118 protein-coding genes (1 of these 118 cut by a window edge) are annotated in these 115,343 nt (G+C 40.3%); 68 read left to right on the forward strand and 50 right to left on the reverse strand.

The window, feature by feature from the left end; translation table 11 throughout:
- Positions 1-34 precede the first annotated feature (34 nt).
- The 4 genes from pdhA (at position 35) to M472_RS37930 (ending at position 4,430) form a co-directional block, all read left to right on the forward strand.
- Positions 35-1,030 (forward strand): pyruvate dehydrogenase (acetyl-transferring) E1 component subunit alpha, encoded by a 996-nt coding sequence (gene pdhA / locus M472_RS37915; RefSeq protein ID WP_021071205.1) that lies wholly within the window; start codon positions 35-37, stop codon positions 1,028-1,030.
- 50 nt (positions 1,031-1,080) lie between these two features.
- Positions 1,081-2,703, forward strand: a complete 1,623-nt coding sequence (locus M472_RS37920) for a pyruvate dehydrogenase complex dihydrolipoamide acetyltransferase (RefSeq protein WP_021071206.1) — start codon at positions 1,081-1,083, stop codon at positions 2,701-2,703.
- Between the two features lie 161 nt (positions 2,704-2,864).
- Positions 2,865-4,052 (forward strand): serine hydrolase domain-containing protein, encoded by a 1,188-nt coding sequence (locus M472_RS37925; protein ID WP_031301883.1) that lies wholly within the window; start codon positions 2,865-2,867, stop codon positions 4,050-4,052.
- 18 nt (positions 4,053-4,070) lie between these two features.
- The gene (locus M472_RS37930; protein WP_021071208.1) at positions 4,071-4,430 is read left to right on the forward strand and encodes a CoA-binding protein; all 360 of its coding nucleotides are present in this window, start codon (positions 4,071-4,073) and stop codon (positions 4,428-4,430) included.
- A gap of 116 nt (positions 4,431-4,546) precedes the next feature.
- Here M472_RS37930 and M472_RS37935 read toward each other — a convergent pair whose 3' ends face one another.
- On the reverse strand, positions 4,547-5,434 hold the full coding sequence (locus M472_RS37935; RefSeq protein ID WP_021071209.1) for a DUF3078 domain-containing protein: 888 nt from the start codon (positions 5,432-5,434) through the stop codon (positions 4,547-4,549).
- A gap of 245 nt (positions 5,435-5,679) precedes the next feature.
- Here M472_RS37935 and rplC point away from each other — a divergent pair, with 245 nt between their 5' ends.
- The 34 genes from rplC (at position 5,680) to M472_RS38105 (ending at position 25,853) form a co-directional block, all read left to right on the forward strand.
- Entirely contained in the window at positions 5,680-6,297 is a 618-nt protein-coding gene (gene rplC / locus M472_RS37940; protein WP_021071210.1) for a 50S ribosomal protein L3, read from the forward strand.
- A gap of 5 nt (positions 6,298-6,302) precedes the next feature.
- A complete protein-coding gene (rplD, locus tag M472_RS37945; protein WP_021071211.1) occupies positions 6,303-6,932 on the forward strand; it encodes a 50S ribosomal protein L4 in 630 nt (209 codons plus the stop codon).
- Between the two features lies 1 nt (position 6,933).
- Positions 6,934-7,224: a 50S ribosomal protein L23 gene (gene rplW, locus M472_RS37950; RefSeq protein WP_021071212.1), complete on the forward strand. Its 291-nt coding sequence runs from the start codon at positions 6,934-6,936 to the stop codon at positions 7,222-7,224.
- Positions 7,225-7,230: 6 nt separating this feature from the next.
- Positions 7,231-8,058: a 50S ribosomal protein L2 gene (gene rplB, locus M472_RS37955; protein WP_021071213.1), complete on the forward strand. Its 828-nt coding sequence runs from the start codon at positions 7,231-7,233 to the stop codon at positions 8,056-8,058.
- Positions 8,058-8,324 (forward strand): 30S ribosomal protein S19, encoded by a 267-nt coding sequence (gene rpsS / locus M472_RS37960; protein ID WP_021071214.1) that lies wholly within the window; start codon positions 8,058-8,060, stop codon positions 8,322-8,324. Before rplB ends, rpsS begins: the two co-directional genes overlap by 1 nt.
- A 6-nt stretch (positions 8,325-8,330) precedes the next feature.
- Positions 8,331-8,762: a 50S ribosomal protein L22 gene (rplV, locus tag M472_RS37965; RefSeq protein WP_021071215.1), complete on the forward strand. Its 432-nt coding sequence runs from the start codon at positions 8,331-8,333 to the stop codon at positions 8,760-8,762.
- Between the two features lie 13 nt (positions 8,763-8,775).
- Positions 8,776-9,582 (forward strand): 30S ribosomal protein S3, encoded by an 807-nt coding sequence (gene rpsC, locus M472_RS37970; RefSeq protein WP_021071216.1) that lies wholly within the window; start codon positions 8,776-8,778, stop codon positions 9,580-9,582.
- Positions 9,583-9,640: 58 nt separating this feature from the next.
- The gene (gene rplP, locus M472_RS37975; protein WP_021071217.1) at positions 9,641-10,063 is read left to right on the forward strand and encodes a 50S ribosomal protein L16; all 423 of its coding nucleotides are present in this window, start codon (positions 9,641-9,643) and stop codon (positions 10,061-10,063) included.
- Between the two features lie 96 nt (positions 10,064-10,159).
- Complete coding sequence (gene rpmC / locus M472_RS37980; RefSeq protein ID WP_021071218.1) at positions 10,160-10,378, forward strand: 50S ribosomal protein L29; 219 nt, start codon at positions 10,160-10,162, stop codon at positions 10,376-10,378.
- A 13-nt stretch (positions 10,379-10,391) separates the two neighbouring features.
- Complete coding sequence (gene rpsQ, locus M472_RS37985; protein ID WP_021071219.1) at positions 10,392-10,646, forward strand: 30S ribosomal protein S17; 255 nt, start codon at positions 10,392-10,394, stop codon at positions 10,644-10,646.
- A 1-nt stretch (position 10,647) separates the two neighbouring features.
- Entirely contained in the window at positions 10,648-11,016 is a 369-nt protein-coding gene (gene rplN, locus M472_RS37990; RefSeq protein WP_002997484.1) for a 50S ribosomal protein L14, read from the forward strand.
- Between the two features lie 2 nt (positions 11,017-11,018).
- Positions 11,019-11,363 (forward strand): 50S ribosomal protein L24, encoded by a 345-nt coding sequence (rplX, locus tag M472_RS37995; RefSeq protein WP_021071220.1) that lies wholly within the window; start codon positions 11,019-11,021, stop codon positions 11,361-11,363.
- Complete coding sequence (gene rplE / locus M472_RS38000; RefSeq protein ID WP_021071221.1) at positions 11,363-11,932, forward strand: 50S ribosomal protein L5; 570 nt, start codon at positions 11,363-11,365, stop codon at positions 11,930-11,932. The genes rplX and rplE overlap by 1 nt, the downstream gene beginning before the upstream one ends.
- A complete protein-coding gene (gene rpsN / locus M472_RS38005) occupies positions 11,925-12,194 on the forward strand; it encodes a 30S ribosomal protein S14 (protein WP_021071222.1) in 270 nt (89 codons plus the stop codon). The genes rplE and rpsN overlap by 8 nt, the downstream gene beginning before the upstream one ends.
- Positions 12,195-12,423: 229 nt before the next feature.
- Complete coding sequence (gene rpsH, locus M472_RS38010; protein WP_021071223.1) at positions 12,424-12,822, forward strand: 30S ribosomal protein S8; 399 nt, start codon at positions 12,424-12,426, stop codon at positions 12,820-12,822.
- Positions 12,823-12,845: 23 nt separating this feature from the next.
- The gene (rplF, locus tag M472_RS38015; protein ID WP_021071224.1) at positions 12,846-13,400 is read left to right on the forward strand and encodes a 50S ribosomal protein L6; all 555 of its coding nucleotides are present in this window, start codon (positions 12,846-12,848) and stop codon (positions 13,398-13,400) included.
- Positions 13,401-13,405: 5 nt separating this feature from the next.
- Positions 13,406-13,759 (forward strand): 50S ribosomal protein L18, encoded by a 354-nt coding sequence (rplR, locus tag M472_RS38020; RefSeq protein ID WP_021071225.1) that lies wholly within the window; start codon positions 13,406-13,408, stop codon positions 13,757-13,759.
- A gap of 12 nt (positions 13,760-13,771) precedes the next feature.
- Complete coding sequence (rpsE, locus tag M472_RS38025) at positions 13,772-14,290, forward strand: 30S ribosomal protein S5 (protein ID WP_021071226.1); 519 nt, start codon at positions 13,772-13,774, stop codon at positions 14,288-14,290.
- Positions 14,291-14,295: 5 nt separating this feature from the next.
- Positions 14,296-14,475 carry a 50S ribosomal protein L30 gene (gene rpmD / locus M472_RS38030; protein WP_021071227.1) on the forward strand — a complete coding sequence of 60 codons (180 nt, stop codon included), beginning with the start codon at positions 14,296-14,298 and terminating at the stop codon, positions 14,473-14,475.
- A 113-nt stretch (positions 14,476-14,588) separates the two neighbouring features.
- On the forward strand, positions 14,589-15,035 hold the full coding sequence (rplO, locus tag M472_RS38035) for a 50S ribosomal protein L15 (protein ID WP_021071228.1): 447 nt from the start codon (positions 14,589-14,591) through the stop codon (positions 15,033-15,035).
- 3 nt (positions 15,036-15,038) lie between these two features.
- Complete coding sequence (secY, locus tag M472_RS38040) at positions 15,039-16,376, forward strand: preprotein translocase subunit SecY (protein ID WP_021071229.1); 1,338 nt, start codon at positions 15,039-15,041, stop codon at positions 16,374-16,376.
- 9 nt (positions 16,377-16,385) lie between these two features.
- Positions 16,386-17,168, forward strand: coding sequence for a type I methionyl aminopeptidase (gene map, locus M472_RS38045; RefSeq protein ID WP_021071230.1), 783 nt, complete (start codon positions 16,386-16,388; stop codon positions 17,166-17,168).
- Positions 17,169-17,243: 75 nt separating this feature from the next.
- Positions 17,244-17,462, forward strand: coding sequence for a translation initiation factor IF-1 (infA, locus tag M472_RS38050; RefSeq protein WP_021071231.1), 219 nt, complete (start codon positions 17,244-17,246; stop codon positions 17,460-17,462).
- 35 nt (positions 17,463-17,497) lie between these two features.
- Positions 17,498-17,614 (forward strand): type B 50S ribosomal protein L36, encoded by a 117-nt coding sequence (ykgO, locus tag M472_RS38055; protein ID WP_021071232.1) that lies wholly within the window; start codon positions 17,498-17,500, stop codon positions 17,612-17,614.
- 29 nt (positions 17,615-17,643) lie between these two features.
- A complete protein-coding gene (rpsM, locus tag M472_RS38060) occupies positions 17,644-18,021 on the forward strand; it encodes a 30S ribosomal protein S13 (protein WP_021071233.1) in 378 nt (125 codons plus the stop codon).
- 10 nt (positions 18,022-18,031) lie between these two features.
- Positions 18,032-18,421: a 30S ribosomal protein S11 gene (rpsK, locus tag M472_RS38065; protein WP_021071234.1), complete on the forward strand. Its 390-nt coding sequence runs from the start codon at positions 18,032-18,034 to the stop codon at positions 18,419-18,421.
- A gap of 67 nt (positions 18,422-18,488) precedes the next feature.
- Positions 18,489-19,097 (forward strand): 30S ribosomal protein S4, encoded by a 609-nt coding sequence (gene rpsD, locus M472_RS38070; RefSeq protein ID WP_021071235.1) that lies wholly within the window; start codon positions 18,489-18,491, stop codon positions 19,095-19,097.
- A gap of 93 nt (positions 19,098-19,190) precedes the next feature.
- On the forward strand, positions 19,191-20,183 hold the full coding sequence (locus M472_RS38075; RefSeq protein ID WP_021071236.1) for a DNA-directed RNA polymerase subunit alpha: 993 nt from the start codon (positions 19,191-19,193) through the stop codon (positions 20,181-20,183).
- Between the two features lie 111 nt (positions 20,184-20,294).
- On the forward strand, positions 20,295-20,825 hold the full coding sequence (rplQ, locus tag M472_RS38080) for a 50S ribosomal protein L17 (RefSeq protein ID WP_022829405.1): 531 nt from the start codon (positions 20,295-20,297) through the stop codon (positions 20,823-20,825).
- A 158-nt stretch (positions 20,826-20,983) separates the two neighbouring features.
- Entirely contained in the window at positions 20,984-22,120 is a 1,137-nt protein-coding gene (locus M472_RS38085) for an aspartate aminotransferase family protein (protein WP_021071238.1), read from the forward strand.
- A gap of 36 nt (positions 22,121-22,156) precedes the next feature.
- A complete protein-coding gene (locus M472_RS38090; protein WP_021071239.1) occupies positions 22,157-23,122 on the forward strand; it encodes a Rossmann-fold NAD(P)-binding domain-containing protein in 966 nt (321 codons plus the stop codon).
- A gap of 46 nt (positions 23,123-23,168) precedes the next feature.
- Positions 23,169-23,966: an acetylglutamate kinase gene (argB, locus tag M472_RS38095; RefSeq protein ID WP_021071240.1), complete on the forward strand. Its 798-nt coding sequence runs from the start codon at positions 23,169-23,171 to the stop codon at positions 23,964-23,966.
- 20 nt (positions 23,967-23,986) lie between these two features.
- The gene (proC, locus tag M472_RS38100) at positions 23,987-24,787 is read left to right on the forward strand and encodes a pyrroline-5-carboxylate reductase (RefSeq protein WP_021071241.1); all 801 of its coding nucleotides are present in this window, start codon (positions 23,987-23,989) and stop codon (positions 24,785-24,787) included.
- Positions 24,780-25,853, forward strand: a complete 1,074-nt coding sequence (locus tag M472_RS38105) for a M20 family metallo-hydrolase (RefSeq protein ID WP_021071242.1) — start codon at positions 24,780-24,782, stop codon at positions 25,851-25,853. The genes proC and M472_RS38105 overlap by 8 nt, the downstream gene beginning before the upstream one ends.
- A gap of 84 nt (positions 25,854-25,937) precedes the next feature.
- Here the strand turns inward: M472_RS38105 and rpsU are convergent, their stop codons facing one another.
- Positions 25,938-26,129 carry a 30S ribosomal protein S21 gene (gene rpsU / locus M472_RS38110; protein ID WP_021071243.1) on the reverse strand — a complete coding sequence of 64 codons (192 nt, stop codon included), beginning with the start codon at positions 26,127-26,129 and terminating at the stop codon, positions 25,938-25,940.
- A gap of 78 nt (positions 26,130-26,207) precedes the next feature.
- On the opposite strand from rpsU, the gene M472_RS46055 reads away from it, so the two are divergent.
- Positions 26,208-26,312: a hypothetical protein gene (locus M472_RS46055; RefSeq protein WP_449448516.1), complete on the forward strand. Its 105-nt coding sequence runs from the start codon at positions 26,208-26,210 to the stop codon at positions 26,310-26,312.
- Positions 26,313-26,403: 91 nt separating this feature from the next.
- On the opposite strand, the gene M472_RS38115 is transcribed toward M472_RS46055, so the two are convergent.
- The 4 genes from M472_RS38115 to M472_RS38130 form a co-directional block, all read right to left on the reverse strand.
- Positions 26,404-27,873: a glycine--tRNA ligase gene (locus M472_RS38115; RefSeq protein WP_021071244.1), complete on the reverse strand. Its 1,470-nt coding sequence runs from the start codon at positions 27,871-27,873 to the stop codon at positions 26,404-26,406.
- A 63-nt stretch (positions 27,874-27,936) separates the two neighbouring features.
- Positions 27,937-28,401: a thioredoxin-dependent thiol peroxidase gene (gene bcp / locus M472_RS38120; protein WP_021071245.1), complete on the reverse strand. Its 465-nt coding sequence runs from the start codon at positions 28,399-28,401 to the stop codon at positions 27,937-27,939.
- Positions 28,402-28,443: 42 nt separating this feature from the next.
- Positions 28,444-30,168 (reverse strand): M23 family metallopeptidase, encoded by a 1,725-nt coding sequence (locus M472_RS38125; RefSeq protein WP_021071246.1) that lies wholly within the window; start codon positions 30,166-30,168, stop codon positions 28,444-28,446.
- 4 nt (positions 30,169-30,172) lie between these two features.
- Positions 30,173-30,784: a fumarylacetoacetate hydrolase family protein gene (locus tag M472_RS38130; protein WP_021071247.1), complete on the reverse strand. Its 612-nt coding sequence runs from the start codon at positions 30,782-30,784 to the stop codon at positions 30,173-30,175.
- A gap of 300 nt (positions 30,785-31,084) precedes the next feature.
- Between M472_RS38130 and M472_RS38135 the strand changes: the two genes are divergently transcribed.
- The gene (locus M472_RS38135) at positions 31,085-31,561 is read left to right on the forward strand and encodes a gluconate 2-dehydrogenase subunit 3 family protein (protein WP_021071248.1); all 477 of its coding nucleotides are present in this window, start codon (positions 31,085-31,087) and stop codon (positions 31,559-31,561) included.
- A gap of 6 nt (positions 31,562-31,567) precedes the next feature.
- Positions 31,568-33,283 carry a GMC oxidoreductase gene (locus M472_RS38140; RefSeq protein WP_021071249.1) on the forward strand — a complete coding sequence of 572 codons (1,716 nt, stop codon included), beginning with the start codon at positions 31,568-31,570 and terminating at the stop codon, positions 33,281-33,283.
- 65 nt (positions 33,284-33,348) lie between these two features.
- Here the strand turns inward: M472_RS38140 and nrdF are convergent, their stop codons facing one another.
- From nrdF to M472_RS38160, 4 genes are all read right to left on the reverse strand, one after another.
- Complete coding sequence (gene nrdF, locus M472_RS38145) at positions 33,349-34,335, reverse strand: class 1b ribonucleoside-diphosphate reductase subunit beta (protein WP_021071250.1); 987 nt, start codon at positions 34,333-34,335, stop codon at positions 33,349-33,351.
- Between the two features lie 133 nt (positions 34,336-34,468).
- A complete protein-coding gene (nrdE, locus tag M472_RS38150) occupies positions 34,469-36,574 on the reverse strand; it encodes a class 1b ribonucleoside-diphosphate reductase subunit alpha (protein WP_021071251.1) in 2,106 nt (701 codons plus the stop codon).
- Positions 36,534-36,941 carry a class Ib ribonucleoside-diphosphate reductase assembly flavoprotein NrdI gene (gene nrdI / locus M472_RS38155; RefSeq protein WP_021071252.1) on the reverse strand — a complete coding sequence of 136 codons (408 nt, stop codon included), beginning with the start codon at positions 36,939-36,941 and terminating at the stop codon, positions 36,534-36,536. The genes nrdE and nrdI overlap by 41 nt, the downstream gene beginning before the upstream one ends.
- Positions 36,942-36,972: 31 nt before the next feature.
- Entirely contained in the window at positions 36,973-37,209 is a 237-nt protein-coding gene (locus M472_RS38160; protein ID WP_021071253.1) for a glutaredoxin family protein, read from the reverse strand.
- Positions 37,210-37,620: 411 nt separating this feature from the next.
- Between M472_RS38160 and M472_RS38165 the strand changes: the two genes are divergently transcribed.
- Positions 37,621-40,080, forward strand: coding sequence for a S9 family peptidase (locus M472_RS38165; RefSeq protein ID WP_235049516.1), 2,460 nt, complete (start codon positions 37,621-37,623; stop codon positions 40,078-40,080).
- A 40-nt stretch (positions 40,081-40,120) separates the two neighbouring features.
- Here M472_RS38165 and ilvA read toward each other — a convergent pair whose 3' ends face one another.
- From ilvA to M472_RS38255, 18 genes are all read right to left on the reverse strand, one after another.
- Positions 40,121-41,374, reverse strand: a complete 1,254-nt coding sequence (gene ilvA, locus M472_RS38170) for a threonine ammonia-lyase IlvA (protein WP_021071255.1) — start codon at positions 41,372-41,374, stop codon at positions 40,121-40,123.
- A 122-nt stretch (positions 41,375-41,496) separates the two neighbouring features.
- Positions 41,497-42,651: a 2-isopropylmalate synthase gene (locus tag M472_RS38175; protein WP_021071256.1), complete on the reverse strand. Its 1,155-nt coding sequence runs from the start codon at positions 42,649-42,651 to the stop codon at positions 41,497-41,499.
- 95 nt (positions 42,652-42,746) lie between these two features.
- Positions 42,747-43,820 (reverse strand): 3-isopropylmalate dehydrogenase, encoded by a 1,074-nt coding sequence (leuB, locus tag M472_RS38180; RefSeq protein WP_021071257.1) that lies wholly within the window; start codon positions 43,818-43,820, stop codon positions 42,747-42,749.
- A 4-nt stretch (positions 43,821-43,824) separates the two neighbouring features.
- Positions 43,825-45,291 (reverse strand): ATP-binding cassette domain-containing protein, encoded by a 1,467-nt coding sequence (locus tag M472_RS38185; RefSeq protein WP_021071258.1) that lies wholly within the window; start codon positions 45,289-45,291, stop codon positions 43,825-43,827.
- A 6-nt stretch (positions 45,292-45,297) separates the two neighbouring features.
- Entirely contained in the window at positions 45,298-45,900 is a 603-nt protein-coding gene (leuD, locus tag M472_RS38190; protein ID WP_021071259.1) for a 3-isopropylmalate dehydratase small subunit, read from the reverse strand.
- Between the two features lies 1 nt (position 45,901).
- Positions 45,902-47,299, reverse strand: a complete 1,398-nt coding sequence (gene leuC, locus M472_RS38195; protein ID WP_021071260.1) for a 3-isopropylmalate dehydratase large subunit — start codon at positions 47,297-47,299, stop codon at positions 45,902-45,904.
- 100 nt (positions 47,300-47,399) lie between these two features.
- Positions 47,400-48,881, reverse strand: coding sequence for a ketol-acid reductoisomerase (ilvC, locus tag M472_RS38200; RefSeq protein ID WP_021071261.1), 1,482 nt, complete (start codon positions 48,879-48,881; stop codon positions 47,400-47,402).
- 37 nt (positions 48,882-48,918) lie between these two features.
- The gene (locus M472_RS38205; protein ID WP_021071262.1) at positions 48,919-49,392 is read right to left on the reverse strand and encodes a DinB family protein; all 474 of its coding nucleotides are present in this window, start codon (positions 49,390-49,392) and stop codon (positions 48,919-48,921) included.
- Positions 49,393-49,501: 109 nt separating this feature from the next.
- Positions 49,502-50,092, reverse strand: a complete 591-nt coding sequence (ilvN, locus tag M472_RS38210; protein WP_021071263.1) for an acetolactate synthase small subunit — start codon at positions 50,090-50,092, stop codon at positions 49,502-49,504.
- A gap of 1 nt (position 50,093) precedes the next feature.
- The gene (gene ilvB, locus M472_RS38215) at positions 50,094-51,836 is read right to left on the reverse strand and encodes a biosynthetic-type acetolactate synthase large subunit (RefSeq protein ID WP_021071264.1); all 1,743 of its coding nucleotides are present in this window, start codon (positions 51,834-51,836) and stop codon (positions 50,094-50,096) included.
- Between the two features lie 103 nt (positions 51,837-51,939).
- Entirely contained in the window at positions 51,940-53,640 is a 1,701-nt protein-coding gene (ilvD, locus tag M472_RS38220; protein ID WP_021071265.1) for a dihydroxy-acid dehydratase, read from the reverse strand.
- A complete protein-coding gene (locus tag M472_RS38225) occupies positions 53,624-54,514 on the reverse strand; it encodes a branched-chain amino acid transaminase (RefSeq protein ID WP_021071266.1) in 891 nt (296 codons plus the stop codon). The genes ilvD and M472_RS38225 overlap by 17 nt, the downstream gene beginning before the upstream one ends.
- Before the next feature lie 384 nt (positions 54,515-54,898).
- A complete protein-coding gene (gene atpC / locus M472_RS38230) occupies positions 54,899-55,150 on the reverse strand; it encodes an ATP synthase F1 subunit epsilon (protein ID WP_021071268.1) in 252 nt (83 codons plus the stop codon).
- 85 nt (positions 55,151-55,235) lie between these two features.
- Complete coding sequence (gene atpD, locus M472_RS38235) at positions 55,236-56,738, reverse strand: F0F1 ATP synthase subunit beta (RefSeq protein ID WP_021071269.1); 1,503 nt, start codon at positions 56,736-56,738, stop codon at positions 55,236-55,238.
- A gap of 136 nt (positions 56,739-56,874) precedes the next feature.
- The gene (locus M472_RS38240; RefSeq protein ID WP_021071270.1) at positions 56,875-57,468 is read right to left on the reverse strand and encodes a hypothetical protein; all 594 of its coding nucleotides are present in this window, start codon (positions 57,466-57,468) and stop codon (positions 56,875-56,877) included.
- 153 nt (positions 57,469-57,621) lie between these two features.
- Positions 57,622-58,206, reverse strand: a complete 585-nt coding sequence (locus M472_RS38245; RefSeq protein ID WP_021071271.1) for a DUF4136 domain-containing protein — start codon at positions 58,204-58,206, stop codon at positions 57,622-57,624.
- A 55-nt stretch (positions 58,207-58,261) separates the two neighbouring features.
- Positions 58,262-59,902 carry an NAD+ synthase gene (locus tag M472_RS38250; protein ID WP_021071272.1) on the reverse strand — a complete coding sequence of 547 codons (1,641 nt, stop codon included), beginning with the start codon at positions 59,900-59,902 and terminating at the stop codon, positions 58,262-58,264.
- A gap of 12 nt (positions 59,903-59,914) precedes the next feature.
- The gene (locus tag M472_RS38255; protein WP_021071273.1) at positions 59,915-60,577 is read right to left on the reverse strand and encodes an outer membrane beta-barrel protein; all 663 of its coding nucleotides are present in this window, start codon (positions 60,575-60,577) and stop codon (positions 59,915-59,917) included.
- A gap of 50 nt (positions 60,578-60,627) precedes the next feature.
- Here M472_RS38255 and gldB point away from each other — a divergent pair, with 50 nt between their 5' ends.
- Positions 60,628-61,680, forward strand: a complete 1,053-nt coding sequence (gene gldB / locus M472_RS38260) for a gliding motility lipoprotein GldB (RefSeq protein WP_021071274.1) — start codon at positions 60,628-60,630, stop codon at positions 61,678-61,680.
- Positions 61,681-61,691: 11 nt separating this feature from the next.
- Here the strand turns inward: gldB and M472_RS44620 are convergent, their stop codons facing one another.
- From M472_RS44620 to panC, 8 genes are all read right to left on the reverse strand, one after another.
- On the reverse strand, positions 61,692-62,342 hold the full coding sequence (locus tag M472_RS44620) for a DUF6266 family protein (RefSeq protein WP_021071275.1): 651 nt from the start codon (positions 62,340-62,342) through the stop codon (positions 61,692-61,694).
- Positions 62,343-62,684: 342 nt separating this feature from the next.
- A complete protein-coding gene (locus M472_RS38265) occupies positions 62,685-63,281 on the reverse strand; it encodes an FKBP-type peptidyl-prolyl cis-trans isomerase (RefSeq protein ID WP_021071276.1) in 597 nt (198 codons plus the stop codon).
- Between the two features lie 65 nt (positions 63,282-63,346).
- Positions 63,347-64,060: an FKBP-type peptidyl-prolyl cis-trans isomerase gene (locus M472_RS38270; protein ID WP_158499925.1), complete on the reverse strand. Its 714-nt coding sequence runs from the start codon at positions 64,058-64,060 to the stop codon at positions 63,347-63,349.
- A gap of 216 nt (positions 64,061-64,276) precedes the next feature.
- Complete coding sequence (locus tag M472_RS38275) at positions 64,277-64,762, reverse strand: TlpA family protein disulfide reductase (protein WP_021071278.1); 486 nt, start codon at positions 64,760-64,762, stop codon at positions 64,277-64,279.
- 21 nt (positions 64,763-64,783) lie between these two features.
- Positions 64,784-67,021, reverse strand: a complete 2,238-nt coding sequence (locus M472_RS38280) for a TonB-dependent receptor (RefSeq protein ID WP_021071279.1) — start codon at positions 67,019-67,021, stop codon at positions 64,784-64,786.
- Between the two features lie 231 nt (positions 67,022-67,252).
- Positions 67,253-67,621, reverse strand: coding sequence for a hypothetical protein (locus M472_RS0122940; protein WP_144062750.1), 369 nt, complete (start codon positions 67,619-67,621; stop codon positions 67,253-67,255).
- 8 nt (positions 67,622-67,629) lie between these two features.
- Entirely contained in the window at positions 67,630-67,980 is a 351-nt protein-coding gene (gene panD, locus M472_RS38285) for an aspartate 1-decarboxylase (RefSeq protein WP_021071281.1), read from the reverse strand.
- Positions 67,981-68,036: 56 nt separating this feature from the next.
- Positions 68,037-68,885: a pantoate--beta-alanine ligase gene (panC, locus tag M472_RS38290; protein ID WP_031301888.1), complete on the reverse strand. Its 849-nt coding sequence runs from the start codon at positions 68,883-68,885 to the stop codon at positions 68,037-68,039.
- Between the two features lie 146 nt (positions 68,886-69,031).
- Here panC and M472_RS38295 point away from each other — a divergent pair, with 146 nt between their 5' ends.
- Positions 69,032-69,862, forward strand: coding sequence for a glycogen/starch synthase (locus M472_RS38295; protein WP_021071283.1), 831 nt, complete (start codon positions 69,032-69,034; stop codon positions 69,860-69,862).
- 36 nt (positions 69,863-69,898) lie between these two features.
- Here M472_RS38295 and M472_RS38300 read toward each other — a convergent pair whose 3' ends face one another.
- Together M472_RS38300 and M472_RS38305 are read right to left on the reverse strand one after the other, a co-directional pair.
- Complete coding sequence (locus tag M472_RS38300) at positions 69,899-70,219, reverse strand: DUF493 domain-containing protein (RefSeq protein ID WP_021071284.1); 321 nt, start codon at positions 70,217-70,219, stop codon at positions 69,899-69,901.
- A gap of 110 nt (positions 70,220-70,329) precedes the next feature.
- Complete coding sequence (locus tag M472_RS38305; protein WP_021071285.1) at positions 70,330-72,591, reverse strand: GH92 family glycosyl hydrolase; 2,262 nt, start codon at positions 72,589-72,591, stop codon at positions 70,330-70,332.
- A gap of 106 nt (positions 72,592-72,697) precedes the next feature.
- Between M472_RS38305 and M472_RS38310 the strand changes: the two genes are divergently transcribed.
- From M472_RS38310 to M472_RS38390, 17 genes are all read left to right on the forward strand, one after another.
- Positions 72,698-73,684, forward strand: coding sequence for a LacI family DNA-binding transcriptional regulator (locus M472_RS38310; RefSeq protein WP_021071286.1), 987 nt, complete (start codon positions 72,698-72,700; stop codon positions 73,682-73,684).
- Between the two features lie 434 nt (positions 73,685-74,118).
- On the forward strand, positions 74,119-75,402 hold the full coding sequence (locus tag M472_RS38315; protein ID WP_021071287.1) for a cytochrome c3 family protein: 1,284 nt from the start codon (positions 74,119-74,121) through the stop codon (positions 75,400-75,402).
- A 38-nt stretch (positions 75,403-75,440) separates the two neighbouring features.
- The gene (locus tag M472_RS38320; RefSeq protein WP_021071288.1) at positions 75,441-78,446 is read left to right on the forward strand and encodes a TAT-variant-translocated molybdopterin oxidoreductase; all 3,006 of its coding nucleotides are present in this window, start codon (positions 75,441-75,443) and stop codon (positions 78,444-78,446) included.
- 29 nt (positions 78,447-78,475) lie between these two features.
- Positions 78,476-79,957 (forward strand): NrfD/PsrC family molybdoenzyme membrane anchor subunit, encoded by a 1,482-nt coding sequence (nrfD, locus tag M472_RS38325; RefSeq protein ID WP_021071289.1) that lies wholly within the window; start codon positions 78,476-78,478, stop codon positions 79,955-79,957.
- A 5-nt stretch (positions 79,958-79,962) separates the two neighbouring features.
- Positions 79,963-80,499 carry a DUF3341 domain-containing protein gene (locus M472_RS38330; RefSeq protein WP_021071290.1) on the forward strand — a complete coding sequence of 179 codons (537 nt, stop codon included), beginning with the start codon at positions 79,963-79,965 and terminating at the stop codon, positions 80,497-80,499.
- Positions 80,471-81,127 (forward strand): c-type cytochrome, encoded by a 657-nt coding sequence (locus M472_RS38335; protein ID WP_021071291.1) that lies wholly within the window; start codon positions 80,471-80,473, stop codon positions 81,125-81,127. The genes M472_RS38330 and M472_RS38335 overlap by 29 nt, the downstream gene beginning before the upstream one ends.
- A 19-nt stretch (positions 81,128-81,146) precedes the next feature.
- Positions 81,147-82,382 carry a hypothetical protein gene (locus tag M472_RS38340; protein WP_021071292.1) on the forward strand — a complete coding sequence of 412 codons (1,236 nt, stop codon included), beginning with the start codon at positions 81,147-81,149 and terminating at the stop codon, positions 82,380-82,382.
- Between the two features lie 76 nt (positions 82,383-82,458).
- A complete protein-coding gene (locus M472_RS38345) occupies positions 82,459-83,742 on the forward strand; it encodes a cytochrome c oxidase subunit II (protein ID WP_021071293.1) in 1,284 nt (427 codons plus the stop codon).
- A gap of 25 nt (positions 83,743-83,767) precedes the next feature.
- Positions 83,768-85,642 (forward strand): cytochrome c oxidase subunit I, encoded by a 1,875-nt coding sequence (locus tag M472_RS38350; protein WP_021071294.1) that lies wholly within the window; start codon positions 83,768-83,770, stop codon positions 85,640-85,642.
- A 44-nt stretch (positions 85,643-85,686) separates the two neighbouring features.
- A complete protein-coding gene (locus M472_RS38355) occupies positions 85,687-86,730 on the forward strand; it encodes a COX15/CtaA family protein (RefSeq protein WP_021071295.1) in 1,044 nt (347 codons plus the stop codon).
- A 50-nt stretch (positions 86,731-86,780) separates the two neighbouring features.
- A complete protein-coding gene (gene cyoE / locus M472_RS38360; RefSeq protein WP_021071296.1) occupies positions 86,781-87,686 on the forward strand; it encodes a heme o synthase in 906 nt (301 codons plus the stop codon).
- 6 nt (positions 87,687-87,692) lie between these two features.
- Positions 87,693-88,277 (forward strand): cytochrome c oxidase subunit 3, encoded by a 585-nt coding sequence (locus tag M472_RS38365; protein WP_031301890.1) that lies wholly within the window; start codon positions 87,693-87,695, stop codon positions 88,275-88,277.
- Positions 88,278-88,286: 9 nt separating this feature from the next.
- The gene (locus M472_RS38370; RefSeq protein ID WP_021071298.1) at positions 88,287-89,024 is read left to right on the forward strand and encodes a cytochrome c oxidase subunit 3; all 738 of its coding nucleotides are present in this window, start codon (positions 88,287-88,289) and stop codon (positions 89,022-89,024) included.
- A gap of 29 nt (positions 89,025-89,053) precedes the next feature.
- Positions 89,054-89,431: a cytochrome C oxidase subunit IV family protein gene (locus tag M472_RS38375; RefSeq protein WP_021071299.1), complete on the forward strand. Its 378-nt coding sequence runs from the start codon at positions 89,054-89,056 to the stop codon at positions 89,429-89,431.
- Between the two features lie 2 nt (positions 89,432-89,433).
- A complete protein-coding gene (locus tag M472_RS38380) occupies positions 89,434-90,153 on the forward strand; it encodes a thioredoxin domain-containing protein (RefSeq protein WP_021071300.1) in 720 nt (239 codons plus the stop codon).
- A 4-nt stretch (positions 90,154-90,157) separates the two neighbouring features.
- Complete coding sequence (locus M472_RS38385; RefSeq protein WP_031301891.1) at positions 90,158-90,700, forward strand: DUF420 domain-containing protein; 543 nt, start codon at positions 90,158-90,160, stop codon at positions 90,698-90,700.
- Positions 90,701-90,754: 54 nt separating this feature from the next.
- A complete protein-coding gene (locus tag M472_RS38390; protein ID WP_021071302.1) occupies positions 90,755-91,210 on the forward strand; it encodes a hypothetical protein in 456 nt (151 codons plus the stop codon).
- 74 nt (positions 91,211-91,284) lie between these two features.
- Here M472_RS38390 and pckA read toward each other — a convergent pair whose 3' ends face one another.
- From pckA to M472_RS38405, 3 genes are all read right to left on the reverse strand, one after another.
- Positions 91,285-92,907, reverse strand: a complete 1,623-nt coding sequence (pckA, locus tag M472_RS38395; protein WP_021071303.1) for a phosphoenolpyruvate carboxykinase (ATP) — start codon at positions 92,905-92,907, stop codon at positions 91,285-91,287.
- 231 nt (positions 92,908-93,138) lie between these two features.
- The gene (locus tag M472_RS38400) at positions 93,139-93,540 is read right to left on the reverse strand and encodes a DoxX family protein (RefSeq protein WP_021071304.1); all 402 of its coding nucleotides are present in this window, start codon (positions 93,538-93,540) and stop codon (positions 93,139-93,141) included.
- A 3-nt stretch (positions 93,541-93,543) separates the two neighbouring features.
- Positions 93,544-94,449 (reverse strand): S66 peptidase family protein, encoded by a 906-nt coding sequence (locus M472_RS38405; RefSeq protein ID WP_021071305.1) that lies wholly within the window; start codon positions 94,447-94,449, stop codon positions 93,544-93,546.
- 156 nt (positions 94,450-94,605) lie between these two features.
- Here M472_RS38405 and metG point away from each other — a divergent pair, with 156 nt between their 5' ends.
- Complete coding sequence (gene metG, locus M472_RS38410; RefSeq protein ID WP_021071306.1) at positions 94,606-96,675, forward strand: methionine--tRNA ligase; 2,070 nt, start codon at positions 94,606-94,608, stop codon at positions 96,673-96,675.
- Between the two features lie 34 nt (positions 96,676-96,709).
- Here the strand turns inward: metG and brnQ are convergent, their stop codons facing one another.
- The 5 genes from brnQ to M472_RS38430 all read right to left on the reverse strand — a co-directional run bounded on the left by brnQ (position 96,710) and on the right by M472_RS38430 (position 100,755).
- Positions 96,710-98,014 (reverse strand): branched-chain amino acid transport system II carrier protein, encoded by a 1,305-nt coding sequence (brnQ, locus tag M472_RS38415; RefSeq protein WP_021071307.1) that lies wholly within the window; start codon positions 98,012-98,014, stop codon positions 96,710-96,712.
- A gap of 2 nt (positions 98,015-98,016) precedes the next feature.
- Positions 98,017-98,862, reverse strand: a complete 846-nt coding sequence (gene folP, locus M472_RS38420) for a dihydropteroate synthase (RefSeq protein ID WP_021071308.1) — start codon at positions 98,860-98,862, stop codon at positions 98,017-98,019.
- 67 nt (positions 98,863-98,929) lie between these two features.
- Positions 98,930-99,334 carry a DUF4920 domain-containing protein gene (locus M472_RS0122945; RefSeq protein ID WP_081643195.1) on the reverse strand — a complete coding sequence of 135 codons (405 nt, stop codon included), beginning with the start codon at positions 99,332-99,334 and terminating at the stop codon, positions 98,930-98,932.
- A 4-nt stretch (positions 99,335-99,338) separates the two neighbouring features.
- Complete coding sequence (locus M472_RS38425; protein WP_021071310.1) at positions 99,339-99,920, reverse strand: L-threonylcarbamoyladenylate synthase; 582 nt, start codon at positions 99,918-99,920, stop codon at positions 99,339-99,341.
- Between the two features lie 19 nt (positions 99,921-99,939).
- Positions 99,940-100,755 carry a 2,3,4,5-tetrahydropyridine-2,6-dicarboxylate N-succinyltransferase gene (locus M472_RS38430; RefSeq protein WP_021071311.1) on the reverse strand — a complete coding sequence of 272 codons (816 nt, stop codon included), beginning with the start codon at positions 100,753-100,755 and terminating at the stop codon, positions 99,940-99,942.
- A gap of 166 nt (positions 100,756-100,921) precedes the next feature.
- Between M472_RS38430 and M472_RS38435 the strand changes: the two genes are divergently transcribed.
- Complete coding sequence (locus tag M472_RS38435) at positions 100,922-101,329, forward strand: RNA-binding S4 domain-containing protein (protein ID WP_021071312.1); 408 nt, start codon at positions 100,922-100,924, stop codon at positions 101,327-101,329.
- A 32-nt stretch (positions 101,330-101,361) separates the two neighbouring features.
- On the opposite strand, the gene M472_RS38440 is transcribed toward M472_RS38435, so the two are convergent.
- The gene (locus tag M472_RS38440; RefSeq protein ID WP_031301895.1) at positions 101,362-102,648 is read right to left on the reverse strand and encodes a citrate synthase; all 1,287 of its coding nucleotides are present in this window, start codon (positions 102,646-102,648) and stop codon (positions 101,362-101,364) included.
- A 264-nt stretch (positions 102,649-102,912) separates the two neighbouring features.
- Here M472_RS38440 and M472_RS38445 point away from each other — a divergent pair, with 264 nt between their 5' ends.
- Together M472_RS38445 and M472_RS44625 are read left to right on the forward strand one after the other, a co-directional pair.
- Positions 102,913-103,281, forward strand: a complete 369-nt coding sequence (locus M472_RS38445; protein WP_021071314.1) for a BlaI/MecI/CopY family transcriptional regulator — start codon at positions 102,913-102,915, stop codon at positions 103,279-103,281.
- Between the two features lie 42 nt (positions 103,282-103,323).
- Positions 103,324-105,189: a M56 family metallopeptidase gene (locus M472_RS44625; RefSeq protein WP_021071315.1), complete on the forward strand. Its 1,866-nt coding sequence runs from the start codon at positions 103,324-103,326 to the stop codon at positions 105,187-105,189.
- A gap of 46 nt (positions 105,190-105,235) precedes the next feature.
- Here the strand turns inward: M472_RS44625 and pth are convergent, their stop codons facing one another.
- Both pth and M472_RS38460 read right to left on the reverse strand, forming a co-directional pair.
- On the reverse strand, positions 105,236-105,799 hold the full coding sequence (pth, locus tag M472_RS38455) for an aminoacyl-tRNA hydrolase (RefSeq protein ID WP_021071316.1): 564 nt from the start codon (positions 105,797-105,799) through the stop codon (positions 105,236-105,238).
- A 168-nt stretch (positions 105,800-105,967) separates the two neighbouring features.
- Positions 105,968-106,567, reverse strand: a complete 600-nt coding sequence (locus tag M472_RS38460) for a 50S ribosomal protein L25/general stress protein Ctc (RefSeq protein ID WP_021071317.1) — start codon at positions 106,565-106,567, stop codon at positions 105,968-105,970.
- Positions 106,568-106,761: 194 nt separating this feature from the next.
- Between M472_RS38460 and M472_RS38470 the strand changes: the two genes are divergently transcribed.
- Both M472_RS38470 and M472_RS38475 read left to right on the forward strand, forming a co-directional pair.
- The gene (locus tag M472_RS38470) at positions 106,762-108,027 is read left to right on the forward strand and encodes a Gfo/Idh/MocA family oxidoreductase (RefSeq protein ID WP_021071319.1); all 1,266 of its coding nucleotides are present in this window, start codon (positions 106,762-106,764) and stop codon (positions 108,025-108,027) included.
- Positions 108,028-108,039: 12 nt separating this feature from the next.
- On the forward strand, positions 108,040-111,435 hold the full coding sequence (locus M472_RS38475; RefSeq protein ID WP_021071320.1) for a DUF1080 domain-containing protein: 3,396 nt from the start codon (positions 108,040-108,042) through the stop codon (positions 111,433-111,435).
- Positions 111,436-111,654: 219 nt separating this feature from the next.
- Here M472_RS38475 and M472_RS38480 read toward each other — a convergent pair whose 3' ends face one another.
- A complete protein-coding gene (locus M472_RS38480) occupies positions 111,655-112,611 on the reverse strand; it encodes a ribose-phosphate pyrophosphokinase (protein WP_021071322.1) in 957 nt (318 codons plus the stop codon).
- A 583-nt stretch (positions 112,612-113,194) separates the two neighbouring features.
- Between M472_RS38480 and M472_RS38490 the strand changes: the two genes are divergently transcribed.
- A protein-coding gene (locus tag M472_RS38490) for a glycosyltransferase family 117 protein (protein WP_235049517.1) crosses the window boundary here: on the forward strand, positions 113,195-115,343 show its 5' portion. Its footprint extends 887 nt past the window's final position; the window shows 2,149 of its 3,036 coding nt (coding positions 1-2,149); its start codon is at positions 113,195-113,197; the stop codon falls past the right edge of the window.

Here is a 115,343-nt window from a genome sequence, read left to right on the forward strand (position 1 = left end):
TGTAATCGGTTAAGTAAGAAACAGACTTTATAAAATGAGTTCAACACCTATAACAAAAGAAACATATCTCGAGTGGTATAAATCTATGCTACTCATGCGTAAATTTGAAGAGAAAGCTGGACAATTGTACGGACAACAAAAAATCCGTGGTTTTTGTCATTTATACATTGGACAGGAAGCGGTAGTGGCTGGTACAATTTCGGCGACAAGACAAGAGGATACAGTTATCACTTCTTACCGTGATCATGCTCATGCTTTAGCAAAGGGCGTTTCTGCGGATGCATGTATGGCTGAATTGTATGGTAAGAGTACAGGTTGCTCCAAAGGAAAAGGAGGGTCAATGCACTTTTTCTCCAAAGAGCATGGTATGATGGGCGGACATGGTATCGTGGGGGGACAGATCCCTCTAGGTGCTGGTATAGCTTTTGCTGAGCAGTATCTTGGAAAAGACAATGTTAATGTTTGTTTTATGGGAGATGGTGCAGTACGTCAGGGAGCCTTGAATGAGACTTTCAATATGGCTATGTTGTGGAAGCTGCCTGTGATCTTTGTTTGTGAGAACAATGGTTATGCAATGGGTACTTCTGTAAAACGTACAACCAATATGGAAGATATCTATAAGATTGGTTTGGGATTTGATATGCCGAGTATGCCAGTCGATGGTATGGATCCGGTTGCTGTTCATAATGCTATGGACGAAGCTGTGCAACGTGCTCGTGCTGGTGAAGGACCTACATTTCTTGAAATCCGTACGTATCGTTATAAAGGACACTCTATGTCCGATCCTGCAAAATATCGTACCAAAGAAGAATTGGAAGAATATAAAGGAAAGGATCCTTTGTTCAGCACTAAACATGCTATACTGGAGAATGGTTATGCCGATGATGCATGGTTCGCTGCAGTAGAGGCTGAAGTTAAGAAGACTGTCGAAGATTCTGTTAAGTTTGCAGAAGAGTCTCCATATCCTACCGTAGATGAGTTGTATAAAGATATCTACGTGCAAGAGGATTATCCATTTGTGATGGATTAATAAATCACTGTTTTGTTTGAATTGTTATAAGATATAATTTACTATAATACATGGCTGAAGTAGTAAAAATGCCGAAAATGAGCGACACCATGACAGAAGGGGTGATTGCTAAGTGGCACAAAAAAGTTGGTGACAAAGTAAATGCGGGAGATCTTGTTGCTGAGATCGAAACAGATAAAGCAACAATGGACTTTGAGTCCTATCAAGAAGGAACTTTACTCTATATAGGGCCAAAAGAAGGTGAAGCCGTAGCTGTCGATGCTGTAATCGCTGTGCTGGGTGAGGAAGGTGAAGACTATAAAGCTCTATTGGACGGCGCAGCTTCAGCTCCTGAAAAGAAAGAAGAAGAGAAGGCAAGTGATAAAACAGAGGAAGTAGCAACAGAGGAATCTACAGGTAGCAATGTTACTGCAGAAGATTTAGATTGTACAGTTATCACTATGCCTCTGTTGAGTGATACAATGACGGAAGGAGTAATTGCGCAGTGGAACTTTAAAGTAGGTGATACGATTAAGTCTGATGATGCAATTGCAGATGTTGAGACTGATAAGGCAACAATGGAGGTTACTGCGTATGCAGAAGGTACATTGTTGTATGTCGGCGTTGAAGCTGGACAGGCCGCTAAAGTGAACGATATTATAGCTATTGTTGGCCCTGCGGGAACAGACGTTACCCCTCTTTTGAATCAAAAACCTGCGGCAGCGAAAGCGGAAGCAAAAGCAGAAGTAGCTCCTGTAGCTGCTGCGGATAGCGCACCAGTTGCGGCAGCTAATACGGCTTCTAGCAACAATGATGATTCAAGAGTGAAAGCTTCTCCTTTGGCTCGTAAGATTGCTAAAGAAAAAGGAATCAATCTGAATGATGTTAAGGGATCTGCTGATGGCGGTCGTATCGTAAAGAAAGACGTAGAGAACTTCGTTCCTGCGGCTAAATCTACAGCTGCACCAGCGACTGAATCAAAAGGTATCAGCTTACCTACAGTTGTGGGAGAGGAAAGATATACAGAAGTAAATGTGTCGCAAATGCGTAAAACGATCGCTCGTCGTTTAGGAGAGTCTTTGTTTACAGCACCACATTTCTATCTGACTGTAAGTATCGATATGGATAATGCTATCGCAGCTCGTGCACAGATCAATGAAGTAGCTCCTGTAAAAGTATCTTTCAATGATATGGTTATCAAAGCTGTCGCAGCTTCATTGAAAAAGCACCCAGCGGTGAATTCTTCGTGGCAAGGTGATAAAATCAGATTCAATGAGCATACGAATATTGGTGTAGCTATGGCTGTTGAAGACGGTTTACTAGTTCCTGTTGTTCGTTTTGCCGATGGTAAGACGTTGTCTCACATCTCTGCAGAGGTGAAAGATTTCGCAGGAAAAGCTAAATCTAAAAAATTAACTCCAGCGGATTGGGAAGGTTCTACTTTCACTGTATCTAACTTAGGTATGTTTGGTATTGATGAATTTACATCAATCATCAACTCACCTGACGGAGCGATCTTGTCGGTAGGTGCTATTCAACAGATTCCGGTTGTTAAAAACGGAGCGGTTGTCCCTGGAAACGTTATGAAGTTGACATTAGGTTGCGACCATCGTGTTGTGGACGGTGCAAGTGGAGCCCAGTTTTTACAAACATTGAAAGGACTGTTAGAAGCTCCAATTCGTTTGTTGGCCTAACGGAAATATATTTCACGACCTTTATGGGTCAGGAGAAGGAAAGTATCTTTTTAGATACTTTCCTTTTTTTTTGACCGGTTTTTATACCTTTTTTGGATAGGATATTGGCTTTTTCTGCTTATTTGCCTATATTTAATTTTGTGTTAATAAATGAATTGCCCGTGAGATTTTTTCTGTCTAAGCTACTAAACCTTGTATTCTTAATTATTCTTTTTTCTTGTTCAAGTGCTGAACAAAAGCAACAAGAAGTCCAAAAAAAGCAGTCCGAATTAGACAGTATAGCACTCTCCTATAATCCGAGTGAAGGGAATGCGGAAATTGATGCTTTTATGAAGAAACTGCATCTTACTTCTGGTTTTAATGGAAATGTTCTTGTAGCTAAAAAAGGTAAAATACTGTATCAGAATTCATTCGGTTGGGCTGATTATCTACATAAGGATAGCTTGAAGATAAGGTCGAAGTTTGAATTGGCTTCTGTTTCAAAGCCTATGACAGGCCTCGCTGTATTACAGCTGGTTGAAGCTGGTAAACTGAAGTTGGATCAACTTGTCAGTGATTTCTTTCCGGGATTTCCTTATGAGGGAGTGACGGTAGAGCAACTGTTAACGCACCGTTCGGGGTTACCCAACTATGTATATTTTGTAGATAAAATATGGCCCGATAGAAAAAAAGGCATGTCTAACATGGAAGCGATTAATTTGATGATAGAGCATAAGCCGGCGAGGTATGGTAAGCCTGATGGTCGCTTTCATTATAACAATTCAAATTACATGATTCTTGGGGCTATCGTGGAAAAGGTTTCCGGACAAGATTTTGCTACGTATATGGAAGAGCATGTTTTTAAACCTGCCGGTATGAAAAATACTGCGGCACTGTCTCGAGTAAAATACGATAAGATCCCTACGGATGTTATAGGACATGATAAAGTCTGGAGAAGGTCTGTGGTCCAGGATTATTTAGACGGTCCTCTGGGCGACAAGGGAATTTATAGTACGGTCCAGGATATGTATCTGTTGGATCTTGCTCTTAAAGAGGGAAGACTGTTAGGGAAAGAGTTGCTTGATTCCGCTTATGTGCCACGTTCGGATGCCAAAAGAGGCGTGTTTAGCTACGGATATGGATGGCGTACATTTTCTACGAATGGAAATCAGATTGTGTACCATACAGGTTGGTGGCATGGATTTAAAAATCTGTATGTGCGGGATTTAACCAATGATGTGACTATAGTATTGTTGTCAAATATGGTTAATGGGAGTTTAAATAATCTTGATGGCTTGTATAAAATTTTGGAAATGCCTATTTTGAGACAGAATGCTTATGATGCAAACGGTGGTTTTGTAGAACATTAAATATATAGACAACATATTATGAAAAAAACCTTGATTTTGGGGGCAAGCACCAATTCTGCTAGATATTCTTATCTTGTAGCAAATAAGCTTGTAAGAAAAGGATATCCAATAGTGAACGTTGGGCGTAAGAAGGGGGATGTTGCCGGAGTGGCAATTGAGCCAGCAGAAGTCGTTCATACGGATATTGATACAGTAACAATGTATGTTGGTCCGAAAAATCAAGCGCCATATTATGAATATATCTTAGCTACGAACCCCCATCGCGTAATTTTTAATCCTGGTTCAGAAAATCCTGAGTTGGCCACCCAACTGAAGGAGCGAGGGATAGAGGTGATTGAAGCTTGTACCTTGGTGATGTTAAATACAGGGCAGTATTAAGCTTTTGCAACAATAAATAATCTAAAGGAGCATAGCGGGTTCATCAGGTTGTGCTTTATATAGGAATGGCCTAGTACAAACTAGGCCATTCTTTTTATTGACGGTGTTTTCGTGGCTTAGAATTTATAAGTCACGCCAGCTCCTAGAATCTGCTTTACTTGTAGTCTAGCTCCTGTTCCTGTCTGCACATTGTTCTCGAAGATTGGAACTTTGGTGTTGTCGTCATAAACCAATTGTACCCCTGCATTGACGTTTATGAACTTATTGACCTTCATGAAAAGATTGGCCGTGTAATCCACGTCCACATTCTGTGGATCTTCCTTGTAATTGGAATACAGTTTTAAGATGTTTTCAAATGCGATATTCTCCATGATATCTACTTTATAGTATGCATCTAGAGATGCTCCGAATTCGAAGCGGGATTTTTTTCCAGCATCAAGGCCATAGAGTGTTTCGTCTATATCTTTGTTGGTCACGAATACAAAACGTGCTGCTGCAGGCGATACGTTTATTCTGAAATTGTCCGATTCTTTGTAGGCAATACCTGGTCCGAAACTGAGGTAAGCTGGAGCAAAGCCTGCAGACAATAATTTGTCAGTACCGTCGGCATTGTACTTATAGCCTTTTGCAAATTGGGTGTTGAAATTTGTGAAGAAAGTATAAAGCATCTTTTCACTCATTTTGTGGCCAACCAGTGAGTTGTAAACAAAGCGGTCATCATTTTTTCTCCAATCGGTTTCTTTTTGAAATGTTTGACCGTAGGCAGCTAAAACTTTGTTATCCCAGCTCCATTTGTCTTTTTTGTAGTTGAAGTCATAGTTTAACACTAGGTTTCCTGCAAAGGAGTTTATTCCTCCCGCCGCCCAATTTGAGAATGTGCTTTGGTTTATTAAAAATGTGTTTTCTCCTTTAATAGTCCATTTTTTGTCGTTGTCTGTTTGAGCAACAACAGAACCTAGCCCAAATAGGAATAACGCTGTTGATAGTAAAAAATTTTTTTTCATAAGTTTGATTTTTTTATTAATAACAAATATAACACGATTTTACTTGAATTATAATATTTCCACGGTTATTTGAAAAATGATCAATTGCCAGGAGGGGAAGTGTTTTGTTAAAAATAAAAAAAATAATACATTAACTATTTGATAGTTATAAAAAACTTTTTACCTTTGCAGTCCCTTATTGGGGAAATTGTGTCTTGAGCGAAGCCCTACTGCTTCGATGGACTTTAATTAATTTAATTTATAACATGTCAGGAATTATTGGTAAAAAAGTAGGAATGACCAGCCTGTTCAACGCTGATGGGAAGAATATCCCATGTACAGTAATCGAGGCTGGGCCGTGCGTGGTAACGCAGATACGTACGGTAGAGAAGGACGGTTATGCTGCTATTCAGCTTGGCTATGATGATGCCAAGGAGAAGAACACGACAGCTCCTTTAAAAGGACACTTTGCAAAAGCAGGAGTGACTCCTAAGCGTAAACTAGTTGAGTTCAAAACTTTTGAAGTTGAGAAGGAACTAGGTGACATCGTGGATGTAACTTTATTCGAGGAAGGCGAGTACGTTGATGTAGTCGGTACTTCTAAAGGAAAAGGATTTCAGGGTGTAATGAAGCGTCACGGATTTGGTGGTGTAGGTGGTGCGACTCACGGTCAGCACAACAGGCTACGTGCTCCAGGTTCTATTGGTGCGGCTTCATGGCCTTCACGTGTATTCAAAGGAATGCGCATGGCGGGTCGTACAGGTGGAGACAGAGTGAAAGTTCAGAACTTACAGGTTTTGAAAGTTTACGCTGAACAAAACCTAATCGTTGTTAGTGGTTCCATCCCTGGAGCTAAAGGTTCTTATGTAATCGTAGACAAATAGTAGAGATGGAAGTTAACGTATTAAATTTATCAGGTAAAGAAACAGGTGCCAAGGTGCAACTTCCTGAATCAGTATTTGGTGTAACGCCAAACGACCATGCGATCTACTTAGATGTTAAGCAGTACTTAGCAAATCAACGTCAAGGAACGCACAAGTCAAAACAACGTAATGAGATTGCGGGTTCTACTCGTAAATTACACAAACAAAAAGGTACTGGTGGTGCTCGTGCGGGCTCTATCAAATCTCCATTGTTTAATGGTGGTGGTCGTGTATTCGGTCCTCAACCTCGTGACTACAGCTTTAAATTGAACAAAAAATTGAAGCAACTAGCACGTAAATCGGCATTGTCGTACAAAGCACAAGAGAACAATGTAGTTGTTTTAGATACAGTTAGTTTCGATACTATCAAAACTAAAAACTATGTGTCTTTAGTAAACGCATTAAACATAGCTGACGAAAAAACATTATTGGTTTTGCCAGCATATGATAACAATGTTTATTTATCAAGCAGAAACTTGAAGAAAGCAAAAGTTGTAGTAGCTTCTGATTTGAATACATATGATGTATTGAATGCTACTAAATTATTGTTGACTGCAGATTCTGTTAAAACTTTGGAGGAAGCATTAGCTAAGTAATATGGAAATTATTAAAAAACCTATCTTAACTGAGAAAGCTTCATTATTAACGGAGAAATTAAACCGTTATGCTTTCAAAGTAGATCATAGAGCAAACAAAATTCAGATTAAAACAGCTATTCAAGAGATGTTCGGTGTGACTGTAGTTGCAGTAAATACTTCTGTTGTTGCTGGAAAAGCTAAAAGCCGTTATACTAAAGCTGGCTTTGTATCTGGAAGAGCTCCTAAATATAAAAAGGCCGTCATCACGATTCAAGACGGTGAAACTATTGACTTTTACAGCGTTATATAATTAGAGATGGCAGTTAAAAGATTCAAACCGGTAACCCCTGGTACTCGTTTCAGAGTAGGTGCAAACTATTCTGACGTTACTACAAATGTTCCTGAAAAGTCATTGGTAGTAGGAAGTAACAAAAGATCGGGCGGTCGTAATAAATCCGGTAAAATGACTATGCGTTATATCGGTGGTGGACATAAGAAAGTTTACCGTATTATAGATTTCAAACGCGATAAAAAAGAAATTCCTGCAACAGTAGCTACTATTGAGTACGATCCAAACCGTACAGCGCGTATCGCATTATTGCACTACGCTGATGGTGAGAAACGTTACATCATCGCTCCTACGGGATTACAAGTTGGTATGACTGTTATTGCTGGTGAGAAAGTTGCTCCTGAAGTAGGTAACACTTTACCATTAGCAAATATGCCTTTGGGTTCTATCATTCACAATATCGAATTGAACCCAGGACAAGGTGGATCAATCGCTCGTTCGGCTGGTACGTACGCGCAGTTGTCTGCTCGTGATGGTAAATACGCTATTATCAAATTGCCTTCTGGCGAGACTCGTATGATCTTATTGACTTGTGTGGCTACTATCGGTTCGGTATCGAATGCAGAGAGACAGCACGAAGTATTAGGTAAAGCTGGTCGTAAACGTTGGTTAGGTCGTCGTCCTCGCGTTCGTGGTGTTGCAATGAACCCTGTCGATCACCCAATGGGTGGTGGTGAAGGCCGTACTTCTGGAGGTCAACCTCGTTCACGTACAGGTGTGTTGGCTAAAGGTTACAAAACACGCTACAAGAAGAAAACATCGAATCGTTACATCATTGAAAGAAGGAAAAAATAATGGCTCGTTCAATTAAAAAAGGTCCTTATATCGATCACAACTTAGAAAGAAAAGTTCTTTCTCAGAATGAATCAAACAAAAAATCAGTAATTAAGACTTGGTCTCGTAGATCAATGATTTCTCCTGATTTCGTTGGCCATACCTTCGCAGTGCACAACGGGAATAAATTTATCCCTGTATATGTAACAGAAAATATGGTCGGTCACAAGCTTGGTGAATTTGCGCCTACGCGTACATTCAAAGGCCACGCAGAAAAGAAAAAATAATAGGTAATGGAAGCAACAAAAAAACTCAAAAAATCTGTCTTAATTAGACAGCGCAAAGAGCAGGAAAAGGCTCAAGTAGGAGGAGCTTCTACTGCCAAGTTATTGAATTGCCCTACTTCACCTCGTAAGATGCGTTTAGTAGTGGATCTTATCCGTGGTGAGAAAGTAGAAAACGCTCTTTATATTCTTAAGCATACAGGTAAAGAAGCTGCTGCTCGTGTTGAGAAATTGTTATTATCAGCAATTAAAAACTGGGAAGCTGCAAACGAAGGTTCTTCAGTTGCAGACAGCGCTTTGTTCGTAAAGGAAGTATCTGTAGGCGGTGGACGTCAATTGAAAAGATTACGCCCAGCTCCACAAGGACGTGGATATAGAATCCGTAAGCGTTCTAACCACGTAACTTTGGTAGTAGATAGTTTAAATAACGTAAACAACTAATTTATTAATAAGAATGGGACAAAAAGCAAATCCAATTGGTAGCAGATTAGGTATCATCAAAGGATGGGACTCTAACTGGTTCGGCGGAAAAAACTATTCCGATAAATTAGTTGAGGACGAAAAAATCAGAAAGTATCTTTCTGTACGTATCGCTAAAGGTGGCGTAGCAAAAGTAGTTATTGAAAGAACTCTGAAACGTGTTACGGTTACTATCCACACAGCGCGACCAGGAATCGTTATCGGTAAAGGTGGTCAAGAGGTAGACAAGATCAAAGAAGAATTGAAAAAACTGACTAAAAAGGATGTTCAAATCAATATTTTCGAGATCAAACGTCCGGAGCTTGATGCTAAATTGGTAGCTGAAGGTGTAGCTAAGCAACTAGAGGCAAGAATTTCATTCCGTCGTGCAATGAAAACTTCTATCGCTTCTACAATGCGTATGGGAGCCGAAGGTATCAAGATTATGTGTTCAGGTCGTCTAGGCGGTGCAGAGATGGCGCGCACAGAGCAGTATAAAGAAGGAAGAACTCCTCTTCATACGTTACGTGCTGACATCGACTACGCATTGGCTGAAGCATTGACTACTTACGGTAAGATCGGTATCAAAGTATGGATCTGTAAAGGTGAGGTTTACGGTAAACGTGATTTATCTCCTAACATCGGTCAAACTTCGAACGTGAAAACTCGTGGCGGTAATGAGGGCGGTGCTGATCGTCGCGATAACCGTGGCGGAAACAACCGTGGTCCTCGCCGTGATAACAACAACAATCGTGGCGGAGCTCGTGGTGGCAACAACCGTGGCGGAGCAAAAAGAGATTAATTAATAAGAAGATTTAAAAGTGTCCCGACAAAGGTCGGGATTTAAATAAAATACGAACATGTTACAGCCAAAAAGAACGAAGTTCAGAAAGATGCAGAAAGGCCGTATGAAAGGTAACGCTTCACGTGGAGCGGAGTTATCTTTCGGTTCTTTCGGTATCAAATCAATGGAAGAAGCATGGATCACCAGCCGTCAGATTGAGGCAGCTCGTATCGCCGTTACACGTTTTATGAAACGTGAAGGTCAAGTATGGATCCGTATCTTCCCTGATAAACCGGTTACTAAAAAGCCTGCAGAGGTACGTATGGGTAAAGGTAAAGGTGCTCCCGAGTATTGGGTAGCCGTAGTACGCCCAGGACGTATGTTATTCGAAGCTGAAGGTGTGCCTTTAGAGGTTGCAAAAGAAGCTTTACGTCTAGCAGCACAAAAATTGCCGGTACAGACTAAGTTTGTTATACGTAGAGATTACGTTGAAGCATAAAAATCGTTGGTAATGTCAACCGTTTAAGCCTTGTGGCCGTTACCCACAAGGCTCAATATAAACATCGTTGAAAACCCAACACAACACTGAAAGAAAATGAAAAATTCAGAAATCGTAGAATTAACAACAGAAGCTTTAACAGCTAAACTCGTAGAAGAGAAAGCTGCTTTAAACAAGTTAAAATTTGCACACGCTGTTTCTGCTATTGAGAACCCTAACGTTCTTACTGCAGCTCGCAAAAATATCGCTCGTATCTCCACTGAGATTTCGAAACGTAAAAATGCAGCAAAATCTGAAACAGCCTCTGAGGCGTAAAAATTAAGTCGAAATGGAAAGAAATTTAAGAAAAACAAGAATCGGCTTAGTAGTTAGCGATAAAATGGATAAATCCATTGTAGTGGCTGTAGAGCGTAAAGTAAAGCACCCTATCTATGGTAAGTTCGTTAAGAAAACTACTAAATTCAAAGCTCATGACGAAACAAATACCTGCGGTATCGGCGACACGGTATTAATTATGGAGACTCGTCCGCTGAGTAAAACAAAGAACTGGAGATTAGTTGAAATTTTAGAAAGAGCTAAATAACATGGTACAACAGGAATCAAGACTAAATGTAGCTGACAATAGCGGTGCTAAAGAAGTTTTAGTAATCCGTGTATTGGGCGGAACGCGCAAGCGTTATGCATCTATCGGTGATAAGATCGTTGTTACCGTTAAGAGCGCTTTACCTTCAGGAAACGTAAAAAAAGGATCAGTATCGAAAGCTGTGGTCGTACGTACTAAGAAAGAAATTCGTCGTAAAGATGGTTCTTACATTCGTTTCGATGATAATGCTGCAGTATTGTTAAATAACAACGATGAACCTCGTGGAACTCGTATTTTCGGCCCAGTTGCTCGTGAATTACGTGAGAAGCAGTTCATGAAAATTGTATCACTAGCACCGGAGGTTTTATAATTATGGCTATTAAAAAAACAAAAACAACTCACAAAATCAAGATCAAAAAAGGTGATTTAGTGAAAGTTATCGCTGGTAACTCTAAAGGTGTTCAAGGAAAAGTATTGTCTATTTTAGTGGATGCTAATAGAGCAGTCGTTGAAGGCGCTAACATCGTTAAAAAACACACTAAACCAAGTGCAGCTAATCCTCAAGGTGGTATTATTGAGAAAGAAGCTGCTATCAACATCTCAAACTTAGCGTTGATCGATCCTAAAACAGGAAAGCCTACTCGCGTAGGACGTAAAGTCAATGAAGATGGTAAAATAGTTCGTTACGCTAAAAAATCAGGGGAGGAAATTAAATAATGACTTACGTACCAAGATTAAAAGCGAAATATGCGGAAGAGATCCGTACTGCGCTTAAAGAAAAATTCCAGTATAAAAGCATTATGCAAGTTCCGAAACTTGAGAAGATAGTTGTATCACAAGGTATCGGAGCTGCTACAGCAGATAAAAAATTAATCGATAGTGCTATTGCTGAATTGACAATGATTACTGGTCAGCAAGCTGTTCCTACGAAATCGAAGAAAGATATCTCTAACTTCAAACTTCGTAAAGGAATGCCTGTTGGTGCTCGCGTGACATTGCGTGATAATAATATGTATGAGTTCTTGGATCGTTTGATCGCTGTTTCTCTACCACGTATTCGCGACTTCCGTGGAATCAATGATAAAGGATTTGACGGTAGAGGTAACTATAACTTAGGAGTTACAGAACAAATTATTTTCCCTGAGATCAATATTGATAAAATCAATAAAATCACAGGTATGGATATTACGTTCGTAACTTCAGCTCAAAATGATATCGAAGCATTAGAGTTATTAAAGCAATTCGGTTTACCATTCAAAAATCAAAACTCGAACAACAATGGCTAAAGAAGGATTAAAAGCACGCGAATTAAAGCGTCAAAAATTGGTAGCTAAGTATGCAGCAAAACGTGCCGCTTTGAAAGAGGCCGGTGATTATGCTGGACTAGATAAATTGCCAAAGAATGCTTCACCAGTTAGATTGCACAACCGTTGTAAACTAACAGGACGTCCTAAAGGATATATGCGTCAGTTTGGTATCTCTCGTGTGACTTTCCGCGAGATGGCATTGGACGGAAAAATCCCAGGAGTAACTAAAGCTTCTTGGTAAGTTTTAAAAAAATACTTACTTTTGCCCGGATAAATCCTTTTTAAATAAGGGATTTATCGGGTTTTTTCGTTGATATTAGGTTATTTAACGAAAAATACGTGTACTTGAGATAGCTGTGACTGAGAGGTTGTGGTTCAAGTAGGGCTATAAAAAGCAAATTTATTTACCGATAATAGGTCTTCTCCCGATGGTCGGGAATTGAAACCATTATCACAATTTATATTATATAATGAATACAGATCCAATAGCGGATTACCTTACACGAGTAAGGAATGCCATTAAGGCCAACCACAGGGTTGTTGAAATTCCTGCATCGAACCTAAAGAAAGAAATTACTAAAGTTCTTTTTGACAAAGGTTACATTGCTAATTACAAATTCGTAGAAGAAGGACCTCAGGGTTCTATCAAAATTGCGTTGAAATACAACCCAATTAGCAAAGTGCCGGCTATTCGCACATTGACACGTGTGAGTAAACCTGGTTTAAGAAAGTATGCAAGTGTTGAAAACATGCCTCGCGTTTTGAACGGTTTGGGTATCGCAGTTTTGTCAACTTCTAAAGGAGTTATGACAGACAAAGAAGCCCGTTTACAAAACGTTGGTGGTGAAGTTTTATGTTACGTTTATTAATCTAGGAAAAAACACACAAAAAAATGTCAAGAATTGGAAAAGCACCTATCGCTATTCCTTCGGGAGTATCGATTTCTGTATCAGACAAGAATCTGGTAACAGTAAAAGGTCCTAAAGGTGAATTAACTCAGAAAGTAGATAGCGACATTTCTGTTAAAGAAGAAGACGGTAATATCGTTGTCTCTCGTCCTACTGAGCAGAAAAAACACAAAGCATTACACGGGTTATACCGCGCACTAATCCAGAATATGGTTGTGGGTGTAACAGACGGTTATAAAACTACTCAAGAGTTAGTCGGTGTTGGTTACCGTGCATCAAACAACGGTAATATTTTAGAGTTGACTTTAGGTTTCTCTCACCCGATTGTTTTCGTATTGCCACAGGAAGTTAAGGTTTCAACAACTGCTGAGAAAGGTAAAAATCCTACTATCACTTTGGAATCGACAGACAAACAATTAATCGGACAGATAGCAGCAAAAATCCGCAGCTTCCGTAAACCAGAACCATACAAAGGTAAAGGTGTCAAGTTTGTAGGTGAAGTATTAAGAAGAAAAGCAGGTAAATCAGCTAAAAAATAATAACCATGGCAGGAATTAAAACATCTCGCAGAGAGCGAATTAAAAAGGGAATAAGAAAACACCTGACTGGATCTATTGAGCGTCCTCGTTTGTCTGTTTTCAGATCAAATAAAGGTATCTATGCGCAAGTTATTGATGATACTACAGGTAAAACATTGGCGTCTGCTTCTAGTTCGTCAAAAGATTTTGTAGCATCAGGAAATAAAGTAGAGCAATCTAAAGCTGTTGGTAAGTTAGTTGCCGAAAAAGCAGTAGCAGCAGGTATTAGTAAAGTAGTTTTTGACCGTAATGGGTACTTGTATCACGGCCGTGTTAAATCATTGGCAGAGGGTGCTCGCGAAGGCGGTTTAGACTTTTAATTGATAGAAAAAATGGCATTAAGCAATATTAAAAGAGTAAAGTCAAGCGAGATTGAATTGAAAGATCGCTTAGTAAGCATCCAACGTGTGGCAAAAGTAACTAAAGGTGGTCGTACTTTCAGTTTCTCTGCTATCGTAGTCGTTGGTGACGAAAACGGTATCGTTGGTTTCGGTTTAGGAAAAGCTAAAGAGGTTACTGAAGCAATTACTAAAGGTATCGATGATGCAAAGAAGAACTTGGTGAAGGTTCCTATTATTAAAGGAACAGTACCTCACGAGCAATACGGTAAATTCTCAGGCGGTTCAGTATTGATCAAACCAGCTGTTGATGGTACAGGTGTACTAGCAGGTGGTGCGATGCGTGCTGTGTTGGAGTCTGCTGGTATCAAAGATGTATTAGCGAAGTCATTAGGATCATCAAACCCGCACAACGTGGTAAAAGCAACAATTGATGCTTTAGCTAATATGCGTGATGCATATACAGTGGCTCAACACCGCGGTGTCGATTTAAACAAAGTATTTAACGGTTAATTATCATGGCAAAAATCAAAATCACCCAGATAAAGAGCGTTATCGACAGAAGCGAGCGCCAAAAGAAAACTATTGAGGCATTGGGATTGAAAAAGATCAATCACTCAGTAGAAGTTGAGGCTACACCGGCTATTATCGGTATGGTTCGTAAAGTGAACCATTTAGTAGCTATCGAGACTATCTAAAAACATAACTATGGAAAGAATTTCGGTTCTTTCCATTAGTTGTTTATAATTTTATTGTTAATCGTTGTGTCCTGTTTAGTGAAAGCGAAGGCGCAACATAATCTTAGTTTAAAATGAACTTAAGTAATTTAAAACCAGCAGCTGGTTCAACAAAAAGCAGAAAACGTATAGGTCGTGGTCAAGGTTCTGGTCGTGGTGGTACATCTACTCGCGGTCACAAAGGTGCCGGATCTCGTTCAGGTCACTCGACTAAAATAGGTTTCGAAGGTGGTCAGATGCCTTTGCAACGTCGTGTACCTAAGTTTGGTTTCAAAAATGCTAACCGTGTTGAATACAATGGTGTAAACTTAGACGTTTTACAAAGTTTAGTAGAAAAATATAACCTTACAGTTGTTGATTTCGATACATTGAAAGAACATGGTTTAGTTTCTAAAAATGACTTAGTAAAAGTTTTAGGTCGTGGAGAGTTTACTGCTAAAGTTGAAGTTAAAGCACATGCATTTTCAGCTTCAGCTCAAAAAGCTATTGAAGCTGCAGGTGGTTCCATCGTAAAACTTTAATACATGAAGAAACTAATCACAACCTTAACCAATATATGGAAAATTGAAGATTTACGTAAACGTATTATTAATACGTTACTGTTTCTTCTTATTTATCGTATTGGATGTCACGTGGTATTGCCAGGTGTTAATCCAGATGCATTAGCTACAGGGCAAAAAGAAGGTCTTCTTGGACTTTTGGATATGTTCGCTGGGGGGTCATTCTCTCGCTCGGCTATCTTTGCTTTAGGTGTAATGCCTTATATTTCTGCATCGATCGTTGTACAATTATTGGGGATTGCTGTTCCTGCATTTCAAAAAATGCAAAAAGAAGGTGAGTCTGGCCGTAAGAAAATGACGCAGATAACTCGTTATCTGACATTAGCTATTACATTAGTACAAGCTGTTGCTTACGTCAAAACACAAATAGAGCCAGCTGCAAAGACTATTGCAGATCCTATGTTCACTATTCTTGCTGCAATTGTTTTGACTGCGGGTACGTTGTTTGTGATGTGGTTGGGTGAGAAAATCACCGATAAAGGTATCGGAAATGGTATCTCTTTAATCATTATGGCAGGTATTATTGCACAGTTGCCGGGCGGTGCGGTTGCTGAATGGGCATCACGTATGAGTCCTAGCGGCGGCGGTATCATTCCTATTTTGATTGAGGCTATTGCGCTATTCTTCATTGTGATCTTTACTATTCTGATCGTTCAAGGAGTTCGCAAAATACCGGTACAGTATGCGAAAAAGATTGTTGGAAACAAGCAGGTTGGTGGCGTACGTCAGTATATACCCTTAAAGGTTAATGCGGCGGGTGTAATGCCGATTATCTTCGCACAAGCGATCATGTTTTTACCAATGTCATTGGCGCAGTTTTTTCCAAATCTTCAGTCGGACTTTTTGACTTCATTGACTAATTTTACTTCCGTAGCATATAATGTAACTTTCGCTGTATTGATTATAGCGTTTACATTTTTCTATACTGCTATTATGGTAAATCCTCAACAGATGTCTGAAGACATGAAGAAAAATGGGGGCTTTGTACCTGGAATCAAGCCGGGATATGACACCAATCTATTTATAGATAATGTAATCTCTCGTATTACCTTCCCAGGTGCAGTTTTTTTAGCGATCATTGCGATAATGCCTGCTATAGCTAGTGCTGCCGGTGTTAATAACCAGTTTGCACATTTCTATGGCGGTACTTCCCTATTGATTCTCGTAGGTGTAGTATTGGATACCCTTCAGCAAATCGAGTCACATTTGTTAATGCGTCATTACGATGGCTTAATGAAGACTGGAAGAGTTAAAGGTCGTTCGGCGGCGGGCGTAGAAGGATATGATCAATCTGCTATTTAATATCTTTAGATGTCTAAAGTAATTTATAAAACAGAAGAACAAATTGAGCAAGTGCGAGAGTCTGCAAAGGTCCTCTCGCATTTACTTGCTGAAATAGCTAAAGTAATCAAACCTGGAATAACGACACTTTCGTTAGACAAGTTGGCTTATGATTTTATTCATGACAATGGCGGTACTCCTGCTTTTTTGAATTATCATGGCTTTCCTTACTCGTTATGTATTTCCGTTAATGATCAAATAGTACATGGCTTTCCTAGTGACTATGAAATCAAGGATGGAGATTTGGTATCCGTTGATGGGGGTGTAAATCTCAATGGTTTTATCTCTGATTCGGCCTATACATTCGGTATTGGCGAAATTTCGGCAGAAGCTCAGCAATTGCTTGATGTAACAAAGGCATCTTTGTATAAAGGTGTGGAACAGGCGGTAGCAGGTAAAAGGGTAGGGGACATTTCATCAGCTATTCAAGAATACGTACAGCCTTATAATTTCGGAATTGTAAGGGAGTTGGTTGGACATGGTGTTGGATTGCATCTGCACGAGAAACCTGAAGTTCCGAACTACGGGAAAAGAGGGTCTGGTCCAAAGTTGGAATCCGGTCTGATTATTTGTATTGAACCTATGATCAATGCGGGAAAATCCGGGGTTCGTTTTTGGGAAGATGGGTGGACGGTAAGTACGATTGACGGAAAGCTTTCTGCACATTTCGAACAGATGGTTGCAATAAGAAAGGGACAACCTGACGTCTTGTTGAATTTTGATGAAGTTGAGGAAGTTTTGAATAAAAAGTAGTTGGTTTTCAATATTTTTATTTATCTTTGCACTCCTGTTGGTGCAGGCTATAAAACATTAATAAGTAATTGATATATGGCTAAACAAGCCTCGATAGAACAAGACGGTATTATTAAAGAAGCATTATCCAATGCTATGTTTAGGGTAGAGTTAGAGAATGGACACGAGATAATCGCCCATATTTCTGGTAAAATGCGTATGCATTATATCAAGATTTTACCTGGTGACAAGGTTAAATTGGAGATGTCTCCTTATGATTTAACAAAAGGAAGGATAACATACCGTTATAAATAAGGTATTGCTCTGCGAAGAGCTTAATAATTTATAAAATGAAAGTAAGAGCATCAGTAAAAAAACGTAGTGCGGATTGTAAGATCATCCGTCGTAAAGGAAAGATTTTTGTAATCAACAAAAAGAACCCTAAATTCAAACAACGTCAGGGATAATTAATTAACAAAATCGCTTAAAATATTATATGGCAAGGATATCAGGTATAGATTTACCTAAAAACAAAAGAGGAGTTATCGGCCTTACCTACATTTTTGGTATTGGTAGTGCGACTGCCGCTTATATCTTAGATAAAGCAGGTATTAGTCAAGATGTTAAAGTTTCCGAGTGGAACGATGATCAATTGGCTGCTATTCGTACAATTATTAATGACGAAATTAAAGTAGAAGGTGCTTTGCGTTCAGAGGTTCAATTGAACATTAAACGTTTGATGGATATCGGTTGTTACCGTGGTTTACGTCACCGTAAGCATTTACCAGTTCGTGGTCAACGTACAAAAAACAACTCACGTACCCGTAAAGGAAAACGTAAAACAGTTGCAAACAAGAAAAAAGCTACTAAATAACAAGTAAGAAATGGCTAAAAGCAAAAAAGTCGCAAAAAAACGTATCGTTGTAATTGAGCCTGTTGGTCAAGCTCACATCAACGCTACTTTTAATAACATTATTATCACTTTGACTAATAATTCTGGTCAAACTATCTCATGGTCGTCGGCTGGTAAAATGGGCTTTAGAGGTTCTAAAAAGAACACTCCATATGCAGCAGGACAAGCAGCAAGTGACTGTGGTAAAGTTGCTCACGATTTAGGATTGCGCAAAGTTGAGGTTTTTGTTAAAGGACCAGGTGCAGGACGTGAGTCTGCTATCCGTACTTTACAGACTGTAGGAATCGATGTAACTACTATCAAGGATATTACTCCACTTCCTCACAACGGTTGTCGTCCTCCAAAACGTAGAAGAGTTTAATAATATTATTGTTTAAGATTAAGATTCATCAGTTAAAGACTGATAGATACTTCAAACAGAGAAAGAAATGGCAAGATATACAGGACCTAAGTCCAAAATTGCACGTAAATTCAGAGAACCAATTTTTGGCCCTGATAAAGCATTAGAAAAAAAGAATTATCCTCCTGGACAACATGGTCCATCTAAAAGAAGAGGAAAGCAATCTGAATACGCTATTCAGTTGTTAGAAAAACAAAAAGCTAAGTATACTTATGGTGTTTTAGAGCGTCAGTTCTCTAACCTATTCGTAAAAGCAGCTGCGAAGCAAGGTATTACAGGTGAGAACTTCTTGAAATTATTAGAAGCTCGTTTGGATAACGTAGTATACCGTTTAGGTATCGCAACTACCCGTGCCGCTGCTCGTCAGTTAGTTTCACACAAGCATATTACTGTTAACGGTAATGTCGTTAACATTCCATCATATAGCATTCGTCCAGGTGATGTCATCGCTGTTCGTGAGCGCTCACAAGCATTAGAGGCTATCTCTAATTCTGTAGCGGGAAGAACAATCAACAAATACGGTTGGTTAGAGTGGGACGCTAAAGGATTGACAGGTAAGTTCCTGACATACCCAGAGCGTGCTGATATTCCTGAGAATATTAAAGAGAACTTAATCGTAGAGTTGTACTCTAAATAATAATTAATAGCTATGCATAATTCCTTTCATGATAAAGGAGTTATGCATATGCTGTTAAGATACACATTGTTGAAAAATATTAAAATATTATAAATGGCAATTTTAGCATTTCAAAGACCGGATAAAGTTATCATGCAAAAATCTACAGATTTTGATGGTACTTTCGAATTTCGTCCATTAGAGCCAGGTTTTGGTGTTACTATTGGTAATGCTTTACGCCGTATTTTATTGTCCTCTCTAGAAGGATATGCAATTACGTCGGTAAGATTTTCGGGCGTGTCACACGAATTCTCTACGATTAAAGGTGTAGCGGAAGACGTAACTGAGATTATCCTTAACTTGAAACAAGTTCGTTTTCAGAAGACAGGTGAGCAAGGTGACAGCGAGAAGATTTTTGTAGTTATCAATGGTCAAGAACAATTCAAAGCTGGTGATATCACTAAGTTTTCTAACAACTTTACTGTATTGAATCCAGACTTCGTAATCTGTAATATGGAGAGCTCTGTTACTATTGAAGTAGAGTTGTCTGTTGCTAAGGGACGTGGTTACGTAAATGCAGAAGAGAATAAAGTAGTTGATGGACCTGTAGGACTAATCGCTATAGATTCTATCTACACTCCGATTAAGAATGTCAAATATACTATTGAAAACTACCGTGTAGAGCAAAAAACTGACTACGAGAAATTGTTGTTGGATATTTCTACAGATGGTTCAATTCACCCAGAAGATGCTTTGAAGGAAGCAGCTCGTATTCTTATACAACACTTTATGTTGTTCTCTGACGAGAATATGTTGTTGGAGTCTCAAGCTAAGGAAGAAACTAAAGTTGTTGACGAAGAGATCTTACATATGCGTAAGGTTTTGAAAACAGAGTTAGTTGATTTAGATCTTTCGGTACGTGCATTGAACTGTTTGAAAGCGGCGGATATTCGTACTTTGGCTGAGTTGGTAACTTACGACGTAGCTGATATGTTGAAGTTCCGTAACTTTGGTAAAAAATCTTTAAGTGAAATTCAAGAGTTGGTTAAATCGAAAGGTTTATCATTCGGAATGAACTTGTCGAAGTTTAAACTAGACGAAGAATAATAATAAATAAAATAAAGCGACCTGTTGCGTAATTCCTCTTTGTCATATCTGATCTTTGAGTTAGGAGCAGATAATACATAAGAACGGTACGCACGAAAAAACACTAAGAAAATGAGACACGGAAAAAAAGTAAATCACTTAGGCCGCACTGACAGTCACCGTAAGGCGATGTTAGCTAATATGGCGACTTCATTAATCAAACATAAACGTATCACTACTACTTTAGCAAAAGCTAAAGCATTACGTACTTACGTTGAGCCGTTGATTACAAAATCTAAAAACGATACGACACACTCTCGTCGTACGGTATTTGCTTACTTAAAAGATAAAGAAGCTGTAACTATTTTGTTCCGCGAAGTGTCTGAGAAAGTAGCTACACGCCCAGGAGGTTATACTCGTATCATTAAGATGGAGAACCGTTTAGGCGATAATGCTGAGATGGCTTTCATCGAGTTGGTAGATTACAACGAAGTTTATGGCAAAGAAGCTAAAGCTGAGAAGAAAACTACTCGCCGTCGCGGTGGTGCTAAGAAAAAAGGCGCTGAAGGCACAGAGGTAGTAGAAACTGCTGTTGAAGAAGTAAAAGCTGAAGAAGCTGCTACTACGGAAGAAGCTCCTGCTACAGAAGAGAAAAAAGACTAATTTTTTCAATTCTAGATATAAAAGCCTATCATCAGCGATGATAGGCTTTTTTTTGTTCTTTTTTTCGAATATTTTAAAACGTTTTTTCATAGTGTATTAAGTATGTCTTAACTATATTTGTACACAGTTTTTTATCAACCTTAAATAATATCAGGCTCATGAATTTGTTTGATGTTTACCCTGTCAACCCAATTAATATCGTGAGAGCCAAGGGCTCAGCTGTTTGGGACGCTGAAGGTAACGAATATTTAGACTTGTATGGAGGTCATGCAGTCATATCAGTAGGGCATACGCACCCGCATTATGTTCATTCGATTACATCCCAACTTAATGAAATTGGCTTTTATTCCAATTCTATTGAGATTCCAATTCAGAAGCGATTAGGGAAGTTGCTGGGGGAGGTTTCTGGCAAGGAAGATTACGCCTTATTTTTATGTAACTCTGGAGCCGAAGCTAATGAGAATGCTTTGAAACTCGCTTCGTTCCATACAGGGAGGAAGAAAGTAATTTCATTTTCTAAAGCTTTTCATGGCCGTACATCATTGGCTGTAGCAGTTACAGACAATCCGGCTATTGTAGCCCCGGTTAATCAGACAGATAATGCTGTGTTCTTACCCTTTAATGATGAGGAAGCCTTATCTGATGCATTTTCTGCTTATGGTAACGAGGTCGCTGCTGTCATTATCGAAGGTATTCAAGGTGTTGGTGGTATACGTGAAGCCTCTGTTTCATTTTTACGACTGATTAGACAATTATGTGACGAGTTTGGAGCTACATTTGTAGCTGATTCGGTACAATGTGGTTATGGAAGAACGGGTATTTTTTATTCCCATGACTACGCCGGTATAAAGGCGGATATCTATACGATGGCCAAGGGAATGGGAAATGGATTTCCTATAGGTGCGATTAGTATTTCTCCCAAATATAAAGCTTCTTATGGCTTGTTAGGGACAACCTTCGGCGGAAACCATTTAGCTTGTGCAGCCGCCGTGTCTGTTCTGGAAATCTTTCAAGCAGAGAGTTTAATGGATAACGCACGAGTGGTGGGTGAATACTTGATTTCCGAATTAAAACGATTCGATAAAGTTAACGAAGTGAGAGGTAGAGGGCTTATGATCGGAATCGACCTTCCTGTCGAGCTATCTAATGTGAAGAAGGGTTTGCTGACCAAGAATCGTATTTTTACAGGAGAGGCAAAGCCTAATGTTATCCGTATTCTTCCAGCTCTGAATATAGACAAAGCGATTGCCGACAGGTTTTTAGAAGCCTTGGATGAAAGATTGAAAGAAGCATAGTTAGGGACTTTTCGTAATAATAATTATTTTTAGAAGATGAAGAAGTTTTTTTCCGTTGAAGACGTCGATAGCCTAGAAGAAGTTGTACAAGAAGCACTTCAGTTAAAGGCTAATCCTAATGCTAATGAATCGTTAGGTAGGTATAAAACCTTAGGCTTGGTATTTTTAAATCCGAGTCTCCGTACCCGTCTTAGTACCCAGAAGGCAGCCATGAATCTAGGGATGAATGTGATGGTGATGAATATGGATAAAGATGGATGGGCTCTAGAGACGCAGGATGGTGTCGTTATGAACGGTACTACTGTGGAACATATACGTGAGGCGGCGGCCGTAATGGGAGAATATTGCGATATTTTAGGGTTGCGTAGTTTTCCTTCTTTGAAAGACAAAGAAGCAGATTATAATGAAGACCTGTTCAATAAGTTTATCAAGTTCTGCGGTGTTCCTGTCGTTTCATTGGAAAGTGCTACGAGACACCCTTTGCAGAGTCTGACAGACCTTATAACGATTACAGAGTATAAACAGGTCGATAAACCTAAGGTTGTTCTAGCTTGGGCTCCACATGTGAAAGCATTGCCGCAAGCTGTGGCTAACTCCTTCGCCGAATGGATGTGCAAGGCACAGGAACAAGGCCTAGTAGAATTTACGGTAGCACATCCTGCTGGTTATGAGCTCGCCGATAATTTTACCAAAGGTGCCACAATTACAAATAATCTGAATGAAGCCCTCTCGGGAGCAGATTTTGTATATGTAAAGAACTGGTCTTCCTATAAGGAGTATGGCGAGGTGTACCCGGTTTCGGAAGACTGGATGATGAATAACCAAAAGCTGTCATTGACAAATGACGCAAAGGTTATGCATTGTCTACCTGTACGCAGGGATTTGGAATTGTCATCAGAAATATTGGATGGACCAAGCTCCTTGGTGATTAAAGAGGCAAGTAATCGGGTATGGGCCGCCCAAGTTGTTTTGAAGCGGATGTTGGAAAGTTTGGAAAAATAGCCAAACGCGGACAGCTGTTTTTAGTTTTTGACTTTTAAATTTAACTATGTCGAATAGTACATTGAATATTATTAAGATAGGGGGCAATGTAATTGATGATGATATTCAGTTAGAGGCTTTTTTAGAGAAATTTGCCGCTATACCAGGTAAAAAGATTTTGGTACATGGGGGCGGAAAAATTGCCACTCGCCTAGGTTCTAGGTTGGGGGTCGAAGCTAAATTGGTCGAAGGAAGAAGGGTTACTGATAAGGAGATGCTGGACGTTGTTACTATGGTGTATGCCGGGTTGACGAATAAAAGGATCGTAGCCAGTCTGCAAAAGTATCAGTGCGATGCGATAGGCCTTAGTGGGGCTGATGGAAATGTTATCAAGTCAATCAAAAGACCGGTAAAGGATATTGATTATGGTTATGTAGGAGATATCTTGGTCGATTCGGTAAATGTGCCAGCGATAAAGAAATTTTTGGAGGCTGGATTTACTCCAGTTTTTTCTGCGATCACTCATAACGGTAACGGACAGTTGTTAAATACCAATGCAGATACGATAGCCTCCGCATTATCTACTTCCTTATCAGGATTGTATGATGTTTCGTTGATATATTGTTTTGAAAAGAATGGGGTGCTATCGGATGTTCTAGATGACAATTCGGTTATCGAGACGATTGCAATGGAGCAGTTTGAAAATTATAAAGCGAATGGGATTATCAGTGAGGGAATGATTCCCAAGTTACAGAATGCCTTTGACGCTATTAATAAAGGAGTAAAATCCGTATATATTGGCAATGCCACTAATTTGCATTTATTTCAACAGCAAAAATTTGGCACACGCCTAATTATAAAGTAATCAACCTAATCTTATTTAATATGAACAAGCTCACTATCATAGGTTCTGGTAATATTGGTTTTTCCCTTGCGAAGGGATTGGTGAAAACAGGCTATTATCTCCCTGGAGAAATTGTACTAACGAGACGTTCTATTGCTGCTTTGGAAGAAGAGAGGTCTCTTGGCTTTGGAATAAGTAACAATAATAGGGATGCGATTCAGGGGGCAGATGTTATTGTATTGTCCGTACTCCCGCAACAGATTAGAAAAGTGATGGAGGAGATTGCGGGAAGTCTGACGAAAGATCAGCTTGTTATCTCTGTCGCCTCGGGCGTTTCTTGTCAAGATGTTAAGGCGATATTAGGCGAGGACTGTACTGTAGTACGTGCCATGCCAAATACAGCAATAGCCATTGGGCAATCGATGACTTGTATCGCTACTGACAATGCTTCTAGCGATGCTATTGCTACAGTAGAGCGTATTTTTGAATCTGTAGGTTCAGTTGTCGTGATTAATGAGGAGCTGATGACATCTGCTACCGCGCTATGTGCTTGTGGTATAGCCTTCTTCCTTCGCGCTATACGGGCCGCCTCTCAAGGAGGTGTTGAGATTGGCTTTCATGCACATGATGCTTTAAAAATGGCTATACAAACTGCGAAAGGAGCTGCGGATTTACTGCTTCAGACTAATAGTCACCCAGAGAGCGAAATTGACAAAGTAACCTCCCCAAAAGGTTGTACTATCGCCGGGTTGAATGAGATGGAGCACAATGGACTTAGTTCAGCGTTTATAAAAGGTATTAAGCTTTCCGCATTGAAAGCAGGTGGACTTTATAATGAATAAAGCGATAGATTCATTGGTCGATGATAGTATGTTGCTACTATCTCAATTGGTGGCTACGCCTTCTTTTAGTCGGGAAGAGCACACCACAGCTACGCTTTTGGTGACTTTTCTTGAAGAGCGAGGTGTTACGGATGTAAAGCGTATTGGTAATAATGTCTTGGTTTATAATAAGTTTTTTGATGTCGATAAGCCTACTGTTTTACTAAATTCACATCACGATACTGTAAAGCCGAACCCTGGTTATACGAATGACCCTTTTTTAGCTATAAGAAAAGAAGGCAAATTGTACGGTTTAGGAAGTAACGATGCGGGAGGGTGTCTAGTTTCTCTAATCGCTGCTTTTTTGTTCTTCTATGAACAAGAGGATTTAAAGTATAACCTGTGCCTAATAGCTTCTGCTGAAGAGGAAATATCTGGTAGAGATGGGATTGAAGAAGCGTATAAACACGTTGTATGTTGTGATTTTGCTATTGTCGGCGAACCTACTTTGTTGGATCTAGCTATTGCGGAGAAAGGACTGATGGTCTTGGATTGTGTAGCACATGGGGAATCCGGACATGCGGCGCGTGAAGAAGGAATAAATGCTATTTATAAAGCATTTGAGGACATCAATTGGTTTAGGACATATCAGTTTTCTAAGGAGTCTCAATTTTTGGGACCTGTTAAGATGTCTGTGACAATGATTGATGCAGGTACACAGCATAATGTTGTGCCTGCGACATGTAGATACGTTGTAGACGTGCGTACAACCGATGTTTATCAGAACGAAGAGGTACTAGATATCATTCGAGAGCATGTTGGATCCGAAGTAACTCCTAGGTCAACTCGATTAAATCCTTCGACGATCGCTTTAGAGCATCCCATAGTACAGTCAGGATTAAAGTTGGGGTGTAAAGTGTATGGCAGTCCCACAATGAGTGATCAGGCTTTATTGCCCATTCCATCTGTAAAAGTTGGCCCCGGCGACTCCGCCCGTTCACATACCGCGGACGAATATATATACGAATATGAAGTTGCGAAAGGAATAGAATTCTATATTCAGTTGTTGGAGGAGGTGATTCTTTAGATATTTATTAAAATAAGGGCTTGTTGAATCAGCTTTTAATAAAAAAGAGGGAACCAATAGTTCCCTCTTTTTTGCGCTATATACTTATATGTTCTCTTGTGCCATGGCTTGTTTATAAATAGCTTTTTTGCGCTGTGTTCGCTTGGCTACAGATTTCTTGACGTAAGCCTGGCGCTCACGCAGCTCTTTTATTACCCCTGTATTGTTGAATTTCTTCTTTAAGCGTTTTAATGCGCGATCCAAAGATTCTCCTTCTTTTACATGTACAATAATCATTTCCTAATATACCTCCTTTCTTTCGCTTTAAATGATGAACTAGGAATATAACCTTTTAAAGGGACAATTACAAATTGTTTGGTAAATCCATATGCTTTTGTACAGTATCTGGGGCGATGGTATCTAGTGGGGGCTTCGGCTGCAGACGGTTATAGAGTGAACTGTACTAGAAGCCACCTCTAGCAAAAACCACTTGGTAAAAAAAAGAAAAACGCACTATTATTTAGGTAGTGCGTCTTTTTTATAGGTAATGAAAGCTTAATAATACTCTTCTTTATTGGAGCTGATCCAATAAGTTATTCCAGCTGACTAAGTCTCCAATTATAGTTCTTAATTGGTCAATAGCAACGCGTTCTTGCTCCATGCTATCACGATGGCGGATAGTTACCGTGTTATCTTCCAGTGTCTGATGGTCTACGGTGATACAGTAAGGTGTCCCGATAGCATCTTGGCGACGATAACGCTTACCAATAGCATCTTTCTCATCATACTGCATATTGAAGTCCAATTTCAACTTGTTCATAATTTCCCTTGCTTTTTCCGGTAGTCCATCTTTCTTTGTTAATGGAAAAATAGCGGCCTTGACCGGAGCTATTGCAGGGTGGAACTTTAATACAACTCTGGAGTCTTGTTTTTCCTCGGTCGAGAGATCTTCGTGTACTAAAGAGTTCGCAAACACTGTTAAGAATAAACGATCTAACCCTACGGATGTCTCGACGACATAAGGGATATAGTTCTGGTTAATCTCAGGGTCGAAGTATTGCATTTTTTTCTTCGAAAATTCCTGATGTTGTTTTAGATCGAAATCTGTACGGGAGTGGATACCTTCCACCTCTTTAAAGCCGAAAGGAAAATCATATTCTATATCCACAGCAGCATTAGCATAGTGTGCCAGTTTTACGTGATCGTGGTAACGATATTTGGCAGGATTGGAACCTAATGCCAAGTGCCATTTTAGACGTGTTTCTTTCCATTTTTCATACCATTCCAGCTCTGTGCCCGGACGTACGAAAAACTGAAGTTCCATCTGTTCGAATTCGCGCATGCGCATAATAAATTGACGGGCAATGACTTCATTACGAAAGGCCTTGCCAATCTGTGCGATACCAAAAGGAATTTTCATCCGACCTGTTTTTTGGACATTCAGAAAATTCACAAAGATACCTTGTGCTGTCTCCGGACGTAAATATACCTGCTCAGCACCATCTGCCATAGCTCCCATTTGGGTAGCAAACATCAGGTTGAATTGTCTGACTTCGGTCCAGTTCTTGGTGCCAGAAACAGGGCAGACGATATTATGTTCTTCTATAATAGTTTTAAGACGTGGCAAATCATCAGCATTAAGGGCATCATCCAGATCCTGTTGAAGTTGTGCTGCTTTATCTGATTTGCCGTCTTTTTCGTATCGGTCAATCTTATCTTCGATAAGCTGATCTGCACGATAACGCTTTTTAGAATCTTTATTGTCGATCATCGGATCGTTAAACCCATCTACGTGTCCGGATGCTTTCCAGATCGTAGGGTGCATGAAGATAGCGGAGTCTATACCTACTATGTTTTCATTTAACTGCACCATGGATTTCCACCAATAGGTCTTTAGGTTGTTTTTTAACTCAGCACCTAGCTGACCATAATCGTACACAGCACTAAGGCCATCATAGATCTCACTCGACTGGAATACAAAACCATATTCCTTGGCGTGAGATACTATATTTTTAAATAAATCGTCTGTTTGCTTACTCATGATAAACAAATATAGATAAAGGTTACCAAAGCGGCAAAAGTTGAGAAGATTATGGCAGAAATATTAATGATCGTATAAATCAAGAATCTGCTGTGACGCATTCTTGTTATCCACTTTCTTGATGATATGTTCTATTTTTCCTTTTTCATCGATGACAAAGGTAGTTCGAGCTGTGCCCATATATTTTTTACCATACATATTTTTCTCTACCCATACGCCATAGTCATTGACTATCTTCTGGTCTTCGTCTGCTAACAGATTAAAGGGAAGTTCGAATTTACTGATGAACTTTTGATGGGACTGTTCACTATCGATACTAACCCCCAATACTTCGAATCCTTTACTCAGCAACGATTGATAATTGTCTCTAAAATTACATGCTTCTGTAGTACAGCCTGGTGTATTATCTTTGGGGTAGAAATATAGGATGATCTTCTTTCCGCTAAAGTCGGATAGATTTACGATTTCTCCATTTTGATTCTTAGCTTGAATAGCGGGAGCCTGATCTCCAATTTTCAATTCTGACATGTCTTATAAATTTAATAGGCTAACTACCTAAAGTATGAAATCTTATTTAATAAAACTAGCTTCGTATACCTTTTCATTGTCTTTCCAATCTTTGACAACTAGTTTAAACTTATGTGTACCCTTAGCTAGAGAGGAGTCAAAAGTATGCCATAGATGACGGTTCTTAGAGTCATATTCCATCAACACCCATTTGTCGTCAATATATCCATGGAAAGATTGTATGCCGGAAAGATTGTCGGTGATGGTAAAGTCGATCTTTCGCTGGGTAGCGACGTTCTTCCCAGGCGTAAGATTACGTGACGTGATTATCGGTGCAATTGTATCAACAACGACGTAAAAGCTTCCAAAATTACGGGTATTGACCGATACCCATCCGTTTTGAAAACTTCCGCCCTCAGCTCCGTTTTCTAACGATGCTATTAAAGCTTTACTTTGTAGGTGTGTAGGTAGGGTGGTCGGTTTTATAGCCAGATTGTAAGATTGGAATACAGGAATAAGATTATTATGAATCTTGTGCACAATGGAGTATCCATTGGCCGGTGTTGGCGCTGTACCGTATTCGAAATCCAAGTCATCATAGAGTACCTTTACAGGAATATTGACTTTTACGTCATTACGCTCAAAGGAATTCACTTTATCATATTTCAAGAATTGTGTCCCTGTAGCTTTGTAAGTAACGTTTTTTGTACTTCCTGTATTTTCAATTTTAAAATTCAGTTCACTACTATTTCCAGCAATATCCTTGACTACATACTTAGCATCGTATATTTTGTTTTCCTGAAGTTCGAATCCTCTCTTTTCAGGAAGTGTTTTGAAGATTTCTATAGGGTTTCCAGGATCCTTAAAGCTTTTTTGGATTTTTACCTTTGTTTTTTTCCAGTAGGGGTAATCAATATAAGAATGTATACCCCGGGAGCTATTAAAGTCCAATTCTTCAAATAATACGGTAGATACGGACTTGCCGTCAATAAATAGTTCTATAGAATAGACACCATTTTGGAACCCACCATTCCGATGTCTATCTACTGTGCTGATGCCGAGCCCAAACAGGCCATTCACAGATAGAGGAGAAGTCTGTGTTGGGGTGTACACACCAGCTCGGATAGCCTTTACAGCAATTGGTTTTCGAGGCGTGTGTTCGTTGAATAAGGGGGCACTCAAGTCGTAAAGCATAATACTGTTGATCGTGGGCTTAAAGTTGTCGTTAAATTTTAAGCCAAACAACTGTGGATTGAGCGGATTTTGACTTTTGGTATCCCTTATCTCAAAATGGAGATGTGGGCCGCCAGAGCCTCCGGAGTTACCAGTTCGACCAATAAGCATACCTTTGCTGATGACAACCTGGTTTCTGTTTAAAGTGATATCGACATCAAAGCGCTGTTGTTTATATTGCTCTGCACGAACGATATTGGTTAGCACTTCGTTGAAGTCTTCCATATGTAAGTATACCGTAGTATAACCATTAGGGTGGTCAATGTAAACCGAATTACCCCCACCGCCTATCTGTACCCGAACACGTGATACATAACCTTCAGCAGCAGCGTGGAGCGGTAGTCCCGTCCGTTGCTGTGTCCGATAGTCATCACCTGCATGAAAATGTGTCGAACGTAACTCGCCGAATGTACCTGATGCATCCATAGCGATGTTGAGTGGGTTACGAAAATACCCCTGAGGATAATTGCGTGAAGTAATAATATCCTTACTCTGTCCAATAGATGCACCGGTCTGTAGGAAAAGAAAGAAAATCAAGTAAAATATCTTTCCCATACTATTATTTGATAAGTGTCGAAAACATTAATTTGTCTGCTAGAAATCCTTCCAGTTTATCCCCAATAACTACAGGACCTACACCTGCAGGAGTACCGGTATAGATTAGATCACCTTTTCGTAGGGTTATATATCTGGAAATAAATGTGATTAAAGTGTCGATATCAAATATCATATCAGCCGTGTTGCCCAATTGTACGACTTCTCCGTTTTTGGTCAGGGAAAAAGTAATAGCGTTTAGGTCTGTAAAGTTTTCTTTAGGCAAAAGCGGACTTATTACTGCGGAATGATCAAAGGACTTAGCAAGTTCCCAGGGAAGTCCTTTGGATTTGAGTTGGGATTGTAAGTCGCGGGCAGTAAAGTCGATCCCTAGCCCGATAGCGTCATAGTACTTATGAGCAAATTTTTTAGCCACGTGTTTGCCTTCGTTACAAATACGTACCACGAGTTCACACTCATAATGAATATCTTTTGAAAAGTCTGGGATGTAGAAGTCTTTATTGTCTTTGAGTACTGCGGTATCGGGCTTTAAGAAGATAACAGGTTGATCAGGTACAGGGTTGTCGAGTTCTTTGGCATGATCGATATAGTTGCGGCCTACTGCGATGATTTTCATATGTAAATAATTTTTCTTTAATGGCCATCCGTCAGTCGACGGACTTATCTGTTTTATTTAGACATTCGTATGCGATCTCCCAATACTTAGTTATGGGCGATTCTATACAGGATGATTAATTTTCTTGTTCGCAAGAAAATCTACATAAACAAACTTAACCAAAATTGATTTTATATCCAATAAATGCTTTGACGGAGTACCTAGCTGCGGGTACATATGCGAAAATAGAGTGTTAAATTACTTTTGCTAAAACGTTTTTCTGATTAAAATACTTAAATTAGATTCTAGGTTTCAAATATTATGAACAGAAGAACAGCATTAAAACAATTTTTTATTCTTGCAGGAGGTCTTATGATAGCTTCTTCTTGCGCAGGGGAAACAGGAGGTGCCTCTATTGAGCTACGAAATATCGTACTGTCTGCCGATGATGAAGCGCTTATTGGTGATTTAGTGGAGGCTATTATTCCCAAGACGGATTCACCCGGAGCAAAGGAGCTGAATTTGCATCTTTTTGTAATGAGAATGCTGGACGATTGTCATAGTCGTGAAGATCAAGATGCTTTTATCAAAGGATTGAAAATGGCTGCCAAAGCGAACTTAAATACAGAATCTGCCCACTTGGCTTATCTACAGACTTTAAAAGAAGACATTTTTTTCGATATTCTCAAAAAGCGGACTCTACAGGGCTATCTTAACTCGGAGTACATTATGAAAAACAAGTTGATTTACGAATTGGTTCCTGGTCATTATGATGGAGCGGTAAAAGTTAATACATAATAGCATATGATAAACCTAAATATTGACTCTGCGAAAGATAGAACTTACGATGCTATTGTAATTGGTTCAGGCATCAGTGGCGGATGGTCCGCTAAAGAGCTTTGTGAAAGAGGCTTGAAAACGTTGGTTTTAGAACGGGGCCGGGACGTAAAGCATATCAAGGATTATCCCACCACAAATATGTATCCTTGGGAGTTTGAACATCGGAATGAATTACCTTATCAAGTTAAAAAAGATAACCCAATTGTGAGCAAATGTTATGCATTTCATGAGGATGCAGCACATTTTTTTGTGAAGGATCAAGAGCATCCTTATATCCAGGAAAAGCCTTTCGATTGGATTAGAGGGTATCAAGTCGGGGGTAAATCGCTCCTATGGGCGAGACAGACGCAGCGTTGGTCTGATTTTGATTTTGAGGGGCCTGCTCGTGATGGGTTTGCTGTTGATTGGCCCATCCGCTATGCTGATCTAAAACCATGGTATGATCAGGTAGAGCGATTTGCAGGGATTGCAGGAGATAAGGATGGTTTGCCCGAACTGCCCGATGGTGAGTTCCTGCCGGGGTATCCGCTAAATGTCGTAGAGAAATATTTTAAGAAATCCATTGAGGGAAAGTATCCCGAACGGAAGATCATATCTGCCCGATGTGCTCATATATCCAAGCCACAACCTATACACATCCAACAAGGTAGGACGCAGTGTCAAAATCGTGTCCTTTGCCAACGAGGATGTCCGTTTGGTGGATATTTTAGTTCCAATTCATCGACTTTACCTTGGGCCGCTAAGACAGGTCACATGACGTTGCGCCCCGATTCTGTGGTTCGTTCGATTTTGTACGATGAGCACAAAAAACGGGCGATAGGCGTAAAGGTAATCGATCGTAATACCAAAGAGGAGATAGACTTTTTTGCTCGTGTTATATTTGTAAATGCAGGAGCAATAAATACGAATCTGCTACTTTTAAATTCAATTTCCAATCGTTTTCCCAATGGTATAGGCAATGATAGCGATACTTTGGGTAAGTATGTCGCTTTCCATAATTATAGTGCACGGGTATATGCAGAGTATGAAGGATTATTGGATTATAAAACAACTGGCAGAAATCCTGCGGGTGGGGGCTATATGCCTCGTTTCCGAAATCTATATAAGCAGGAGACAGATTATTTGAGAGGTTATGCTGCAGGCTTTGGAGCTTGGCGTTCGGCTGTAGCCGATCAATCTGGATTAGGAAATGGATTAAAGGAATCGTTGTTGAACCCCCAATTGGGCAATTGGGGAGTAGGATCGCATATGATGGGAGAGACTATTCCTAAAGCGACTAACTGCGTCACATTGGATGCCCAGAGTAAGGATGACTGGGGAGTTCCATTGTTAAAGGTCTCGATTGATTATGATGAGAATGATGACAAGATGAAAAAGGACTATCTCGACACTATGGAGGAGATGTTCAAGGTCGCAGGTTTTAGTAATATTCGTAGGGACGAGGCCTGGCAGGCCCCTGGATTGGATATCCATGAAATGGGAGGCGTACGAATGGGAGCGGATGCGAAGACCTCTATGTTGAATAAGTGGAACCAGATGCATGCCGTATCAAACGTATTTGTAACTGATGGAGCTTGTATGACCTCTACTTCTACACAAAATCCATCCTTGACATACATGGCATTCTCTGCTCGTTCTGTAGACTATGCGGTTCGTGAGATGAAAAAAGGAAATCTATAAGTAGATACTAAAAAAAGCGCTGTACAGAATTCTGTACAGCGCTTTTTATTCTTAAAGACTATAGATTAAATATCTACTGTAGCATCCATTTCGAAGTCTTCGTGTTTTAGATGTACGATTTCCATAGACTTTTCGTAGTTTGTCGATTTCTTCGAAAAGAAGTCATGCTGTGTCGTCTCTGTATTCAAGCCATTCAATACGATAGGGTTGACCTGTTTTACTTCGAATATAGGATCAAAACCAAGATTCATCAAGGCTTTATTACCATTATATCTAACATATTCTTTGACTTCTGACGTCAATCCTACTACTGTATAGAGCTCTTCTGTATATTTGATTTCGTTTTCGTAAAGTTCATTAAGAAGATTCAGGAAACGTTGTTTTACTTCTTCTTTATTAGGCAATTTGGCAAAGACCTCTTGAGCGATCAATCCTACGAATACACCATGTATCGATTCGTCCGCTACGATTTTTTTGATGATATCTGCAGAAGCTACCATTTGTCCCTGTCCACACAGCCAAAGTGGTAAAAAGAATCCAGAATAGAATAAAAATGATTCCAACAGTACTGATGACGCCAATGCCATAAACAGCTCCTCGTCGCTTGGATTTTTCTTGTCTATACCCCGATAGTGTCTATCGATCGTATTGGCTTTGAATTGTAAAAATTTGTTCTGTGATACCCAACCAAACACATCGTTGATCTCGTTGGTGGTGGATACTGTAGTAAATATAGTCGAATATGATTTAGCATGTATAGCCTCCATCATACACATATACGAAAGCACCGCCTTATTCTGTAGCGAGTCGATATGATCTATAATCTTAGGCATACCGGTGTGACTCTGTAGAGTATCTAGTAATGTCAATCCTCCCAGTGCTTTTTTATAACACTCTTTCATATCCCAGCTTAGACCCTTCCAGCTGTCGATATCTTTAGATGGAATATATTCAGTGTCAATCCAGAACTGTTTGATATTTTGCTCCCAGAACATGAGGGCGTAATCATTATCCGGTGTATTCCAGTTGACGGCGGTAAATTGTTTGTCCATGTACTACTAAAAATTATCATTGTTGAGCTCGCTAAAGCTCCGTTAAAGACTAAAAACAGGAGAAGGCTTGTTCTCGCTTTCTCCCGATTTGTTATGTTTTATTTTGAGCAATGCTCTTCAGTCTGTAATCTAATTACGCTGAGCAGGAGATACACTCTTCGATTGTTGATTTTCGAGTACGTGTATAATATAAAGACTTTAAGCCTAGTTTGTGTGCGTAGATATAATACTTCGCCAAATCCCGTGTGCTATCCTTAGAGTTGGTGTGAAGAATAGTAGATACCCCCTGATCGATGTGACGTTGGATGACAGAAATCAGTTTTAGAACCTTCATCTGATCCATGTCATAGGCCGATTTGAAGTAGAAGTAGTTATCATTTGTCAAATAAGGCATAGGATAGTAAGTCGTGCTATCTCCATACTCACGTACTTCGATGATATCTACGATAGGCATGACCGAAGCAGTAGCGTTCATAATGTAAGAAGTAGACTGGTTAGGAGCAATCGCCAAGCGGTAAGCATGGTAGATACCGTGCTCTGCAACCTGTGCTTTTAGATTTTCCCAATCTTCAACTGTAGGGACATGTATACCTTCAAATAGTTCTTTAACCTTATCTGTTTTTGGTAAGTAATCTCTGTCTAAGTATTTGTCGAAGTATGTTCCGTCCGCATAAGCTGATTTTTCAAAGCCAACAAATGTTCTTCCACGCTCTTTAGCTATTTCCATAGATGCTTCTAGGGAATAGTAATTCATAGCCATGAAAAATGTATTCGCAAAGTCCAGTGCCTCATGTGATTCGTACATGATAAAGCTCTTTGCTAAGAAACCATGTAAGTTCATCGCTCCTAATCCTACAGAATGTAGTTCGCGGTTTGCTTTGGCTATCGAAGGTACCATCTCGATATCTGTTACGTCGGTTACGACAGTAAGTGCGCGCATCGCCGTTTTTACAGTCTCTTTGATGCGTTTATTGTCCATCACGGTAGCAATGTTCAATGAACCAAGGTTACAGGAAATACCGTAACGGATAGTATCCTCCTTACCATAAATATTAATATCAGATACTTCAGATATCTGCATGATTTCAGTACATAGGTTGGAGAATTTTACCCGACCCAAGCCATTCAATGCATGTGCTTTATTCGTGTTTTCTTTGAAGAAAATGTAAGGATATCCCGATTCTTTCTGTGTCTGTGCAATCTTCACCAAAAGGTGACGGGCATTAATTTTCTTTTTCTTAACATTAGGATTCGTAATCAACTCATCATACATGGCATCCATATCCATTTCATCTAGATACTGACCATATTCTTGCATGACTGTATGTGGATAGATCAAATAAGCCGGTTCATCTTTTTCGGCAAGTTCCATAAACTTATCAGGTACGATGATACCTATCGAAAGAGATTTGATGCGTACTTTTTCGTCCACATTGATTTTCTTACAATCCAGGAATTCTTCGATATCAGAGTGGAATATATTCAGATATACCGCTCCGGCACCTGGGCGCTGTCCCAATTGGTTGGCATAAGAAAAAGTGTCTTCCATGATTTTCATAATCGGCAATACACCTCCCGCACGTCCATCAACACCTTTTATTGCTTCACTACGACCACGGATCTTAGAAATATTGAAAGATACACCACCACCTATAGAAGATAATTTCATGGCAGAATCCACTGCGTAGCCTATTCCATTCAGGTTATCTCCGATTTCATCCAGGAAACAAGAGACTAATTCGCCAGAACGTTTCTTTCCAGCGTTCAAGAATGTCGGGGTAGCAGGCTGATACTCTTGATTGATCATTATTTCAGCATACTCAATAGCCTTTTGTACACCTTCTTCACGGGCCAAGAACAACGAGACCGCAACAACACGGTCTTCATAGCGTTCTAGAAACTTTTCACCAGAGTCGTCACGTAAGGCATAGCTTTGGAAAAACTTAAACGCAGCCATGAAAGATTCGAAGCGGAATTTTTTAGCGTATACATAGTTGAATACCTCTTCCATTTCTTCGAATGTAAACCATTGATAGAAATTAATATAGTAGTTATGCTCTACTAAATAATCTATTTTCTCTTTAAGGTTGTAAAAGAAAACAGTATTCTTGTTTACATACTCTAGGAAATATGCTCGTACAGCCTCTTTATCTTTATGAAGGCTATACTCGTCATCATGTTTGATCATGATTTCGTTATTAAGCAATATCCAGTTTTTTGCTACCTCGTTTGCTATCATAGTATTGATTCTTAATTATTTCTATAAATTGATTTATATCTTCCATTGTACCCGATAGCTCAAATTTGAAAGCTAACGGAACATCATACATTGCAGATGCCTTGTCCGCTGCTACTGCAAAGTTTCTACCCCAATTGCGGTTCCCGCTAGAGGTCACAGAAAATAACCTGTTACTGTTTTGTGTTAGGAATTCTTCCGTCAATGGCGGGATCTTTCCAAAATTTGTTGTAAATGTGACCAAATGTCCAGATTCTTCGACAATCATGTCCTTTTGAATCTTGATGGCCTGCCATCCCGTAATCTGTACTACTTTGTCAATGAAGCGTTGTACATTTCCGGTTTTGCTGTCAAAATATAAATGTATCATAATCCTGTCTTTTTATGATTACTTTTATCTGTTACTGCGCAATAGCTTCTTCCAGTTCTTGCGGCTTGAATCCTATTATACGGTGTTGTATCTCTTCACCATTTAGGACAATTACTGTAGGTACTGTACGTACCTTAAACTTAACAGCCAATTCAGGTTCATCAAACGGATTAACTCTTTCGTACGAAATACCCTTATTATCTAAGTAAGCCGACACTTGATCGCATGGGACGCAATCGTTTTTCTCGAATTTAATGATTCTTGCCATGTTATATTAAGTTTGGTCGAAAACTACTTTCCTTCATAGTAAAAAAATAGTTTATCGAAGTGTAAAAAAAAACGCTGATCGTGAGATAGTGACAATCTCAACAGGAACAAATATCCTACATTTTAATCCGGAGAGGTAGTCATACTTTTCCACACTCGAACAGGAAAGACCTTCAAAATGCTTGTGGTAGAGCGGTAGTTTTGGTAATTTGCTGTTATACAGTTGTTAATCTATGTTGATAACTTTAAAATCCCTTTTGTCAACATAAATCTACAACACTAAATTACCTGTTTTTAATGTCAAAAAAAATATGATATTGGTGCTAATATCGATAAAAATATGTATATTATATGTCCCGTTTTTTGCCCGAGTACAAATAAGAATCATTAAGTTTACAGACCAATATGTATTATGATGAAAGCACCTAATTTATTTTTATCGAATCCTCGTCGTCATTTTATGTCACGTGTGGCGAGGACAATGTTATTTGTCTCCCTCTTTGGCTTTTTTGCGGAAGGATATGCCCAGGAGAATATCACTTTTCAAAAGCCGTCTTCCGAAATTTTGGCCTTGGCCGCTTATCAACGTCCGCCTGTTATTCGAATGAGCCCAAATAAAAAATGGGTGTTGTCTATGTATCGACCGACTTATAAAACCTTGGACGAGCTAGGACAAGAAGAGCTTCGTCTGGCCGGGCTACGTATAAATGCCAAAGCTGGTATCTCTAGTACGGAAACGTACTATGACAATCTTCGGTTAAAGTCTGTCGACGGAGGGCAAGAGTATACCGTGCGTGGTTTACCAGCACAAGCCCTGATAGCGAATGTCGGGTATTCATCAGACAGTAAGAAAATAGCTTTTACCCATACCAGCACACAGGGACTTTCTTTGTGGGTGATCGATGTGGAGAGCCGTACGGCCAAACAATTGACAGATTATGTTTTAAATGCTGTGCTCACTGCACCTTATACTTGGGTTCGTAATTCCAATGAGCTGTTGATCAGTAAACGTCCCACTGTGAGCAAGAGCTTAATCGATCACAGCAAGGATTTGCCTCAGGGGCCGGTGGTTTCTACAAGTGATGGAAATATATCGCAGTTAAGGACGTATCAGGATTTGTTAAAAAACCCGCAGGACGAACAAGATTTCGAAACATTAGCTACTTCAGAGCTTTTTTGGATCAATCTGAATGGTGAAGAACGTAAGTTTTTGTCTGCCGGGATGTATACTCAAAGTTCCCTATCACCAGATGAAAAGTATGTCTTGGTTTCTCAACTTAAAAAGCCGTTTTCCTATCTCGTGGGCTACAATTCCTTTCCACAGGAGACTTTTGTGTATAGCATTGATGGCGCATTAGTAAAGAAGGTAAACGAGACCCCGCTGTTAGAGATAATGCCAAAAGGATTTTCTTCAGTTCGTGCAGGAAAGAGATCGTTGGCTTGGCGATTGGATAAACCCGCTAATTTATATTTTGTGGAAGCTTTAGATGGAGGAGATGCGAACAAGGAATCCACATTCAGGGATGAACTTTTCGTATGGAACTTTCCTTTTGACGGAGCACCTAAGTCTATTATGAAGATTCAGGATCGTTTCTCCAGTGTTGTTTGGGGAAATGACAATTATGCTTTAGTCTCTTCGCAATGGTATGATACTCGGAATGTAAAAACCTTTCTCTTAAATCCTACGACCGGTCATAATCAGGTGATCACAGATCGCAACAGGCAGGATGTGTATTCCGATCCGGGTAATATCTTTCGGGACAAAAATAGCTTTGGAGTGTATACGATGTATATCAATAAGGACAGAGCCTATTTTGTAGGTGACGGTTTCACCAAGGAAGGGGAGTTTCCTTTTATTGATGAATTCAATCTTAAAACATTAAAGAAGAACAGGCTGTACGTAGCGAAGGCGTCAGACCTCCAAGAGCGTATAGCGCAGGTTATCGATATCACGAAAGGAGATATCTTGATTTCATTGCAGTCAGCAACGCAGTACCCTAACTTTTATCAAAAGAATATAAAAACGGGGAAGCAAGTCGCAGTAACCAATATTGAGAATCCATTCAAAACATTAGAGAAGGTACACAAAGAAGTGTTGAATTATACCCGCAATGACGGGGTTGCATTGTCTGGTACACTTTATCTTCCTGCCAATTATGATAAAAACGAAAAACTACCATTACTTATCTGGGCGTATCCACGTGAATATAAAGACAAGAATACAGCAGGTCAGAGTACAGCTAATCCGAAAGAATTCACTTTTCCAAGCTATGGTTCTTTTATCTATTGGGTATCGAAGGGCTATGCTGTCCTGGATAATGCGGCTTTCCCTATTGTAGGCGAAGGGCAGCAAGAGCCTAATGATACATTTATCCCGCAATTGGTAGCCAATGCAGAAGCTGCTATAAATGCTGTCGATAAACTAGGCTATATAGACCGTAAAAGAGTTGCGGTGGGAGGACACTCCTATGGCGCGTTTATGACTGCGCACCTATTATCCAACTCTAATCTTTTTGCGGCGGGTATTGCCCGTTCCGGAGCTTATAACAGGACATTGACTCCATTCGGTTTTCAGAGTGAGCAGCGCAATTTTTGGGATGATCCACAGCTTTATATGACCATGTCTCCATTCATGAGCGCCGACCGGATGAAGACACCAATGTTATTAGTGCATGGTGCAGCAGATAATAATCCTGGAACATTCACACTACAGACAGAACGCTACTTTCAAGCATTAAAGAACTTGGGAGCGCCTGTACGTATGGTGATTTTACCACGAGAGTCACATGGCTATGCTGCCAAAGAAAATATTTTCCATCTATTATGGGAGCAAGATCAGTTTTTGGAGAAATATCTAAAAGCAAAGAAATAATATATAAAGAAGGCTGTCCGAGGACAGCCTTCTTTATATATTATACCAAATACTCGAAGAGTGTTTGATCTTTATTGACTTCTATAAAGTCAAATTTATAGGCTTTCAATTTTTCAATAAAGGTGATATAGTCCTTCGGGTCATTCAGCTCGATACCGATCAAAGCAGGGCCGCGTTCACGTTCTGTTTTTTTGATATATTCAAAACGAGTGATATCGTCTTTGGGACCTAATACTTCAGTAACGAGTAAGCGTAATGCACCCGGACGTTGTGGAAATCGTACGATAAAGTAATGCTTAAATCCTTCGTATAATAGCGACATCTCCTTAATCTCACTCATCCTGTCGATATCATTATTTCCACCTGACACAATGCATACAACCTTTTTGCCTTTGATTTCGTCCTTATGGAATTCTAATGCTGCAATAGATAATGCACCAGCAGGCTCAACGACAATTGCATCCTTGTTGTATAATTCCAAGATCGTTGTACATACTTTGCCTTCAGGAATGGATTTGATGCCGTCGAGCAGCTGACTGCTGATATTGTAATTCAGCGTTCCTACTTTTTTTACTGCGGCCCCATCCACGAATTTATTGATCTGTTCCAGTTCTATTGGTCCATTATTCTGTATAGCAGCCTGCATGGAAGGAGCACCTTCAGGTTCTACGCCATATACCTTGATCTGTGGCGTATGTTTTTTGATGTGATACCCGATCCCCGAAGATAGTCCGCCGCCACCGATAGGGAGGATGATCACCTCCGTATCCGGAAGATCCTCTAGTATCTCTACGGCAACTGTACCCTGTCCCTCAATGATTTTAATATCGTCAAAAGGTGGTATGAAAGTCATACCGTGTTTTTCGGCATATTCCAAAGCTCCTTTTTGACAGTCGTCAAAAGTATCTCCTACGAGTACTATTTCGATATTTCCATTGCCCCACATTTCTGTCTGCGTTACCTTTTGTCGAGGGGTGGGGCCAGGCATGAATATTACTCCTTTTATGTCCAGTCTTTTACAAGAGAAAGCAACGCCCTGGGCATGATTTCCTGCGCTAGCGCATACCACCCCTCTAGTACGTTCTTCTTCCGTAAGACTGCTGATTTTATTGAATGCGCCACGTAGCTTATACGATCGGACAATTTGTAAGTCTTCTCTTTTCAGATAGATATCCGCTCCATATTTTTCAGACAGATGGATATTATACTGTAGGGGAGTGCGGGTTACAACTTCTTTTATGCGGTCCTTGGCCTGATGGCTATCTATTGCCAATGTGGATAAATCTAAGCTCATTGTTTGTAATTCTTTTGTTTAGGTGATTGTATAGTTTTTAAAGAGCCAGATGTAAATGGGGAATGACGAACAAGAACCACATAAGTGATAAATGCTATGTTGTTCTTGTTCGTTGCTCCGTTCTATTTCATTAATGAGAGCAAATCCTCGTCATTGATGTCTTTTTTTGCATCTGCCAACGTTAGAAAACGTTCATATGTGTTTGCTAATGCATCTTTGTCCAAGTGATGACCTAGACGTTCTAAGTGATGCTTTAATGCATGGCGTCCCGAACGTGCTGTCAAGATGATGTCTGCTTCTTCTAAACCAACATCTTCAGGACGGATGATCTCATAGTTCTCCCGATGCTTTAAGAAGCCATCTTGATGTATTCCTGAGCTATGTGCAAATGCATTACGTCCAACAATAGCCTTGTTAGGTTGTACAGGCATATTCATCATATCCGATACTTTTCTCGATAGATAGGTAAACATCTTACTGTTAATATTCGATGTCAACCCTCCAAATGTTTGGTTATGGACTTTTAGGATCATTGCAACTTCTTCCAAAGAGGTGTTTCCTGCACGCTCACCGATACCATTGATCGTACATTCTACCTGACGAGCGCCATTTTGTATAGCAGCGATAGAGTTTGCGGTCGCTAAGCCCAGGTCATTATGACAGTGAGCCGAGATGATAGCTTGATCTATATTGCTCACGTGTTCGGTCAGGTATTTGATTTTAGCTCCATATTGATCGGGTAAGCAGTAGCCGTTCGTGTCCGGAATATTCACTACGGTAGCTCCAGCTCCGATGACAGCTTCAACCATTTTGGCGAGAAACTCCAGATCAGCACGACCTGCATCTTCAGCATAGAACTCTACATCCTCTACATAAGACTTTGCGTGTTTCACTGCAGCGACAGCGCGCTCTAGGATTTCTTCGCGTGTACTGTTGAATTTATATTTAATGTGCATGTCCGAAGAACCGATACCCGTATGAATACGAGGGCGCTTAGCATATTTTAAAGCGTCAGCAGCTACATCGATATCATTTTTGTTGGCCCGTGTCAGTGCACATATAATGACATCATTGACAGCCTTTGAGAGCTCCACTACCGACTGAAAGTCTCCAGGGCTTGATACTGGGAATCCCGCTTCGATAACATCTACCCCTAGGTTCTCTAGATCTTTTGCAATCTCTATCTTCTCGGTAGTAGTAAGTTGACAGCCAGGGACCTGTTCGCCATCGCGTAATGTGGTGTCAAAAATGTATAAGTGATTAGGATCGTGTAACATAATTTTTTAATTAAAAAGTTAAAATCAAAAGTCAAAACTGCTTCATTAGCATCTTTTGAGTCCCTTAATTGCCTATGTCTATACTTTGGTTATTTCTATTTTAAAAATTCAAGTACTTTCTGTCCCATTTCGTTTGTGCCCAATATTTTATCTTGCGGCGTGTCTGCATTGGCGATGTCGCCCGTTCTCCAACCTGCTTTCAGCGTTTCAGCTACAGCAGTAGTAACGGCTTTCGCCTCTTCCTGCAAACCAAAAGCGATGTCGAGCATTAATGCTGCTGATAGAATAGAAGCTAGTGGATTAGCCTTGTTTTGTCCGGCAATATCATGTGCAGATCCATGAATCGGCTCGAAGAATCCAGTTCCGTCACCGATAGAAGCAGAAGCGAGCATTCCCATGGAACCGGCAATCTGTGAGGCTTCGTCAGTCAATATATCTCCAAATAGATTTGCCGTAAGGACAACATCGAATTTCTTTGGATTTTTTACCAATTGCATAGCAGCGTTGTCGATAAACATATGTTCCGTTTCGACATCTGGATATTCTGTTGCGATTTCCTGAACGACCTCTCTCCAAAGGCGCGATGTTTCCAAAACATTGGCTTTGTCTACTGAACATAGTTTTTTGTTACGGGTACGTGCGGCTTCGTAAGCTTTGCGCGTGATACGCTCCACCTCATAGCGATGGTAGTTCATTAAATCTGAAGCGAAAGTATTATCATCATTTCTTTTCTTTTCGCCAAAGTAAACGTCACCAGTTAACTCTCTGAAAAATAAAATATCTGTTCCACGTAGCACTTCCGGTTTTAAGCTCGATGCATCTAATAGTTCGTCGAATAATAAGATCGGGCGTAGATTGGCGTAAAGGCCTAATTCTTTACGAATTTTTAACAAGCCTTGTTCGGGGCGCACTTTTGCTGAGGGATCGTTGTCATACTTTGCATGTCCGATTGCTCCAAAAAGTATGGCATCGGCTGCTTTTGCTTTTTCCAGCGTTTCGTCAGGAAGTGGATTTCCAGTTGCTTCAATTGCGGTGTGTCCCATTATCGCCTCATCAAAAACAAATTCATGATTGTTTTTTTGTGCAATAGTTTCCAATACTTGTTTACCCCAAGTGGTAACTTCTTGTCCAATTCCATCACCTGGAATAATTAGAATATTTTTCTTCATTATATTATTCAACGTTTTCTAGTATATCTTCAATGGCTTTTACCTGGCCTTTCTCTAACACGATTCTATGTTCGATACACGATGGTAATAAGCTTTCGTAATGACCTACATAAATTAAGGTCTTACCATGTTGTGCTAATTCATCGACAACATCGTTAAAATATTTGGTCTGCTCTGCATCAAGACCTTGGCAGGGTTCATCCAATACCAATAGTGGAGGATTCTTGACAATAGTCCTGGCCAGCAGGGCAAGACGCTGTTTGCCCAAGGGTAGACTTTGGAGTAAATGGTCTTTAAATTCGGTCAAACCAAAAAATGCCAATAGCTCTTCAATTTTTTTCTTCTCTTCAAACTTTACATCGACAAACCATCCGATACTATCGTAAAATCCAGAAGCTATAGTATGCCATACAGTAGCTGTCTGATCAAAATACCAATGCATCTCAGGAGAGATAATGCCTATTTTTTCTTTGATATCCCAGATACTTTCCCCTGTACCACGTTTCTGATCAAAAAGATAAATATCCAACCCATAGGATTGCGGGTGATCTCCGTTAATCAAACTTAGTAAAGTTGATTTTCCTGATCCATTGGGTCCTTGCAACAACCACTTTTCCCCGACTTTAACTTCCCAGGAAACATCCTTCAGAACCTCCTTGTCTCCATATCGAATATAGATGTTTTGAAGTTTGGCTACTACCTTATAGGGGGTAGGTGGGGACGCCAATAAAAAGTCCGGAAGACGCATTTTTTCTCTTGGCGCATTTCTGGTCAGTTGATTGCGGTTGTCGACCTGTTCCAATTGACCATTTACGATATGGGCAAATCGGTTGATAGCTCGTGGCAGTTGTTGGTCATTACTGATCAAGATGAGCTGTACACCTTCCTGTACGAGATCGTCAAGCCAGTTGTTTAAGGTAATTCGGGACTGTTTATCCAATCCCGTATAAGGTTCGTCAATAATCAATAGCTGTGGTTTAGCCCATAAGCCTTTGATCAGTTGCAGTTTTTTATGTTCTCCACTGGAGAGTTCGATCAGCTGTGTAGCCCGTGTGCTTTCAAAACCAAAGTCTTTTATACGCTGTTCTATATCTTTTAGGTCAAGGTTCTCCTTTTGTCCATAGTGTTCCAGTTCTGCCTGTACGGTCAGAGTGTCTTGTCCTTGGTGTTTATTGTAGCGTTGCTGGTAATAGAAATTACGGTCGCCTTCCAGATTCGTAAACTGATACCAGTTGGATATATAGATTGCTTTAGCAGGGAGCAGACTGTGTTGCGTATAGCTTATTTTTATCGTCTGCTCCATTATTTCGTCTCCCACAATAGCTTGAGCGAGAGTTGTCTTGCCGGAACCACTTTCCCCTCCTAAAAGGTAATTTTCCCCTTTGTTGATGGACCATGAAAGATTATCCAATACTTTTTTATGATTGTATTGGATCGTTAGTTTATTGATATGTACAAAGGGCTCCTGCATATAATTTTACGAATAAAAAGAGAAAGGTCTCGTTTTCTCAAACTCCTTCACCTGATCTGTGTGGCTCAAGATAAAATCTATATCGTCATATCCATTGATCAGGCAGGATTTTTTGTAAGGGTTGATTTCAAATTCATAGAAATCACCAGTTGCGACAATGGATACTTTTTGAGCTTCCAGGTCCACTTCGATAGTGCTCATTGGATCTGTAAAAACAGCAGCAAATATCTTTTCTAAAAAATCTTCAGGTACCGTGATTGGGAGTACACCGTTATTGAGGGCATTACCTTTAAAGATGTCGGCAAAAAATGAGCTGATAACGACATCAAAGCCATAGTCCTGCAGCGCCCAAGCAGCGTGTTCACGTGAAGACCCACAACCAAAATTTTTACCTGCAACCAAAACTTTTCCTACATAGGTAGGATCATTCATCACAAAATCAGTTTTAGGCTGATTGTCGCTGTCATAACGCCAGTCGCGGAATAGGTTTTCGCCAAAGCCTTCTCTCGTCGTTGCTTTCAAGAACCGCGCAGGGATAATCTGATCGGTATCAATATTTTCAATAGGCAATGGAACTACCCTTGAACTTAATTTTTCAAATTTTTTCATACTATATCAATTCTCTAACATCTACAACTCTACCCTTAATCGCTGCTGCTGCTGCAGTAAGTGGACTCACCAACATGGTACGGGCATTTGGTCCTTGACGTCCTTCAAAGTTGCGGTTAGATGTGGATACACAATATTTTCCTGAAGGGATTTTGTCTTCATTCATACCTAGGCAAGCCGAGCAGCCCGGTTCGCGCAATTGAAAACCTGCTTCTTCAAATATCTTGTCTATACCCTCTGATTTAGCTTGTGCTTCCACCTGCTTCGATCCAGGTACGATCCATACTTCTACACTGTCCGCCTTCTGTTTGCCCTTAACAAATGCTGCCACTTGACGCAGATCTTCAATACGAGAGTTGGTACAGCTTCCTATGAAAACATAATCTACCGGCTTATCCAATATCCGCTCGCCATCTTTGAAGCCCATGTAGTCCAATGCTTTCTGATAAGAAGGACGCTCATTGTCCGGTTGAGAGATTGTAGTTGGGATGTTTTCAGTCACACCTATTCCCATTCCTGGGTTGGTGCCATAGGTGATCATAGGTTGGATATCCGCAGCGTCAAATGTCAATACAGCATCAAACGTCGCATCCGTGTCCGTGTATAACGTTTCCCAGTAGGCTACGGCATTATCCCAAGCTTCACCTTTAGGAGCGAACTCTCTGCCTTTGATATAATCAAATGTAGTTTGGTCAGGAGCGATCAGCCCGCCCCGAGCACCCATTTCGATACTCATGTTACACACAGTCATTCTGCCTTCCATGCTCAATGAGCGAATTGCTGATCCAGCAAATTCTACAAAGTACCCGGTGCCACCAGCGGCTGTTGTTTTTGAAATAACATATAAAATGATATCCTTTGCTCCAACACCTTTACCCAATTCACCATTGATTTCAATTTTCATGGTCTTGGGCTTCTGCTGTAGTAGACATTGTGTTGCGAATACCTGTTCTACCTGAGATGTACCTATGCCAAAAGCGATAGCTCCAAATGCGCCATGGGTAGAGGTATGGCTATCTCCACAGACCATCGTTTTCCCAGGAAGTGTAATTCCGAGCTCTGGGCCTATTACATGTACAATACCCTGATAGGGATGACCTAAACCATATAACTGTACTCCAAACTCTTTACAGTTCTTAGTGAGCATATCCACTTGATAGCGCGATAATTCTTCCTTGATAGGTAGATGTTGGTCTAAAGTTGGGACATTATGGTCTGCTGTTGCTACCGTCTGTTGCGGACGAAATACAGGAAGGCCTCTTTTGCGCAATCCGTCAAAAGCCTGAGGTGAGGTCACCTCATGGATAAGATGAGTATCGATATATAAGATATCAGGAAACCCCTCTTGATGCTTGACGACGTGCGCATCCCAAATTTTTTCTACTAATGTTTTTCCCATTTTCTCTCTTTCTTCTATATAGTTGTAATTTTCAAAAAGGAGGGTCAATTATAATATTTATAATTTACCCTCCGTTTTCTGCATTAAAATTACGAAAAAATTAAATTGTTTTAATGGCTTTCATTGCCGTCATTGCTTTACGCAGCTCACGACCCACCACTTCTACCGGATGGTTACGCAATACTTCATTGATTTGAACCAATTTGATGTTATCTACTCCATTGTCTTTTCCTGCGTTATAGCCTTTACCCACGACGTCCGTATCTATTTTAGTCATGAAGTTTGCCAATAATGGTTTACAGGCCTGATCAAATAAATAACAGCCATATTCCGCAGTGTCCGAAATTACGCGGTTCATTTCAAAGAGTTTTTTGCGGGCAATCGTGTTAGCGATCAGCGGAGTTTCGTGTAGGGACTCATAATACGCGGATTCCGGTTTGATGCCTGCCTCGACCATGGTCTCAAAAGCAAGTTCTACACCAGCCCTTACAAAAGCAACCATTAATACGTAGTTGTCAAAGTATTCTTGTTCCGCGATTTTAACATCGCCTGCAGGTGTTTTTTCGAAAGCAGTCTCTCCTGTTTCCGCTCTCCATTTCAAGAGATTGGCGTCACCATTTGCCCAGTCTTCCATCATGGTCTTGCTGAATTCGCCCGACATGATATCATCCTGGTGTTTTTGGAACAATGGACGCATGATGTCTTTTAGTTCCTCCGACAGTTCAAATGCTTTTACTTTAGCTGGGTTGCTGAGACGGTCCATCATACCTGTTACGCCACCATGCTTTAATGCTTCAGTGATTACTTCTACACCGTATTGAACTAATTTTGAAGCATAACCGGCATCAATGCCCTTTTCCAACATTTTGTCAAAGGAAAGGATAGAACCCGTCTGCAACAGGCCACAAAGGATAGTCTGCTCTCCCATCAAATCAGACTTCACTTCTGCAACGAATGAAGACTTCAATACACCTGCGCGGTGGCCACCTGTACCCACACAGTACGCTTTTGCTTCAGCCCAGCCTTTACCTTGAGGATCGTTTTCAGGGTGTACTGCAATTAGAGTAGGTACTCCAAAACCTCTTAAATATTCGGCACGTACTTCAGAACCTGGACATTTAGGCGCTACCATGATAACTGTAAGATCTTTACGTACTTGCATTCCTTCTTCAACGATGTTGAATCCATGTGAATAAGAAAGCGTTGCACCCTGTTTCATCAGTGGCATGACCGCATTAACTACCGAAGTATGTTGTTTATCTGGAGTTAGGTTGATAACCAAGTCAGCTGTTGGAATGAGCTCATCATAGGTACCGACCTTAAAATTATTATCTGTAGCATTTTTCCAAGAATCTCTTTTCTGTTCAATAGCTTCTTTGCGTAACGCGTAGGATACATCAAGTCCGCTGTCTCTGAGGTTAAGACCTTGGTTTAACCCTTGCGCACCCGCACCTACGATCACTATTTTTTTACCTTTCAAAGCCTCTACGCCATCCGCAAATTCCGAAGAATTCATGAATTCTGCTATACCCAACTGGTTCAATTGCTCTCTAAGAGGTAATGTGTTGAAATAATTTGCCATTGTTTTACTATTTAAAATTTTCTTTTTAAAGATTTAGTTATTTATAAGTGTTGATTATTCTTTTTTGTGCGATAGCATATCCGTAATGCAGGTTGTCATGTCCTGCAGACAGCTGGATGACTTCTTCGATCGTCGACATAGTTTCTTTGTAAGTGTCGGTAGCAAAAGGTGTGATATGATTGAACACGCCTGCGTGGTAATCACTTTCAATTTGCTCTATGGTGGATAGAGCCAGCGCCTTCAGGTTGTCGACCTCCTCCTGAGAGACGGTATAGGTTGGTTTAGATCCTTTAACGTAAGACGTGAGGTATTTGACCTTGGAAGAATCTTCACTGACGCCTGATCTCAAATAACATAAAGCCGGAGATACTACTACAATATGTCCAAAATTCCAGATAATATTATTATTAAATCCAGGCGGAATTTCATTGAGTTGCTCCAGTGTTAAGCTGTCAATCAATTGAATGAATGCCCTCCGGGTTTGAAGGATGAATTTAAACGTACTTTCCATGTTGCTATCTAGTTGTCAAGTTATCTAGTTAAGAAGTTATAGAGTGATCTACAGAGGTTATGTTACACGTTATAACCTCGTAACCTTATAACTTTATAACCTTGTAGTCTTACATTGTAAACACTTTGTCCTGTTGATCCAAGAATTCGTTTTCAACAATATCTGGTGCAGGTTCTTCTCGTTCAAATTGTTTTAATTTTGTATGGAAGCCAGCGCTGTCTTTGATGATCGCGATACGTGCACCACGGACAAATTCGATCAAGCCATATTTTGTCAACTCCTGAGTCAGACGGTCTATCTCCTCGCGGTGTCCTGCAGTCTCAAAAACGATGTAATCAGGACGGATAACAACGACATTGGCGCCGTATTGACGTAATAAACGTTCTACATATACTTTTTCGTTTACGACATCTGCCGGTACTTTATATAGCGCTTGCTCTTGCCAAATCAACTCTTCATTGGTGTTGAAGTAGGCTTTTAGTACCTCTACTTGCTTCTCGATTTGACGACACAGTTTACGTACAACTTCTTCGCCCTCTGATATCAAGATCGTAAAGCGATGAATGCCTTCCACTTCTGAAGGAGAAGTGTTTAAACTTTCTATATTGATTTTACGACGAGAGAATATGTTGGAGATACGGCCTATCATACCTATTGAGTTCTCTGTATATATCGTAATGGTAAATTCTTGTTTTTCCATTTTATTTTAGTCTTATTTCTGATACGCTTGTTCCTTGTGCAACCATAGGGAATACATTGTTTTCCTTTCCTACCATTACTTCCAATAGATAAGAACCGTCGTGATTGAGCATAGTTTCTAGCGCTCCACGTAAGTCTTTTCTTTCGGAAATCTTATTGCCATCGATATAATAACCTTTTGCAACGGCTACAAAATCTGGACTGGTGATGTTCACGAAAGAGTAACGTCTGTCATGAAAGAGCTGTTGCCATTGGCGTACCATTCCCAAAAATTCATTGTTCAGAATAAGTATTTTAACTTTCGCACCGAATTGCATGATCGTTCCTAGTTCTTGGATAGTCATCTGTATACCACCATCGCCAATAATAGCCACAACATCACGATGCGGTGCACCGTACCATGCGCCGATTGCAGCTGGTAAGCCAAAGCCCATGGTACCTAATCCTCCGGATGTTACATTGGATTTAGAGCTGTTAAATTTAGCATATCGGCAAGTCACCATTTGATGCTGGCCGACATCAGTAACGATTACTGCATCACCACCAGTGAGTTCATTTAATACCTTTATTACTTCCCCCATAGTCATGACATCACCTTTGGGGTTCAATTCATCTTGGATAACTTCCTTGATTTCTTCTTTTTCTAGTTCACGAAATTGCTGTACCCATTCCGAATGATTTACTTTGTCAATCATTTTCGTAAGTAAGGGTAACGTCTCTTTACAGTCCCCCCATACAGGTACGGCAGATTTGACATTTTTGTCTATTTCTGCAGGATCAATATCCAGGTGGATGACCTTAGCTTGTTTCGCATACTTATCTAGCCGGCCTGTTACGCGGTCATCAAAACGCATACCTATAGCGATGAGTACGTCACATTCATTGGTCATCACATTAGGCGCATAGTTACCATGCATACCCAACATGCCGACATGTAGTGGATGGTCTGTTTCCAATGCGCTCAGTCCCATCACTGTCGTTGCAGCAGGGAAGCCACCTTTCTCTATAAAGTTTTTAAACTCTTGTTCTGCCTTTCCGAGTATGATACCTTGTCCAAATACAACAAAGGGTTTTTTAGCAGCGTTAATTACCTTTGCGGCCTCTTCTACATACTCTTTACGTACGATAGGAGCGGGGCGGTAACTGCGTACATGATCACAAGGTTTATAACCTTTGTAGTCAAAAAGCTGTAACTGTGCATTCTTTGTAATATCTATTAATACGGGGCCTGGTCTTCCGGTGCTGGCAATGTAAAAAGCTTTAGCTAATACACTTGGAATTTCTGTTGCATCAGTGACCTGATAGTTCCACTTGGTGACAGGACTTGTGATATTGACGACATCCGTTTCCTGAAAAGCATCTGTTCCTAATAGAGAAGCAAATACTTGTCCTGTGATACAGACAATGGGGTTACTGTCAATCATGGCGTCAGCTAGTCCTGTAACAAGGTTTGTCGCTCCGGGACCACTTGTCGCAAAAGCTACACCTACACGTCCAGATGTGCGTGCATATCCCTGTGCAGCATGAATTCCACCTTGCTCATGACGGACCAAAATATGCTTTAAACGGTCATTATAATCATATAATGCATCGTAGATAGGCATGATGGCACCGCCCGGATAACCAAATACAGTATCCACACCTTCGTGGATCAATGCTTCCAATACAGCTTGAGAGCCTGTTAATTGAGAAGCCATTGTCGTTTTTTGGTTTTCCTTTGTTTCCGTTTTTTCCAGTGTACTCATTTTATTAGTTAGTATTTAGATATTAGTATTGAGTATTTAGATTAAGGAATAAGGAGCAAGGACAATAGACTATGTTCCTTGCTCTTTAATCTTCGCTCTTTGTTTATAAATCCGTTACACATCCCAGTGACGCATTGGCTACTGTTTTTGCATATTTGTATAAGACACCTTTGCTGACCTTCAGTGCGGGCTGTTTCCACGTACTGCGACGTTCCGCAATTATGGCATCAGTCACTTTTAGACTTATCGTGTTGTTCACCGCATCGATCTCGATGATATCATCGTCTTGCACCAGACCAATAAGGCCCCCCTCATAGGCTTCTGGTGTAATATGTCCTACAACAAAACCATGTGTTCCGCCAGAGAATCTTCCATCTGTAATTAACGCGACCGAGTTACCCAGTCCGGCACCGATAATCAATGATGTCGGTTTTAGCATCTCTGGCATACCAGGAGCGCCTTTAGGGCCTTCATTCTTGATAACGATGACATCTCCAGGTTTGATACGCCCAGATGATACACCCGCTACGAGGTCATGTTCCCCATCAAATACACGCGCAGGGCCTACGAATTTCTCACCTTCCTTACCCGATATTTTAGCAACAGAGCCCTGCTCGGCCAAGTTGCCATATAATATCTGTAAGTGCCCTGTTTTTTTGATAGGCTTGTTTAAAGGTTGGATGATAGGCTGCTCATAATCCATAATAGATCGTACACCTTCTAGGTTCTCCGCCAATGTTTTACCCGTCACGGTTATACATTCGCCATGCAGCAAGCCTTCATTTAATAAGTATTTTAACACGGCTGGTACACCGCCATAGTTATGTAGATCCTGCATCAAGTATTTGCCAGATGGCTTGAGGTCTGCCAATACCGGAGTCTCGTCAGACATACGTTGAAAATCGTCTGGCGTAATTTCTACACCTACGGCATGTCCCATGGCGATAAAGTGCAAAACAGCATTGGTTGATCCACCAAGTATCACAATGGTACGTATTGCATTCTCAAATGCCTTGCGTGTCATGATGTCAGAAGGCTTTATGTCTTTTTCCAAAAGAATGCGGATGTATTTGCCAACTTCTAGACACTCTTTTTGTTTTTCTTCAGATACTGCAGGATTAGACGAAGAATAGGGAAGGCTCATTCCTAGCGCTTCAATCGCTGAGGCCATCGTATTAGCGGTATACATTCCGCCACAAGCGCCAGCTCCTGGGCAGGTATGACGTATTACACCGTCATAATCCTCATCCGATATCGTACCAGCGATCTTCTTTCCTAACGCTTCAAATGCAGACACAATATTTAGCTCTTCCCCTTTGTAGTGCCCAGGAGCAATAGTACCTCCGTATACCATGATGGCAGGTCGGTTCAATCGGCCCATGGCCATGATAGCGCCAGGCATATTCTTGTCACAGCCAGGTATAGCGACTACACCATCATAATATTGACCACCACAGATGGTTTCGATGCTGTCTGCGATAACATCTCTAGAAACCAATGAATATCGCATACCATCGGTACCGTTACTCATACCGTCACTGACACCGATTGTGCCAAATGTCAATCCTACGAGATTATTGTTCCATATACCTTTTTTGACAACCTGTGCCAAATCATTTAGGTGCATGTTACAGGTATTCCCATCATAGCCCATACTAGCGATTCCTACCTGCGCTTTATCCATATCCGCGTCAGTAAGGCCGATCCCGTAAAGCATAGCTTTTGCCGCAGGTTGTGTCTCGTCCTGGGTAAATATTCTACTGTACTTGTTTAATGTCTTTTCGTTATCAGATGATGACTTCATAATTTTCTTGTTCTAAGACTAAATTTTTATATTTTCTTTGAATAGATGCGCCGATACTGTGTTCCCATTCTTCTTTGTAGGTGACATGATCGACTTGTTTAATCCCGATAATCTCTGCAGCAGTGCCACTTAGAAAGGCACTGTCTGCAGTATATATATCCTGGACGGTTAGTTTTTTTTCAATAATGTCAAACCCCAATTCTTTACAGATATTGATAACGGTTTGACGGGTGATTCCTGGGAATACATTTTCCAAAGGAGGGGTGAATATTTTAAAATCCTTCTCGATAAAGATATTCTCACTCGAAGCCTGCGCTACAAATCCTTCTTGGTCCAACAGAAGTGCTTCGTCAAATCCATGGCGTTGTGCATCACTAGTCGCCAATATCGAGTTGATATACTGCCCCGAAGCTTTTGCTTCAATAGGAAATGATTTTGCATTTGGACGCTCAATAGACGATATGTTTACGCGCAGTAGATTCTGACCAAGATAAGGACCCCATTCCCAAGCTGCAATCATAATATTTGCTTGATCCGAAGATGTAAGATGCATGTTCGAACCAGAAAATACCAATGGTCTGATGTAGGCTGCACGTAGGTTATTAGCCTCTAGGAGTTCGTATGTTTTCTCTATTAAGGTGCGATTGTCCCAAGTGTAGGGTAGTCTTAATGCTTCACAGGACTTCCTCAACCGTTCAAAGTGTGCTTCGGCTTTGAATATACGTGTGCCATTGTGGGTATTGTATGCACGTAGTCCTTCAAAAGCGCCATAGCCATAGTGTAAAGATTGCCCAAATAAATCAACACCGGCTTGGTTGGCTTTCACAAACTCATCGTTAAGATAGACTAATGTGTTTTGATTATAGTACTGCATACATTACTTTTTTTAGGATAATTCCACCATTCCAAAATGCTTTCATTTTGTCCTTTCATTCACATCCTCAAGTTAGCCTGATTTAAAATTCTATACAATAGGCAAATAGAGTATTTTGAAAAAGTTTATTATTTTAATCAGTCGCTTCTGTTTTTATTTATAGTTTGTTTATTTTTGATTATTCGAAATTTAATTCTGTTCAATATGAACCGTATTTAAAATCGGTTCATTTGCTGAAAAATATCGATCTTTGAAAAAGAGGTAGAATTCTTCTTAAAAAGATAGCTGCTGCGTAAAACTTTTTTAAAAATGCCTTTTGTAAAACCCATAAAAAAAGCCCTTAAAACTTTGAAGTCTTAAGGGCTTTTTTTATCGTTTCTTTTTCTATTCTTGCACAATTCCTTCTGCTAAAACGATGATATTGTTGTCCTTTACTTCAACCACACCACCTTTAATAATAATGACGTGTTCGACACTACTAATATCCTTAATAATGACTTTTCCATCGTCTAGCGTAGACACAATAGCAGCATGCCCCTTCAAGATTTGAAAAGAGCCTGCAGATCCTGGCACCGTAACCGCTGTTACGTCACCTTCGTAAGCTAATTTGTCTGGTGTTATTATTGTTAATTTCATTCTTATGAATAGTATAGAGTATGGAGTAGTTTGTAATGAGTTGTGGGATTCACAATACGCTATACCCAATACTCCATACTTTTTATTAAACTGCTTCTGCTAATAATTTCTTACCTTTCTCGATAGCGTCTTCGATTGTACCTACCAAGTTGAAAGCTGCTTCTGGGTATTCATCTACTTCACCATCAATAATCATATTGAATCCTTTGATAGTGTCTTTGATGTCTACTAAACAACCTTTCAAACCTGTAAACTGCTCTGCTACGTGGAATGGTTGTGATAAGAAACGTTGTACACGACGAGCACGGGTTACAGTCAATTTATCTTCATCAGATAATTCATCCATACCCAAGATCGCGATAATATCTTGAAGTTCTTTGTAACGTTGTAAGATTTCTTTTACGCGTTGTGCTGTGTTGTAATGCTCATCGCCCAATACTGCTGGAGATAAGATACGCGATGTCGAATCCAATGGATCCACTGCAGGGTAGATACCTAGTTCAGAAATTTTACGGGACAATACTGTTGTTGCATCCAAGTGAGCAAATGTTGTCGCTGGAGCAGGGTCAGTTAAGTCATCGGCAGGTACGTATACCGCTTGTACAGATGTAATAGATCCATTCTTAGTCGATGTAATACGCTCTTGCATTAGACCCATTTCTGTTGCTAATGTAGGTTGATAACCTACTGCTGAAGGCATACGACCCAATAAAGCGGATACTTCAGAACCTGCTTGTGTGAAACGGAAGATATTGTCGATAAAGAATAATACGTCACGTCCTTTTCCTTCGCCTTCACCATCACGGAAGTATTCCGCTACTGTAAGTCCTGATAAAGCTACACGCGCACGTGCCCCAGGAGGCTCGTTCATCTGACCGAATACGAATGTACATTTTGAGTCTTTCATTAACTCTTCATCTACTGTATTCAAAGGCCATTCGCCTTTTTCCATTCCTTCCATGAAATGATCGCCGTATTTGATAATACCTGATTCCAACATTTCACGAAGTAAGTCATTCCCTTCACGAGTACGCTCTCCAACTCCGGCAAATACAGAAAGACCACCGTGTCCTTTAGCGATATTGTTGATTAATTCTTGGATCAATACTGTTTTACCTACACCAGCACCACCGAATAATCCGATTTTACCACCTTTAGCATAAGGCTCTAAAAGGTCGATTACTTTGATACCTGTAAAAAGTACTTCAGATTCTGTAGATAAATCGTCAAATTTAGGCGGCGTGTTGTGGATAGACCGTCCATTAGTTCTGTCCAATTCACGAAGGCCGTCAATCGGCGAACCGACAACGTTAAATACACGACCTTTGATTTCTTCACCAACAGGCATTTTGATCGGCGCACCAGTATCAACTACTTTCATGCCACGTACCAAACCTTCTGTTGCATCCATCGCAATCGTACGAACACGCTCTTCACCAAGGTGTTGTTGAACTTCTAAAACGACACGCTGTCCATTTTCTTTTTCAATGTACAATGCATCGTAAATCTTAGGAAGATTTTCATTGTCGGCAAAGTTGACGTCAACCACTGGGCCGATAATCTGCGCTATTTTACCAATATTGGGCATATTATAGGGACTAAAATTTATTAATCTATTTATAAACAGCTATTTTCACAGCTGTATTTTGGAATGCAAAAATAAGGTATATCTATTTAAAAGCAAAACATATAAAAAAATAAATAGGAAGTTTTTTCACACCCGATTAAGAATCCCTTTTTAACTGTTCATCTAGCAATTGTCTTTTAAGCAATTGCTCTTTTTCCATGGCCTTCTTTTTGTATTGTTGGAACTCATTCTGAGTCTCTTCGGCAGTCTTTTGATGTTCTACGGTGTCCACTTTTGCTTTGCGGAAAGATACCAGCATAGTGAAAAATCCGATACCTAATACTGCAATAATAATCCATACCATCATATGGTAGGCGCTTTTTGCAAAATCTATTCCTATAAACGAGATGCTGTCTGTTTTCTGTTTTTCAGTCAGCAATTCAGATTGCACACTATGGAGCGAATCCTTAAGACCTGTTACGGTAGCAATGGATGAAGAAGAACTGCTTTTTAAAGAAGCGATTTCTTTCGTGTATTTAGAGATAGAGTCATTTACATTCTTCTGGATAATTTCTATGTTCGATTTTCTTACAATCTTAAAGTCAGCATCCTGAGATCTAGATTGCGCCAATAGAACTTGAAACTGCGTATTGAGATTTAGATCTGATTGTAGTTTTTGTTGCAATGTCAATTGTGCAAATGTACTCGTGGCTAGAAAAAGGAAAACTAAAGATAAGATAGATTTATGCATGCTGTGAATAGATAAATGATGTTAATACATCTATAAATGTCCTAAATAAATTGATCTAATACAAAAAAATAACACAATAAATAACAAAGCCTTTAAATTGCTGGAATAAACCAGACAATTTAAAGGCTTTAGGACTCTTGCTTCAATTATATGCTATTTCTTCAATATCGGTAACGGATATTCTTTCATTATACCAGTCACAGCTTTCGGTAATTCGTTGATTGCTTTTTCGGGCTCATTGACTTCAGTAGTACCTCTTGCCTGCCAGATTACACTATTGGTCTTGCGGTCTATGGCTTCAAATATAATATGTCCGTAGCGTACACGTTCTTTACCTACCGGATAGGAACCTCCGTAATATCCTCCATAAAATCCCCAAGGACCGCCCCAACCCCAAGGACCGCCCCAACCCCAGCCTGCGTAGTAAGGAGAGCTGTATACCATTCTGCTTTTATTGTTTACGATAGCGATGTATCGAAACAGGACATCAGGATTTTCTTTGGAATAGGTCAGACCGCGTGCCTCGATCTCTTTATTCGCTGTTGTCATGATATTGCCTTTAGCAATATCGTTATTATAGTAGTCCTTCGATAAGGAGTCTACCGGTTCTAACCAACCATACGTCTTGAACTGGTTGAAGTCAAGATTCTGAACTCGTGTTGTATGGTACTTGTGCGACGAGCAAGATGCAAACGCTAAAAGTACAAATGCCGTTAGAAATATTATTATTCTGTTCATAACTAAACCTGCTTATATGATGTATGACCGTCTGTTATTCAAAAGGTTTAACGCTTTAGTGAGAAAATTTTGCAACTAATGGTATCTGTCTTCCTGCGCCAAAAGCTTTCGGGCTTACTCTTAATATAGGAGGGGCTTGAAAACGTTTGAACTCGGCGTTATTTACGAGTCTCGCAATGCGTTGTACAAGCTGTTCGTCAAACCCTAATTTAGATATTTCCGATCCTGATTTCTCGAGTTCAATGAATTGGTATAAGATCGCATCGAGGATCTCGTAATCAGGAAGTGAATCCGAATCTTTTTGATCAGGCCGTAGTTCGGCTGAGGGTGGTTTTACAATCGTATTTATAGGAATAATCTCTCTCTCACGGTTGATATAGGACGCTAATTGATAAGCTTGTGTTTTATAGACATCGCCGATCACACTGAGCGAACCGGCCATGTCCCCGTACAGAGTCCCGTATCCCACGGCAGCTTCGCTCTTGTTCGATGTATTGAGTAGGATATGACCGAGTTTGTTGCTGATGGCCATGAGCAAAGTACCTCGTGTACGTGCCTGTATGTTCTCCTCTGTGGTATCAGCTTGTAATCCATGGAAAGCCTCTTTTAGGGTGTCTTCAAAAGACTGTGCTATAGCTTGAATCGGTAAGACGATGTGCTGACAACCGGTATTATCGACGAGATCCATGGCGTCTTTGATGGAGTGTTCTGTAGAGTATACCGAAGGCATCAATACGGCCAAGACATTTTCAGGGCCTAGGGCTTCTACCGCTAAAGCGGCAACAATAGCGGAATCCAGTCCTCCGGACAGGCCAAGTACAGCCTTCTTAAAGCCAGATTTAGAAAAATAATCCCTTAGTCCCAAAAGAAGTGCCTGATATATATAGGCGATTTCACTCAAGTCCGTAGTCTTTGGGTGTCCTGTGGCATGTAGATCGCCTTGAGACAATGTGACATATTGTATATCCTCTTCAAAAGCAAGGAGCTCCGTGATGACCTCTGCACTTTTGTTCATCGCTAAAGAACGTCCGTCAAATATGATATCCATATGTGCACCAGCTTGGTTGACATATACCACAGGGGCATTAGCTTTAAGTACATTATTGCCCAGTACGGTTAAGCGCTTCTCATAATGTATATATGAAAATGGAGAAGCCGCAATATTGATAATCAGATCCGGTTTTTCTTGAGCCAGCTCAAGCATGAGATCCCCTTTGTACGAATTGTCGTAGTCGTTGTCCCAGAGATCTTCACAGATAGTAAGAGCTATTTTGATGTTTTGTAATTCAATACATTGAATAGTTCGGTTGGGCTCAAAGTAGCGGTATTCGTCAAACACATCGTAATCGGGGAGTAGTGATTTCTTACGGCTGCCGACAACATTACCTTTAGAGATAACTACAGCGGCATTGGAAAGAGCCTTGCCTTCTTCGTGCACGTTACGAATAGGTGCGCCTATGATGCAGTCGATGGTGTCGCAATATACTGCTATGCGAGACAACGATTGTTCACAGCGGTCTAAGAACCACGTATGGCGCAAGAGGTCTTTGGCAGGGTAGCCACCGATAGCCAACTCTGCAAATACGATAACATCAGCTTCAGCTGCTTTGGCACAAGCTATTGCTTTTATGATTTTTTCTTCGTTCTGTTCGAAATTACCAATATGGTAATTGAGTTGCGCGAGTGCTATTTTCATGCGAGATACTTCTTAAAATAAAAGTCCTAGGTTTAAGGCGACAAAAGATGTCCTTGGAGCTCCGTCCTTCACTGCTCTGGTAAACCCATTGTTGAAGGTAAGGCCAGTCAATACGGCCATATCATTGCCCAATTTCCATTCTGCGCCACCACCTATCTGCAGGCCCAGGCGAAACAAGTCTGCTCCGTGCATGGAGTCTTTTTCTTGTTTCTCCAATTTCTGTTTTGCAGACACCTTTAAACCCGCAGTAAATCCGAATTGCCCATAGAATCGTCCCATCTCATTTTCTGTACTTTTTAGTTTGATAGTCAAAGGTACTTCTACGTATTTGAGAGCCATATCTCTATATTTAGGGATAGCAGGATCATTTTTATCGATACTTGAGAATGCGGGCTCGACACTGCTATTGATCGAATTGATCAATAATCCGGTCGAGAAATAGTAGTTTCTGGCAAAACCAAGGTCGGCTAGGAGTCCATAAGAAAACCCAAGTTTACTACTCGCTTCCTGGTTGTTGTCATAGCGTAACCAACCGATATTGGGGTTAATGACTAACCCTAAACGCATGTTTTTTTCTCTACTGTGGTAATAACTTTGCGCATCAGCTTGTTGTGCGGAGAAAAGAGCAATATACAGTAAGAAAATAGGAAGGAGACGCTTTGTTATATTAACCATAGTTTTTAATTGTTATATAAATTATATTTTTGTGTTTTAAGTTGATTGCCATGTATCTGAAAACATTACAAAAATATCTCTTTTTTTTAATTATTGCTTGTTTCATTGTCATAATAGCTTCTTGTAGCCAATCGGATACCGTACAACGTCCGGATGTGTCGAAAGTCAACGTAACGGTCAAGATCGAACGGTTCGATCAGGAATTTAATACCTTGAAAGCCGATGATATTACGCGTATGAACAGCCAATGGCAGAAGGAATATCCTTTTTTTTATTTCGATTATATGACTCAGATGCTGGAGGTGGGCGACCCCAGAGACAGTATGTTATTAGTGAGGCATTTAAAAGAAGTGCTGCAGAAGAAGGATTTTAGAGACCTAGCGGACGCCGTAGCGCGAAAATATCCCGATTTGAGAGAACAGGAGAAAGAGTTGACCCAGGCGTTCAAATACATTAAGTATTATTTCCCTACCTACAATATACCTCGATTCATCGCTTTTATGGGAGGTTTTTCTTTTCAGACGCCCATAGGGGAAGATTATGTGGGTATAGGATTGGATATGTTCTTAGGAGCAGACTCTAAGTTTTATCCGGCACTGGTACGCTCTATACCCTTATATATGTCCCGTCGATTTACCCCCGAGAATATAACGCCTCGTATTGTGGAGACTGTTTTGAGAGAAGAGCTTCTCCCTCAGGATAATCTTAATCAGAATACCTTGCAGCATATGGTGTATAATGGCAAGATATTGTATGCTATGGATGTTATGTTGGAAGATGCTTCTGATGAGACGAAGATAGGATATACCACGGAGCAGCTTGCTTGGGCCAAGAAATATCAAGCTGACATCTGGGCATGGTTCCTTCAGGAAGGATTGCTTTATGATACGGATTACTTAAAGACTCAAAAATATTTTACCGATGCGCCCTTTACTCCCGAGTTGGGTGAAAATAATGAATCGGCACCAAAATTGGGATCTTACATCGGGTGGATGATGGTACGTAAATACATGGCACGCCATCCTGAACTTGATCTGCTTAAGCTTTTTCAACAAGAGAATGCGCAAGAGATTCTAGAAGAGTCTAAATTTAAAGGAAAATAATAAGTTTGTCCCTAAGCTGTAACTGTACCGACATAAATGCTGTCGATTATTCGGTCACTACGGTCGACAGCGACAAAGCCTAAGTGTATGTGATAGACTTCTCCGTTAGTACTGGGAGAAAGATGTATCTGTTCCTGCTTATCCTCCAATGTTTTGTCTAGGGTATGTCCCAATATGCTATTTTTATCTGAATCAGGAATAGCTACAAATAAGGAACGAAAAGAAGCGAGGTCTAAATCCCTGACGATTTTTGGGTTGTAATCCCAATTGCAGGTGACAATTCCTTCTTCATAAGTCAATGTCACTTCTTTTAGCGGAGATACTATCCCTTTACTGATATGAAATAAGGAATGGTCGATGTAAAAACCATCTTCATCAGATTGTACTGCATTATTTAGGGTATAGGACATGGCCGAATTGAAAGCCGTCTGATTTTGCTTATAATTATGAAAACCAAGCCTTATGACATTGCTTAACGGGCTTAAGAAATTTTGTGCAAGTCTAAATTTTCCCCGATTTTTGTTCTCTTCGGGTGACAGTTTACGCTTCTTATTAACTCGAGGTCTGCTTCTTACGCAGTCTTTATCTTTCCATTTGTAATACACGAGAGGCCCGACTTTCCCCTTGGCAGAGCCCATAGGGCCATTTTCTGTTCTTCCCATATTGTTTTAAGTTTAATTAGTTGATACTAATATACTAATATCCAGGGAATACGTTCTTACCTACTTATAATCTAAAAAGAAATATAATAGGATATAATAAGGAGATAACAAGTGTTTTATTCGGTTATATCCGAATGAAGTCCGTACTATCTCCGAGCAAAGTCCGAATAAAGTCCTTGTTAAATTATAAGATGTGCCCCAGATGGTATCAAGTTAATTCCTGGGGGGGCGAGAAAGATCTGTATTTGGAAGAGTGGGGACAAGTGGAAACAATAAAGCACAGTGCCTAAGAAATTGAGCCCTGTGCTTTTATCTTTTATTGTTGTTTAATTTAGACTGCTATTATTTATTTGGATTATGATCTTTTATGCTGACCACTTCAATTTCAAAATATAAAGGGGAATTAGCAGGTATAGTACCGATGGACCTATTACCATAGGCAAAATAAGAAGGAGTAATTATTCTTATTTTGCTCCCTTTTTGTAGTCCTTTTAAGGTGAGACCGCCAATTTTATGTTCGCCTATGCTTTTAGGCATAAATGCATAGTACCAAGCAGAAATATAGTCTGTTGTTTTTCCTGACATTCCGGCTTCAGAAGTATTACTGTCAAAAACGGTTTCATTAGATATTAACTTGCCTGTATAGCGGACCGTAATATCAGCAGGACGAATCATTTTCGTGTTATATCCGTTATAGATAGTGTCGACAACTTTATATTCGTAGCTTCCTTCTTCTCCTGGGTTCATTACTTCAAACCATATTCCTGTGGTGTCACTAGAAATGTTCATATTGGGGTATTTACTTTTAGCATATGTTGCTATTATCCCCTTTTCTTCTTCAAATCTAGCAGCTGCGTCAAAAGTGTCTTCGGTTTTATTACAAGAGCTGATGGCAAATAAGGTAAAGGCAAAAACGATATAAGCGAGTATTTTTTTCATGAGGAATTTGTTAATTAAAAAAAGAGAAGGCTGAAACCTTCTCTTGAAATTATGTTTTTATTTACTTATTGAATTTCCATGATGTCAAACTCGTAAACTAAAGGAGAGTTTGCAGGGATATCTTTTAAAAAGACCTTTCCATCTGCTTTTTTAGCAAGAGAGCCGTAAGCATAGAGAGAAGGGACTATTACTCTTATTTTGCTGCCTTTTTTCTGTCCCTTTTCGGTAAGTCCTTTATAAGGAATAATATTTCCGTTTACTTTATTTTGTGACGGGAAAAGGGAGATAATCCAAGCCTCTGTAAAAGGGTTAGGGGTATTAGGGTTCGACATATTATATTTGCCGCCTTCCAAATCTGATTGTACAGCATCTCCACCTGTCAATAAATGGACATTGTATTTAAGTTTCCATTCAGGCGCGATAGGGTTGTTTGACGAATTGAATTTGTACTCATAAGAATCATCTGTAGCTTCATTAAGTATTGCATAGTGTATTCCTCTTGGCGTTTTTTTGTCTAAAAAGTAGAAAGGATATGTTAATGTGTCTGCAATCCATGTTACATCACTATTCTCAGACATGTATTCGTCAATCTTAATTTTTTCTGCACGTAATAGAGAATCGATATAACGGTCTACTTTTAATGCTTCTCCTTCATAATCATAATCGTCTTTTTTATTACACGACACAAACACAATCGCTCCAAGCGCAGCAAACAATACGGTTTTAAATAGATTTTTCATTGAATATAAGTTGTTTTTAAATGGCAATGAATCTTTCATAAATGAAGGTTTCATTAGTATAAATAATTTTTTAGTTGTCCCATGTAAATACAGGTTTCTCTCTCCTCTATGTACATATTTTGATTTTAAAATTGTTGTTTAGGTTCTAAAACGGTAAAAATAACAATAGCGCTACACAATTCTGTTAAAATTAGTGAAATTTTAATAATTGTGTTGATAATGAGGTTGTTTGTTCTAAAAATAAAAGACCGAACTTTAATGTTCAGCCTTTTCTAATGTATCTATCAGCTCATTTATTTGGTATGGTCGCAGTACTCCTCCATGACGGAATAGGACTTGATAATCTTTATCCAGCAATATCCATGTGGGATAGGCTAACCGATCAGGACCGTTTAAGGTGACTGCCAATTCATGCGTGCCAATATTGGCGCCAGTGGGCTTGTACACGTAGTCTTTGCCTTGAAAACGGATAGTTTCCTTGCTTTCTGCATCAAACTCAATGTAATGAAACAGATTGCCCTTTTCGATAAACTTCTTGTTTTTGCGTACCTGCTGTTTTTGCATTTGACAATACTGGCACCAATCGGTAGAGAGCAGTATCAGTACAGGTTTAGGAGCTTGGATCATTACGCTGTCAAGAGACATTATAGCTACAGGTTTTATTTGTGACAGACCATTGTCTGTCACAAATAAACCTATTAAAAGGAGTAAATTACGTGTATAGGATAAATATTTCTCCATTAACAATGTTACCATTAACCATTATCGAAACAGATTATAACGTACTCCTAGGAAGCCCCGTATTCCTTGATTTGGTCCGTAGACATAGTTCGGGTCAAATGGAGGGAGCGAGTCGTCCTCTATGTTCTCGAATGGGTCATGTGCACGCGAAATCAAAAATGGAAGACCTTTTGTCGGCGTCCAGTTCAATAGATTTTTTACACCACCAAATACTTCAAAGCCATTCTTGAAGTGTTTGGTCAACTGAATGTTCTGTATACTGAACGCTTTTGATTTGTCCGGACGTGGGTCTATATAATCATCATGTGTCAATACCGGCAATCGCATGGGGCCAATGACATTGCCCGTATAGTCAATGCTAAGTCCAATTGGTTTTATTTTATAGCCAATTGTCCAAGTACCCATAAACTTCTCGGTCAGCATCTGCCATTCCCTAATGTCGTTCTCTTCACTGTATACATCCATTAGTGTACCGCCTATCATTGCCTTCAAGCCGCTATGATGTGCCCAATCCAGGTTAAGGGATATCCCTTTGGATACAGCATGCCCATCCAGATTGGAGTAGATGATTTTTTTGACATCAGTTTCGTAATCAGGAATGATTTTATTGGTGAAGTAGGTATAGAACGCGGACGCGTCAATGGCGAATACCGAACCGTTGTCTGCGTAAAATTTCTTCACATAGTTGATGTTCCCGTTCCAGGAAGTTTCTGGTTTCAAATCCTCTTCGAATTCGACATCACGGGCGCCGGTCAAGGCAGCGTGGTCTTCTGTAAATACGTTGGCTACACGGTATCCGTTACCGATGCCTACACGTAGCACCTGACTTTTGTCTTTCGAGTTCCATTTGTAATTACCCCGTGGAGAAACGATGCTCCCGTGGATAGAGTTGTAATCATAGCGCGCTCCCAAAAGCAACTTGTGTTGTGGGTGCAATGTAATTTCATCCTGTACGAATAGGCCTGGTAAGTGTGTATGTGAGGTCTCATCGGTAGCAGGAGTATTGTCATCGTAATAAGTGTATCGATAGGCAAGTCCAGTTAGTAAGTCGTGATTTTTTAATGTTTTGTTCCAAGTTAGCTGACCGAAGAAAATACGTTGGTCTGCCATGTAGGGCGTTTCTCCATAATAACTGTTTTGGTTATGGCCATTGGCGCTCACCGAAAGCGAGAAGTTCTCGCTGCCAGGCAGGTCGTAGATCCCCATGAGCTCCCAGCGCTTGGTATAAATACTTTCGGCATAGACTTCCTTGCCACCGCGGTATTTCCTGTTCCATTGCATCTCTCCACCCCAGCGATCTTCATATACATAACGGCCTGCTATGGAAAATGTCTTATTGTCTTTACGGGCGAAGTTCCACTTGTTGAAAATGGACAGGCGGTCTTGTAAAGTGACGTCTGTGAAATTGTCGTTGTTTTTATCGATCGGGTTGGAGTAGTTAAAGTAATTGACACCCAATAGCGATTGAGCCGATCCGACGTTGAACTTTCCGCCAAGGTCCAGATTGTATTCCTGCCACGTTGTTCCAAATGCCTCTAGGCTAAATAAGGGCGCATTGGATGGCGCTTTGGTAATGACGTTGATCAGGCCACCAACAGCTTCACTACCGTATAGTGTAGAAGCAGGGCCTTTGACAATCTCGACGCGTTCGATCAGGGCTTGAGGGATTCCATTCAAACCGTAAACGGTGGATAGGCCGGATACAATCGGCATACCGTCGATAAGAACCATTGTATATGGCCCCTCTAGACCATTGATGTGGATGTCGCCAGTGTTGCAGATGCTGCAGTTGATCTGTGGGCGTACACCGTTGATATTTTGCAACGATTCGAAAATAGTAGGTGCGGGGTTAGACCGGAAGAACTTCGCGGAATAGACCTCTACGGGAATCGGACTTTCCAGTTTGGAAACTTCTTTGAGCGTACCCGAGACTACCACTTCATCCAAGCTATGGTTGTCTTTTTCTAACGTAAATATAGTGCCGCTCTTGTAGGTGTTGTGGTCGATGTTTTGCTGTAGAGAAATATAGCCGATGGCGCGGATGGATAGTTTACTCTTTGCCGTTGGCATTTGTAGTTCAAATTTTCCGTCAGTTGCCGTTTTTGTACCGCTTTTATTGCCTTCGAGGCGTACTGTAGCATTTTCTACAGGTTTGCCATCGGTGTCGTGGACGTAGCCCGTGAGTTGCTGTGCATAGCTGGATAGGCTATGACAAAGTATAAGTATAGCCGTGATTAGGCCATAATATGTTTTAGACATAATAATATGTAATGCTTGTTTTAGCTAATAAATTGTTGATATATTGGGAATAAGGAGATAGGTCTTTCAAAATATACAACGTACTGTGTGGTTAGCACTACTATGCAATCCGTCTTGATAGCGTGCCTTAACTATACAGTAAAGTGTTTATTGAAAAAATATATCCTTATCGAAGATTACACAATAATAATGTGTGTAATCGAGTTGATTCTTTCAAATAAAGTAGAATCGCTAAAAAAGCGCCGGTGGTCCCCGGAGATAGGTGTCTAAGTATTTAGTGAAATGATACGTTTTGGAATAAAACGCATAGGTAATATAATTGAACTCTTGAAAAAATGGTGCTTCAAATACATCGAATACCGTTTCAATAAAAGCTCCGTGGAAGACGACGTTGAGAAATTGAATTTCTGCATCGTTTTTATGGTGGTGCTTGTCTTTCTTTTTCTTGGTAAAGTCGTAAGGGTGAATGTGTGTTATAATCTCCCCTTTAGAGGTTACCTCTTTGTGCATAAACACTATTCCACTGATCACAATGACAGACATCCACCCCGCTAGGAGGTAGGCAAAAAGACTGCGATATCGTGAAACAGTGTGTAGCACTATAGTTGTTATTTGATCAAGCGGTTATGGTCATCTGGAAATACCAGCCTTGGCTCATGAGTGCGTGCTTCTTCGCGGTCCATCAGTGCATAAGAGATAATGATAACGATATCTCCTACTTGGACCAATCTAGCAGCGGCGCCGTTAAGGCATATTGTTCCAGAGCCACGTTCGCCAGGAATCACATAAGTTTCTAAGCGAGCTCCGTTATTGTTGTTCACGATCTGTACTTTCTCGTTTGCTAGAATATCTGCAGCTTCCATTAAGTCCTGGTCAATGGTGATGCTTCCCACATAATTCAACTCAGCCTGTGTGACACGGGCCCGATGAATCTTCGACTTCATTACTTCAATCATCATAATACAAAATTAGCTTTTATCTCGTTAAAATTTTTGGATAAAATGTTATTTAATCGTTACATGTTTAATAGCATGTTATCTATAAGGCGTACCCCCTCTATCCATGCGGCTACCAGAGCGACATATTCTTTCGTATTGTCCTTGTCCATCGCTTGCTGTAGTGTTCGTGTTTCGCATATCGCGAAATACTCCAATGTAAGAGTGGAAGTTGCAGTGATGCTGGCAGTTGCTTCTTGTTGGAGCTGTTCAAGCGACTTTTGTCCGAAGTTGTTCCGAGTTTGTTCGAGAGTACGATATAAAACCAATGCATCTTCTTTTCCCTTCTCCGAAAGTCTACTGTTTCTAGAGCTGAGGGCGAGCCCTTTTTCGCTACGGACAGTAGGACCTATTTTTAAAGAAATCGGAAGCTGTTTAAGGTCTATCATATGTTGGATGACCATGACTTGTTGGAAGTCCTTTTGACCAAAACAAGCAATGTCGGGTTGTACCAGGTTGAACAATTTATAAACAATCTGGGTGACACCTTGAAAATGGCCCGGCCGTTTTGCTCCTTCCCATAGGTTGTCCAGCTCTCCGAGATCTATCTCCCATATTTCGTCAGACGAGGGATACATCTCATCGACCGTAGGTAGGAATAGTATATCACAGGTTTCACCTTTTAACAAGGCGATGTCATTTTCTATAGGGCGTGGATATTTTTCTAAATCCTGGGGGTCGTTGAATTGGGTCGGGTTTACAAATATGCTACACACGACTATATCAGCTGAATTTTTCGCTTCCCGTATCAATGACAAATGTCCCTCATGTAAGGCGCCCATAGTGGGTACCAATGCAATCTTTTTATGGGCCTTGCGCAATGTGTGCAAGTGGTCCTGGAGCTCGTTTTTTGTGCTGTATATTTCCATCGTTAGCATGGTAAAATAGGGGGCAAAATTGCATAATATATTTGGATTTAGAAAGGTCTAATTTTTAATGAATTGTAAAAATTAGATATTATTCGTATCTTTGTAGACCGATTTTACTGTTCAAATAAATAAAAAAGCAATTGGAGATGGCAAAAACGAAAATATTGTTTGTTACCCACGAGATGTCGCCTTTCCTTGAAATAAGTAAAATTTCTGAAATAACACGCCAATTACCGCAAGCTATGCAGGAGAAAGGATTCGAGATTCGGATTCTAATGCCTCGCTTTGGTAGTATTAATGAGCGCAGAAATCGTCTTCACGAGGTGATAAGGTTGTCGGGAATGAATATAGTGGTGGATAATAACGATAATCCATTAATCATTAAAGTAGCTTCTTTGCCTGCTGCGCGTATGCAGGTGTATTTCTTGGATAACGAGGAGTATTTTCAACGAAAGAAGACGTTTAGAGATGAAGGAGACAAGTTCTTTGAGGACAACAACGAACGTTCTCTGTTCTTCTGCAAAGGAGCATTGGAGACAGTCAAGAAATTGGGGTGGTCGCCAGATGTTGTGCACTGCCATGGCTGGTTTACCGCGATGATACCTTTATACTTGAAAAAGGTATATCATGAAGACCCCACGTTTAAAGATGCAAAAGTCTTTTATTCGTTATTTAATGAAGAAAAGGATTTTTCATTAACGGATACTGTGGGTTCGAAGTACGCAGGTATGGCTGCAGATGAGGATGTGTCCCAGGAAGATGCTGCTGTCTATGGTTCCGGAAGTTATGTCGATGTCTATAAAGGGGCATTGCACTATACGGATGTCGTAGTGACGGTAGGTGAAAATCTGAATAAGGATATTCTTCAGTTCGTAGAAGACCAAAAGATCCGCGTGTTTAATCCGGATTCAGCAGAGGATTACGAAAACTTTGCGACATTGTACGAAGAGTTTGCTTCGGAAGAAGTCGAAGCTTAAAGATAAAAAAAGGCTGTCAGAATGACAGCCTTTTTTTTATAACATAATCACTTTTTCGAGAGATGACACCTTTTTATAATAGGCAATCACGTCATCGGCACTGTTTACAAAGGTTTCAATGGAAAGTGAGTTGTATTTTCCTGTTTTTGAATCTTTGATTTGAATTTTTGTGCTGGGGTGCTCGAAAATTGTTTCTATCACCTGCTTGTTTTCTGTAGTAGCAGGTACAATAAACTTAAACGTGTACAGTGTCGGAAACTGTTCTACATCGATTAACTTTTCTCTGAAGCTTGCGTAGAAGTCATTGCCGTCATTTTGATTGATGTCTTGAACGCTGATGTTTCCCAAATCTTTCATGTCTTAATTTCCTTTCTTTCGAATGGTAATTGCAATTACTATGCCTTTGTTATTTTGGCATGTTTTAGCAGATGGCTTATAGCTATCGGCCATCTGCCATCTGCCATGAGCTAGGGTCTTGCATCTTTGGCTTGTCCAAACTTCTTATTGGGCTTTGCACCCATTTCAAATTCTAGTTTCCCGCCGCCCATAATATGGTGATGGGTGATGTAGCTTTTTTGATAAGGCTCCCCATTCCATGTGACACGTTGGATATAGATATTGCTTTTTTCGTGATTTTTTACAGCGATTTCAAAAGTGTTGCCATTAGGCAGTTCTATTTTGGCCGATTTCATCAGGGGAGTGCCGAATATATATTTGCCATCCATGGGGTTCGCTGGATAGATTCCCATGGACGAAAATACATACCATGCGCTCATCTGTCCTGCATCGTCATTACCGCAGAGTCCATTGGGAGCATCAGTATAATATTTTGTCATCGCTTTATGAGCGAGTTCTGCACTTTTCCATTGTTGACCGACATAAGTATATAGGTAGGGGACATGGTGGTTGGGTTCGTTCCCTTGGGCGTACTGACCTATCATACCGGATATGTCTGGAGAAGCATCATCGAGAATTTCTGGAAGTTGGATAAACTCATCGAGTTTGGCTATAAATTTTTGCTCCCCTCCCAAGAGGGTTGTGAGTCCCTGTACATCGTGTGGCACCAGCCAGGTGTATTGCCAGGCATTGCCTTCACAATAATCGTTTTCTCTGTGTTTGGCCATGAGTGGGTCGAATGGGCGTCGGAAGGTGCCATTGGCGTGACGGCCTACAAAGTGGCCTACTTCTTTGTCGAAGTATTTTTCATAGAGCTTATAACGCTGTTCAAAATATTTGGCGTCTTCCTCTTTATTAAGGTATTTGGCCATTTTGTAAGCACCAAAGTCAGCGATAGCATATTCTAGCGCCCAAGCTACCGATTCGTGATCCATGCTGTCAATCGGTATGTAGCTGAGTTCCCGAACGAATCGAAGGCCATTGTCATAGCCCATTGCGGTTGTTTTTACGGCCTCAAATGCGAGCTCATGGTCTGCTTTGTCGATAAATCCTTTCAATAGGGCGTCCGCAATAACAGGTATGGCTGGAAGACCCACCATGGTGTTGGTTTCGTTGCCCCAAAGATGCCATACCGGTAATTTGTCCTGTTGTTGGTATATCTTTAGCATAGTCTTGACATAGTCTTTGTTCTTTTTGTCTTCTAGGAGTGTCATCAAGGGATGTAATCCGCGATAGGTGTCCCATAGCGAAAAAAAGGTGTAATTTTCAAAGTTTTCCTGGCGATGTACCTGTTTGTCTGTGCCCATATAGTCCCCGTTGGCGTCGTTGAATATGGTTGGTGCAAAATAAGAGTGGTATAGAGCGGTGTAGAAAATGGTTTTTGATCTTTGATCTGCATCGTAGTCAATTTTTCCGAGCACTTCATTCCATTTTCTAGTGGCATTCGTTTTGGCTTGATCAAAATTCCAGTTCGGTATCTCCTGTTGTATATTGTCTAGTGCATTTTCAAAGCTGACAGGCGATAAGCCGACTTTAAGTTCTACAGGGGTATCGGCGTGTATGTCAATGAGTGCTTTGATGTGCGTTCCTTTGGCAACCAGGTAACCATTGACCTTTTCGTTGCCATTATAGAATTGTATGTTATTTAAGGAGGTGGAGGATTTAATGGCAAAATAAACCTTTTGATCGTCTGCCCAGCCTTTAGAAAAACGATAGCCTACCAGTGTATGGTCATCTATCAGTTTGAGATAGGTATCCGTGGCTTTGTCCCAGTTCATCTGAAAACCGAGGTCAATCAACAGGTGGGGTGTGTTTTTGTTTTGGAAGGTGTAGCGGTGGTAGCCGACACGTTCTGAGCTTGTCATTTCGGCCAATATGCCATAATCTTGGAGCAGTACCTTATAGTAGCCCGGGCGTACGGTTTCATTGGCTTTGCTGATGGCGGAACCATATCCTTGATCCATCTTTCCAAAAGGGGCAGGAGAGAGATGGTGTCGGCCCGTAGCTGGAAGTATTAATATATCGTTAAGATCGCCTATTCCGGTGCCGCTAAGGTGAGTGTGGGTGAAGCCCAGGATTTCTTGACTCTTGTAGTTGTAGCCGCTGCACCAATCCCAGCCGTTGTATTTGTCCCATGTTTGAGCGATCTGGCTTGGGCCAAGCTGAACTGCGCCAGAAGGTACGTTGGCCCCCACGAACACGTGCCCATGCTCTGCTGAACCGATGTAAGGATCTACATATTGTGTGTAGTCCTTTTTTTGAGCTGTGTTTGTCCCGATTTCTACAAGTAAAAGTGCAGCCGTTATGCAGGCTTTTAGGCGTATGGTTGTCATAAGCTTAGTGTCTGATAGTGTTATTGTTCTGTGAAGATAAAACCTTTTAGCAAATATTTGGCTATTTGCTTGCTAAAATTTTGTAATATTTTAGTAGTTTAGGCAGATGAAGAAGCGACTTTCTATTTCTGATATTGCAAAAAACCTAGGTATATCCGTTACGACGGTTTCTTTTATCTTGAATGATAAAGCAAAGGAGAAGCGCATAAGCGAAGCACAGACCAAAAAGGTGCTGGATTATGTTGCTCAAGTAGGGTATAAGCCAAATCAGCTTGCCAAGAGCTTACGTACCGGAAAATCGAAGACTCTGGGTTTGTTGGTAGAAGATATTTCTAACTCTTTTTTTGCAAATATTGCGGATCAGATTGAGAAGTTTGCCTACGATTTTGGATACCATATCGTTTATTGCAGTATGAACAATGACGTGAATCGTGCGAAGGAGCTGATACAGTTGTTTTATGATCGACAGATTGATGGATTTATCATTGCTCCTACAGAAGGACTGACGGAGGTTATTCAGCGACTGCTCAAGAACAATGTTCCTGTAGTTTTGTTTGATCGACACTTGGAAGACTTGGATACGAACTATGTGATTTCAGAAAATCATAAAGGGGCTTACGAAGGAACTCGTTTTTTGCTGGAAGAGAAGCAAGCCGCTCGTGTCGGTATGATTACGATCGATTCCAATCAATTGCAGATGCGGGGAAGGATGGAAGGTTATAAAGAGGCTGTGTGCGGATTGGAAAAGAAGATGCTGGTGGAGAAGATCGTTCGAGAGCAGCCTGAGGAGGAGACCATTCAGCAGATTCGTGCCTTTATAGCGGAAAACCAATTGGATGGCGTGTTGTTTGCGACCAATTATTTGGCGCTATCTGGTTTAAAGGCTATTAAACGTTACAATCTGCCGATCGACAAATTGGTCTCTTTTGATGAGAATGCTCTGTTTTCATTGGTTGAACCAGCGGTAAGTGCTATATCTCAGAATATTCCTGTAATCGCCCGTCAGGTCGTCGATATATTGATTAATGAAATAAATGGTAAGAGTGAGGGGCTGGTGCAGGTTGTTGTGCCTTGTGAACTTATTATTCGGTAGTATATTGCATTGCTGGTAGAAAAAAGGTTAATGGTTCTTTTAAATGAAAAATTGGGAGTCGTCCTCCAAAAAACGAGACTGAATAGGTTCGATTTTATAGGATTATGGACAGAAATACGAAGTTACTTCTTTCGTTTTTATCCGTAAATGATTTTTTCCACAGAAATTAATTCTTCTTATCACTTAATTTCAAAATCAGATTTTTCTGATTTGATTTTTACAGTCCAAAACTTTGTTTTTAGTAGTACTAGGCTGTTTTTATCCTAAGTATACGTTTTATTTAGAATGGTTTTAAATTGATAATTTGCGTCATTAAATTGTCAGGGATTGTTTATAAAGTCATACTTTTGTGCATTGTTTGGTAGGACTGTGTACTCCAGCAATAGAGTAAAGTAATTTTTATATTCATAAATAAATAGTATAAAGTGCTAAATATGAGAAATATCTCATCCGTATTGGGAAGACTTGCGAAGTCAATATCGATCAGTTTGGTATTGTTATTTGCCGTTACAATGACATCAAATGCGCAGGATGCAAAAGAAGGGGCTGCGTTATTTAAGGCGAACTGTAGTTCTTGTCACAAGATTGATAAGAAGTTTACGGGGCCAGCACTGGCTGGTATGTCCGAACGCCATGATGAAGAATGGTTGGTGAAATGGATTAAGAACTCGGGTGCAATGATTGCTGCTGGGGATCCTATGGCTAAGCAGATCTTTGAAGAGTACAACAAAGTAGCGATGCCTGCTTTTACACAGTTTTCGGATGATCAGATCAAGGGAATTATTGCTTTTGTAAAAGAAGAGGAAGCGCGCTTGGCTGCTGGACCTGCTGAAGGTGGGGCTACAGGTGGAGCTGCTGCGACTGATGATGCTAATAATTTTATGATTATTGGTATGGTTGCTATCTTCTTGTTGGCGATAGGAGTAGTTGTAATCTTGAGTCGTGTCACGAAGACTTTGGAGAAGGTAATTGCCAATAATCAGGCTGCTGTGGAGGCTGCTCGTGTACGTAACGAGTCTGTTGAAGAGTCAGGTCGGGTTAAGTTCGCTCAGAAGTTTTTGAAAAACAAGAAGCTTGTTGGTTTTGCAGCCTTAATGGTTGTAGGATTACTGGCTGTGTTGGGGTGGCAGACCATGTGGAACGTGGGTGTTCATACAGGGTACAAGCCGGTTCAGCCGATTAAGTTCTCTCACCAGATTCATGCTGGTGTGAATCAGATTGAGTGTCAGTATTGTCATGGTGGTGCTTATAAGTCAAAAAATGCATCTATTCCATCTGCGAATGTTTGTATGAATTGTCACAATACAATCACGGCTTCAGACCATTACAATGGCGAGACGTCTCCAGAGATTTTGAAGTTGTATCGTGCGGTAGATTGGGATCCAGATACACGTACATACGGTGATAACCCTCGTCCGATCGAGTGGGTTAGAATCCATAACTTGCCAGATTTTGCTTACTTCAACCACTCGCAACACGTTTCTGTTGCAGGTATTGAGTGTCAGACCTGTCACGGTCCTATTGAGACAATGGAAGAGGTTTATCAGTATTCACCATTAACGATGAAATGGTGTGTGGACTGTCATAGAACGACGGAGGTGAACGCTGATAACAAGTACTACGATCAGTTGATCGAGGCACATGAAAAATTGAAGAAGGGTGAGAAGATGACTGCAGCTATGATCGGTGGTCTAGAGTGTGGTAAGTGTCACTATTAATAATTAAATCGAAAAACGCAATCTTATATACAGCTTAAATGGATAGCAATAAAAAATATTGGAAGGGTTTAGAAGAATTGAATCAAACGCCTGCTTTTGTTGAAAACAACAAGGGGGAGTTTGCTGAGCCTATTCCTGTAGAAGATGTATTAAATGAAGCAGGTTTAAGTACAAGAACTCCACGTCGTGATTTCTTGAAAGCTTTAGGGTTTGGTTTGGGCGCTGTTACGTTGGCAGCATGTAACCGTACACCGGTTCACAAGGCTGTTCCTTATGTAATCAAGCCAGAGGAGATTACTCCAGGTATTCCAAACTATTATGCTTCCTCTTTTAATGGACAGAGTATTTTGGTTAGAACACGTGAGGGGCGTCCTATTTCTGTAGAGGCAAATCCAAATGGTGTTGGTTTGAATCAAGGTACGGATGCTAATACGGTGGCTTCTGTTCTTGATTTGTACGATATGTCCAAATTGCAGAACCCACAGATTGGTGGTAAAGATGTAGAATGGTCTAAGTTAGATGCTACGGTAATCGCAGCATTAACAAAAGCAGCAGCTGCAGGCAAACAGATTACTATTGTATCTAATACGGTAAATTCACCGTCAACGTTGGCATCTATCGCTAAATTGTCAGCGAAATACCCTACTGCTAATCATATTCAAGTAGATGCAATCTCGTATAGCGGTATTGTTGAAGCAAATAAAAACAATTTTGGCAAAGCTGTAATTCCAAGTTACAATTTCGGTAATGCACAGATTGTTGTTTCAGTTGCAGCTGATTTCTTAGGATCTTGGTTGGCAGGTGAAGAGCATACACAAGATTATATCAAAAACCGTGACTACAAATCGTTGAAAAACGGTAAGATGTCACGTCATATCCAATTCGAATCTGGTCTTTCGATGACCGGTTCAAATGCGGACGTTCGTATCGCTATCAAGCCTTCAGAAGAAGGTGCGGTATTAATTTCATTATACAATGAGATTACAGGACAGTCTGTTGCAGGTGGTACTACGAATGCGAAAGCACAAACGGCGATCAAGTTGGCCGCGAAAGAATTGGTTGCTGCAAAAGGTAAATCTATTGTTGTTGCAGGGGCGAACGATGTGAATGTGCAGTCGTTAGTAAATGCCATCAATACGCAATTAGGTGCCTACGGTACGATTATCGATTTGGATAATTACTCGAAGCAACACCAAGGTTCTGATGCTGCATTCCAACAGTTCTTGACAGCTGCAAAGGCTGGACAGGTTGGTGTTGCATTCTTCTTAAACAGCAACCCAGTTTACGATTACTTTAAAGCAGAGGATGTTAAAGCCGCTATTGCGAAAATAGACTTTACATTGTCATTTGCTGATCGTGCAGAGGAAACAGCTTCTACATTGAATGCTATTGCACCAGTTCCTACTTACTTGGAATCATGGGGTGATGCGTCTTCTAAAGAGGGCTTATATACGGTTGTACAACCGACGATCAATCCAGTATTCAACACAAGACAGGCTGAACAAAGTTTGTTGGTTTGGGCTGGTGAGACAACAAGCATCTACGATTTCGTAAAACAAACTTGGGATACGACGATCTTAGCTGGAACAGGTAAATCATGGAAAGATGTACTACAAGTTGGATACATCTATAAAGGAACAAACCAAGGATCGTCTTATTCTGCTAATGTAGATGTGAATGCAGTATCTTCTGCAATCGTTGCCGATGCTAAGAAAGTCGCTGGCGATGTAGAGTTGAAATTGTATGAGTCTACGGTGATGCGCGATGGTCGTTACGCCAACAACGCTTACTTGCAAGAATTGCCTGATCCGGTATCTAAGGTTACTTGGGACAACTACGCCGCTCTTAACCCTAAATTTGCAGAGCAATTGGGCTTGGGAGAGAATGGTAAAGTAAAAGTTGAAGCTAACGGTTACAGCTTAGAGCTTCCAGTGGTATTGCAACCAGGACAAGCAATGGGTACGGTTTCTGTGGCTTTGGGATACGGTCGTACACATGTTGGTAAAGCGGGTAATAATGTAGGTCACAATGCTTATCCTTTTGCTACATTGGTGAATGGTACAGTACAGTTAGCTGCTAAAGCTACCGTAACTAAAGCTTCTGGTACTTATGAATTGGCGCAAACACAGACACACCATACGATCGAGGGCCGTAATATTATTCGCGAGACTACTTTTGCGAAGTATTTGAAGGATCCAAACTCAGAGTCTGGTCGTTTCTCAGATACACACAAAACGTACGATTTGTGGAACAAGTTTGAACAACCAGGCCACAAATGGGTCATGGCTATCGACTTGAACGCATGTACAGGTTGTGGTTCATGTATCGTAGCGTGTAACGTGGAGAATAACATTCCTGTTGTAGGACGTGACGAGGTTCGCCGTCGTCGTGAAATGCACTGGTTACGTATTGACCGTTACTACACAATCGAAGATAATGGTACAAAATATACCAAAGAGAAAGAAATTGCTCATATCGATGACTTCGAAAATGTAACAGTTGTTCATCAGCCTATGTTGTGTCAGCACTGTGAGCATGCTCCATGTGAAACGGTATGTCCGGTATTGGCAACAGTACACTCTTCCGAAGGTCTTAACCATATGGCTTATAACCGTTGTTTCGGTACGCGTTACTGTGCCAACAACTGTCCATATAAAGTACGTCGTTTCAACTGGTTCAACTACTGGAATGATTCCCGTTTTGACAACTACTTGAACAATGAGTTTACACAGTTGGTATTGAATCCTGATGTTACGACACGTTCTCGTGGGGTAATGGAAAAATGTTCGATGTGTATCCAACGTATTCAGGCAGGTAAATTGCAGGCTAAGATGGAGAATCGTAAATTGAAAGATGGCGATGTTAAAATGGCTTGTCAAGCGGCATGTTCTGCTAACGCAATCATCTTCGGTGATGCTAACGATCCTGAATCTGAAGTGTCAAAAGCATTACGTAACGAACGTGTGTACTACGTCTTAGAAGAAATCAATGTTCAGCCGAACATCGGTTATATGACTAAGGTAAGAAACACATTTGAAGCATAATTTTATTCTATATCTGAAATAAAACAACTATGTCATCGCATAACGAATCAATATTAAGAGAACCATTAATGACCGGTAAGGGCATCACTTACGCACAAGTGACTGATGATATCCTTTTACCGGTTGAAAATAAGCCAAACAAAGCTTGGTGGATAGGATTTATCGTAGCCGTGTGTGGAGCTATGTTATGGGTCGTAAGTGTTGGATACACGTTTTGGACGGGTATCGGTGCTTGGGGTCTGAATAAAACTGTGGGTTGGGCTTGGGATATCACCGACTTTGTGTGGTGGGTAGGTATCGGGCACGCCGGAACGCTGATTTCAGCGGTATTATTAATTTTCCGTCAGAACTGGCGGAACTCGATTAACCGTTCGGCAGAGGCGATGACGATCTTCGCCGTTATCTGTGCCGCAACATATGTTGTTGCGCATATGGGACGCCCTTGGTTAGCGTACTGGATTTTCCCACTTCCTAACCAGTTCGGTTCACTGTGGGTAAACTTTAACTCGCCGTTAGTATGGGATGCGTTTGCGATCTCTACCTACTTTACCGTATCCTTAGTGTTCTGGTACTGTGGATTGTTACCGGATATCGCTACTGTACGTGACCGTGCGGAAGGGTTGAGAAAGAAAATTTACTCTGTTCTTTCCTTCGGATGGAATGGATCTGTAAAATCGTGGCAACGTTTTGAGATCGTATCACTGATCTTAGCTGGTATTTCTACACCACTGGTACTTTCGGTACACACGATTGTATCCATGGACTTTGCAACATCTGTTATTCCAGGATGGCATACCACGATTTTCCCTCCGTACTTCGTTGCGGGAGCGATTTTCTCGGGTTTTGCGATGGTACAGACATTATTGTTGATACTTCGTAAAGTCATGAACTTTGAGCATTACATCACCATGTTCCATATCGAAGCGATGAACAAGATCATTATGGTGACGGGTTCTATCGTTGGTGTAGCGTATCTAACGGAGTTGTTTATTGCATGGTACTCAGGTTCTGAATATGAGATGTACGCTTTTGCTAACCGTATTGCGGGACCGTATGCTTGGGCATATTGGGCGATGATGACCTGTAACGTGATCTCTCCGCAGTTGTTCTGGTTCAAGAAAATCCGTACAAGTATTCCTATCTCTTGGGTATTGTCTATTATCGTAAATATTGGTATGTGGTTCGAACGTTTCGTAATTATTGTTACATCGTTGCACCGCGATTACCTACCTTCTTCATGGGCAATGTTCTACCCAACCTGGGTTGACGTCGGTATCTTTGTAGGTTCGATCGGATTGTTCTTTACTTTGTTCCTATTGTTCTTACGTTTCTTACCAGGTATAGCAATAGCCGAAGTGAAATTATTGTTGAAGAGCTCTAGTTTGCAACATAAAACTAAGCTTGTTCAAGAAGGGGCATTCCCTGATGATCAAGTTGAGTTCTTTAGAGAATCAATGAAGAAATATGACTCTGTAACAGAGGAAGAAATTAACGCATTACGTAAAAAATAATAGCAATGAGCAATACAAAATATATATTAGGAAGTTTTGCGGATCCTGACGAGATGATGGATGGGATTGATAAATTGCAAGCAAACAACATCAGCATATACGATTGTTTTACCCCTATGCCTATTCACGGTATTGAAGCTAAATTAGGTGTTAGACCTTCTCGTCTACCGATAGCCGCATTCTGTTTTGGAGGTTTAGGATTGATATTAGGATTCAGCTTATTGTATTTCACTATGTCTTACGATTGGCCGATGAATATCGGAGGTAAGCCTTCGATGCCATTGCCTAACTTTGTACCGGTTACTTTTGAGGTAACGATATTATTATGTGCATTGGGTATGGTAGCTACCTTCTTTTTCCGTAATCATTTGTTCCCAGGACGTGCACCACGTGTGATGGATCTGAGAGCTACGGACGACCGCTTTATCATTGCGATTGATGCACGTGATAATGCTGATCATACGTTGATCGACAATTTGTTAAAAGAAGCTGGTGCAGTAGAAGTTAAGTACAATGAAAGAAAATATGTTAGTTATGAATAAGAAGAATTTTCTTGGCGCTGTATGTGTAGCGGTAGCTTTCGCTGCAGTAACTACTGCTTGTGGTGACGGGACAACGCGTAGCACAGGTTTAGAATTTTCACGTAATATGTATGATCCGATTGCTTATAATCCGGATCAGCCAAATAATAATTTTAAGAATAAGCAGACTGCACAGACACCTCCTGACGGAACGAATCCAATCGGTTTCGAGCGCTTCGGATCGGAGTACGAGAATACTGTTGAAGATTATACACGTGCAGGTGCTGAGTTAACTAATCCGCTTGAAGCGACAAAGGAAAACTTAGCACAGGGTGAGCATTTGTTTATCGCCAACTGTGCTGTGTGTCATGGTAAAGAGGGTAAAGGTGATGGTTCGATCACAAAGGATCGTCAAGTGACTGATTCGAGAGGAACTCGTAAGTTGGAGAATTTCCCTCCTCCTCCGTCGTATGCTATCTCTTCTGGAGCAAACTCATCTAGAGGTGGTGCTATGGCTGATCTTACAGCGGGAAAGATTTATCATACTATTTACTACGGTTTGAATACAATGGGATCACACGCGTCTCAGTTGAATCCAGAAGAGCGTTGGAAAGTAGTTATGTATGTACAAGAATTACAAAAGAAATAACCTAACATCAATTTTATAAATGGGAACTCACAATCATCATCACGATTATAATTTCAGCGAGCAGTATACTTTTGCTGGCACGGCTAAGGTGATTAGCCTAGTTGCTATCGTATTGGGTATAGCTGCCATTGCTTTCGGTATGTTATCAAGTGAACATATTATTGTTGAGCGTACATATGCTAACCTGTTATTGATGGGGTATTACTTTACTTGTGTATGTGCAGCAGGAGCATTTTTTGTCGCTCTTCAATTAGTAACACAATCGGCTTGGTCTGCTGGATTAATACGTATCCCTCAGGCGATGGCGAGTATCTTGCCTATAGCATCTCTGGTTCTTCTAGTTATAGTAGGATTAGGGTTATATACGCACAATCTTTATCACCACTGGAATGCAGATGGCCTAATGGACCCAAATAGTCCAAATTACGATGCGCTAGTGGCTGGTAAGCAAGCTTTTTTGAATGTACCTGGATTTTTGATTCGTCAAATCTTATTTATGGGTAGCTACAGTATCTTTGCTTTCATTTTGGCTAAGTTGTCTTACAACGAAGACTTAGAAGGTGGACTTACATCGTACAAAAAAGGATTTAAACTTTCTGCTATTTTCTTAGTAGTATTTGGTTTTACAACACCAATTTGGTCTTTTGATACGATCATGTCGTTAGAGGCGCATTGGTTCTCTACCATGTTTGGCTGGTATAACTTTGCTGCAATGTGGGTAAGTGGGCTATGTGTTATTACGGTAATACTTATCCTGTTGAAGAAAGCAGGTTATATGGCTTGGGTAAACGAAAATCACTTGCATGATTTAGGGAAGTTAATCTTTGGTTTCTCTATTTTCTGGACTTATGTTTGGTTTGCTCAGTTTATGTTGATCTACTACTCTAATATTCCAGAGGAGACGGTATATTTCTACAAGCGTTTCGAACCAGAATATAAATTGTGGTTTTGGTTAAGTATTGTTATTAACTTTGTAGCACCTTTGTTATTATTGGTGGACAGAGATCTGAAGCGTAAGCAGAACGCTATGTTGTTTGTCGCTATATTGTTGTTATGCGGTCACTGGTTGGATTATTATATTATGATCATGCCAGGTACTGTTGATACAGAGAGAGGGTTCGGCGTTATAGAGGTGGGTACAGCTATCGGTTTCGTTGGATTGTTTACTTTCTTGGTGATGAATAAGTTGAGTAAACATGCTTTGGTGCCAAAGAATCATCCTTTCTTGGACGAAAGTTTACATCATCAGATTTAATAGAACTAAAGAGATCACGTTCAAACGTTTATTATAAGAAATGAATTTAAAAATAAATAACAGGTTTAAATCCATAATGGGTTTACTACTATTGATCAGCTTTTGTTTTGTAGTGCCAGTATCGGCCGCACAAAGTGATTCTACTGTGGTGGATACTACAGCAACTGTTACAGCTGTTGCTACAACTGATTCAACATCAGTAGATACTGCTGGAGCGGCTGTTGTTACAGATTCTAGTGCTACTGATGTGTCTGCAACAGCTACGGATGGAGCTGCAGTTGCGAAAGTAGAGGAGGCTACTAAAATAGCCCCTCAGGTTTACAAGAATTTTTTCTATTATGTGTTACTGTTCTTGGTAGCATGTACAATCATAGCAGTGATTGGAAAAATCCATTCGGTTTATGTGTTGACACGTAAGATGAACGGAAAGTACAATCCACTGAGTAATAACAACTGGCAGGCGGGCTTGTTTCTTTTGTTTTTGGTTGTTTTCCTAGCGGGTGTTTACTATTCCTACGCTGTGTGGGGAAGTTGGGCTTGGCGCGATGCAGCGACCGAACATGGTAAAGCGATTGACCAGATGTTTATCATCACATTAGTGATTACTACTTTTGTTTTGGTAATAACGCATATCGTTTTGTTGACATTTACCTATGTCTACAGAATGAGAGCAAAACGTATGGCTTATTATTATCCACATAACGATGCCATTGAGCGTATTTGGACAATTGTTCCAGCAATAGTATTAACTGTTTTGGTATTGTTCGGATTCTTTACATGGAGATCAATCACAAATGTTCCTGAGGAGTTACAAAAATCAGCAATACAAGTTGAGGTATTGGGAGAGCAATTCCAATGGCATGTTCGTTATCCTGGAGCTGATGGTATAATCGGTAAGCGTAATTACAAAATGACATCCCCTACAAATGGTTACGGTATTGATTTTAACGATAAAAACTCGTGGGATGATATTCGCGGCGAAGACATTGTTATTCCCGTAAACAAATCCGTGCGTTTTCATATTATTTCTAAAGATATTATCCACTCATTCTATATTCCTGATTTCCGTGTACAAGTTAATGCGGTACCAGGTATGACTAACTATTTCCAGTTTACGCCTACTGTAACTACTGAGGAGATGCGCGATCGTATGAATGACCCTAACTACAATTTTATCATGTTATGTAATAAGATTTGCGGTTCAGGTCACTGGAATATGGGTAAAAAGGTAATAGTAGTTACCGAAGCTGAATATAAAGATTGGTTGAGCAAACAACAAAAGTACTTCACAGAAGAACTTCAACAGGAGTTTGCTGGTACTAGTGAAGTCGAAGGGATTACAACAGCTTCTGTCAATTAATTGTTAAAAGAATTTATAATAGAATATGTCAAGCACAGTTATATCACACGACGCAGGTCATCATGATGCACATGGTCATCACCATGAGACTTTCCTAACAAAGTATATCTTTAGTCAGGATCACAAGATGATTGCGAAGCAATTCTTGATTACGGGTATCATCATGGCCGTTTTCGCTATGCTATTGTCCCTTTTGTTCCGTATCCAACTCGCTTGGCCGGATAAGGATTTTCCAATTTTAGAAGTTTTCTTAGGTAAATGGGCCGAGGGGGGTCGTATTAAGCCCGAGTTCTTCTTGTCTTTAGTGACTATCCACGGTACCATGATGGTTTTCTTCGTATTGACAGCAGGCTTGTCAGGTACGTTTAGTAACCTTCTGATACCTTATCAATTGGGAGCCCGAGATATGGCCTCTCCTTTTATGAACATGCTGTCCTACTGGTTCTTCTTTGTAGCCTGTGTGATTATGGTAGGTTCTTTCTTTGTTGAAAGTGGACCTGCATCTGCAGGATGGACGATCTATCCGCCCCTATCCGCTCTTCCTACATCTATCGCAGGATCAGGCTTAGGGATGACATTGTGGTTAGCCAGTATGGTATTGTTTATTGCCTCTCAGGTAATGGGTGGTGTTAACTATATCAGTACAGTATTGAATATGCGTACTAAAGGGATGGATCTTTGGAGAATGCCATTGACTATTTGGTCTTTCTTCCTGACAGCTATTGTTGGTTTACTTTCATTCCCAGTATTAGTTTCAGCTGTTGTATTGTTGATATTCGACCGTTCTGCGGGTACTTCTTTCTACTTATCGGATTTGGTAGTAGGCGGTCAGATTTTACCTAATGAAGGTGGTTCTCCGATCTTGTTCCAGCACTTATTCTGGTTCTTAGGTCACCCTGAGGTTTATATCGTTGTTATGCCTGCGTTAGGTTTGACATCTGAAGTTATCTCTACAAACTCTCGTAAACCGATCTTCGGTTACCACGCGATGGTTTACTCTTTAGTAGGTATTACGGTATTGTCATTTATAGTTTGGGGACACCACATGTTTGTGACAGGTATGAATCCTTTCTTAGGAGGAGTATTTATGATTACAACGTTGATTATTGCGGTTCCTTCAGCAGTTAAGGCCTTTAACTATATGGCTACCCTTTGGAGAGGTAATATCCGTTTTACACCTGCAATGATGTTTGCTATCGGTATGGTATCTTTCTTTATTTCCGGTGGTTTGACAGGTATTTTCCTAGGTAACGCGACGTTAGATATTAATATACATGATACATACTTTGTTGTAGCTCACTTCCACTTGGTAATGGGATCTGCTTCTATATTTGGTATGTTATGTGGTGTTTACCATTGGTATCCTAAGATGTTCGGTAGAATGATGAACGAAAAATTGGGCTATTTCCATTTTTGGTTGACATTTATCGGCGCATATTTGGTGTTTTTCCCAATGCACTTTATGGGTATTGACGGTGTGCCTCGTCGTTACTATGCTTTTACCGAGTTCCCTTTCATGGAGAAGTGGGTATCAGTAAACATATTGGTTACTTGGGCGGCTATTATAGCAGGTTTAGGCCAATTGGCATTCTTGATTAATTTCTTTGGTTCTATTTGGAACGGTAAGAAAGCAACTCAAAACCCTTGGAATTCAAATACACTGGAGTGGACAACTCCTGTAGAACATATCCACGGAAACTGGCCAGGTGAGATTCCAACGGTATATCGTTGGCCTTATGATTACTCTAAGCCTGGACATGATGAGGATTTCATCCCTCAGAATGTGCCGTTCTCTCAAACTATGAGTTCGAATATGATGCACGATTTTGAAGGTGATGAGGAAGCTGTTCGTATACAAGAGCAGTGGAATAAAGAAAATAATAGAGTAGTAGAAGGTTAGGTATTAACCTACCTTCTATTACAAATTTGATAAAGTGTAGATAGATGTATCCAGCTGGCGAAAAGCGGTTTATTAGAATCAACAGATTTACGATATTTATTTTATTTGTCGTTATCACAGCTGGTGGGGTAGTTAGAAGTACGGGTTCGGGAATGGGATGTCCGGATTGGCCAAAATGTTTTAATCGGATTATACCCCCTACAGATGCTTCGCAATTGCCCGAAGGATACGAACAGCATTATATCGAAGGACGGGTTAAGAAGAATGATAGGTTTGCCAAGATGGTGGAAGCTTTTGGTTTTTCTAAGCTCGCGGATGATATTCGTCACGATGAGTCGATTTTGAAGCATGAAGAATTTAATGCTGTGAAGACTTGGACGGAGTATATCAATCGACTTGCTGGTGTTGTCGCCGGTTTTGCGCTTCTTTTTTCGGCTATCTATTCCTTTACATACATAAAATCTAAGCCCGCAATTTTGGCGTGGAGCGTTCTTAATCTTTTTGCTGTAGTTGTACAGGCTTGGTTGGGATCAATAGTCGTATCTACTAACCTGATGCCTTGGGTGATCACTGTACATATGTTGCTTGCTCTGCTTATTGTAGCGATTAGCATATATACATTTTACCTAGCAACAACTTTCAGAAACAAAACGATTCTTATCAACTATCCTTCTGGGGGTCTTAAGGCACTAGCCATTTTATCTTTGGTGATTATGTTGGTGCAGGTCGTTTATGGGACGGAAGTTAGGGAGGCAATCGATCATCTGAACTATTTAGGAAAGGAACGAGCTACTTGGATTGACTCGATAGGAAGTGTCTACGAAATCCATCGGATTTTAGCATACGTTACGTTAGGTATTACGGTGTTGTTTTTCTTCTTAGTGAAGAATAGATTCAGCAAGCTTTCTATCCAGAGCCGATATGCTTGGATTGTTTTGGTATTGGTATTGATTCAAATGGCGTCCGGGATTATCCTCGCACGTTTTTCAGTACCCGCTGTTGCTCAGACTACACACTTGGTTATTGCAAGTCTGTTTTTTGGAGCACAATATTATTTGATGCTTTTGATGACTAAGTTGAAGAGATAATGGAGAACGTTTGTTTTTCTTTTTTAGCGTACTGGGAGGTGAAGAATTAAATGAAAACCTTTATATCTGATTTTAACAAATTAGTCAAATTAAGATTAACGTTAACTGTTGTATTTTCGGCATCGATATCATTTTTGATTGGTGCGAATCAACAGGGTGAGGTTATGTGGTTCAATTGGATACTCTTGACATTAGGAGGTTTTTTGGTAACAGGGGCTGCTAATGGATTTAACGAGATCATTGAAAAGGATATAGATAAGTTGATGACGCGGACGATGGATCGCCCACTGCCTGCAGGTCGGATGACAACAGGGCAGGCGTTGGTGCTTAGCGTTTTTATGGGCATTTTAGGAACTTTGGTTCTTGTTCAGCTTAATTTTATCGCTGGTCTGCTTTCTGTTTTTTCTATATTTCTGTACGCGTTTGTATACACACCTTTAAAGCAAAAGTCGCCTATTGCGGTTTTCGTTGGTGCTATTCCAGGAGCATTACCGCCATTGATTGGTTATTATGCTGCTTTTAAGTCGGAAGGTTTTGGATTAGCCTATGCTTCTGTTAGCGAGGCAGCGGTAGTAGTTACGCCTTTGGTCTTGTTTGCGATTCAGTTTCTTTGGCAATATCCCCATTTTTGGGCAATCGCTTGGGTGGCTGATGAGGACTATAAAAAGGCAGGGATTCGTTTGTTGCCAACGACAAAGAAAGACTCAGTTTCTGCAGCTATGATACTTATTTCGGCGTTACTGATGATACCGGCTGGCTTTTTGCCCATGTATTACGGGTTTGGAGGTTTGGTTTTTACGATAGTGTCATTGTTGGGTGGGATAGCTTTTACTTGGTATGGCTATCAGCATTTTGTGCAGCGTACAGATGCATCGGCTAAAAAGGTCATGTATGTATCTTTTCTGTATTTACCATTGACACAACTCGTACTTTTATTTGATTTTAACCCTTTTTAATTTAAGATGGGAACCATAACAATGAATTTGGAAGAATTACAACAGTCGAGAAAGGCCAAAAAGTTTAACCTTTGGTTGGGAATCATAGGAATGTTTATGATGTTTGCTGCACTTTCTAGTGGGTTTATAGTATATACCGCTAGCGGGGTAGACAAAGGAATCAAAACAATTTTGCCGCAGGCTTTTATTTATAGTACGTTGACGATAGTTCTTAGTAGTATTACGTTGCATTTAGCTTATTCTGCAGCGAAACTTGGAAATATCGGTAGACAAAAGCTATTGTTATTAATCACAGTAGCGCTTGGTGTAGTTTTTTTCGGATTACAGGTACATGCTTGGAAGATATTGACACAACAAGGTGTTTATTTTATTAATAATAATGCTTCGCAGTCGTTTATCTATGTATTTACGGGATTACACCTTTTACATATTGTCGTGGGTGTGTTTGTTCTTTTAAGGGCTCTTACTGGAGTCTTGAAAGAGATACCACAAGACGATAATGTGTTTCGAATGGATCTAGCTACTGTTTTTTGGCATTTTCTAGATCTTTTATGGATTTATATATATGTTTTCTTACTTTTGAATCAATAATAGTAAACAATGAGTACAACTGTATCGCAATTGGATAAGGTTAAAGACGGACCATGGAACGGTGGTAGGTCACCTTGGAACTTAGAGTATGGAAAGATCATGATGTGGTTTTTCTTGGTGTCGGATGCCTTTACATTTTCAGCATTCCTAATTTATTATGGTGCTCAAAAATTTGCGCAACCTACCTGGATTGATGCGGATAAGGTTTTCCAATCTATCCCTGGGATAGCAGATTCTGGCCAGCCTTTGGTTTTTGTCGGTATCATGACCTTTATCTTGATTATGTCTTCAGTAACTATGGTATTAGCTGTAGAGGCTGGACATCGTAATTCTAAACATGAGGTCGTTAAATGGATGATGTGGACAGTGTTGGGAGGCTTTATGTTTCTCGGTTGTCAGGCTTTAGAGTGGTCTCACCTACATCACCAAGGATTTTGGTTTGGAAGAAATCCTGCGACAGGCATGACCGATCCTGCCATGATCGCGGAGACATTGCGACCTTACTTTACGAATGATATTTCGTACACAGCGGCATTGCAATTTGCGAATTTATTTTTCGCTATTACTGGTTTTCACGGGTTGCACGTTTCAATTGGACTGTTGCTTAATATCATCATTTTATGTATGACATTAAATAATACGTTCGAGAGAAGAGGTACTTATTTAATGGTTGAGAAAGTTGGCCTTTATTGGCACTTTGTGGATTTAGTGTGGGTATTCGTATTTACATTCTTCTACTTAATCTAATTATAAAACTTAGCAATTTATCTAAAGAGATGGCAAACCACGACAATATAGGTGCACAAGAAGGGCACGCACACGAAGAAGGAATGGATAAGAAGCGTATTTGGTCTGTATTTTTCATTCTACTGGCACTTACAGCTTTGGAGTTCCTTATCGCATTAGGCTTCGTTCACCACTGGGGAATATTGCAAAAGGGAGCATTGGTTAACACGATTTATATCGTATTGACACTCGTAAAAGCATACTACATTGTAGCATTCTTTATGCACTTGAAGTTTGAGAAGTCAGGCTTTATCGTCACAACTAGTATCGTTTTCCTTTTTATTATTTATTTTATTATTCTTATCCTTATCGAAGGAAACTATTTGTTGACTCATTTTCATGAGCACGCTATTTTCCCAAATAAATAGTAATGCAAAATAAATCAAGAAGAAAGAATATTTCGACTTTTGTAATCCTGGCTATAGTACTACTAGTGCCAGGATTTTTGTATATAGGACTTAATAAAATTGGATCCAATACCTATTTAAAGTTACCTGTGTACGGTGAGAAGCATCTATCTGGTAAGATGAACCGTAAGATGGGAAGGGAGATTCCTGATACCGTCTTTCATCAGATTAGTCCTCTTACCTTAGTTAATGCGAAGGGAGATTCTGTTTCTTTCCTGAGATCGGATTCGCTAATCTCTGTTGTTCATACCTTTTACTCTACAGATAAAGGTTTATCGAAAGCAATGTTAGAGAATTTACGTCCAGTAGTCGAGCGATTTAAAAATAATCATAAAGTAAAGTTCTATTCTATTTCTGTTGATTCTGCCGATAGCTTGTTAAATTTGAGCCAAATAAGAGATCAATATACAAAGGGACTAGATACACATTGGGATATTTTGAAAGGCAGCTCCGATATCTTGTCTTATGTGAGAGAACAATTATTGAGCGATGCATTACAAGACCCTGCAGACCCAAGTCGGTTTACCATTAGTAGTCAATATATATTAATAGATTCAGAACGTCGCATCCGGGGATTTTATGATATCAATCTGAAGGCAAATATGGAGCGATTAGAAGATGAAATCAAAGTACAATTAGTAGAGGAAGCAAGGAACAATCCGTTAAAAGTAGAAAAAAGGTAGTTTTATGGCTATGACAGAAGAAGAGAAAAAGTATAAGGGGTGGATTTGGACTTTATCCGTGGTAATTCCCTTGGCAGTGGCAGCGTTGTTTGGTGTTAATTTACGTAAGCTTGGCTATGATGTCGAACCTTTATCGTTTTTACCCCCTATTTACGCGACCATTAATGGATTAACAGCTGTATTGTTGGTGTGGGCAGTTTCAGCCGTCAAAAGAAGGAAGCTAAAATTACATGAAAACTTGATCAAACTCTGCATGGTTTGTTCTTCGTTATTTTTATTGATGTATGTAGCTTATCATATGACTTCGGATTCAACATCCTATGGGGGAGAAGGAGCATTGCGGTATGTATACTTCTTCATCCTGATTACCCATATCATATTGTCCGTGATCATTATTCCGTTTGTCCTTTTTACCTTTGTAAGGGGGATAGCGGGAGCTTATGAAAGGCATAAACGATTAGCTCGTATCACTTATCCGATGTGGTTGTATGTGGCTGTTACAGGTGTTGTCGTGTATGTCATGATTTCTCCGTACTATGCGCATTAAGGTTAAGGACGTTAGAAAAGGTTAAAAGGTCTCACATTTTAATATTAAATAGAAATGAATAGAGTTTGGGTATATCAAGCAGATCGCTTTTTAACGGATAATGAAGTGGAAGAGATCAACAGTGCGTTGGTGAGTTTTGTATCTTCTTGGACAGCACATGGTTCAGCGCTTGCGGGAAGAGGACAAGTTCGGGATAAGCTTTTTTTAATTCTGGAAGTTGATGAAAAGCAGGCGGGAGTAACAGGTTGTTCTATCGATAAATCTGTTCATTTCTTAAAAGGATTAGGACAGCAGTTCGGGGTGGATTTCTTTGATCGAATGAAGGTGTCATTTAGAAACGATGCTGGTGAGATCAGTCTAGTTTCAAGAGGTAAGTTTGAGGAACTAGTAAAGTCAGAACAAATTATGGCCGATACTATAGTATTCAATAACCTTGTGCAGAATTCGGAGCAACTGGAGAAGGAATGGGAAATTCCTTTTAGAGAAAGCTGGCACAGTAAAGTATTTTAATATAGTATACAAGATATAAAAAAGGCTGTTCTACAATTGTAGAGCAGCCTTTTTTTATAGCAATCATATGCTGTTTACAGCGTTGTTCTAGGAGATGCAGAGCGGATTTCTTCGCTAGCTTCATCCTCATATTGCTTGAAGTTATTCACAAAAAGCTGTGCTAACGCTAAGGCTTGTTGATCGTATGCTTCTGGATCTGCCCATGTAGTCCTTGGGTTTAATACTTCTGCTGGTACACCTGGACAAGACTGCGGCTTCAACAAACCAAATACAACGTGTGGCACATACTCTACCTTATCAAGGTCTCCGCGCATAGCTGCATTGATCATCGCACGCGTATATTTCAAATTCATACGCTTGCCTACACCATATTTACCGCCTGTCCAGCCTGTATTAATCAGCCATACATTGACATCTGGATTTTTAGCTAATTTTTCGCCCAATAACTCGGCATATTTTGTAGGGTGTAAAGGTAAGAATACACGGCCAAAACAAGCAGAGAAAGTTGTTTGGGGTTCCGTGATACCGACCTCTGTTCCTGCAACTTTAGCGGTGTAACCAGAGATGAAATGATACATTGCTTGAGCCTTCGTTAATTTTGATATCGGAGGAAGAATGCCAAAAGCATCACATGTCAAGAAGAATATATTTTTAGGTTTGCCTCCCAATGAAGGCTCCTTCGCGTTTGGAATGTAGTCTATTGGATAGGCTGCCCGTGTATTCTCCGTGATAGTAGCATCTGCAAAATCTACCACATTACTGTCTTTAAAGAAGGAAATGTTTTCCAACAAGGTACCCGGTTTGATTGCCGCGTAAATCTCTGGCTCTTTTTCCGCACTTAAGTCTATACATTTGGCATAGCAGCCTCCTTCAAAATTGAATACCGAACTATCTGCCCAACCATGTTCATCATCACCAATAAGAGATCTGCTAGCGTCAGCAGATAATGTGGTTTTGCCCGTTCCACTCAGACCAAAGAATAGAGATACATCTCCTTCTTTACCTTCGTTGGCTGAACAGTGCATGGGAAGAACATTATACTGATGCGGAAGTATGAAGTTAAGAACGGAGAATATTCCTTTTTTCATCTCTCCCGTATAGGCAGATCCGCCGATTAAAATAACTTTTTCACTAAAGTTTACAATGGTGAAATTGGCAGATCTCGTCCCATCTACTTCTGGATTGGCTTCGAATTCCGGAATCTGCAGAATGACCCACTCTTTTTCGAATGTAGTGAGTTCTTCTTCTGAAGGTCTGATGAAAAGATTATTGCAGAATAGATTCGCCCACGGTAATGTGTTAATCACCGTAACCCGTAAGCGGTATGTCGGATCTGCTCCAGCATAACAATTTCTTACCCAGACTTCTTTGCCTGCCAAATAAGAGCGCATCTTTTGATATAGATTATCAAAGATCTCTTTCGTAATAGCGATATTAATGTCGCCCCAATCTACACTGTTTTCAGTAAGGCTGTCTTTCACAACAAATTTGTCTTTCGGTGATCTACCAGTAAATTTTCCAGTATTCACACATAAAGCGCCTTTATCATTTAATGAGCCTTGTCCTAGCTCTAGCGTTTGAGCAGTAAGCTTTTCGTTGCTTAAGTTCCAGTGTATTGTTCCTGCATCTAACCCAATTGAATTCAAATCGAATGAAGAACTTTTTGTCCCAAATTCACGTAGCTCCATTATTATCATAATTTTGTTTTACGAAGCTAAGGTAGGGACAATAGCAAAATGAAAATAAACAAAGTTTATTTTTACAAAAAATCCTTCTAATACCTTATATCAATCACTTATTTAATCAATATTTCAATAAATCTTGTTTATTTGTTGATGAATAAACCTAACTTTTGAAATTTTGTAAATCCAAAGCGGTGCTTGGGCTCGATCAGAAGGGATAATTTGGGCAAAATATGTTAATTGTTTTTATCTTTTATCCACACTATATTTTCCAGGACCGATCAATGACAGTGCAATAAACACGGACATTAGTTCAATGGCATGTGACGCTGTGTTAAAGCCGTCTCCCTGAGATAGATGGGTGATGGTAGCTGTCAACATAGTAAAAGCCAATAGTATACTGTTTTGTCTGGTCCAAAGGCCGATGACGATAAATAATGAACATAAACTCTCTACGATTGCAGCAGAGAAGCCCCATGCGATGGGGAAGAAGTTTATACCTAAATTGCCCATGGCTAAGCCGACTTTGTTCCACATGTCAGGGCCACCCATTAATTTAGGAAGACCGTGAAGGGTTAACATACAGATGCCTATAGTGGCACGTAGAATTAATAGACCGATGTCTTTTTTAGTACTAGTAGCGCTCATTTTTTAGCTAAGATAAGTTATGGAAACATTTTCTACAGTGACGCGGAATTCGATTTCTTCCCCGAAAACCAAAGCTCTATTGTCGTCGATATGTCCAGCAGGACATCCAAATGCTACTGGATAATCAAGCTCTTGGATTTTGGACCCTATGATTTCTTCTATAGTCTGCCCAAAAGCGGGATCAGAATCTTTCATTTCCGTAAATCCGCCAATGATTAGTCCGGTGATTTTATCTATTTTTTTTGCCCGTTTGAGTGTCCATAGCATACGATCTACGTTGTAGTAGGATTCTCCGACATCCTCTAAAAACAGTATTTTTCCCGTGTAATCGACATCCGAGTCGGATGCCAGTATACTCTGAAGGATAGCTAAATTGCCACCTGTAAGTACACCTTTTGCTATACCGAGCCGTTGGGCCGATGAAGTGGATGCATAAATTAAATCCTTGTTTTCTCCGAACAGGGCTGCTTTTAGGGTCGATAGAGAGGCCGGACTTGCATCGAGAAACGACTTGACCATTTGCCCATGGATAGTCGGTATTTGATATTGTCGCTGTATGTGGCTATGGATTGCCGTGATGTCACTGAATCCGACAAGCCATTTTGGACTTTTTACAAAATTTGAAAAATCTAATCGGTCTATTATTCGTACTGATCCGTAGCCTCCACGGCCCGCTATGATTGCTTTTATGCTGGGGTCGTCTAAGGCTCGTTGCAGGTCGTTGGCTCGCAGGTCGTCATCTCCTGCAAATTGATGGGACTGTGCGTAAGTGGAGGGATAGATTTCCAGTTCTAGTCCCCAGCTTGTCAATATGTCAAATGCGGGACTGAGGTCTTCTTTGATATAACTTGCGGGACATAATACGGCAACTTTATCCCCTTTTTTTAAATATGTCGGTGTATTTATCATCGGTTTGTTCCAAAACTTTATTTGTGCAAAAAAATAAGATAAATAATTTTCTGTTAGAAATCTAAACGGGCGCTTATTGATTCAGCGCAAATTGAGTTATCTTTGCAAACAATGTTACAATTTAATTTTTAGTAATACCATTAAAAATACGATATCTTGAGCAATTTATCTAAAAAACGTTATACGATAACTTCGGCATTACCGTATGCAAATGGTCCCCTGCATATAGGACATTTAGCCGGGGCTTATATTCCAGGGGATATCTTTGTGCGTTTCTTGCGTTTGAATAATAAGGATGTAGTCTATGTATGCGGCTCGGATGAGCATGGTGCAGCTATTACTATTAAGGCAAAAAAAGAAGGAGTAACGCCTCGCGAAATTATTGATAAGTATAATCAACAGATCAAAGAGTCCTTTGCTGATTTTGGAATTTCGTTTGATATCTATCACCGTACATCGGAGCCAATCCATCATGAGCTTTCTCAAGAGTTTTTCTTGAATCTGTATGAGAAAGGTGAATTTATCGAGAAGTTTTCGGAACAGTACTATGATGAAGAATTCCACCAATTCTTAGCTGATCGATATATTACAGGTACTTGTCCACATTGTCAGAGCGAAGGAGCTTATGGCGACCAGTGCGAGAAATGTGGTACATCTTTAAGTCCTACTGATCTGATCAATCCTAAATCCACTCTGAGCGGTAAGACCCCTATTCTAAAAGAAACAAAGCATTGGTACCTGCCTTTGGATAAATACCAACCATGGCTGGAAAAATGGTTGATCGAAGGAAAGAAAGATGTTTTGAAATCTAATGTCTTTGGACAGTGCCAGTCTTGGTTAAAGTCTGGTTTGCAACCCCGCTCAATGACCCGTGATTTGGATTGGGGGGTCGATGTTCCATTGGATGAGGCGGCAGGTAAGAAATTGTATGTATGGTTGGATGCACCAATCGGCTATATTTCTGCAACGAAGCAGTGGGCTATAGATCAAGGGAAAAACTGGGAGGACTACTGGAAGAAACAAGCTAATCCGGAGGATGATGCTACATTAATCCATTTTATCGGCAAAGATAATATTGTGTTCCACTGTATTATTTTTCCGGCGATATTACACGCTCATGGCGAATACATTTTGCCGGATAATGTACCGGCAAATGAGTTTTTGAATTTAGAAGGAGACAAACTTTCTACTTCACGTAATCATGCGGTATGGCTTCATGAATACCTGGATGAATTTCCAGGAAAGCAAGATGAACTGCGCTATGTGTTGACATCGATTTTACCGGAGACTTCGGATAGTGAGTTTACTTGGAAGGATTTTCAGGCACGGGTCAATAATGAATTGGTCGCTATATTGGGTAATTTTGTCAATCGTGTGATGGTTCTTTCTCATAAATATTTTGAAGGCAAATTATTGAAAGGTACTGATTACAACGAAACTGACCTTGCTGTATTCGATGAATTGGCCAAATATCCTGGGATGATCGAACAGTCTATGTCGCAGTATAGATTTAGAGAGGCATTGACACATTTTATGAATGCTGCCCGCTTAGGAAACAAATACTTGGCAGACGAAGAGCCTTGGAAAGTGATCAAGACAGATGAAGAACGCGTTAAAACGGTCTTGAACGTAGCGACGCAGATTGTAGCTAATTTAGCGATATTAGGGCAGCCATTTTTACCTAAAACGGCAAGTAAGTTGTTCGAGATGCTACAGTTGGCTCCTCAGAAATGGGACAGAGCTGGTGTTTCAAATCTTGTTGAGGAGTTACATCAATTGGGTGAGGCACAGTTGTTATTTGAAAAGATAACGGATGAGCAAGTTGATTTTCAGTTGGAAAAATTGGCAACAGCAAAAGTTAACAATGCAAAAGCGGCAGTCAGCGTAACACCAGCGAAAGCGAATATCAATTTTGATGATTTTATGAAGCTGGATATCCGCGTGGGTACTATCCTGGAAGCCGAAAAAGTAGCTAAGACCAAGAAATTGTTGAAGCTGAAGATAGATACAGGGATTGACCAACGTACAGTAGTATCTGGAATTGCAGAGTTTTTCTCGGCAGAAGATATCATCGGTAAACAGGTCTCCATATTGGTCAATCTAGAACCTCGTGAGATCAAGGGGATACAGTCCCAAGGTATGATATTGATGGCGGAGGATGCCGACGGAAGGTTAGACTTTGTAAATCCTCAAGCAGCGATAACCAATGGGAGTGTTGTCCGCTAGAAAATTGTCGGAATAAGTTAATGAAAAAACACCCTTAGCTTTTGCTAGGGGTGTTTTTTTTAGGCAAGAAACTTATAATATAGCCTATTAAAAATCCAATCATAGAAGGTATTACCCAGCCCAGTTCGATATCGAATAGTGGTATTTTATTCCATAAGGTTAAAATATCGGTCGACCAAAGACCGAGAACTTTGCCGACATTTAAGGTTGCTATCGCGGTTGATGCTATTAAAGCGCCAATATAGGGGGCTTTAGTCTTTACAAATCGACCGAATAGTACAATATAAAGGACAAGTGTAATGACAATAGGGTAAGCAAAGGCTAACGGGGGGTAGGCAAATTGAATAATACTGTCGACACCCTTCACTGCAAATGCTGCAGAGAGTACACAACAGATCGTGACGATTAGTTTGTAGCTGAGTCGACCTCTGCTTAGTTCAGAAAAGAAAGATCCAACAGCGGAGGTTACGGCTATGGCTGTAGTCAGACAAGCTAAACCAATGCTCAATGCGATACCCAACATGCCATATTTGCCAAGGATCTGCTGTGCGATTTGTATCAGCAGTGAAGAGCGTGGAATTTCCATATTGGTAACGCCTGATGTAGCCCCTAAATAGACTAGCCCGCCGTAAATAAGGAATAAACACGACGCGGATACAATTCCTGAGGTGATTACTACTTTGTTTTTTTCTTTTAGGGTCGTATAGCCCTTCGATTTTGCAGCGTTGATGATAATCCCCGCAAAGATGACCGAAGCAAATACGTCGAGTGTTTGGTAGCCTTCGGTAAATCCTAAAGAAAAGGATTCTAGGGAATTAAGGGAGGATAACGAGTAATCTGCCGGAGGGTTTACTATACCTAATATGATGAGTGCTAAGAGAAGTAATAGCAGTAAGGGCGTGAAAAAGTTACCAATAATGTCGACAACTTTGGAGGGCACAATAGTTAACGCCCAAGTTGCGGTGAAAAATAAGATGGAGGACCATACCGGGTTGAAATCTGGAAAGGAGGGTAGAATAGCTATTTCATGTGTAGTAGCGGCGGTTCGTGGGATAGCTATTAAGGGACCGATGCATAACATGATTATGGATCCTAATATTGGTGCAAGTTTGGAGTGAATCCGGTTCCCCAAATCATGAAATGAATTGCCAGATTGTACAATAGAAAGAATCCCAAAAAACGGCAGTAAGATGCCTGTCAGCCCAAATGCCAAAATCGTTATTGCAATGTGCGATCCTATCTGCAGGCCAATAAAAGGCGGAAGCAGCAAGTTGCCTGCGCCAAAGAACATAGCAAATAATGCGAAGCCAATGGTCAGTATATCTTTATATTTTTTCAAGTCTATTGGTTATAAAATAAATGGATAAGTTGTTTTGCTTCAAGGACATCGTGCACACGTAATAGTTGTACTCCATGCTGTAGTAAAACGGTGTTTAGTGCGGTAGTCGCCGAGAGCGATTCTTGAGGGGTAATTTCCAGTTTCTTATAGATCATTGATTTTCTAGAAATTCCGCCGAGTAGCGGTAGGCCCATATAATGCAGTTCACCAATACGGTGCAATAGTTCGTAGTTTTGGGTAATAGTTTTTGAAAAGCCAAAACCAGGATCTAGGATAATGTCTTTGACTCCCATGTTCCTTAGCGAAGCTACCCGCTGGCCAAAGTAAATGGCGATATCTTCGACGATGTCTTCATATTCTGTAAGCTGCTGCATGGTCTCTGGTGTACCGCGCATATGCATGAGGATATAGGGGACTTGGAGTTTCGCAACTGTAGAAAACATGTTTTCATCCAGGTTTCCACCAGATATATCATTGATAATATGTGCGCCAGCTTGGATCGCTGCATGTGCTACCTCAGCGCGAAAGGTGTCTATGGATAGCACGATCTCTGGGGTATTGGTCGCGAGGTATTCAATGATTGGTAGTGCACGATCTATCTCTTCTTGAATAGAGATCGGCGCAGCGCCTGGTCGAGATGAATAAGCTCCTATATCGAGTATGTCTGCCCCTTGCTCTATGAGTTGGATTGCTTTTACCGATGCTGCGTCTAGTGTATTATGTTGACCGCCGTCAAAAAAAGAATCGGGTGTTACATTGAGAATGCCCATAATCTGTGGTTTCTCGAATGTCTCTAGCTTTCCCTTTAGATTAATGCTTTGGCAGGAGGCTGTTTTTAGGCCGTGCATAGTATTGGAATATAATAAGGCTGTAACAGTTGTGCTGCTACAGCCTTGAATTTATTTAACAAGAGGATTATTTGATAACCAATATACCATCAGCTATCATGTTAATATTGTCTGCACTCTTTTTGGTTACTTTCCCTTCCAGGATAACGGTTTTCCCATTCAGATCAGCAGGTACTGTGAAAGCTCCTTCTTTAAATCTTACCGTTATTGCATTGTCGTTAACAAGGCCTAGCATCAAGTAACATCCGCTCATTTTACAAACTTGGGTAACCTCTCCTTTTATTTTTCCGGTGAAGGTATCCGATTTAAGCAATTTGTTTTGCAATGTCTCTGTGCTAATGGCATTATTCTGGTTAATGCTTTTACCGTAGGTCGTACCTGGAGTAGAAGGTTTAACTTCCTTTTGTTGGGCAAAACTTAGGGTTGCCAACATAAAAAGAACAAAACTAAGGGCTAATATTTTTTTCATCATGATATTATTTACGTAAGAATTCAAATTTGCCGCTGGGATCCAACTTTATAATGATAGAGGGCTCTCCTGGCGTATTTTCATTTTGTCCAAATCTAACGATATAATCTGCCTTTTCCTTGATTAACTCGTCAATTTGGTCAAAGGTGAGAGCTGAGGGCGCGCCACTTATATTAGCAGAGGTCGAAATGATAGGCTTCTTGAAACGTTGTAGAAGCTGTTGGCAGAAAGGATGGGATACAATACGGATTCCGATACTGCCATCTTCTGCCACAGCATTTTCTGCTAGATTCTTGGCACCGGAATAAACTATCGTAATTGGCCTGTCATATACCTCTATCAGCTCATAGGCAACATCCGGAATCTCACGTACATAGCTGGCCAGCTGATTTTCGTTATGTAGGAGAATAAGCATGCTTTTGCTTTTATCTCTTTCTTTAAGTGCGAATATTTTTTCTACAGCCGCGGGGTTGGTTGCATCACAGCCAATCCCCCAAATCGTATCGGTGGGATAAAGGATGAGGCCTCCGTTTTTAAGTGTTTCGAGCGCCTGATTTACATCTTCTTTATCAATAGATGGTCTATGCATTTTTATATATTATCAACTATTAAACAGCTACGTTATGATCCCGAAGTGCATCATTTAGAGATGTTTTCTTGTCTGTGGAATCTTTTCGTTTTCCGATAATCAGTGCACAAGGGACCTGGTATTCACCTGCGGGAAATTTTTTGGTATACATTCCAGGGATGACGACAGAGCGAGCTGGGACACGACCTTTGTATTCAATGGGATCTGCACCAGATACGTCGATAATCTTTGTCGAAGCGGTCAATACTACGTTAGCTCCCAGTACAGCTTCCGACTCAACATGTACACCTTCTACAACAATAGCCCTTGATCCGACAAATACGTTGTCTTCTATAATTACAGGAGCTGCTTGCACAGGTTCTAGAACACCTCCTATACCCACTCCGCCGGAGAGATGCACATGCTTTCCGATTTGTGCACAAGAACCTACAGTGGCCCAAGTATCAACCATAGTCCCTTCATCGACGTATGCACCTATATTGACATAAGAAGGCATCATAATGACTCCTTTAGCCAAATATGCTCCATAACGTGCAGACGCTCCGGGGACTACGCGAACACCAAGCTCTTTGTAATTGGTTTTTAATTTCATCTTATCGTGGTAGACGAAGGGTTTGTTATCGATCTCTTGCATCTCACGTATAGGGAAATATAATATAACTGCTTTTTTTATCCAATCATTGACATGCCAACGGTCACCTATCGGCTCTGCTACACGGAACTCGCCATTGTCTAGTTTCATGACAACGGTTTGAATGGCTTCAAAATACTCTTTGAATTCTAAAAGATGTCTTTCTTCCCAAGCTTCTTCGACTAGTTTTTGCAGATTTTGCATTTTTATATGGTGTTAGTAGTGATTAATTGTGCACCACAAACTTAGATAAAATGCTTTGTATTCACCAATGTATAGCCGAAAAAATCAATCGTATTGACCTATAGGTATGGAAAATAGCTTGTTTTTTTACATTTCTTTTTTATTATAAAAGCGGTATTTTTGTTTTATGGCGAGTGAAAATGAAAAACTGAGAATTGATAAGTACCTGTGGGCGATTCGAATATTTAAGACGCGTAGCCTAGCGACGGAAGCATGTAAAGCAGGACGGGTCAAATTGAATGGTGCTAATGTGAAGCCTTCGTATGTGGTTAAGGTTGGAGAGACATATACTATCCAAAAAGGAATAGAGAAAAAAGTTGTACTGGTTACAGGATTATTGGAACGAAGGGGAGATGCGAAAACGGCTGCTGAACACTATATCGATAAAACTCCAATTGAGGAGACCTATGGATTTAAATCTACTTTTCATGCACCGATTTTAAAGCGTGATCGAGGGACAGGAAGACCTACGAAAAAAGATAGACGTGAAATCGATGATTTGAGAGGTAGCGAATGGTGGGAAGAGTCTGAATAAAAAAGGCAGAAATTTAATTTCTGCCTTTTTTATTATCGATGGTCTGTGTCTGGATATTGACGACTGGTTTCACCAGTATATACTTGTCTAGGACGTCCAATAGGCTCTTTGTTGTCCCGCATTTCTTTCCATTGTGCAATCCATCCCGGAAGCCGACCTAAGGCAAATAATACGGTAAACATGTCCGATTTAAAGCCTAAAGCACGGTAGATAATGCCGGAGTAGAAATCTACGTTTGGATATAATTTTCTGTCAATGAAGTACTGGTCACTGAGGGCTGCTTTTTCTAATCCTTTTGCAATGTCTAGAACAGGGTCTTCAACACCTAGTTTTTCCAATACGTCATCACATGCTTTTTTGATGATTTTTGCACGAGGATCAAAGTTTTTATAAACACGATGACCAAAACCCATTAGTCGGAACGGATCGTTTTTGTCCTTTGCTTTAGCAAGGTATTTCTCTACATCACCGCCGTCATTTTTGATGTCTTCCAACATTTCGATTACCGCTTGGTTAGCTCCACCATGAAGCGGTCCCCAAAGGGCATTGATACCTGCTGACACCGATGCATATAGATTGGCGTTAGAAGAACCAACGATACGTACCGTCGATGTTGAGCAGTTTTGCTCGTGATCGGCGTGAAGGATTAATAAAATGCGCATGGCATCTAATACTGCTTCATCAAATATTTTATCGCAGTTGACTTCACCAAAAATCATGTTCATGAAATTGTCGATATAGCCTAGATCTTTTTTAGGGTATACAACAGGATGGCCTAATGATTTCTTTTGAATCCAGGATACGATAGTCGGCATCTTGCCTAAGAGGTTGATTATTGTTTTGTACTCTTCTTCTTCTGATTGGTTCGGATTCAAAGATTCTGGATAGAATGCTGACAAAGCTCCGACCAAACAAGATAATTGTCCCATAGGGTGAGACTTAGAAGGAAATCCAGAGAAGAACATTTTCATGTCTTCGTGTACCATCATCTGTCTCTTGATATCGGTTCTGAATTGCTCTAAAATATCTTTAGAAGGTAGGTTGCCAAATATTAGCAGATAGGCAACTTCTAAGAAAGTTGATTTTTCTGCTAGGTCTTCAATTTTGTAACCACGGTATTTTAATATTCCTTTTTCACCATCTAAAAAGGTTATTGCACTTTTAGTAGCGCCTGTATTTTTAAAACCAGGATCTAGTGTAATGTATCCTGATTGATCTCTTAATTTTGAAATATCAATGGCCTTTTCATTTTCTGTTCCTGTTATAACTGGAAATTCAAACGTATTGCCATCTAAGGTAAAGGATGCTGTTTCAGACATAATCAAATTTCTATGTGTATTCACAAAAATATAAAAATCAATGACAAAACAACCCATGCTTTAAATTTTAAATGACATTTATCGGTCAAAATTATCAAGTTGGTAGAAAATAAATATCGTTAATATCTGTTTCGGTCATTAATTTATCTGATTTACCCTGTTCTGTGTTTGGCTAGACCGCGTCCGCATAAAACAAATATGTGGAAATATTTCTTTTTGTTACGATTTTTTCGTAGACTTGCGATGTATTAGTAGATTAATAATATGGAACTTGACAAGTTAACACTACAAGAAGAAGAGGCAATGTTATCGATATGGCAATTGCAGGGCGGTTTTATCAAAGAAATATTGGATAACCTGAAAGGGGAGCCTGTACCTTACACGACATTGGCGTCGACGGTCAAGAACCTCGTAAAGAAAGGATATGTTAAACCGGTGTCGTATGCAAATGCCAAGCGCTATGAACCTGTGATTTCTGAAGAAGAATATAAAGGAAGGTATATGAATTCTTTTGTCGGCGATTACTTCCGTAATTCTTATAAAGAGATGGTTTCTTTTTTTGTAAAGGAGGAGAAATTGTCCGAAGACGAGTTGAAAGAGATTATGGATATGATTAAAAGAGGAAAGTCTTAACCTTATGAGGTGTTAAGCAGTGAACTTTTAATAAACTGGATTATGGAAAATGTACTTACTTATATTCTGCAGGCCAGTCTATTGCTGGGAATAGTCTTCCTAGGCTATATTCTCTTGCTGAAAGGGGTTACCTTTTATAGATTAAATCGGATTTATTTCCTTGTAGGTGGGGTCTATTCCTTGATCTATCCCTTTCTTAAAGTGGATGAGTGGTTTCGGGAGGAAGTGATATCCGTTGTGCCTGGCGTATGGGATTATATGACAGATTACCTACCGGAAAGCGTTGCTGGTACCTTCTCTTTAGGACACTTGTTGTTGTCTGTTCTTTTGATAGGAGCTGGTGCTTTTTTTGTTAAATTGGTATTACAGCTGTTGAGTCTTTGTCGAATCCATTTTTATTCCGAAAAATCCAGTTGGAAAAATTATCTTTTTCGGAACGTATTTTTTCCAATTGTTCCCTTTTCTTTTTTCAATAAAATATATGTGCATCAGGATCAGCACGGCGACCCTGAGCTCTATGATATTTTCAAACATGAGGAGATCCATGTGAAAGGCCTTCACTCATTGGATATTTTATTGTTCGAAATGCTTTTGATAGGATGTTGGTATAATCCCTTCGTATGGCTTATGCGCAAAGCGGTGCGTCAAAATCTAGAATTCTTGACTGATCAACAAGTACTGGATAAGGGTGTGGATCGGCAAACCTATCAATACTCTTTGCTGAATGTCACTACACAGGGCGTGTCCCTAGGCGTAGGCAATCAGTTTAATTTTAGAACCTTAAAAAAGCGCATTATGATGATGAACAAAAGACGCTCTTCGAAGATTGAGTTGAGCAAGTACGCCTTCCTGTTGCCTATTGTGATCCTAGCTGGGGCTAGTCTTACCGTAAGCAAAGCAGAGGGGAAAATAGAAGAATTGGTGGAACGGATTAAAGAGACACCGGTCGATGCGGTACTTCCTGTTGCTGTGATGCAGGAGCTGGTACGTTCGACAGATACCATCAAACAGCATAAAGTGGAACCTAATGCTGTTTCAGGTTCAACAGTTGGGGCTTTTGGAGCTGCCCTGAAGGGCGATGCAGTCGGCTTGCGCGCAGATTCTGTATTACATGTAGTATCGGCAGGGGAAGTAGAACCTATTCTTTTTGTAGATGGTTTACGTTATTATGGGAATATATCGCGGTTGGATCCGAACGATATAGAGAGTATACATGTTTTTAAAGGAAAACAGGCAATCGCTTTATATGGTGATCAAGCAAAAGATGGGGCTGTTTTGATAAAAACAAAAGATGGATCTCTAACACAACGTCTTCATGGCAAGGTTCCTGCCTCTATTCCTAGTGATTCCACCAAAAATGTTTTGAGAGGTATTTTTATTTCTGCTAACCCTGCGGGACATGGGACTAAGGCTAAACCTATAATAGTTCTGGATGGAAAGGTTATGGAAGATAGTTATGATGTTAATCTATTAAACTCCGCTGATATACATAGTGTATCCGTGTTGAAAGATAAAGCAGCAGAGACGCTTTATGGACCAGGAGCGAAAAATGGGGTAATTGTGATGGTTTCGAAGACTTTTGCTCGCGAAGCTAATTCTGTTGAGAAAGATACCGTTTCGCATTTAATAGAACGTAAAGGCAATTCTGCTAAATTATCAGAGAATAAAAAAGAGGCTATAGAAGAGAGGATATTTGTGTTAAATAAGGACACTAGACTCAATTGGCCGACTGCTGCATTGCTTGTAATAAATAAGGAGGTTCAAAAGCCTGGTTTTGATATTAATACTATTCCTGTTGATAAGATTGAGTCTATAACAATTCTAAAAAGCCCGGAGGCAAAAATACTGTTTGGGGAATTAGGAAAAGATGGTGTGGTATTAGTGACGACCAAGAAAAGTGCAATTTGATTGTAAAATATAATTGAAAGGCCTGTTTTTAGCAGGCCTTTGTAATTTATTTCGTGTTCAAATTAGTCATAGTCAACTCAATTCCGATATTGACAAAACTGTGTGCCATCTTGACCGAGTGTTCGATCAAAGCAGGTAGCTCTTTTTGTTCGTCTTTGTCAAATGGCCCTAGCACGTAATCCACCTGTCGTCCTTTGGGATAATTATCCCCGATCCCAAAACGTAACCTAGGATAAGCTTGACCGCCACATAGAGCCTCTATGGATTTGAGACCATTATGCCCTGCTGCAGAACCTTTGGGTTTGATACGTAGTGAACCAAAGGGGATAGCTAGGTCGTCAACGATGACCAATACATTCTGGATAGGAACCTTAAGTTGTTGCATCCAATAGTTTACCGCTTTACCACTTAAATTCATATAGGTAGTGGGTTTAATGACGTATACATTGTGCCCTCGCTGTTTGAATTCGGTGTAGTAGGCGTGCTTAAGTATAGACCAAGTCGTGCCAGCTTGTTTCGCTAATTCGTCTGCTACCATGAATCCAATATTATGGCGGGTATCCTCGTATTCCCTACCTATATTTCCTAGACCAACGATTAAAAAATTCATGTCGCAAATTAAAAAGTAAAAATTAAAAAGTCAAAATAAGATCAACGTAAAGAAGCTAAGCTAGAAAAAATCCTAGGGGATGGTATAACGTTATTTTACCTTGTATAACAAAAGAGCATCGGGACTTCCGATGCTCTTTGTGTAAATACTTAGTACTAAATACTGAAATTATTTTTTCTTCGCTCCTTGAGCAGCTTTAGCAGCTTCTTGCTCTGCTTGACGTAAAGCACGAGACATGATTACTGAAACGATTGTGTCATCAGAGTTGTTCAATACTTTTGCATTTTCTAACTCTACTTGGCGTACGCGGAAAGATTTACCAACTTCCAAAGACTCCATAGGAACAATGATTTCCTGAGGAAGGTTGTTAGGTAGTGCTTTAACGCGTAGTTTGCGTAATTTCTGAACTAATTTACCCCCCATTTTAACGCCTGGAGAAGTCCCGGTCAATTTGACTGGAATGTTTACAGATACTTCTTTGTCATCGAATAACTCTAAAAAGTCAACGTGAGTAACTTGATCAGTCAATGGGTGGAACTGTGCTTCTTGAACGATAGCTCTTACTTTTTTACCATTGATGTCTAACTCAACGAAGATCACATCTGCAGTGTAAAGAACTGGTTTCAAATCAGCTGCGGATACAGAAAGGTGAGTTTGTTCTTGACCACCATAAAGAACTGCAGGAACCTGTCCTTCGTAACGCAATCCTTTTGCATCTCTTTTCCCTACGTTCTGTCTAAGAGAACCGCTAATAGCAATTGATTTCATGTTTTTAAAAATTAAATTTTGAGGTGCAAAAATAACTAAAAGAATATGGATTGTCAAGAGCTGTTTTGTTTTTGTAAAAGATACAATACAAAGCTGTTTTTTTCTTTATTAAAAATTTTATGTATTTATATTTGAGTTGTTTAAAAAAAACAATTAACTTTAAAACTTGGGAACCTAAAATAATCATAATAAACATGGAAAAACAACATACTTCAAGACGTGATTTTATCAAAAAGTCATTGATTGGAGCTGCGGCATTTACTATTGTGCCACGGTTTGTATTGGGTAAGGGCTATCTTGCCCCGAGTGATCATTTGACCAAAGGAGTAATTGGTGTCGGATCGATGGGACGTGGACATTTTAAATATGCCGGAACAAAGACTGTTGCGATTTGTGATGTCGATACGAGGCACTTAGCTTTGGCTCAAAAAGCATTGGGGGGAGGGGTTAAAGAACATCATGATTTCAGAGATCTGATTTCTAATCCAGAAGTAGATATTGTACATATTGCTACACCGCCACATTGGCATGGTTTGATGGCACTTGAAGCTGCGCGTTCGGGCAAGGATATATGGTGTGAAAAACCAATGACTAGAACGATTGGTGAAGGTAAGAAAGTCAAAGAAGCAGTTGCGCAACATGGTAATATCTTCAGACTAAACACTTGGTTCCGTTTTGATGCCAATTTTTATGGTATGAATGTGCCTGTTAAGAAAATCAAGAAGGTGGTAGATACAGGTATGTTAGGTTGGCCATTAAAAGTCACAATCAGTAAGCATACGGGATTTGACTGGAAGTTTTATTGGGTAGGTAAAGAGAATCTACCTGTGGAGAAGGCTCCAAAAGAATTAGATTACGATATGTGGTTGGGACCAGCTCCGTATAAACCGTATAGCACGCATCGCGTACATACCACTTTCCGTGGGTATTGGGACTATGATGGTGGTGGCCTGGGGGATATGGGGCAGCATTATTTGGATCCTGTTCAGTATTTCTTGGGTAAAGATGGAGAAAGCCCTGTTAAAATTGAAGTCGATGCACCACAGCAGCACTCTGATGCTGTAGGCGTGTGGCGTAAGATTACTTATACTTATGCGGATGGATGTCAAATCGTGCTTGATGGAGAAGGTACTGAAGTAGGGAAGGCGTATATTGAAGGACCGAAGGGTAAGTTGTATCGGGGATTCGTGTCTGATATTCCGGATTTGGAACGTAAACTTGCGCAATATCCCGATCCTGCTCCACAAATGACAGACTTTGTAGAAGCAGTGCGTACGAGAGAGAAGTTTGCTCTTAACGAGGATAATGGATATTACTCGTGTACACTAGTTAATCTAGGCTTGACAGCCTTGCGCTTGAATAGAACATTACATTTTGATTCGGCCAAGCAAGAATTTGTAAATGATGAGGCTGCTAACCGTTTGATCAATCAACCTATGAGAGGTCCTTGGACTTTCTAACCTGAAAAACACATGAAGAAGATTTTTAATACCATATCTATATTGTTGTTGTTGCAGACGGCATCCTATGCGCAACAGCCTGCCAATCGGACAGCTGCTACCAAGATTGCAGATGTATTGGCTCAGCAACCTGCTGCGGAACAATCTAAGTTCTTGGCAGCGATGAAAGAGTTAGAAGGATTTACCACTGAAGATGTTGTGACGCTGTTGAAAGGCCTCAAGCCGCAAGGAGGCAACAATGCTTCAATCGAGTATGCAACTAACTCGTATGCTTTTTATGTGATGCAACCAGGTAGGGATGCGTTGCGAGAAAAGTATGCAAAGGGACTTTTGAGCGCATTAAGCGATTTGAAGGATCAAAATAACAAAGCTTATGTTTTTGAGTTGTTAAAGTTCTGTGCTAAAAATGAGTCTGTTGATCAGGTGGCAACCTATTTGACAGATGCTTATTTTGCGGAAAAGGCGGCACGTGTTCTTAGTGCTATACATACTCCTGAGGCTGCGCTAGCTCTTAATAAGGCACTAGCTGGTAATGTTACGGAGCAGACGGCTACGGCCATTATCGGGGCGTTAGGTGAACTTCAGTCAAAAGAGGCAGAGGAACGTGTGATTGCTTTAATTGGGCAGTATCAGTCTGAGAACTTCCAACGTAATGCGTTGACAACGCTGAGCAAAATCGGCGGAGAAAAATCTTATGATACGTTTTATGGAAAAGCAAAATCGGCAAATTTTGCGTTTGACAAATCTAATGTTGCTGCATTAACATTGGAGTATGCCAATGTGCTAGCCAAAAATGGTCACAAAGATTTGGCGTATAAGCTGTCATCCGCAGTATTTGCAGAAGCAGCAGATCCTAAGGCTATAGGTGCGCAAGTCGCAGCTCTGGAGTTAATGAGTCGTTTAGAGCCGAAAAAACAGAAAAAGAATTTGTTGAAGCTGTCTACTGGGGATAACGTTGTTTTGAGAAATGTCGCTTTAGGCCTGTTGGGTGATGATGCAACAGCGTCGGATCTTAAGAGGATCGCATCTTCGTTGACGAAGCTTTCTCCTGAATCGCAAGAGAGCGTCTTAAGTTTTTTAAAGAAAAAAGATGCGACTTTTGCTATTCCTGTAATTGAGAAGAGTTTAAGAGGTGTAAAGGATCCGGAAGCTCGTATTGCAGCCTACAATACATTGTCGGCACTGACTAAAGGTGCAAACACTCCGTTTGTAATCAGTCAATTGGCTACAGCAAGCGGGAAGGAGGTAGAGGCTTTGAAAACCTTGTTGCTGACAGCTAAGAATGATCAGGTAGTTGCTGAAATAAATAAAGCATTACCTGGCGCTGATGATAAAACTAAAATCGCTTTATTAGACGTGTTATCCAAACGTTCGGATAAGAACTCTGCCAAAGCAGTATTTGCTCTGATTGAAACCGGAAGTCCTGAAGTACGTGCAGCGGCTTATAAAGCTTTGCCCAATGTGGTGAATGACGAGGATTTTGAGTCGGTGGTCCATGTGATGGGTACAGCGAAAGGGGCTGAAGTGAAACCTGCACAGAGTGCTGCTATTGTAGCATTGCGAAACAATAAAGACAAGACTGCTATAATTCAGCGTTTATCAGCCAATATATCTAGATCACAAGCTCCTTCTGCGGCAAGGCTATTCCCCGTTTTTGCAGGAGAAGGTGGGGAGGAGTCTTTGAAGACGGTTAGTGGTTATCTCGGGACTAATAATCCCCTGAAAGGAGATGCTATTCGCGCATTGGCGGGATGGTCCAATGCATCTTCATTGGGTGAGCTTACCACACTGCTTCGTACAGAAAAAGATGCCACCTTGTTTAAAGATATCTTTACGGGCTTTGTCAAACAGTTGAATGCAAGTAAGGTTAACAACGAACAAAAGACACTCTTGTTAAGAGATGCATTTGAGTATGCCCAGACCAAAGACCAAAGAAGTGCAGCGCTTTCTGGATTGAAGTCTACCGGTACTTATCCTGCTTTGATCTTTGCAAGCAAATATCTTAATGATGCTGAGCTGAAAGGAGTGGCTACTGATGTTGTGATGAATATCATCATGGATAATAAAGAGTTTGTAGGTACGGATGTGCGTAATTGGTTGGAAGTTGCTAAAAATAACCTTTCGGGAAGTGAAAGTTCTTATTTAAAGGAAGCTATAGTTCGTCATTTGACAGAAATGCCTGCTAAAGAAGGCTACGTTGCGCTCTTCAACGGAAAAGACCTTACTGGATGGAAAGGCTTGGTTGAGAATCCTATCAAACGTGCTAAAATGACACCTAAGGAGTTAGAGCAAAAGCAGCTCGAGGCCGATAAAAAGATGCGTGAGAGTTGGTCGGCTATAGATGGAGATCTTGTCTTTTCTGGACATGGGGACAATATTGCGACGGTAAAGCAATATGGTGATTTCGAGCTGTTATTGGATTGGAAACTCGACAAAAATGGAAAAGAGCCGGACGCTGGCGTTTATTTAAGAGGCACTCCTCAGGTACAGATATGGGATATTTCCAGAACCAATGTCGGTGCGCAAGTAGGGTCAGGTGGGCTTTATAATAACAAGTCGAATTCCAAGCCTCTAAAAGTTGCAGACAATCCGCTTGGGGAATGGAATAATTTTAAGATCCGCATGGTAGGTGAGGATGTATCGGTGTGGCTGAATGGAGAATTGGTCGTGGATAATGTGCCCTTGGAGAATTATTGGGATAGGAATCAATCTATATTCCCGATGGAACAGATTGAGTTACAGGCTCACGGATCGCGCGTGTGGTATAGGGACGTGTATTTGAAAGAGTTGCCACGTAAGGTGGTTTACACTTTAAGTGATCAAGAGAAAGCAGAAGGGTTTGAAATGCTTTTTGACGGAACTAATTTAGATAAATGGACATCTTCTCCTGCTTATGAAATAAATGAGGAGGGGGTGCTTCGTTCTAACCCTGCAGCTAAGTTTGGTAAGAACATCTATACGAAAGAGCAGTATGGTGATTTTGTGTATAGATTTGAGTTCAAATTGACGGCTGGAGCAAACAACGGCGTCGGAATCCGTGCTCCTTTGGAAGGTGATGCGGCTTATTTGGGATACGAAATCCAAATGTTGGATGACAATGCAGAGGTTTACAGTAAGCTTAAACCTTACCAGTACCATGGTTCTGTCTACGGTATCATTGCGGCAAAAAGAGGTTCTTTAAAACCTTTGGGCGAATGGAACGAGGAAGAGATCAGGATCCAGGGAAGTAAGATCAAAGTGACGGTAAATGGACAGGTTGTTGTCGACGGTGATATCAAAGCTGCAACAAAAGAAGGGCCTGCTGATGGTAAGAAACATCCAGGCTTAGATACTACAGCTGGACATATCGGTTTCTTGGGGCACGGGACAGAAGTGTTTTTAAGGAATATAAGGGTAAAGCGCCTTTAGGAATAACTATTGATTGGTTTATAGGCCGTTCCGAAGTAAATCGGGGCGGCTTTTTTGTTGGCGTATTTTTACCTGTTTGACCATGTATCTCATGATGTAGGTATTAATGGTATGTTTTTTGCAAAAAAAGATAAAAAGCCTATTAACACAGTAACTATAAATAAAGAGAGGCCATCCGTAACGGATGGCCTTCTTATTTTCTGAAAGGTATCTTTGCTATTAATCTACCGCAAATAGTTCGGCGATAGAAGCGTGTTCATTGACACTTTTAATTGCTTTCGCAAATAGGTCTGCCGTAGATAATACTTTTATTTTAGAACAAGTTTTTGATCGCTCTGGATCTAACTGGATAGTGTCCGTGACAATCATTTCTGTCAATACGGAGTTTTCGATAGTCTCGTAAGCCTTGCCGGACAATACGGCATGTGTACATACGGCTCTCACAGAATTTGCTCCGTTTTCCATGATCAATGCAGCAGCCTTAGATAATGTACCGGCAGTATCACATATATCATCCATCAATACTACGTCCTGACCTGTGACATCTCCGATGATAGACATTGACTCAATCTCGTTGGCACGCTTGCGGCGCTTATCACAGATGATGACTTCTGCATTAAAAAACTTAGCAAAGGTACGTGCTCGGTACGATCCGCCCATATCTGGCGAAGCTATAGTTAAATTCGGAAGGTTTAAGGATTTGATATAAGGTACAAAAATCACGGATCCATCTAAATGGTCTACAGGAATGTCAAAAAAACCTTGGATCTGCGCTGCGTGTAGATCCATCGTCATGATGCGGTGTGCTCCTGCTGCGGTGATCAGGTTTGCGATCATCTTGGCCCCAATGGCAACACGAGGTTTGTCCTTGCGGTCTTGACGAGCATAACCAAAGTAAGGAACGACGGCCGTAATGTAGTGTGCCGAGGCTCTTTTTGCAGCATCAATCATCAACAGTAATTCAAAAAGATTGTCTGTGGGTTGATTGGTGGATTGAATCAAGAATAAGTCAGCACCGCGGACTGATTCGTTGTAGAAGGGCTGGATCTCTCCATCACTGAATTTGGAAAGCGTCTTGTCTCCTAGTGGTTTACCGAAGGAAGTGGAGATTTTTTCTGCAAGTTCTTGTGTGCCAGAACCAGCAAATAATTTAACCGTGTTAAATTGCAAAGGCATGGTTTAAATATATTTGTATCTAAAATGTTTTGGCAAAGGTATAGAATTGATAGCGAAATAAAAAGCCAAACATAGTGCTTCTATTTGTGTTGTAGTGGCGTGGATATAAAACAAAAAAGAGAGTTACAATTTGTAACTCTCTTTTGTTGTCCGACCTGGATTCGAACCAAGACAAACAGTACCAAAAACTGTCGTACTACCCTTATACTATCGGACAATCATTTATCAAGCATTTTGTGTCGTTGTTTCCTTGTTTGATGATGCAAATATACAGCTGTTTTTAATAACTGCAAAACTTATTTTCATATATTTTGTTTTGTATTGATTTTCAGATGGATATTTTTTTAATGTACGGGGGCTTTTTTTGAAATGTATATGTTTGAAGGCTTAAAGTCTGTTAAAATATCAATTTGTTATTCTTTTGTAAGGATGTATTCCTTATTTTCGGAGCAAGTTTGAGATGTCGGCGTGGGATAGTATACTGTATCGGTAACTATTTTGGTGATCGTACCTTTTATTTTCTTTGGAGTATGGTGCTTCTTTTGTACGATTTCTCCATGATTTTTTTGAACGCAATTAAAGTATGATGAATTATAATAAGATTAATAACCTATTAGGGTGGGCTTGTGCTATTATAGCTACGCTAGCTTATGTTCTTACGGCCGAACGTACGGCAAGCTGGTGGGACTGTGGTGAGTTTATCGCCTCTGCTTATAAAATGCAGATTGTTCACCAACCGGGAGCTCCTCTTTTTTTAATGGTGCAGAACCTGTTTTCAAACCTGGCTCTCGGAGATAAGACACAGATAGCATTCTGGATGAATATTGGTTCGGCAGTCTGTTCCGGATTGACTATTATGTTTCTGTTTTGGTCTATCACGGCTTTAGGGCGCAAAGTCTTCCTCGGTAAGGCTGATATTAATGCACCTCTTCCTGAAGGGGACTTGATACGCGTTATGGGGGCAGGTTTGGTTGGAGCCTTAGCGTATGCGTTTACAGATACATTTTGGTTTTCTGCTGTCGAGTCAGAGGTGTATGCGATGTCTTCACTGTGTACTGCTATTGTGTTTTGGGCTATATTGAAATGGGAAGTAAGAGCGGACGAGAAAGGTGCTGATAGATGGTTGATACTTATTGCTTATGTGATGGGATTATCTATTGGTGTGCATTTGTTGAACTTGCTGGTTATTCCAGCCATAGCGTTGGTTATTTATTTCAGAAGGACGCAGCAGGTCACGACCAAAGGTGTTTTTAAATCCTTAGCCATCGGTGTAGTAGTGTTAGCATTCGTGTTATGGGGTGTTATTCAGTACCTGATTAAGTTTGCTGCCTTTAGTGATTTATTTTTTGTCAATACTTTAGGGCTGGGATTTGGTACCGGTGTGACCTTTTTTGCATTATTGATTGTAGGTGGGTTGGTGTATGGTATATGGTATTCTGTCAAGAAAGTAAAACCTATACTTAACATTGTTTTGATTTCGTTGGGATTTGTCATTTTTGGATATAGTTCTTTTGCTATGATTTTGATTCGTGCAAAAGCCAATCCTACATTGAATAATTCGGACCCCGATAATGCTTTTAGCTTTTTGAGCTATCTGAACCGTGAGCAATATGGTGATGAACCATTGTTTAAGGGGCGTTTTTTTGATGCAAAGCTTACTGACGTATTTGAGTCGGGAAATATATATAGAAAAGATAAGGATAAGTATGTTGTCGCAAAGACCAAGACAGGCTATAAATATGATCGAGAAACGCTGTTTCCAAGAATTTATAGTGAAAAGGGGGATCATCCAGCTTTCTATCGCCAATATCTTGGCCTAGGCCCGAATGAACAGCCTACTTTTGCCGATAACCTTAAGTTTTTCTTTGGCTATCAAATTGGTCATATGTATGGTCGTTATTTTATGTGGAACTTTGCCGGAAGACAGAATGACGTCCAGGGGCATGGTTCTGTTTTAGAGGGTAACTGGATTTCGGGAATTAAGCCCATTGATAATGCGTTGTTAGGTGGTCAGTATGATTTGTCTACTTCAGAAAAGGAAAATGCTGCACGGAACACCTATTTCTTTTTGCCATTATTATTGGGATTAATAGGAGCGTATTGGCATTTCGGAAAGAATCAAAGGGATGCAGGGGTCGTTTTTCTGCTTTTCTTCTTCACGGGTTTGGCTATTGTGCTGTATTTAAATCAGACTCCATTTCAACCGAGAGAGCGGGATTATGCCTATGCGGGTTCATTTTATGCATTCTCTATATGGGTAGGGCTTGGCGTGTTGGCGTTGGCAGATTTCCTGACCAAGAAAATACCAGCAAAAACTGCTGGTATAGCAGCTTCGGTGATAGGTTTGTTTGCGGGACCTGTGCTTTTGGCTTCTCAAAACTGGGATGACCACGATCGATCGGAGAAGTTTTTAGCTCGTGATATGGCTAAGAATTATTTAGAGTCCTGTGCACCAAACGCTATCTTATTTACCTACGGTGATAATGATACTTATCCCTTATGGTATGTGCAGGAAGTAGAAGGTTTTCGTACAGATGTGCGGGTTGTTAACTTGAGTTTGCTGTCTTCGGATTGGTATATGCGTCAGATGTTGGATAAAGTGAATGATGCAGATGCTCTTCCTATAAATATCGATCCAGAGAAGTTTAAAGACGGGGTAAGGGATGTGATCTATTATCAGGATTTTCAGGTTCCAGGTCATATCGAGGTACGTGATCTATTGGATATTATGT

Origin of the sequence: Sphingobacterium paucimobilis HER1398 (assembly GCF_000416985.1) — a bacterium.
GTDB classification, from domain to species: domain Bacteria; phylum Bacteroidota; class Bacteroidia; order Sphingobacteriales; family Sphingobacteriaceae; genus Sphingobacterium; species Sphingobacterium paucimobilis.

Bases quoted from the DNA above. Each gene is read 5' to 3' on its own strand.
- M472_RS38460 (WP_021071317.1), bottom strand. From the start codon at position 106,567: ATGAAATCAATTGCTATTAGCGGTTCTCTTAGACAGAACGTAGGGAAA.
- M472_RS37920 (WP_021071206.1), top strand. From the start codon at position 1,081: ATGGCTGAAGTAGTAAAAATGCCGAAAATGAGCGACACCATGACAGAA.
- M472_RS38130 (WP_021071247.1), bottom strand. From the start codon at position 30,784: ATGAAAATCATCGCAGTAGGCCGCAACTATATCGATCATGCCAAAGAA.
- M472_RS38250 (WP_021071272.1), bottom strand. From the start codon at position 59,902: ATGAAAATAGCACTCGCGCAACTCAATTACCATATTGGTAATTTCGAA.
- ilvN (WP_021071263.1), bottom strand. From the start codon at position 50,092: ATGGAAAAACAAGAATTTACCATTACGATATATACAGAGAACTCAATA.
- proC (WP_021071241.1), top strand. From the start codon at position 23,987: ATGAACAAGCTCACTATCATAGGTTCTGGTAATATTGGTTTTTCCCTT.
- M472_RS38185 (WP_021071258.1), bottom strand. From the start codon at position 45,291: ATGCAGGAGCCCTTTGTACATATCAATAAACTAACGATCCAATACAAT.
- M472_RS0122945 (WP_081643195.1), bottom strand. From the start codon at position 99,334: ATGATGAAAAAAATATTAGCCCTTAGTTTTGTTCTTTTTATGTTGGCA.
- M472_RS38425 (WP_021071310.1), bottom strand. From the start codon at position 99,920: ATGCATAGACCATCTATTGATAAAGAAGATGTAAATCAGGCGCTCGAA.
- rpsU (WP_021071243.1), bottom strand. From the start codon at position 26,129: ATGATTATTGTACATGTAAAAGAAGGAGAATCTTTGGATCGCGCATTA.
- panC (WP_031301888.1), bottom strand. From the start codon at position 68,885: ATGGAAATATACAGCACAAAAAACGAGCTCCAGGACCACTTGCACACA.
- leuC (WP_021071260.1), bottom strand. From the start codon at position 47,299: ATGGGAAAAACATTAGTAGAAAAAATTTGGGATGCGCACGTCGTCAAG.
- rplP (WP_021071217.1), top strand. From the start codon at position 9,641: ATGTTACAGCCAAAAAGAACGAAGTTCAGAAAGATGCAGAAAGGCCGT.
- M472_RS38175 (WP_021071256.1), bottom strand. From the start codon at position 42,651: ATGTTACACGATCCTAATCACTTATACATTTTTGACACCACATTACGC.
- M472_RS38270 (WP_158499925.1), bottom strand. From the start codon at position 64,060: ATGAAAGATTCATTGCCATTTAAAAACAACTTATATTCAATGAAAAAT.
- M472_RS38075 (WP_021071236.1), top strand. From the start codon at position 19,191: ATGGCAATTTTAGCATTTCAAAGACCGGATAAAGTTATCATGCAAAAA.
- M472_RS38205 (WP_021071262.1), bottom strand. From the start codon at position 49,392: ATGGAAAGTACGTTTAAATTCATCCTTCAAACCCGGAGGGCATTCATT.
- M472_RS38340 (WP_021071292.1), top strand. From the start codon at position 81,147: ATGGGAACTCACAATCATCATCACGATTATAATTTCAGCGAGCAGTAT.
- M472_RS38400 (WP_021071304.1), bottom strand. From the start codon at position 93,540: ATGAGCGCTACTAGTACTAAAAAAGACATCGGTCTATTAATTCTACGT.
- M472_RS38330 (WP_021071290.1), top strand. From the start codon at position 79,963: ATGAGCAATACAAAATATATATTAGGAAGTTTTGCGGATCCTGACGAG.
- M472_RS38125 (WP_021071246.1), bottom strand. From the start codon at position 30,168: ATGGGAAAGATATTTTACTTGATTTTCTTTCTTTTCCTACAGACCGGT.
- gldB (WP_021071274.1), top strand. From the start codon at position 60,628: ATGTATCTGAAAACATTACAAAAATATCTCTTTTTTTTAATTATTGCT.
- rplW (WP_021071212.1), top strand. From the start codon at position 6,934: ATGGAAATTATTAAAAAACCTATCTTAACTGAGAAAGCTTCATTATTA.
- nrfD (WP_021071289.1), top strand. From the start codon at position 78,476: ATGTCATCGCATAACGAATCAATATTAAGAGAACCATTAATGACCGGT.
- ilvC (WP_021071261.1), bottom strand. From the start codon at position 48,881: ATGGCAAATTATTTCAACACATTACCTCTTAGAGAGCAATTGAACCAG.
- rplC (WP_021071210.1), top strand. From the start codon at position 5,680: ATGTCAGGAATTATTGGTAAAAAAGTAGGAATGACCAGCCTGTTCAAC.
- M472_RS38480 (WP_021071322.1), bottom strand. From the start codon at position 112,611: ATGCCTTTGCAATTTAACACGGTTAAATTATTTGCTGGTTCTGGCACA.
- infA (WP_021071231.1), top strand. From the start codon at position 17,244: ATGGCTAAACAAGCCTCGATAGAACAAGACGGTATTATTAAAGAAGCA.
- M472_RS44625 (WP_021071315.1), top strand. From the start codon at position 103,324: ATGGAAAATGTACTTACTTATATTCTGCAGGCCAGTCTATTGCTGGGA.
- ykgO (WP_021071232.1), top strand. From the start codon at position 17,498: ATGAAAGTAAGAGCATCAGTAAAAAAACGTAGTGCGGATTGTAAGATC.
- M472_RS38365 (WP_031301890.1), top strand. From the start codon at position 87,693: ATGGGAACCATAACAATGAATTTGGAAGAATTACAACAGTCGAGAAAG.
- M472_RS38335 (WP_021071291.1), top strand. From the start codon at position 80,471: ATGAAAGAAAATATGTTAGTTATGAATAAGAAGAATTTTCTTGGCGCT.
- rplQ (WP_022829405.1), top strand. From the start codon at position 20,295: ATGAGACACGGAAAAAAAGTAAATCACTTAGGCCGCACTGACAGTCAC.
- bcp (WP_021071245.1), bottom strand. From the start codon at position 28,401: ATGTCAGAATTGAAAATTGGAGATCAGGCTCCCGCTATTCAAGCTAAG.
- M472_RS38255 (WP_021071273.1), bottom strand. From the start codon at position 60,577: ATGGTTAATATAACAAAGCGTCTCCTTCCTATTTTCTTACTGTATATT.
- M472_RS38090 (WP_021071239.1), top strand. From the start codon at position 22,157: ATGAAGAAGTTTTTTTCCGTTGAAGACGTCGATAGCCTAGAAGAAGTT.
- M472_RS38245 (WP_021071271.1), bottom strand. From the start codon at position 58,206: ATGAACAGAATAATAATATTTCTAACGGCATTTGTACTTTTAGCGTTT.
- M472_RS38440 (WP_031301895.1), bottom strand. From the start codon at position 102,648: ATGTCTGAAACAGCATCCTTTACCTTAGATGGCAATACGTTTGAATTT.
- M472_RS37935 (WP_021071209.1), bottom strand. From the start codon at position 5,434: ATGAAAAAAAATTTTTTACTATCAACAGCGTTATTCCTATTTGGGCTA.
- M472_RS38350 (WP_021071294.1), top strand. From the start codon at position 83,768: ATGTCAAGCACAGTTATATCACACGACGCAGGTCATCATGATGCACAT.
- leuD (WP_021071259.1), bottom strand. From the start codon at position 45,900: ATGAAAAAATTTGAAAAATTAAGTTCAAGGGTAGTTCCATTGCCTATT.
- M472_RS38470 (WP_021071319.1), top strand. From the start codon at position 106,762: ATGGAAAAACAACATACTTCAAGACGTGATTTTATCAAAAAGTCATTG.
- M472_RS38160 (WP_021071253.1), bottom strand. From the start codon at position 37,209: ATGGCAAGAATCATTAAATTCGAGAAAAACGATTGCGTCCCATGCGAT.
- rplO (WP_021071228.1), top strand. From the start codon at position 14,589: ATGAACTTAAGTAATTTAAAACCAGCAGCTGGTTCAACAAAAAGCAGA.
- M472_RS38265 (WP_021071276.1), bottom strand. From the start codon at position 63,281: ATGAAAAAAATACTCGCTTATATCGTTTTTGCCTTTACCTTATTTGCC.
- M472_RS38435 (WP_021071312.1), top strand. From the start codon at position 100,922: ATGGCGAGTGAAAATGAAAAACTGAGAATTGATAAGTACCTGTGGGCG.
- rplD (WP_021071211.1), top strand. From the start codon at position 6,303: ATGGAAGTTAACGTATTAAATTTATCAGGTAAAGAAACAGGTGCCAAG.
- secY (WP_021071229.1), top strand. From the start codon at position 15,039: ATGAAGAAACTAATCACAACCTTAACCAATATATGGAAAATTGAAGAT.
- map (WP_021071230.1), top strand. From the start codon at position 16,386: ATGTCTAAAGTAATTTATAAAACAGAAGAACAAATTGAGCAAGTGCGA.
- M472_RS38275 (WP_021071278.1), bottom strand. From the start codon at position 64,762: ATGGAGAAATATTTATCCTATACACGTAATTTACTCCTTTTAATAGGT.
- M472_RS38380 (WP_021071300.1), top strand. From the start codon at position 89,434: ATGCAAAATAAATCAAGAAGAAAGAATATTTCGACTTTTGTAATCCTG.
- rpsE (WP_021071226.1), top strand. From the start codon at position 13,772: ATGGCATTAAGCAATATTAAAAGAGTAAAGTCAAGCGAGATTGAATTG.
- nrdE (WP_021071251.1), bottom strand. From the start codon at position 36,574: ATGATAGCAAACGAGGTAGCAAAAAACTGGATATTGCTTAATAACGAA.
- ilvD (WP_021071265.1), bottom strand. From the start codon at position 53,640: ATGAAGTCATCATCTGATAACGAAAAGACATTAAACAAGTACAGTAGA.
- pckA (WP_021071303.1), bottom strand. From the start codon at position 92,907: ATGATAATAATGGAGCTACGTGAATTTGGGACAAAAAGTTCTTCATTC.
- leuB (WP_021071257.1), bottom strand. From the start codon at position 43,820: ATGAAGAAAAATATTCTAATTATTCCAGGTGATGGAATTGGACAAGAA.
- M472_RS38300 (WP_021071284.1), bottom strand. From the start codon at position 70,219: ATGAAAGATTTGGGAAACATCAGCGTTCAAGACATCAATCAAAATGAC.
- argB (WP_021071240.1), top strand. From the start codon at position 23,169: ATGTCGAATAGTACATTGAATATTATTAAGATAGGGGGCAATGTAATT.
- ilvA (WP_021071255.1), bottom strand. From the start codon at position 41,374: ATGAGCTTAGATTTATCCACATTGGCAATAGATAGCCATCAGGCCAAG.
- M472_RS38310 (WP_021071286.1), top strand. From the start codon at position 72,698: ATGAAGAAGCGACTTTCTATTTCTGATATTGCAAAAAACCTAGGTATA.
- rplE (WP_021071221.1), top strand. From the start codon at position 11,363: ATGACTTACGTACCAAGATTAAAAGCGAAATATGCGGAAGAGATCCGT.
- rpsN (WP_021071222.1), top strand. From the start codon at position 11,925: ATGGCTAAAGAAGGATTAAAAGCACGCGAATTAAAGCGTCAAAAATTG.
- M472_RS38115 (WP_021071244.1), bottom strand. From the start codon at position 27,873: ATGAGTAAGCAAACAGACGATTTATTTAAAAATATAGTATCTCACGCC.
- M472_RS38305 (WP_021071285.1), bottom strand. From the start codon at position 72,591: ATGACAACCATACGCCTAAAAGCCTGCATAACGGCTGCACTTTTACTT.
- pdhA (WP_021071205.1), top strand. From the start codon at position 35: ATGAGTTCAACACCTATAACAAAAGAAACATATCTCGAGTGGTATAAA.
- rplF (WP_021071224.1), top strand. From the start codon at position 12,846: ATGTCAAGAATTGGAAAAGCACCTATCGCTATTCCTTCGGGAGTATCG.
- cyoE (WP_021071296.1), top strand. From the start codon at position 86,781: ATGAAAACCTTTATATCTGATTTTAACAAATTAGTCAAATTAAGATTA.
- M472_RS38225 (WP_021071266.1), bottom strand. From the start codon at position 54,514: ATGCAGTACTATAATCAAAACACATTAGTCTATCTTAACGATGAGTTT.
- atpC (WP_021071268.1), bottom strand. From the start codon at position 55,150: ATGAAATTAACAATAATAACACCAGACAAATTAGCTTACGAAGGTGAC.
- rplB (WP_021071213.1), top strand. From the start codon at position 7,231: ATGGCAGTTAAAAGATTCAAACCGGTAACCCCTGGTACTCGTTTCAGA.
- rpsD (WP_021071235.1), top strand. From the start codon at position 18,489: ATGGCAAGATATACAGGACCTAAGTCCAAAATTGCACGTAAATTCAGA.
- M472_RS38140 (WP_021071249.1), top strand. From the start codon at position 31,568: ATGATAAACCTAAATATTGACTCTGCGAAAGATAGAACTTACGATGCT.
- rplV (WP_021071215.1), top strand. From the start codon at position 8,331: ATGGAAGCAACAAAAAAACTCAAAAAATCTGTCTTAATTAGACAGCGC.
- nrdI (WP_021071252.1), bottom strand. From the start codon at position 36,941: ATGATACATTTATATTTTGACAGCAAAACCGGAAATGTACAACGCTTC.
- rpsQ (WP_021071219.1), top strand. From the start codon at position 10,392: ATGGAAAGAAATTTAAGAAAAACAAGAATCGGCTTAGTAGTTAGCGAT.
- M472_RS38345 (WP_021071293.1), top strand. From the start codon at position 82,459: ATGGGTTTACTACTATTGATCAGCTTTTGTTTTGTAGTGCCAGTATCG.
- rpmC (WP_021071218.1), top strand. From the start codon at position 10,160: ATGAAAAATTCAGAAATCGTAGAATTAACAACAGAAGCTTTAACAGCT.
- M472_RS38445 (WP_021071314.1), top strand. From the start codon at position 102,913: ATGGAACTTGACAAGTTAACACTACAAGAAGAAGAGGCAATGTTATCG.
- M472_RS38320 (WP_021071288.1), top strand. From the start codon at position 75,441: ATGGATAGCAATAAAAAATATTGGAAGGGTTTAGAAGAATTGAATCAA.
- pth (WP_021071316.1), bottom strand. From the start codon at position 105,799: ATGAATTTTTTAATCGTTGGTCTAGGAAATATAGGTAGGGAATACGAG.
- nrdF (WP_021071250.1), bottom strand. From the start codon at position 34,335: ATGGACAAACAATTTACCGCCGTCAACTGGAATACACCGGATAATGAT.
- panD (WP_021071281.1), bottom strand. From the start codon at position 67,980: ATGATGATTGAAGTAATGAAGTCGAAGATTCATCGGGCCCGTGTCACA.
- M472_RS38370 (WP_021071298.1), top strand. From the start codon at position 88,287: ATGAGTACAACTGTATCGCAATTGGATAAGGTTAAAGACGGACCATGG.
- M472_RS38405 (WP_021071305.1), bottom strand. From the start codon at position 94,449: ATGATAAATACACCGACATATTTAAAAAAAGGGGATAAAGTTGCCGTA.
- M472_RS38105 (WP_021071242.1), top strand. From the start codon at position 24,780: ATGAATAAAGCGATAGATTCATTGGTCGATGATAGTATGTTGCTACTA.
- rplX (WP_021071220.1), top strand. From the start codon at position 11,019: ATGGCTATTAAAAAAACAAAAACAACTCACAAAATCAAGATCAAAAAA.
- ilvB (WP_021071264.1), bottom strand. From the start codon at position 51,836: ATGAGTACACTGGAAAAAACGGAAACAAAGGAAAACCAAAAAACGACA.
- M472_RS37930 (WP_021071208.1), top strand. From the start codon at position 4,071: ATGAAAAAAACCTTGATTTTGGGGGCAAGCACCAATTCTGCTAGATAT.
- atpD (WP_021071269.1), bottom strand. From the start codon at position 56,738: ATGCCCAATATTGGTAAAATAGCGCAGATTATCGGCCCAGTGGTTGAC.
- M472_RS38165 (WP_235049516.1), top strand. From the start codon at position 37,621: ATGATGAAAGCACCTAATTTATTTTTATCGAATCCTCGTCGTCATTTT.
- M472_RS38430 (WP_021071311.1), bottom strand. From the start codon at position 100,755: ATGCAAAATCTGCAAAAACTAGTCGAAGAAGCTTGGGAAGAAAGACAT.
- M472_RS38390 (WP_021071302.1), top strand. From the start codon at position 90,755: ATGAATAGAGTTTGGGTATATCAAGCAGATCGCTTTTTAACGGATAAT.
- rpsK (WP_021071234.1), top strand. From the start codon at position 18,032: ATGGCTAAAAGCAAAAAAGTCGCAAAAAAACGTATCGTTGTAATTGAG.
- M472_RS38475 (WP_021071320.1), top strand. From the start codon at position 108,040: ATGAAGAAGATTTTTAATACCATATCTATATTGTTGTTGTTGCAGACG.
- rplR (WP_021071225.1), top strand. From the start codon at position 13,406: ATGGCAGGAATTAAAACATCTCGCAGAGAGCGAATTAAAAAGGGAATA.
- M472_RS38375 (WP_021071299.1), top strand. From the start codon at position 89,054: ATGGCAAACCACGACAATATAGGTGCACAAGAAGGGCACGCACACGAA.
- M472_RS38295 (WP_021071283.1), top strand. From the start codon at position 69,032: ATGGCAAAAACGAAAATATTGTTTGTTACCCACGAGATGTCGCCTTTC.
- rpsH (WP_021071223.1), top strand. From the start codon at position 12,424: ATGAATACAGATCCAATAGCGGATTACCTTACACGAGTAAGGAATGCC.
- M472_RS38385 (WP_031301891.1), top strand. From the start codon at position 90,158: ATGGCTATGACAGAAGAAGAGAAAAAGTATAAGGGGTGGATTTGGACT.
- M472_RS38240 (WP_021071270.1), bottom strand. From the start codon at position 57,468: ATGCATAAATCTATCTTATCTTTAGTTTTCCTTTTTCTAGCCACGAGT.
- rpsS (WP_021071214.1), top strand. From the start codon at position 8,058: ATGGCTCGTTCAATTAAAAAAGGTCCTTATATCGATCACAACTTAGAA.
- M472_RS38315 (WP_021071287.1), top strand. From the start codon at position 74,119: ATGAGAAATATCTCATCCGTATTGGGAAGACTTGCGAAGTCAATATCG.
- rpsM (WP_021071233.1), top strand. From the start codon at position 17,644: ATGGCAAGGATATCAGGTATAGATTTACCTAAAAACAAAAGAGGAGTT.
- rpsC (WP_021071216.1), top strand. From the start codon at position 8,776: ATGGGACAAAAAGCAAATCCAATTGGTAGCAGATTAGGTATCATCAAA.
- M472_RS44620 (WP_021071275.1), bottom strand. From the start codon at position 62,342: ATGGGAAGAACAGAAAATGGCCCTATGGGCTCTGCCAAGGGGAAAGTC.
- rplN (WP_002997484.1), top strand. From the start codon at position 10,648: ATGGTACAACAGGAATCAAGACTAAATGTAGCTGACAATAGCGGTGCT.
- rpmD (WP_021071227.1), top strand. From the start codon at position 14,296: ATGGCAAAAATCAAAATCACCCAGATAAAGAGCGTTATCGACAGAAGC.
- M472_RS38085 (WP_021071238.1), top strand. From the start codon at position 20,984: ATGAATTTGTTTGATGTTTACCCTGTCAACCCAATTAATATCGTGAGA.
- M472_RS38280 (WP_021071279.1), bottom strand. From the start codon at position 67,021: ATGTCTAAAACATATTATGGCCTAATCACGGCTATACTTATACTTTGT.
- folP (WP_021071308.1), bottom strand. From the start codon at position 98,862: ATGCACGGCCTAAAAACAGCCTCCTGCCAAAGCATTAATCTAAAGGGA.
- M472_RS38355 (WP_021071295.1), top strand. From the start codon at position 85,687: ATGTATCCAGCTGGCGAAAAGCGGTTTATTAGAATCAACAGATTTACG.
- M472_RS38135 (WP_021071248.1), top strand. From the start codon at position 31,085: ATGAACAGAAGAACAGCATTAAAACAATTTTTTATTCTTGCAGGAGGT.